105 protein-coding genes, 6 tRNA genes, 3 rRNA genes and 1 riboswitch (1 of these 115 running past the window's edge) are annotated in these 115,343 nt (G+C 45.7%); of the genes, 43 read left to right on the forward strand and 71 right to left on the reverse strand.

Annotated features, from left to right (window positions below):
* Positions 1 to 448 precede the first annotated feature (448 nt).
* The 6 genes from fre to trxA all read right to left on the reverse strand — a co-directional run bounded on the left by fre (position 449) and on the right by trxA (position 6,281).
* Complete coding sequence (fre, locus tag ITG09_00005) at positions 449 to 1,162, reverse strand: NAD(P)H-flavin reductase (GenBank protein ID UPR52109.1); 714 nt, start codon at positions 1,160 to 1,162, stop codon at positions 449 to 451.
* Positions 1,163 to 1,182: 20 nt separating this feature from the next.
* On the reverse strand, positions 1,183 to 1,452 hold the full coding sequence (locus tag ITG09_00010; GenBank protein ID UPR52110.1) for a 2Fe-2S iron-sulfur cluster binding domain-containing protein: 270 nt from the start codon (positions 1,450 to 1,452) through the stop codon (positions 1,183 to 1,185).
* Entirely contained in the window at positions 1,449 to 3,290 is a 1,842-nt protein-coding gene (ubiD, locus tag ITG09_00015; protein ID UPR52111.1) for a 4-hydroxy-3-polyprenylbenzoate decarboxylase, read from the reverse strand. The genes ITG09_00010 and ubiD overlap by 4 nt, the downstream gene beginning before the upstream one ends.
* A gap of 98 nt (positions 3,291 to 3,388) precedes the next feature.
* Entirely contained in the window at positions 3,389 to 4,384 is a 996-nt protein-coding gene (locus ITG09_00020; protein ID UPR52112.1) for a hypothetical protein, read from the reverse strand.
* A 110-nt stretch (positions 4,385 to 4,494) separates the two neighbouring features.
* A complete protein-coding gene (gene rho / locus ITG09_00025) occupies positions 4,495 to 5,754 on the reverse strand; it encodes a transcription termination factor Rho (GenBank protein ID UPR53558.1) in 1,260 nt (419 codons plus the stop codon).
* A gap of 200 nt (positions 5,755 to 5,954) precedes the next feature.
* Positions 5,955 to 6,281 carry a thioredoxin TrxA gene (gene trxA, locus ITG09_00030; protein UPR52113.1) on the reverse strand — a complete coding sequence of 109 codons (327 nt, stop codon included), beginning with the start codon at positions 6,279 to 6,281 and terminating at the stop codon, positions 5,955 to 5,957.
* A 111-nt stretch (positions 6,282 to 6,392) separates the two neighbouring features.
* Here trxA and rhlB point away from each other — a divergent pair, with 111 nt between their 5' ends.
* Positions 6,393 to 7,703 carry an ATP-dependent RNA helicase RhlB gene (rhlB, locus tag ITG09_00035; GenBank protein ID UPR52114.1) on the forward strand — a complete coding sequence of 437 codons (1,311 nt, stop codon included), beginning with the start codon at positions 6,393 to 6,395 and terminating at the stop codon, positions 7,701 to 7,703.
* Positions 7,704 to 7,709: 6 nt separating this feature from the next.
* Positions 7,710 to 9,203 carry a guanosine-5'-triphosphate,3'-diphosphate diphosphatase gene (gene gppA / locus ITG09_00040; protein UPR52115.1) on the forward strand — a complete coding sequence of 498 codons (1,494 nt, stop codon included), beginning with the start codon at positions 7,710 to 7,712 and terminating at the stop codon, positions 9,201 to 9,203.
* Between the two features lie 101 nt (positions 9,204 to 9,304).
* On the opposite strand, the gene ITG09_00045 is transcribed toward gppA, so the two are convergent.
* From ITG09_00045 to recQ, 3 genes are all read right to left on the reverse strand, one after another.
* Positions 9,305 to 9,976 carry a 7-cyano-7-deazaguanine/7-aminomethyl-7-deazaguanine transporter gene (locus ITG09_00045; protein ID UPR52116.1) on the reverse strand — a complete coding sequence of 224 codons (672 nt, stop codon included), beginning with the start codon at positions 9,974 to 9,976 and terminating at the stop codon, positions 9,305 to 9,307.
* A gap of 278 nt (positions 9,977 to 10,254) precedes the next feature.
* Complete coding sequence (locus ITG09_00050; GenBank protein ID UPR52117.1) at positions 10,255 to 10,566, reverse strand: DUF3630 family protein; 312 nt, start codon at positions 10,564 to 10,566, stop codon at positions 10,255 to 10,257.
* A 77-nt stretch (positions 10,567 to 10,643) separates the two neighbouring features.
* Positions 10,644 to 12,482 carry an ATP-dependent DNA helicase RecQ gene (recQ, locus tag ITG09_00055; protein UPR52118.1) on the reverse strand — a complete coding sequence of 613 codons (1,839 nt, stop codon included), beginning with the start codon at positions 12,480 to 12,482 and terminating at the stop codon, positions 10,644 to 10,646.
* 180 nt (positions 12,483 to 12,662) lie between these two features.
* Here recQ and rarD point away from each other — a divergent pair, with 180 nt between their 5' ends.
* The 5 genes from rarD to tpx all read left to right on the forward strand — a co-directional run bounded on the left by rarD (position 12,663) and on the right by tpx (position 18,338).
* Positions 12,663 to 13,571, forward strand: a complete 909-nt coding sequence (gene rarD, locus ITG09_00060) for an EamA family transporter RarD (protein UPR52119.1) — start codon at positions 12,663 to 12,665, stop codon at positions 13,569 to 13,571.
* Between the two features lie 86 nt (positions 13,572 to 13,657).
* Entirely contained in the window at positions 13,658 to 14,452 is a 795-nt protein-coding gene (locus tag ITG09_00065; protein ID UPR52120.1) for an AraC family transcriptional regulator, read from the forward strand.
* Positions 14,453 to 14,544: 92 nt separating this feature from the next.
* Positions 14,545 to 15,207 (forward strand): LysE family translocator, encoded by a 663-nt coding sequence (locus ITG09_00070; protein UPR52121.1) that lies wholly within the window; start codon positions 14,545 to 14,547, stop codon positions 15,205 to 15,207.
* Positions 15,208 to 15,298: 91 nt separating this feature from the next.
* Positions 15,299 to 17,056: a gamma-glutamyltransferase gene (gene ggt / locus ITG09_00075; GenBank protein UPR52122.1), complete on the forward strand. Its 1,758-nt coding sequence runs from the start codon at positions 15,299 to 15,301 to the stop codon at positions 17,054 to 17,056.
* A gap of 784 nt (positions 17,057 to 17,840) precedes the next feature.
* A complete protein-coding gene (gene tpx, locus ITG09_00080) occupies positions 17,841 to 18,338 on the forward strand; it encodes a thiol peroxidase (protein ID UPR52123.1) in 498 nt (165 codons plus the stop codon).
* A gap of 121 nt (positions 18,339 to 18,459) precedes the next feature.
* Here tpx and uvrD read toward each other — a convergent pair whose 3' ends face one another.
* Positions 18,460 to 20,634 carry a DNA helicase II gene (uvrD, locus tag ITG09_00085; protein ID UPR52124.1) on the reverse strand — a complete coding sequence of 725 codons (2,175 nt, stop codon included), beginning with the start codon at positions 20,632 to 20,634 and terminating at the stop codon, positions 18,460 to 18,462.
* Positions 20,635 to 20,897: 263 nt separating this feature from the next.
* On the opposite strand from uvrD, the gene ITG09_00090 reads away from it, so the two are divergent.
* The 4 genes from ITG09_00090 (at position 20,898) to ITG09_00105 (ending at position 23,307) form a co-directional block, all read left to right on the forward strand.
* Positions 20,898 to 21,158 (forward strand): DUF2282 domain-containing protein, encoded by a 261-nt coding sequence (locus tag ITG09_00090; protein ID UPR52125.1) that lies wholly within the window; start codon positions 20,898 to 20,900, stop codon positions 21,156 to 21,158.
* A 64-nt stretch (positions 21,159 to 21,222) separates the two neighbouring features.
* A complete protein-coding gene (locus ITG09_00095) occupies positions 21,223 to 22,083 on the forward strand; it encodes a DUF692 domain-containing protein (protein ID UPR52126.1) in 861 nt (286 codons plus the stop codon).
* Positions 22,080 to 22,847, forward strand: a complete 768-nt coding sequence (locus tag ITG09_00100) for a putative DNA-binding domain-containing protein (GenBank protein UPR52127.1) — start codon at positions 22,080 to 22,082, stop codon at positions 22,845 to 22,847. Before ITG09_00095 ends, ITG09_00100 begins: the two co-directional genes overlap by 4 nt.
* A 1-nt stretch (position 22,848) precedes the next feature.
* Positions 22,849 to 23,307: a DoxX family protein gene (locus tag ITG09_00105; protein UPR52128.1), complete on the forward strand. Its 459-nt coding sequence runs from the start codon at positions 22,849 to 22,851 to the stop codon at positions 23,305 to 23,307.
* Between the two features lie 67 nt (positions 23,308 to 23,374).
* Here the strand turns inward: ITG09_00105 and ITG09_00110 are convergent, their stop codons facing one another.
* Positions 23,375 to 23,656 (reverse strand): hypothetical protein, encoded by a 282-nt coding sequence (locus ITG09_00110; protein UPR52129.1) that lies wholly within the window; start codon positions 23,654 to 23,656, stop codon positions 23,375 to 23,377.
* A 102-nt stretch (positions 23,657 to 23,758) separates the two neighbouring features.
* A complete protein-coding gene (locus tag ITG09_00115) occupies positions 23,759 to 24,958 on the reverse strand; it encodes a multidrug effflux MFS transporter (GenBank protein ID UPR52130.1) in 1,200 nt (399 codons plus the stop codon).
* Positions 24,959 to 25,059: 101 nt separating this feature from the next.
* Here ITG09_00115 and ITG09_00120 point away from each other — a divergent pair, with 101 nt between their 5' ends.
* Positions 25,060 to 26,001 carry a LysR family transcriptional regulator gene (locus tag ITG09_00120; GenBank protein UPR52131.1) on the forward strand — a complete coding sequence of 314 codons (942 nt, stop codon included), beginning with the start codon at positions 25,060 to 25,062 and terminating at the stop codon, positions 25,999 to 26,001.
* A 122-nt stretch (positions 26,002 to 26,123) separates the two neighbouring features.
* Positions 26,124 to 27,914, forward strand: coding sequence for an aminopeptidase P family protein (locus tag ITG09_00125; protein ID UPR52132.1), 1,791 nt, complete (start codon positions 26,124 to 26,126; stop codon positions 27,912 to 27,914).
* A gap of 151 nt (positions 27,915 to 28,065) precedes the next feature.
* On the opposite strand, the gene thiH is transcribed toward ITG09_00125, so the two are convergent.
* From thiH to ITG09_00210, 17 genes are all read right to left on the reverse strand, one after another.
* The gene (gene thiH, locus ITG09_00130; protein ID UPR52133.1) at positions 28,066 to 29,193 is read right to left on the reverse strand and encodes a 2-iminoacetate synthase ThiH; all 1,128 of its coding nucleotides are present in this window, start codon (positions 29,191 to 29,193) and stop codon (positions 28,066 to 28,068) included.
* 7 nt (positions 29,194 to 29,200) lie between these two features.
* Positions 29,201 to 29,965 carry a thiazole synthase gene (locus tag ITG09_00135; protein UPR52134.1) on the reverse strand — a complete coding sequence of 255 codons (765 nt, stop codon included), beginning with the start codon at positions 29,963 to 29,965 and terminating at the stop codon, positions 29,201 to 29,203.
* A gap of 2 nt (positions 29,966 to 29,967) precedes the next feature.
* Positions 29,968 to 30,177, reverse strand: coding sequence for a sulfur carrier protein ThiS (gene thiS / locus ITG09_00140; protein UPR52135.1), 210 nt, complete (start codon positions 30,175 to 30,177; stop codon positions 29,968 to 29,970).
* Entirely contained in the window at positions 30,174 to 30,956 is a 783-nt protein-coding gene (locus ITG09_00145; protein UPR52136.1) for a HesA/MoeB/ThiF family protein, read from the reverse strand. Before ITG09_00145 ends, thiS begins: the two co-directional genes overlap by 4 nt.
* Positions 30,946 to 32,238, reverse strand: a complete 1,293-nt coding sequence (locus ITG09_00150) for a thiamine phosphate synthase (protein ID UPR52137.1) — start codon at positions 32,236 to 32,238, stop codon at positions 30,946 to 30,948. Before ITG09_00150 ends, ITG09_00145 begins: the two co-directional genes overlap by 11 nt.
* Complete coding sequence (thiC, locus tag ITG09_00155; GenBank protein UPR52138.1) at positions 32,238 to 34,187, reverse strand: phosphomethylpyrimidine synthase ThiC; 1,950 nt, start codon at positions 34,185 to 34,187, stop codon at positions 32,238 to 32,240. Before thiC ends, ITG09_00150 begins: the two co-directional genes overlap by 1 nt.
* Before the next feature lie 129 nt (positions 34,188 to 34,316).
* Positions 34,317 to 34,415, reverse strand: a riboswitch (TPP riboswitch).
* A 62-nt stretch (positions 34,416 to 34,477) separates the two neighbouring features.
* A complete protein-coding gene (crcB, locus tag ITG09_00160) occupies positions 34,478 to 34,861 on the reverse strand; it encodes a fluoride efflux transporter CrcB (GenBank protein UPR52139.1) in 384 nt (127 codons plus the stop codon).
* 100 nt (positions 34,862 to 34,961) lie between these two features.
* Entirely contained in the window at positions 34,962 to 36,344 is a 1,383-nt protein-coding gene (locus ITG09_00165; GenBank protein UPR52140.1) for a multicopper oxidase family protein, read from the reverse strand.
* A 354-nt stretch (positions 36,345 to 36,698) separates the two neighbouring features.
* A tRNA-Trp gene (locus tag ITG09_00170) sits at positions 36,699 to 36,775 on the reverse strand.
* Positions 36,776 to 36,834: 59 nt separating this feature from the next.
* Positions 36,835 to 36,911, reverse strand: a tRNA-Asp gene (locus ITG09_00175).
* A 43-nt stretch (positions 36,912 to 36,954) separates the two neighbouring features.
* A 5S ribosomal RNA gene (gene rrf / locus ITG09_00180) occupies positions 36,955 to 37,070 on the reverse strand.
* A gap of 99 nt (positions 37,071 to 37,169) precedes the next feature.
* Positions 37,170 to 40,062 (reverse strand): 23S ribosomal RNA (locus ITG09_00185).
* 311 nt (positions 40,063 to 40,373) lie between these two features.
* Positions 40,374 to 40,449 (reverse strand) — tRNA-Val (locus ITG09_00190).
* Between the two features lie 32 nt (positions 40,450 to 40,481).
* Positions 40,482 to 40,557: transfer RNA gene (locus tag ITG09_00195), tRNA-Ala, on the reverse strand.
* A gap of 24 nt (positions 40,558 to 40,581) precedes the next feature.
* Positions 40,582 to 40,657, reverse strand: a tRNA-Lys gene (locus ITG09_00200).
* 2 nt (positions 40,658 to 40,659) lie between these two features.
* Positions 40,660 to 40,735, reverse strand: a tRNA-Glu gene (locus ITG09_00205).
* 123 nt (positions 40,736 to 40,858) lie between these two features.
* Positions 40,859 to 42,413 (reverse strand): 16S ribosomal RNA (locus ITG09_00210).
* Together the 16S, 23S and 5S rRNA genes with 6 tRNA genes alongside form the textbook arrangement of a ribosomal RNA operon.
* A gap of 570 nt (positions 42,414 to 42,983) precedes the next feature.
* Between ITG09_00210 and ITG09_00215 the strand changes: the two genes are divergently transcribed.
* The gene (locus ITG09_00215; protein UPR52141.1) at positions 42,984 to 43,529 is read left to right on the forward strand and encodes a gamma carbonic anhydrase family protein; all 546 of its coding nucleotides are present in this window, start codon (positions 42,984 to 42,986) and stop codon (positions 43,527 to 43,529) included.
* Here ITG09_00215 and ITG09_00220 read toward each other — a convergent pair.
* The 4 genes from ITG09_00220 to ITG09_00235 all read right to left on the reverse strand — a co-directional run bounded on the left by ITG09_00220 (position 43,526) and on the right by ITG09_00235 (position 46,213).
* On the reverse strand, positions 43,526 to 43,795 hold the full coding sequence (locus ITG09_00220) for a DUF1488 domain-containing protein (protein UPR52142.1): 270 nt from the start codon (positions 43,793 to 43,795) through the stop codon (positions 43,526 to 43,528). The genes ITG09_00215 and ITG09_00220 overlap by 4 nt on opposite strands.
* A gap of 17 nt (positions 43,796 to 43,812) precedes the next feature.
* Complete coding sequence (gene aroE / locus ITG09_00225; GenBank protein UPR52143.1) at positions 43,813 to 44,643, reverse strand: shikimate dehydrogenase; 831 nt, start codon at positions 44,641 to 44,643, stop codon at positions 43,813 to 43,815.
* Between the two features lie 75 nt (positions 44,644 to 44,718).
* The gene (gene hemF / locus ITG09_00230) at positions 44,719 to 45,636 is read right to left on the reverse strand and encodes an oxygen-dependent coproporphyrinogen oxidase (protein ID UPR52144.1); all 918 of its coding nucleotides are present in this window, start codon (positions 45,634 to 45,636) and stop codon (positions 44,719 to 44,721) included.
* Positions 45,637 to 45,655: 19 nt separating this feature from the next.
* Complete coding sequence (locus ITG09_00235) at positions 45,656 to 46,213, reverse strand: threonylcarbamoyl-AMP synthase (GenBank protein UPR52145.1); 558 nt, start codon at positions 46,211 to 46,213, stop codon at positions 45,656 to 45,658.
* A 195-nt stretch (positions 46,214 to 46,408) separates the two neighbouring features.
* Between ITG09_00235 and purE the strand changes: the two genes are divergently transcribed.
* Positions 46,409 to 46,894: a 5-(carboxyamino)imidazole ribonucleotide mutase gene (gene purE, locus ITG09_00240; protein UPR52146.1), complete on the forward strand. Its 486-nt coding sequence runs from the start codon at positions 46,409 to 46,411 to the stop codon at positions 46,892 to 46,894.
* A 5-nt stretch (positions 46,895 to 46,899) separates the two neighbouring features.
* Positions 46,900 to 48,030 carry a 5-(carboxyamino)imidazole ribonucleotide synthase gene (locus ITG09_00245; protein UPR52147.1) on the forward strand — a complete coding sequence of 377 codons (1,131 nt, stop codon included), beginning with the start codon at positions 46,900 to 46,902 and terminating at the stop codon, positions 48,028 to 48,030.
* 89 nt (positions 48,031 to 48,119) lie between these two features.
* On the opposite strand, the gene ITG09_00250 is transcribed toward ITG09_00245, so the two are convergent.
* Genes ITG09_00250 through ITG09_00265 form a run of 4 tightly spaced genes read right to left on the reverse strand, consistent with a single transcriptional unit; the run spans position 48,120 to position 51,382 of the window.
* Entirely contained in the window at positions 48,120 to 48,689 is a 570-nt protein-coding gene (locus tag ITG09_00250; protein ID UPR52148.1) for a topoisomerase DNA-binding C4 zinc finger domain-containing protein, read from the reverse strand.
* A 12-nt stretch (positions 48,690 to 48,701) separates the two neighbouring features.
* Positions 48,702 to 49,178: a DUF494 domain-containing protein gene (locus tag ITG09_00255; protein ID UPR52149.1), complete on the reverse strand. Its 477-nt coding sequence runs from the start codon at positions 49,176 to 49,178 to the stop codon at positions 48,702 to 48,704.
* 3 nt (positions 49,179 to 49,181) lie between these two features.
* Complete coding sequence (dprA, locus tag ITG09_00260; GenBank protein UPR52150.1) at positions 49,182 to 50,294, reverse strand: DNA-protecting protein DprA; 1,113 nt, start codon at positions 50,292 to 50,294, stop codon at positions 49,182 to 49,184.
* Positions 50,291 to 51,382: a LysM peptidoglycan-binding domain-containing protein gene (locus ITG09_00265; protein UPR52151.1), complete on the reverse strand. Its 1,092-nt coding sequence runs from the start codon at positions 51,380 to 51,382 to the stop codon at positions 50,291 to 50,293. The genes dprA and ITG09_00265 overlap by 4 nt, the downstream gene beginning before the upstream one ends.
* A 77-nt stretch (positions 51,383 to 51,459) precedes the next feature.
* On the opposite strand from ITG09_00265, the gene def reads away from it, so the two are divergent.
* From def to ITG09_00295, 6 genes are all read left to right on the forward strand, one after another.
* Positions 51,460 to 52,035, forward strand: coding sequence for a peptide deformylase (def, locus tag ITG09_00270; GenBank protein UPR52152.1), 576 nt, complete (start codon positions 51,460 to 51,462; stop codon positions 52,033 to 52,035).
* Between the two features lie 37 nt (positions 52,036 to 52,072).
* Entirely contained in the window at positions 52,073 to 53,038 is a 966-nt protein-coding gene (gene fmt, locus ITG09_00275) for a methionyl-tRNA formyltransferase (protein ID UPR52153.1), read from the forward strand.
* A 119-nt stretch (positions 53,039 to 53,157) separates the two neighbouring features.
* Positions 53,158 to 54,438, forward strand: coding sequence for a 16S rRNA (cytosine(967)-C(5))-methyltransferase RsmB (gene rsmB, locus ITG09_00280; protein UPR52154.1), 1,281 nt, complete (start codon positions 53,158 to 53,160; stop codon positions 54,436 to 54,438).
* Positions 54,439 to 54,548: 110 nt separating this feature from the next.
* The gene (gene trkA / locus ITG09_00285; GenBank protein UPR52155.1) at positions 54,549 to 55,925 is read left to right on the forward strand and encodes a Trk system potassium transporter TrkA; all 1,377 of its coding nucleotides are present in this window, start codon (positions 54,549 to 54,551) and stop codon (positions 55,923 to 55,925) included.
* Between the two features lie 80 nt (positions 55,926 to 56,005).
* Positions 56,006 to 57,451, forward strand: coding sequence for a TrkH family potassium uptake protein (locus tag ITG09_00290; protein UPR52156.1), 1,446 nt, complete (start codon positions 56,006 to 56,008; stop codon positions 57,449 to 57,451).
* A gap of 26 nt (positions 57,452 to 57,477) precedes the next feature.
* Entirely contained in the window at positions 57,478 to 58,053 is a 576-nt protein-coding gene (locus ITG09_00295) for a DUF3157 family protein (protein UPR52157.1), read from the forward strand.
* On the opposite strand, the gene ITG09_00300 is transcribed toward ITG09_00295, so the two are convergent.
* Both ITG09_00300 and ITG09_00305 read right to left on the reverse strand, forming a co-directional pair.
* Entirely contained in the window at positions 58,050 to 58,703 is a 654-nt protein-coding gene (locus tag ITG09_00300) for a hemolysin III family protein (GenBank protein UPR52158.1), read from the reverse strand. The genes ITG09_00295 and ITG09_00300 overlap by 4 nt on opposite strands.
* 156 nt (positions 58,704 to 58,859) lie before the next feature.
* Complete coding sequence (locus tag ITG09_00305; GenBank protein ID UPR52159.1) at positions 58,860 to 59,651, reverse strand: sporulation protein; 792 nt, start codon at positions 59,649 to 59,651, stop codon at positions 58,860 to 58,862.
* Between the two features lie 283 nt (positions 59,652 to 59,934).
* On the opposite strand from ITG09_00305, the gene ITG09_00310 reads away from it, so the two are divergent.
* The 6 genes from ITG09_00310 (at position 59,935) to ITG09_00335 (ending at position 65,053) form a co-directional block, all read left to right on the forward strand.
* A complete protein-coding gene (locus tag ITG09_00310) occupies positions 59,935 to 60,102 on the forward strand; it encodes a hypothetical protein (GenBank protein ID UPR52160.1) in 168 nt (55 codons plus the stop codon).
* 131 nt (positions 60,103 to 60,233) lie between these two features.
* Positions 60,234 to 60,497 (forward strand): YihD family protein, encoded by a 264-nt coding sequence (locus ITG09_00315; GenBank protein ID UPR52161.1) that lies wholly within the window; start codon positions 60,234 to 60,236, stop codon positions 60,495 to 60,497.
* A 326-nt stretch (positions 60,498 to 60,823) separates the two neighbouring features.
* Entirely contained in the window at positions 60,824 to 62,242 is a 1,419-nt protein-coding gene (ccoG, locus tag ITG09_00320; GenBank protein UPR52162.1) for a cytochrome c oxidase accessory protein CcoG, read from the forward strand.
* 73 nt (positions 62,243 to 62,315) lie between these two features.
* Positions 62,316 to 63,302, forward strand: coding sequence for a serine/threonine protein kinase (locus ITG09_00325; GenBank protein UPR53559.1), 987 nt, complete (start codon positions 62,316 to 62,318; stop codon positions 63,300 to 63,302).
* A gap of 55 nt (positions 63,303 to 63,357) precedes the next feature.
* Complete coding sequence (locus tag ITG09_00330; GenBank protein UPR52163.1) at positions 63,358 to 63,957, forward strand: thiol:disulfide interchange protein DsbA/DsbL; 600 nt, start codon at positions 63,358 to 63,360, stop codon at positions 63,955 to 63,957.
* A 139-nt stretch (positions 63,958 to 64,096) separates the two neighbouring features.
* A complete protein-coding gene (locus ITG09_00335) occupies positions 64,097 to 65,053 on the forward strand; it encodes a DUF2860 domain-containing protein (GenBank protein ID UPR52164.1) in 957 nt (318 codons plus the stop codon).
* A gap of 63 nt (positions 65,054 to 65,116) precedes the next feature.
* Here ITG09_00335 and ITG09_00340 read toward each other — a convergent pair whose 3' ends face one another.
* Complete coding sequence (locus tag ITG09_00340) at positions 65,117 to 66,640, reverse strand: YifB family Mg chelatase-like AAA ATPase (GenBank protein UPR52165.1); 1,524 nt, start codon at positions 66,638 to 66,640, stop codon at positions 65,117 to 65,119.
* 472 nt (positions 66,641 to 67,112) lie between these two features.
* On the opposite strand from ITG09_00340, the gene ITG09_00345 reads away from it, so the two are divergent.
* The 5 genes from ITG09_00345 to ilvA are packed head-to-tail and all read left to right on the forward strand — an operon-like array spanning position 67,113 to position 73,448.
* A complete protein-coding gene (locus tag ITG09_00345; protein UPR52166.1) occupies positions 67,113 to 68,759 on the forward strand; it encodes an acetolactate synthase 2 catalytic subunit in 1,647 nt (548 codons plus the stop codon).
* A gap of 1 nt (position 68,760) precedes the next feature.
* On the forward strand, positions 68,761 to 69,045 hold the full coding sequence (gene ilvM / locus ITG09_00350; protein UPR52167.1) for an acetolactate synthase 2 small subunit: 285 nt from the start codon (positions 68,761 to 68,763) through the stop codon (positions 69,043 to 69,045).
* Positions 69,046 to 69,057: 12 nt separating this feature from the next.
* Complete coding sequence (locus ITG09_00355; GenBank protein ID UPR52168.1) at positions 69,058 to 70,026, forward strand: branched-chain amino acid transaminase; 969 nt, start codon at positions 69,058 to 69,060, stop codon at positions 70,024 to 70,026.
* A 33-nt stretch (positions 70,027 to 70,059) separates the two neighbouring features.
* Positions 70,060 to 71,901 (forward strand): dihydroxy-acid dehydratase, encoded by a 1,842-nt coding sequence (gene ilvD, locus ITG09_00360; GenBank protein UPR52169.1) that lies wholly within the window; start codon positions 70,060 to 70,062, stop codon positions 71,899 to 71,901.
* Between the two features lie 2 nt (positions 71,902 to 71,903).
* Positions 71,904 to 73,448, forward strand: a complete 1,545-nt coding sequence (ilvA, locus tag ITG09_00365; GenBank protein UPR52170.1) for a threonine ammonia-lyase, biosynthetic — start codon at positions 71,904 to 71,906, stop codon at positions 73,446 to 73,448.
* A gap of 100 nt (positions 73,449 to 73,548) precedes the next feature.
* Here the strand turns inward: ilvA and ITG09_00370 are convergent, their stop codons facing one another.
* Complete coding sequence (locus ITG09_00370) at positions 73,549 to 74,463, reverse strand: LysR family transcriptional regulator (GenBank protein ID UPR52171.1); 915 nt, start codon at positions 74,461 to 74,463, stop codon at positions 73,549 to 73,551.
* A 163-nt stretch (positions 74,464 to 74,626) separates the two neighbouring features.
* Between ITG09_00370 and ITG09_00375 the strand changes: the two genes are divergently transcribed.
* Positions 74,627 to 75,838, forward strand: a complete 1,212-nt coding sequence (locus ITG09_00375) for a Bcr/CflA family multidrug efflux MFS transporter (protein UPR52172.1) — start codon at positions 74,627 to 74,629, stop codon at positions 75,836 to 75,838.
* A 78-nt stretch (positions 75,839 to 75,916) separates the two neighbouring features.
* Here the strand turns inward: ITG09_00375 and glmU are convergent, their stop codons facing one another.
* From glmU to ITG09_00490, 23 genes are all read right to left on the reverse strand, one after another.
* Positions 75,917 to 77,278, reverse strand: coding sequence for a bifunctional UDP-N-acetylglucosamine diphosphorylase/glucosamine-1-phosphate N-acetyltransferase GlmU (glmU, locus tag ITG09_00380; protein UPR52173.1), 1,362 nt, complete (start codon positions 77,276 to 77,278; stop codon positions 75,917 to 75,919).
* A gap of 182 nt (positions 77,279 to 77,460) precedes the next feature.
* The gene (gene atpC / locus ITG09_00385) at positions 77,461 to 77,883 is read right to left on the reverse strand and encodes a F0F1 ATP synthase subunit epsilon (GenBank protein UPR52174.1); all 423 of its coding nucleotides are present in this window, start codon (positions 77,881 to 77,883) and stop codon (positions 77,461 to 77,463) included.
* 18 nt (positions 77,884 to 77,901) lie between these two features.
* Positions 77,902 to 79,305 (reverse strand): F0F1 ATP synthase subunit beta, encoded by a 1,404-nt coding sequence (gene atpD, locus ITG09_00390; GenBank protein UPR52175.1) that lies wholly within the window; start codon positions 79,303 to 79,305, stop codon positions 77,902 to 77,904.
* A gap of 34 nt (positions 79,306 to 79,339) precedes the next feature.
* Positions 79,340 to 80,206: a F0F1 ATP synthase subunit gamma gene (atpG, locus tag ITG09_00395; GenBank protein UPR52176.1), complete on the reverse strand. Its 867-nt coding sequence runs from the start codon at positions 80,204 to 80,206 to the stop codon at positions 79,340 to 79,342.
* Between the two features lie 48 nt (positions 80,207 to 80,254).
* A complete protein-coding gene (atpA, locus tag ITG09_00400) occupies positions 80,255 to 81,796 on the reverse strand; it encodes a F0F1 ATP synthase subunit alpha (protein ID UPR52177.1) in 1,542 nt (513 codons plus the stop codon).
* A 13-nt stretch (positions 81,797 to 81,809) separates the two neighbouring features.
* Entirely contained in the window at positions 81,810 to 82,343 is a 534-nt protein-coding gene (gene atpH, locus ITG09_00405) for a F0F1 ATP synthase subunit delta (GenBank protein UPR52178.1), read from the reverse strand.
* Positions 82,344 to 82,358: 15 nt separating this feature from the next.
* Entirely contained in the window at positions 82,359 to 82,829 is a 471-nt protein-coding gene (gene atpF, locus ITG09_00410) for a F0F1 ATP synthase subunit B (GenBank protein UPR52179.1), read from the reverse strand.
* Positions 82,830 to 82,888: 59 nt separating this feature from the next.
* A complete protein-coding gene (gene atpE / locus ITG09_00415; GenBank protein UPR52180.1) occupies positions 82,889 to 83,146 on the reverse strand; it encodes a F0F1 ATP synthase subunit C in 258 nt (85 codons plus the stop codon).
* 49 nt (positions 83,147 to 83,195) lie between these two features.
* A complete protein-coding gene (gene atpB / locus ITG09_00420) occupies positions 83,196 to 83,993 on the reverse strand; it encodes a F0F1 ATP synthase subunit A (GenBank protein UPR52181.1) in 798 nt (265 codons plus the stop codon).
* An 8-nt stretch (positions 83,994 to 84,001) separates the two neighbouring features.
* Entirely contained in the window at positions 84,002 to 84,391 is a 390-nt protein-coding gene (locus ITG09_00425; GenBank protein UPR52182.1) for a F0F1 ATP synthase subunit I, read from the reverse strand.
* Between the two features lie 191 nt (positions 84,392 to 84,582).
* The gene (locus ITG09_00430) at positions 84,583 to 85,464 is read right to left on the reverse strand and encodes a ParB/RepB/Spo0J family partition protein (protein UPR52183.1); all 882 of its coding nucleotides are present in this window, start codon (positions 85,462 to 85,464) and stop codon (positions 84,583 to 84,585) included.
* 23 nt (positions 85,465 to 85,487) lie between these two features.
* Entirely contained in the window at positions 85,488 to 86,261 is a 774-nt protein-coding gene (locus ITG09_00435) for a ParA family protein (protein UPR52184.1), read from the reverse strand.
* Between the two features lie 14 nt (positions 86,262 to 86,275).
* Positions 86,276 to 86,908, reverse strand: a complete 633-nt coding sequence (gene rsmG / locus ITG09_00440) for a 16S rRNA (guanine(527)-N(7))-methyltransferase RsmG (protein ID UPR52185.1) — start codon at positions 86,906 to 86,908, stop codon at positions 86,276 to 86,278.
* Positions 86,908 to 88,803, reverse strand: a complete 1,896-nt coding sequence (gene mnmG / locus ITG09_00445) for a tRNA uridine-5-carboxymethylaminomethyl(34) synthesis enzyme MnmG (GenBank protein ID UPR52186.1) — start codon at positions 88,801 to 88,803, stop codon at positions 86,908 to 86,910. Before mnmG ends, rsmG begins: the two co-directional genes overlap by 1 nt.
* A 482-nt stretch (positions 88,804 to 89,285) precedes the next feature.
* On the reverse strand, positions 89,286 to 89,720 hold the full coding sequence (gene mioC / locus ITG09_00450) for an FMN-binding protein MioC (protein UPR52187.1): 435 nt from the start codon (positions 89,718 to 89,720) through the stop codon (positions 89,286 to 89,288).
* A gap of 50 nt (positions 89,721 to 89,770) precedes the next feature.
* Positions 89,771 to 91,132 (reverse strand): tRNA uridine-5-carboxymethylaminomethyl(34) synthesis GTPase MnmE, encoded by a 1,362-nt coding sequence (gene mnmE, locus ITG09_00455; protein UPR52188.1) that lies wholly within the window; start codon positions 91,130 to 91,132, stop codon positions 89,771 to 89,773.
* A 129-nt stretch (positions 91,133 to 91,261) separates the two neighbouring features.
* Positions 91,262 to 92,881 (reverse strand): membrane protein insertase YidC, encoded by a 1,620-nt coding sequence (gene yidC / locus ITG09_00460; GenBank protein UPR52189.1) that lies wholly within the window; start codon positions 92,879 to 92,881, stop codon positions 91,262 to 91,264.
* Between the two features lie 2 nt (positions 92,882 to 92,883).
* Positions 92,884 to 93,141: a membrane protein insertion efficiency factor YidD gene (gene yidD / locus ITG09_00465; GenBank protein ID UPR52190.1), complete on the reverse strand. Its 258-nt coding sequence runs from the start codon at positions 93,139 to 93,141 to the stop codon at positions 92,884 to 92,886.
* Positions 93,108 to 93,464 carry a ribonuclease P protein component gene (rnpA, locus tag ITG09_00470; protein UPR52191.1) on the reverse strand — a complete coding sequence of 119 codons (357 nt, stop codon included), beginning with the start codon at positions 93,462 to 93,464 and terminating at the stop codon, positions 93,108 to 93,110. Before rnpA ends, yidD begins: the two co-directional genes overlap by 34 nt.
* Before the next feature lie 12 nt (positions 93,465 to 93,476).
* Positions 93,477 to 93,611: a 50S ribosomal protein L34 gene (gene rpmH, locus ITG09_00475; protein UPR52192.1), complete on the reverse strand. Its 135-nt coding sequence runs from the start codon at positions 93,609 to 93,611 to the stop codon at positions 93,477 to 93,479.
* 206 nt (positions 93,612 to 93,817) lie between these two features.
* Entirely contained in the window at positions 93,818 to 94,555 is a 738-nt protein-coding gene (locus ITG09_00480; protein UPR52193.1) for an amino acid ABC transporter ATP-binding protein, read from the reverse strand.
* Positions 94,552 to 95,223 (reverse strand): amino acid ABC transporter permease, encoded by a 672-nt coding sequence (locus ITG09_00485; GenBank protein ID UPR52194.1) that lies wholly within the window; start codon positions 95,221 to 95,223, stop codon positions 94,552 to 94,554. The genes ITG09_00480 and ITG09_00485 overlap by 4 nt, the downstream gene beginning before the upstream one ends.
* Before the next feature lie 135 nt (positions 95,224 to 95,358).
* Positions 95,359 to 96,108, reverse strand: coding sequence for an amino acid ABC transporter substrate-binding protein (locus ITG09_00490; protein UPR52195.1), 750 nt, complete (start codon positions 96,106 to 96,108; stop codon positions 95,359 to 95,361).
* 309 nt (positions 96,109 to 96,417) lie between these two features.
* On the opposite strand from ITG09_00490, the gene dnaA reads away from it, so the two are divergent.
* The 5 genes from dnaA to ITG09_00515 all read left to right on the forward strand — a co-directional run bounded on the left by dnaA (position 96,418) and on the right by ITG09_00515 (position 103,527).
* Entirely contained in the window at positions 96,418 to 97,839 is a 1,422-nt protein-coding gene (gene dnaA / locus ITG09_00495) for a chromosomal replication initiator protein DnaA (protein UPR52196.1), read from the forward strand.
* Positions 97,840 to 97,920: 81 nt separating this feature from the next.
* Entirely contained in the window at positions 97,921 to 99,021 is a 1,101-nt protein-coding gene (gene dnaN / locus ITG09_00500; protein UPR52197.1) for a DNA polymerase III subunit beta, read from the forward strand.
* A gap of 53 nt (positions 99,022 to 99,074) precedes the next feature.
* Entirely contained in the window at positions 99,075 to 100,154 is a 1,080-nt protein-coding gene (gene recF / locus ITG09_00505; GenBank protein UPR52198.1) for a DNA replication/repair protein RecF, read from the forward strand.
* A gap of 17 nt (positions 100,155 to 100,171) precedes the next feature.
* A complete protein-coding gene (gene gyrB, locus ITG09_00510; protein UPR52199.1) occupies positions 100,172 to 102,589 on the forward strand; it encodes a DNA topoisomerase (ATP-hydrolyzing) subunit B in 2,418 nt (805 codons plus the stop codon).
* 503 nt (positions 102,590 to 103,092) lie between these two features.
* On the forward strand, positions 103,093 to 103,527 hold the full coding sequence (locus ITG09_00515; protein UPR52200.1) for an Hsp20 family protein: 435 nt from the start codon (positions 103,093 to 103,095) through the stop codon (positions 103,525 to 103,527).
* Between the two features lie 114 nt (positions 103,528 to 103,641).
* On the opposite strand, the gene ITG09_00520 is transcribed toward ITG09_00515, so the two are convergent.
* From ITG09_00520 to glyQ, 4 genes are all read right to left on the reverse strand, one after another.
* Positions 103,642 to 104,889: a valine--pyruvate transaminase gene (locus ITG09_00520; protein ID UPR52201.1), complete on the reverse strand. Its 1,248-nt coding sequence runs from the start codon at positions 104,887 to 104,889 to the stop codon at positions 103,642 to 103,644.
* A 254-nt stretch (positions 104,890 to 105,143) separates the two neighbouring features.
* The gene (locus tag ITG09_00525; GenBank protein ID UPR52202.1) at positions 105,144 to 107,231 is read right to left on the reverse strand and encodes an alpha-amylase; all 2,088 of its coding nucleotides are present in this window, start codon (positions 107,229 to 107,231) and stop codon (positions 105,144 to 105,146) included.
* Between the two features lie 202 nt (positions 107,232 to 107,433).
* Positions 107,434 to 109,500 (reverse strand): glycine--tRNA ligase subunit beta, encoded by a 2,067-nt coding sequence (glyS, locus tag ITG09_00530; protein ID UPR52203.1) that lies wholly within the window; start codon positions 109,498 to 109,500, stop codon positions 107,434 to 107,436.
* Positions 109,501 to 109,502: 2 nt separating this feature from the next.
* A complete protein-coding gene (gene glyQ, locus ITG09_00535; GenBank protein UPR52204.1) occupies positions 109,503 to 110,417 on the reverse strand; it encodes a glycine--tRNA ligase subunit alpha in 915 nt (304 codons plus the stop codon).
* A 420-nt stretch (positions 110,418 to 110,837) separates the two neighbouring features.
* Here glyQ and ITG09_00540 point away from each other — a divergent pair, with 420 nt between their 5' ends.
* Both ITG09_00540 and ITG09_00545 read left to right on the forward strand, forming a co-directional pair.
* Complete coding sequence (locus tag ITG09_00540) at positions 110,838 to 111,392, forward strand: TMEM165/GDT1 family protein (protein UPR52205.1); 555 nt, start codon at positions 110,838 to 110,840, stop codon at positions 111,390 to 111,392.
* 151 nt (positions 111,393 to 111,543) lie between these two features.
* Positions 111,544 to 111,798, forward strand: coding sequence for a hypothetical protein (locus tag ITG09_00545; GenBank protein ID UPR52206.1), 255 nt, complete (start codon positions 111,544 to 111,546; stop codon positions 111,796 to 111,798).
* Between the two features lie 83 nt (positions 111,799 to 111,881).
* On the opposite strand, the gene tusA is transcribed toward ITG09_00545, so the two are convergent.
* Positions 111,882 to 112,133: a sulfurtransferase TusA gene (gene tusA / locus ITG09_00550; GenBank protein ID UPR52207.1), complete on the reverse strand. Its 252-nt coding sequence runs from the start codon at positions 112,131 to 112,133 to the stop codon at positions 111,882 to 111,884.
* Positions 112,134 to 112,282: 149 nt separating this feature from the next.
* On the opposite strand from tusA, the gene ITG09_00555 reads away from it, so the two are divergent.
* The gene (locus ITG09_00555; GenBank protein UPR52208.1) at positions 112,283 to 112,468 is read left to right on the forward strand and encodes a hypothetical protein; all 186 of its coding nucleotides are present in this window, start codon (positions 112,283 to 112,285) and stop codon (positions 112,466 to 112,468) included.
* Between the two features lie 156 nt (positions 112,469 to 112,624).
* Positions 112,625 to 113,566 carry a LysR family transcriptional regulator gene (locus ITG09_00560; protein UPR52209.1) on the forward strand — a complete coding sequence of 314 codons (942 nt, stop codon included), beginning with the start codon at positions 112,625 to 112,627 and terminating at the stop codon, positions 113,564 to 113,566.
* A gap of 109 nt (positions 113,567 to 113,675) precedes the next feature.
* On the opposite strand, the gene ITG09_00565 is transcribed toward ITG09_00560, so the two are convergent.
* Both ITG09_00565 and fadA read right to left on the reverse strand, forming a co-directional pair.
* A complete protein-coding gene (locus tag ITG09_00565; protein ID UPR52210.1) occupies positions 113,676 to 114,656 on the reverse strand; it encodes an oxidoreductase in 981 nt (326 codons plus the stop codon).
* Positions 114,657 to 114,898: 242 nt separating this feature from the next.
* Positions 114,899 to 115,343, reverse strand: the end of a protein-coding gene (gene fadA, locus ITG09_00570) for an acetyl-CoA C-acyltransferase FadA (protein UPR52211.1). The gene runs 719 nt beyond the window's last position; only the last 445 of its 1,164 coding nucleotides appear in the window; its start codon lies beyond the right edge, outside the window — the gene reads right to left on this strand; its stop codon occupies positions 114,899 to 114,901.

Below are 115,343 nucleotides of genomic sequence, written 5' to 3' on the forward strand. Positions count from 1 at the left end.
TAGAAAGTAGTTATTCGTATTGGTCACTCAGTTCATTGAAACCAAAGTTGATTCCGAAGAATCTGTTTTATCTAACGATAAAACGTTTTGATATTCATCAACGAGTGCCCACACAGATTGATAGGTTTAAATTGTTAAAGAGCTTCACTTGTTGAGCGTTCCTTTTAAGCAAGGAGCCTCTCGAAGTGGACGGCCATTCTAGCGAATTAACATTCAGTGTCAAACACTTTTTGAAATTTAATTTTTGTCGCTTTCCGTCTGACTGATTATCGCTGAAGCCTTGTGGCGTCTGCCGTCTCAGTGGTGTCGCATTATAGGGAACCCACTCAGCTTAGCAACTACTTTTTCATGAAAAATGAATAAATAGAGGTTAAGTGCCTAATAGTTCACCTAAACAGAAAAAAGAGAGCATTTCTGCTCTCTTTTTGCTCTAAATCTAAAAGTATTCTTAGATAAATGCGTAAGCATCTGCGTACATATGGTCACGCTTTGCTTCTTTATTCTGAGTAAACAAGTCTCTTGCAGCACCTGCCATTTCGAAACGACCCGCAATGTAGATATCGAAATCAGCTAATGATTCGAAACTTTGCGTGATTGCTTCAAGTACATTACCCGTTTGACCTTGCCAAACCTCAGGCGCTTCTTCTACTACTGGTACAAAATGTACATTGCTGTGTTTTGCTGCAATGTCGACAAGCTCTTCTTTCGCATACAGCTGACACTCATCTTTTGCGCCCCAGTATAGATGGATCTCTTTTTTACTATTCTGCGCGATGCAGTGATCGAGAATAGAGCGCACGTAGCTAAAGCCAGTACCACCAGCAATGAGTAACAGAGGACGATCGCTTTCTTCTTTAACCCATGCATCACCGTGCGGAGCATCAATCGCTATGTCACCATCTTCAGCTTGCGCTTTCTTCATTGCCTCAACAACTTCTGAAGCGTAAGCATTGTGCTCAGCTGCACCAATGTGTAACTCAAGCTCGCCTTCATGACGACAAGGGCTGCTTGCAATCGAAAATGGACGCTTATCTTTTTCACCCATTTCAACCATCAAGTATTGGCCCGCTTTAAAAGCTACTGGTGTTTCTGGGTGAAGTAGGATTTGGTAAGTGTTACAAGCTAATGGCTCGATAGACTTCACTTTACATTTAATAGTCATGTTCTTCCTCTCACTAACCCTTAATCGGCAAAGGTTAGAACTAAATTACTTTCTGCAAATGCTTGGCAAGCAAAAATCCAACCTTGTAGCTGCTCTTTCTCTGTAAGCATGGGTTCAAGGTGGTAACTCACTTGGCCTTCTAATTTTTTGCACATACACATAGCGCATGCACCAACTTGGCAGCGGTTTGGAAAATTGACATTGCTGTTGAGCGCAGCATCCAAAACCGTTTGCCCTTTTTCTACGGTAAAACTGATATTTTCTGGGTATAAGACTACTTGGAAGCTCATGAGATTCCTAGTTGTTCCCAGATGCTATCAATTTTTTTAACGACGTCTGGGTTTTTAGTGATTGGAACACCCCACTCACGTAGGCATTCACCTTCAAACTTGTTCGTCGCATCTAGACCCATTTTTGAATGTCCAGTTTGTTTTTTCAGGAAGAACGTATCTCTTGCAGGATCCATTCTTGTAGTCACCGCCCAGATAATGTCATTCCAGTCACTAACGTTAACGTCACTATCACACACGATGACAAACTTGTTCTCATCGAACTGAGACCAGACCGCTTCAATGATTTTCTTACCATTGCCTGCCGCTTGTTTATCGATAGACACAACGACCATGCACGCATTGTCATTCTGTAAGTGAATATCAATAATTTCAGGGAAGGTTTCGGTTAGCTCAGCTAGGCAACCTTCAATATGCTGACTATTTATAGGTAAAGATTGAGCATCAGGTGATAGTGCCAGCTCCGCATCCCACTTCTTAGTAATGTCTAAACCCATTTTTGAGCCTAAACCTACCACTGGCGATGCAAAATCTAGTGAATCGATAGGTGTGTTCTCTATCATCAGGCTGTCACGAGACGGATCCATATGTTCACACATGGCAGCGGTCACTTCAGACCAATCTCGAGCGTTGACATCCTCATCGCATACCAAGACAAATTTTGTGTACATGAATTGGCGTAGGAAAGACCATACACCCATCATCACTCGCTTAGCGTGACCTGGGTATTGCTTCTTCATGGTCACTACCGCCATTCGGTACGAACAACCTTCAGGTGGCAAGTAGAAGTCTTCTATCTCTGGGAATTGCTTTTGCAGAATAGGAACAAACACTTCATTTAACGCAACACCTAATACTGCGGGCTCATCAGGTGGACGGCCAGTATAGGTACTGTGATAGATCGGGTTTTCGCGCATGGTTACATGAGTAATAGTAAACACATGATGCTTTTCTTTCTCGTTGTAGTAACCAGTATGGTCTCCGTATGGCCCCTCGTCTGCAAACTCATTCGGGTCGATGTAACCTTCCATCACGATTTCTGCACTTGCAGGAACTTCTAGGTCGTTACTGATTGATTTAACGACCTCAGTTTTACTGCCACGCAATAAACCGGCAAACGCGTATTCCGATAAGGTATCTGGAACGGGTGTAACAGCACCAAGAATGGTGGCAGGATCTGCACCAAACGCTACCGATACAGGGAATGGCTTGCCAGGGTTGGTTTCCATCCAATCACGTAGATCGAGCGCGCCACCACGGTGGGCTAACCAACGCATGATGATTTTATTCTTACCAATCTTTTGTTGGCGATAGATACCTAAGTTTTGGCGTTTCTTGTTCGGACCACGCGTAACGGTCAAACCCCATGTTAACAATGGTGCGACATCATCAGCCCAGCAACTCATCACCGGGATTTTATCAAGATCGACGTCATCACCTTGCCATACGATTTGTTGACAGGCCGCCTTACGAAGACGCTTAGCTGGCATGTTTAAGACTTGCTTAAACACAGGCAGCTTATCGATAGCGTCTTTAAAACCTTTCGGTGGCTCAGGTTCTTTTAAGTAAGCAAGTAACTTACCCACTTCGCGTAACTCTTTGACTTCTTGACGCCCCATACCAATGGCTACGCGATCAGGTGTACCGAATAGATTGGTCAAAACAGGCATGTCATAGCCTACGGGGTTTTCAAATAAAAGAGCCGGGCCACCAGCACGTAGAGTACGGTCGCTAATCTCGGTCATTTCATAGTCTGGGTCGACAGGGTGAGAAATGCGTTTCAACTGACCAATGCTTTCAAGATGGTCGACAAAATCACGTAAATCTTTAAAACTCATAGGGCTTCTACATGCTGATTATTCTGCGCTCAGTATATCAAAAAGGGCGACACTGAGATCCCCCTTTTTAGTAAGGTTATTGAGAGCCAAAATCCACTTTAAGGTAATGCTTGCTCGATCAAAGAACTCTTAACCTGAGGGTTATCATTCACAAGATCTTGCAACCAGCGAGTATGACCTTGTTTTGCCAGTTCACGAGCAACTAATGAGGCTTCATCGGCTATCGCCATCCTAGAAACAAGAAACTGTTTCACCTCTTCTGAGAGCGGGTTCACCTTGGTCAATAACATGATGGCTTCATCTTTCAAGCGCGGGTTCTTGGTCGCAGCCATAACCTGTTCAAGCGCGAACGCTTGTTTGGTTTCAGCAAGACGTACCAGCTCTGCTTGGCTATGGTAGTCAGCCTTCATGCGCCATAAAATCTTGTAGACTTCAGGGTCTTCACTGACCTGTGCCAGTCGAACCACAACTTCCGTTGAGGGCAACCAACTTACGATAGACGAAGTGGTCAGTTGCTTAGTCAAATAATCAACTGCTTCAGGTGACAAACTATCGAGCTCTCTGATTAGCAGCGCTTCTCGCGCTTGAACCTGATGCTCTAGGCCAGATAACCACTCTTTTAAATCGAGCTCTTGTTTCTCAGCATCTAACACAAAGACCAATGTCTTTTGGTCTTGGCGCCATTGTTTGATTAATCGGTTAGCAATCGAAGGGTAATTAAAGGCAGGTACCGTAAACTCATAGCCATCGCCACGCTCCAATACTTGGTAAGTTGGCGTAAGAGCAAGTTGCTGTTCAATGAAGATAGACATCTTAGGCGTGAGGACGACTTTTTGCTGTTCGAGCTTTTTCAAGAGCTGGTAACGAGCCACCTCTTGCTGAGGAAATGTCAGACGCTCGAGTGCAAAGCGCAGCGAATTGACTTCGTCACGTACGACAAATTCGAGTAATTCAGCAGTTTTCAGTTTTACTTGATCATTCTCAAGCCAAGACTCTACTGTCGTTGGAGACATCTCAGTGGCATAGCTCATACCGACCGGGGAAAGTAACAGTGAAGTAGACAGGAGTAATGATGACAACAGTCCATGTTGCATTTTAACTTCCTCGTAACACTTTTGGTCATTCTGCAAGCTGTAGCTACAAAATGCAAATAAAAAGCGCCACCCGAAGGCAGCGCTTTTTAATAACTATCAGCTAATCAAGGCTACTGACGACGCATTGCGTCAAAGAACTCATCGTTCGTTTTGGTCATTGCTAGCTTATCGATAAGGAATTCCATTGCATCGATTTCGCCCATTGGGTGAACAATCTTACGTAGGATCCACATCTTCTGTAGTTCATCGTTCTTCGTAAGAAGCTCTTCGCGACGAGTACCAGAGCGGTTGAAGTCAATCGCTGGGAATACACGCTTTTCAGCAATCTTACGGTTAAGGTGCAGTTCCATGTTACCTGTACCTTTGAATTCTTCGTAGATAACTTCATCCATCTTAGAACCAGTATCAACCAGTGCAGTTGCGATGATAGTTAAGCTACCGCCTTCTTCTACATTACGTGCCGCACCGAAGAAACGCTTTGGACGATGTAGAGCATTTGCGTCAACACCACCAGTAAGAACTTTACCTGATGAAGGAATCACAGTGTTGTAAGCACGAGCTAGACGAGTAATAGAATCCAGTAGGATAACCACGTCTTTCTTGTGTTCAACAAGGCGTTTCGCTTTCTCGATAACCATTTCTGCAACTTGTACGTGGCGAGATGCTGGCTCATCGAATGTTGAAGCAACTACTTCGCCTTTAACTAGACGCTGCATTTCTGTTACTTCTTCTGGACGCTCATCGATAAGTAGAACCATGAGTTCACACTCTGGATGGTTACGAGCAATGCTTTGAGCAATGTTTTGCAGAAGCATTGTCTTACCCGCTTTAGGCGGAGCAACAATCAGACCACGCTGGCCTTTACCGATTGGAGATGCAAGGTCAAGAATACGAGCTGTAATATCTTCAGTCGCACCATTACCCGCCTCCATCACCATACGTTCGTTGGCATGAAGAGGAGTAAGGTTTTCGAAAAGAATCTTGTTACGAGCGTTGTCTGGCTTGTCGTAGTTAACCGTGTTTACTTTAAGCAGTGCAAAGTAACGCTCACCGTCTTTAGGTGGACGGATTTTACCGCCAATAGAGTCACCTGTACGTAGGTTAAAACGACGAATTTGGCTTGGAGATACGTAGATATCATCTGGGCCAGCCAAATATGAACTGTCGGCGCTACGTAGGAAACCAAAACCGTCTTGAAGAATTTCTAGAACACCATCACCAAAGATGTCTTCACCACTTTTTGCATGTGCTTTAAGGATGGAGAAGATAATGTCTTGTTTTCTTAGGCGAGCTTGATTTTCAAGACCTAAGCTTTCGCTAAGTTTAACAAGCTCAGACACAGGTCTGTTCTTCAGTTCAGTAAGATTCATAGTGGTGGAAGTTTGTTTAGTCAAAATAGGATCTGTTTTCTTAAGTTAAGAAGGAGTTGGTCACAGGATCGACCAAGAAGAGAAAATCGTTCAATTAACGTGCGATAAATTAGCACTAAAACTAATACTAGTCCATAGCTTAGAAAAAACAAAACCGCGCATTTGTTAACTGCGCGGTTTCTTTTCAAATGCTGACCTAATTAAAGGTTAGCGTCTAGGAACTCTTTAAGTTGAGTTTTAGACAATGCACCAACTTTAGTTGCTGCTACGCCGCCATCTTTGAAAAGAAGTAGCGTTGGAATACCACGAATACCAAACTTTGGTGGAGTTCCAGCATTCTGGTCGATATTTAATTTACCGATAGTGAGTTTGCCTTCGTACTCGTCTGCGATTTCATCAAGAATCGGAGCAATCATTTTACATGGACCACACCATTCTGCCCAAAAATCAACAAGAACCGGGCCTGCAGCGTTGATCACATCGTTATCAAAACCGTCATCAGTTAGCTGCAAAATCTTATCACTCATCTTCCACTCCAATGTATTTTTTAGAACTGGTTGGATGATAACCAGTAAATAGATGCCCTATTGGAATGTATTTACTTTCGTATTGCAAGCTTAAGCTGATATTCTATACCAATGAAAAAGACGCATATCACAGAGCAAAAGTTCGCCGACTTGGATTTACTCCCGCAAGTCATTGAAGGATTGGAGAAAAAAGGGTTCGATTACTGTACCCCTATCCAAGCCTTGGCGCTCCCGGTACTGCTCACCGGCCAAGACATCGCAGGCCAGGCCCAAACGGGTACTGGTAAAACGCTAGCGTTTCTTACTGCTACATTCAACCACCTGCTAAAAACACCTGAGCATGAAGGCCGCAAGCCTAATCAGCCACGTGCGATTATTATGGCTCCAACACGTGAACTCGCGATTCAGATCTACAACGATGCTGACTCTCTGGTTGAAAGCACGGGTATAAAAGCAGCATTAGCTTACGGTGGCGAGAGCTACGACAAGCAACTAGGTAAGATCGAAGAAGGCGCAGATATCTTAATTGGTACGACTGGTCGCATCATCGATTTCTACAAACAAAAGGTATTTAACCTTAACCACATTCAAGCTGTTGTTCTTGACGAAGCTGATCGCATGTTCGATCTTGGTTTCATCAAAGACATCCGCTTCTTGTTCCGTCGTATGCCAGAACCTAAAGATCGCCTGAACATGCTGTTCTCTGCGACGCTGTCTTACCGCGTACAAGAACTTGCATTCGAACATATGCACAACCCAGAGCATGTCGTTGTTGAACCTGAGCGCAAGACCGGTCACCGTATTCAAGAAGAGCTTTTCTACCCTTCTAACGAACACAAAATGGCTCTTCTACAAACGTTAATCGAAGAAGAGTGGCCAGATCGCGCAATCATCTTCGCTAACACTAAGCACAAATGTGAATCAGTTTGGGGCCACTTGGCTGCCGATGGTCACCGTGTTGGTTTGCTAACGGGTGATGTTCCTCAGAAGAAACGTGAAAAGATTCTTGAGCAATTCACTAAAGGTGATGTTGACCTGCTTGTCGCAACGGATGTTGCAGCACGTGGCCTACACATCCCTCAAGTAACACACGTATTCAACTTTGACCTACCTGATGACTGTGAAGATTACGTTCACCGTATCGGCCGTACAGGTCGTGCTGGTGAAAGCGGTCACTCGATCAGCTTTGCTTGTGAAGATTACGCAATCAACTTGCCACCAATCGAAGAATACATTGAGCACGCTATCCCAATGTCTGACTACGATGCTTCTGCACTACTAGAAGATCTGCCAGCACCGATGCGCTTACGTACACGTAACCCGCAACAACGTCGCTCAAACAACAATGGTCCACGCAACGGTAACCGTAAACCAAACCAGAACCGTCGCCCACGCCAACCGCGTCATAACAAGGAAGCTTAGTCGCTTATGAGTCAAACAGTGTCACCCCCGCTTTACGCTGCAATCGACCTTGGGTCGAACAGTTTTCATATGCTCGTTGTGCGTCATATCGATGGCAGCGTACAAACCATGGCTAAAATTAAGCGCAAAGTGCGTTTAGCTGCAGGCTTAGATGAAAATAATGCGCTTAGTACTGAAGCCATGCAGCGCGGTTGGGACTGTTTGAGTCTCTTTGCAGAGCGACTGCAAGATATTCCGAAAGAAAATATCCGCATTGTAGGTACAGCGACCCTACGTACTGCTATCAATGTGGATATCTTTCTAGAGAAAGCGAACCAGATTCTTGGTTACGACATCAATGTTATCTCTGGTGAGGAAGAAGCTGCGACTATCTATAAGGGCGTAGCACACACTTCTGGTGGCAGCGGCCGCCGACTGGTAGTGGATATTGGTGGCGCAAGTACCGAAATGATAATCGGTGAAGGCTTCTCAGCGAAAGCACTAACCAGCTTAAAAATGGGCTGTGTGACTTGGCTTGAACGCCACTTTAAAGATCGCCAATTAACCGCAACCAACTTTAACAACGCCATTGAAGCGGCGAAGTCTACCTTGGCTCCTATCCTAAATAGCTACACTGATATCGGATGGGATGTGTGCGTAGGCGCAAGTGGCACTGTTCAAGCACTGCAAGAAATCATGTTGGCGCAAGGCATGGATGAAGTGATTACTCATGCCAAACTTAAGCGTCTACAAAAACAAGCGATGATTACAGAGCGCTTAGAAGAGCTAGAGATAGAAGGCTTAACCCTTGAACGTGCATTAGTGTTCCCAAGTGGTCTGTCTATTCTTATCGCGATTTTTGAGCTGCTTGAAATTGATTCGATGACACTTGCTGGCGGCGCACTGCGTGAAGGTCTTGCCTACGAGATGGTTGACGAACTACGCCAAGAAGATATCCGAGCTCGTACCGTGACAAGCGTTCAATCTCGCTACCAAATGGACGTGAGCTACGGTGAACAAGTGGCTGCACTAGCACAAACGTTGTTTGAACAAGCAGGAGCCGAAACTTGGGTTTCAGAGCCTCAAGCTAGCGTATTATTGCAAACTGCCGCGAAGCTTCATGAAATCGGTTTAACCATTGATTTCAAAAAAGGCGGAGAGCACAGCGCTTACTTACTACAGAACTTAGACTTGCCAGGCTTTACCCGAGCTCAAAAGCACTACTTGGGTGAGTTAGCACGTCGCTACCGTGAGCAATTAACCTCACTACCAGAGCAACACGCTGTTTCTGGTACGAGCAGCAAGCGTATTTTACGTATTCTGCGCTTAGCTATTTTGCTGACTCACCGTCGCAATCCAGCGCTAGAGCCTGAGTTTAAGCTTGCAACCGATGGTAACAACCTGACCTTGACGCTTTCTAAGCAATGGCTAGCAGAAAACCCACTTACCGCTGCTGAGCTAGAGATCGAATCGAATAGACAAACCGATATTGGCTGGCCATTGAATATTGAATGCCTCTGATATTAGTATCTGACGCTAGAAATTAAAAAAGGCCAAGTTAGTAAACTAACTTGGCCTTTTTCTTATCGCTGCATTAATGCTTTGCGTTACAAGTCTCAAACTTAAGCGTTCACACCTGTCGCTTTAAAGTCAGGGTTCACTGCTGTTAACTTCTTAACTACGTAATTTAGAAGCACACCGTACATTGGAACAAACAGACCTAAGCTGATGATAAGCTTGAAGCCATAATCGACCAATGCAATCTCAGTCCAGTGCTCAGCCATGAATGGATCTGGGCTTTGGTAGAAAGCAATCGCAAAGAACGCGATGGTATCGAGCGCGTTACCAAATAGCGTTGAACACGTTGGGGCTACCCACCACTGTTTAAGCTGACGCAGACGGTTGAAAACATGCACATCTAAGATCTGACCAAGCAGATAAGCCATGAAACTTGCCGCGGCGATACGTGCAACAAACAAGTTGAACTCACCCAGCTGGCTAAAGCCTTGGAATGAACCTTCAAAGAACACCACAGACAATAAATAAGAAACGGCCAGTGCCGGCAACATCACTAAGAAAATGATTTTACGAGCAAGCTGTGCGCCAAAGATGCGTACGGTCAGATCGGTCGCTAAGAAGATAAACGGGAAAGTGAAAGCACCCCAAGTGGTGTGCATACCGAAGACGGTAAAAGGGAGCTGAACCAAATAATTGCTTGATGCAATAATGATCAAATGGAACAAAACTAATAGTGCTAGGGCTTTGCGCTGTTGCGCAGGGGTAAAGTTACTCATGCTGTACCTTTTTAGTTTGGTTTGGGGGTGAGGGAACCCAAATCGAGTCATTTCTTCGAATAAACTAAGAAAGCTCTTACCAATAATGTGAATTAAAAATGTTTCTATAATTTGCTCTATTGAGCGGCGGGCGATTATACATTAATCAATATTAGCTGCAACGGTGAGAACAGACGCAATCGTTTATCCTCACTTTTATTGGTGAATGGCGTTAAAAGCTATGTTTTTTAAAGCGAGGTTTTTAGGTTCTATGCCTAAAATTAGAAATGCGCTTGAAGTTAGAAGCCACGCTTGAAAAGCGTCGCTAAATAATCAAACTCTTCTCGGCTTTCTTCCGCGTTTAAAGACTCAAACCAGATTGATTCACTGTAATGTTCAGACTTTAAAAACATCCGACAATCTTCAAAATCAATCAACCAAGAATGCATATCGGCGTCCCATTGCTTTTCAACAACTGACGCTGACAGCAATGCCACCAGCTTTTCACCTAGCACTTCATAAGAATCAAAATCAAAACTTGGAGACGTAATCAATAAACGCCCTTCCTCAGCCAAATACTCTCTTAAGCCAAATTCTGTTGGTGTTGTCATGTCCCTATCAACCTTATTCTTTTCTATGGGCTAATCGCTTTATAGCTAAACGCTTCTGAAAACTAGGAATTAGCCAATTAACCGTGTGTCGTGATGTGTTCTTGAATCAAATCTAAGAATGGGTCCGCGTACTTATCGAGTTTACGCTGACCAACACCGTTAACCGCCAGCATCTCACCGTATGAGGTAGGCAATACTTCAGCCATATCAATCAAGGTCGCATCACTGAATACCACATAAGGTGGTAAACCATCTTCATCAGCGATCGACTTACGCAGCTTACGCAGTTTGGCAAACAACTTCTTATCGTAGTTCTTGCTGCTTAACTTATCGGACTTGGCATTACGCACCGCCGTATCTAAACGAGGTACAGCCAACTCCAAAGACATCTCACCACGCAGTAGCGGACGCGCTTCTTCTGTTAACTGTAATGTCGAGTTACGAGTGATGTTCTGGAACAACAAGCCTTTGTGAATAAGCTGACGGAAGATACTGATCCAGTAATCGTGGCTATGGTCGCGGCCAATACCGTAAGTAGACAGCTTATCGTGACCATTATCGCGCACACGGATGTTCTGCATACCACGCATTACTTCGACCACGTAGCCCATACCAAATGACTGATTAACACGGTACACACAAGACAACGCTTTCTGCGCCTCTTGGGTCGCATCAAAGTGTTTTGGTGGATCTAGGCAGATATCGCAGTTGCCACATTGCTTCTCGCGATATTCGCCAAAGTAGTTCAACAGAACCTGACGACGACACGTTTGCGCTTCGGCAAAGGCACTCATCGCGTTCAGCTTGTGCATCTCAACTTGTTTTTGCGGGCCTTCTTCTTTTTCATCCAGCATACGACGCAGCCAACCCATATCAGCAGGGTCAAACAACATCATAGCTTCAGCAGGCAAGCCATCACGACCTGCGCGGCCTGTCTCTTGATAGTAAGATTCGATGTTGCGTGGGATATCAAAATGCACCACAAAGCGTACGTTGGGTTTATTGATGCCCATACCGAAGGCCACGGTCGCGACCACAATCTGAATATCATCACGTTGGAAAGCTTCTTGAACGTAAGCGCGTTCGTCGGTGTCCATGCCTGCATGATAACCCGCAGCACGAATACCGTTATTGCACAGCTTCTCGGTCACCATTTCCACTTTCTTACGGCTACCACAATAGATGATACCGCAATTGCCTTTCTGTGTTTCTAGGTAGCGAACCACCTGAGACACGGGCTTGTGCTTCTCAACTAGGTTGTAGCGAATATTAGGGCGATCGAAGCTGCCTAAGTACGTGTGCGGCTCCACCAGCTGCAAACGCGAGATAATATCTTTGCGCGTCGCATCGTCAGCGGTTGCTGTCAGCGCCATATAAGGCACATGCGGGAAATACTGTTTAAGCTGGCCTAGCAAAGCATATTCAGGACGGAAATCGTGTCCCCACTGAGAGATACAGTGCGCCTCATCCACCGCAATCATCGAAAGCGGTAAGCCTTGCAAGCGCTCAATGAAGTCACGCATCAACACACGCTCTGGCGAAGCATAAACCATCTTCAATTGGCCTGAGTTCATGCGGTTGAACACGCTCAACAGTTGATCGCGTGGCATTGATGAGTTTATGCACTCAGCCGCCACGCCATTGGCTTTCAATTGGTCAACTTGGTCTTTCATCAATGAAATGAGCGGTGAGATAACCAAAGTCAGCCCATCACGCACTAAAGCCGGGATCTGGTAACACAGAGATTTACCACCACCGGTTGGCATAATCACCAAGCTGTCTTTGCCTTCAACGGCTAGGTCTATGACCTCTTGCTGACCATCACGAAAGCTTTGATAACCAAAGACATCTTGTAAGATATCTTGCGCATCATTCGCGGGAGTTGGTGTTTGCTCAGCAATCAGAGTGGCGGTCATTGTGGTTCCTAATCAAGGTATAAAGTCAGCGTGCAGCATTGGCAAGCAAGGCGCACATTGTAGAGGGGAACGCTGGCGAATTAAACCGCAAATTGTTAGGTGAAAAGGGTTAACGCTCCTATACTGACCAACTCTCTTTATAAATCTTATTAATAAGCACTCAGTGCTAGAGAAAGTTACATGACACAAGACGACCAACAACGTACGCGACAGGGAATTTTGCTTGCCGTTGCCGCTTACACCATGTGGGGAATCGCTCCCATATATTTCAAATCTTTAAGCGAAGTATCCCCATTTGAGATTCTTAGCCACCGTGTAGTATGGTCTTTTTTCCTACTCGCTTTTCTACTGCACATGAGTCGTGGCTGGCGTAAGGTTCGAGACACCCTCACCTCTAAACCAAAAATGCTCTATTTAGTCGCCACTTCGATTTTAGTGGGCGCCAACTGGCTTATTTTCATTTGGGCGGTGAACTCCAACCACATGCTCGATGCCAGCTTAGGCTATTACATCAACCCGCTGATTAACGTGTTACTCGGAATGTTCTTCCTTGGCGAACGCTTACGCAAGCTTCAATGGTTTGCCGTTAGTCTTGCTGCGATTGGCGTGATAATTCAATTGATCGCGTTTGGCTCTGTGCCGATCGTTGCCATTGCCCTAGCCTTCAGCTTTGGTTTCTATGGCTTGTTACGCAAAAAGGTTAGCTTGGAAGCTCAAACTGGCTTATTTATTGAGACACTGGTGATGCTGCCTATCGCTGCAACGTACTTGTTGTTTATCGCAGACAGCGCAACGTCAGATTTCTTGATGAACCCGATGCAGCTCAATCTATTACTGGTTGCAGCAGGTGTGATCACCACTGTTCCATTGCTTTGTTTTACTGGCGCAGCAACTCGCTTGAAGCTATCTACACTCGGCTTCTTCCAGTACATCGGTCCAAGCTTGATGTTCTTGCTCGCGGTTCTTATTTACGGCGAAGCGTTTACCAGCGACAAAGCGATTACCTTCGCCTTTATCTGGGGTGCCTTGGTGGTATTTAGCTTTGACGGCCTTCGTAACAACAAAAAGAACAAACGAGCGAAACAGTAACACTGATCGTTTTTTACAAGACAATTTCTAGATACGAATATAAGCTTGGTTGAATTGATGATAATTTGACCAAGCTTTTTTATTCCATGGATAAAGTCCACTACTACTCTACACCTAGCCAAGATATCAGCCTGATCCAAGCTCAATACCAAGAGTTTGCCTTTCAGCGCCACTATCATTTGGACTTTCACATCGGCCTAATCACTCAGGGTCAGCAAAAGTTTGTCTATAAAGGGACAAGCTACCACGCTGGCGCAGGACAAGTAGTGATGATGCCACCTGATGAGTTGCATGATGGTCACTCAAAGCTAGAATCTGGCTACCAAGTCAGTGTCTTTGCTGTCTCCCCACAATGGTTGGGCGATCTTGCCGATCACAGAGAAAATGGTCGCGCTTTAAGCTTTTCTGAATTGATCCTCTCCGATCAAGCGACTTTTTTACAATTGTGTAACCTTCACGGGCTACTTATCAACCCAAACATCAGTCAACTTGCTCAAGATTGCCTACCATTCGAAGGTTTTTCGACGATTGTTGATCGTTACGCGCAATTTGGATCGAAAACAGAGGTGCAGCTTGGTACCCAATCGATGTACACGCTCAAAGACTATTTGATGGCAAACCTCGACCAACCGGTACGACTCGAACAGCTGTCTGAACTGTGCGATCTCACCACCACTCAGTTTCAACGCCACTTTAAGAACAAGATGGGCATTACGCCTTATGCTTGGTTGAGTCGTTTACGAATGGAGCAAGGTATGCGACTGATTAAGTCAGGCATTGGCGGCACAGAGGTAGCTCATCAAGTTGGGTTTTACGATCAAGCCCATTTTTCGAAGGCATTTAAGACCGCATTTGGCGTTTCTCCCTCGAAAATTAACTAGATGTTGATAATTTACAATTGGCTGGTTTGAAATCGCGGTAAGCTGCGCTCAACAACACAATCAAACAGAACAATCGAGTTACTGGAACAGATATGAATGAAGTCACCATCTTAGTCACCCTTGCCTCTATCCACTTTATCGCCTTGATGAGCCCAGGCCCTGACTTTGCGCTCGTCGTACAAAATGCAACACGTCACGGACGCCAGACCGGCTTGTATATTGCGCTTGGTTTATCTTGCGGGATCTTGCTGCACTCACTACTCAGCTTGACGGGCATCAGTTACCTCGTCCACCAGCAACCGACTCTATTTGCGATCATGCAGCTGGCAGGCGGCAGCTACTTGTTGTACCTCGGTTTTGGTGCATTAAAAGCCACGTGGCAGATCATCCAACATCATGACGATGACTCAGAGGTCGTTAATTCAAAGGATCTGATTCTCACCAACAAACGGGATGCATTTTCTAAAGGGTTTATGACCAATATTCTCAACCCTAAGGCTTTGGTGTTCTTTGTTAGTTTAATGTCGAGCTTAGTCCCTGCTGATATGTCGCTTTCAGGTAAAGGCTTTGCCCTAATCATTCTATTTGGCCTATCACTCTTTTGGTTCTCACTGTTGGCGTGGATGCTTTCAACCAAAGCACTGCAGAAAAAGCTGCATGAAGCGACCGTTTATATCGATGCTTTGTGTGGCGCGGTCTTCACCATTATCGGCTTAAGTATTCTTTGGCAGTCGCTGTCTGGTTTAATCGCTTAAATTCGAATCAAGATTACAATTCGTTAACAACGTACTGGCTATCTTCTCTTTCCACTGCCAATCTAGCTCTGCATATTAAAAGGAGAAGATCATGCAGTGGAAAACAAAACTAACAACCCTCGCCACTTCTACCCTACTTTTTGCCTCTCACGTCAGTTGGGCAAATCAAGCTGCCGATTCCGTCGCACCCGAACAAAGTAGTGGTTTAGAAACCAAACAACTCGTTAAAGCCAATGATTGGATGGTCACCGCAGCCAACCCATTAGCAACACAAGCTGGTGCTGATGTGCTTGCTCGTGGTGGTAACGCCATTGATGCCATGGTTGCCGTGCAGCTTATGCTTGGCTTAGTTGAGCCTCAATCATCAGGTATTGGTGGTGGTGCGTTCCTTGTTTATTTTGATGGCAAGGACAAGCAACTAAAAACCTACGATGGTCGTGAAACTGCACCACTTGATGCCACACCACGTCTGTTCCAAGACGAAAACGGCCAACCGCTTAAGTTTTATGATGCCGTTGTTGGCGGTCGCTCCGTTGCGACACCGGGCACCGTGCAATTACTATGGGATACTCACCAGAAATACGGCAAGTTAGAGTGGGCATCACTGATTAAACCCATTGCTCAACTGGCTGAGAAAGGTTTTACCATCAGCCCACGTTTAGCCACCTTGATCGAAAACGACCAAGAACGCCTAAGCCGCTTTGCCACTACCAAAGCCTATTTCTTCAATGCCGATGGCAGCCCGAAAACCGCGGGTACGCAACTTAAGAACCCAGAATACGCGGCAACGTTAAATGCTATCTCGAAGAACGGTGCTAAGGCCTTCTATCAGGGTGAAATTTCTGCCGACATCATTAATACAGTGCAAACTGCTAAAGGTAACCCTGGCGTATTGGCGCAGAAAGATTTCGACGCGTATTCAATTAAGCAACGTGAGCCAGTTTGTTCTGCTTATGAAAGCTATCAAGTATGTGGAATGGGACCACCAAGTTCAGGTGCATTGACCGTTGGGCAAATATTAGCGATGACCGAGCAGTTTGACCTCAAATCATGGGGACCAAACGACGCGAAATCTTGGCAAGTGTTAGCAGACGCTTCTCGCTTAGCCTTTGCAGACCGTGGTATGTACATGGCAGACCAAGATTACGTGCCAATGCCGACCCAAGGGTTAGTGAATACTGACTATTTGCAGGAACGTGCTCAGCTAATTACCGCAGGCAAGGCACTAGAAAACGCGCCATCGGGCACCCCACCGTGGGATCATGCCATGCTACGCAGTCAAGATGTGTCTATTGAACTGCCTTCCACCAGCCACTTCAATATTGTCGATAGCGATGGCAATGTCGTATCGATGACCACCACCATTGAGAACGCATTTGGCTCACGCCTGATGGTGAGAGGCTTCCTGCTCAACAACGAACTGACCGACTTCTCATTCAAGACTCATAACGATGGCAAGCCTATCGCGAACCGACTTGAACCGGGTAAGCGCCCACGTTCTTCAATGGCACCGACCATCATCATGCAAGACGACAAACCTTACATGGCGATCGGTTCTCCGGGCGGCAGTCGTATCATAGGTTATGTGGCACAAGCCATTATTGCCCACACCCAATGGGACATGGATATCCAACAAGCTATCAACCAACCACACTTCCTAAACCGTTTCGGAACCTTAGATTTGGAAAAAGGAACATCGGCGGAAAACTTCAAACCTGAGCTAGAAAAGATGGGATTTGAGGTCAACGTTCGCGATCTTAACTCGGGTTTACACGCTATTCGCATCACAAAAGATGGTCTAGAAGGTGCTGCAGACCCTCGTCGTGAAGGTGCCGCTATCGGCCAATAAGGAAAAATACTCCCTTTTTACTCCCTGTCTTGTGCGAGATCTCTCACAAGGCAGTGAGTAAATATCGATATTTAACTGCGAAATTAAGCACCTAGATATTGTAACCTATTGAAATAAAACAACACGTACATTTATCATTCAAATAATTATATAGAAATTCGCTTATGCACCATTGCTGATAAATAAGGAATCGGTAATATGAATGGTGTCGGAAGGATGCTGACACGGAACAGGAAACGCCAAGGACTTGGTTATCTTCAGGATGAAGATTCGATTACTCAGGATGAATAATCGGCATGGATAGCGAAATGGACATTGAATGGACGCAATAGTAACTAGGATGGTTGCTACTAAGGAAAGACAATGGACACCTCTGGACGAGGAAAGGACTGAACATCAGGATGATGTAAAGGACACCGCTCAAGGAACAAGTGACGCGCGCTAACGAGGATTGTTGGCAGATCAGGATAAGATCAAGGACACCGCTAGGAAGGCGACGAAAGGAATACGCTGAAGGATAACAGCACACTATCATGGATTTGATGCATGGAGCACACTTAGTAGCCGGATTGCTGCGAGTAAGACTATAGACCCCGATGAGCGCAAGCTCTCGGGGTTTTTCTTTATCTGTAGTCCCACTTTTCTTCCCCTAAAACAAATAAATCAAAGACCTTTGATTACAATTCTGACATTTAAACCATTCACTTCTTAACCACTTCCGAGTAACGTAAGTCTTACTAGGCTCAACTAGTTTCATAACCATAATTAAATTAAGGACAAATTCATGTCACACGTTACCTTCAAAGGCGCTGCTGTACCGCTAACTGGCACATTCCCACAAACCGGCGAGCAGGCTCCAAGCTTTGCACTGACTGCAGGCGATCTTTCTGAACTGACTCTTGCTTCTCTTGCTGGCAAGAAAGTCGTTCTAAACATCTTCCCAAGCATCGACACAGCAACTTGTGCAACGAGCGTACGTACGTTCAACGCAAAAGCGGCAGAGCTTGAGAACACGGTTGTTGTTTGTATTTCTGCTGACCTACCATTTGCTGCAGGTCGCTTCTGCGAACTAGAAGGCATTGAAGGCGTTCAACACGCTTCAACTTTCCGTTCTCCTACATTCGCATCAGACTACGGCGTAGCGATTGCTGAAGGTCCACTAGCAAGCCTAACAACACGTGCCGTTGTCGTTGTTGATGAAAAAGGTGTGGTAACACACAGCGAGTTGGTTGCAGAGATCACTGAAGAGCCAAACTACGAAGCGGCACTTGCAGCACTGTAAGATCCCTTCTAGTCAGCCATGTATTGTGATCGCTTAAAGCGGTACGCAATAAAAAAGAGCAGCCATTGGCTGCTCTTTTAGTTTTTAATAATGAACGATTTTTAGATGCCGAAGTAGCGGATTAAAGCTGCTCTAATCGAGCATAAGCCGTTACTAACCACTTAATCCCTTCACCGTTAAACGCAACTTGAACTCGGCTTTGTGGGCCGCTTCCCTCGAAGTTGATGATGGTACCTTCACCAAACTTAGGGTGCTTAACGCGAGAACCCAAACTAAAACCTGTTTCATTGAAGTTCTCTTTCACGGCGGTTTGGCTAAAGCGACCACTGCTTGCAGGGCGGCTCACTTGCGCTTTCATACGAACCTCATCCAGACATGTCTCTGGTAGTTCACGAATAAAGCGTGACGGTTTGTGGTACTTGTCCTGACCGTACAAACGACGCATCTCAGCGTAAGTGATGTAAAGCTTCTCCATCGCACGCGTCATGCCTACGTAACACAGACGACGCTCTTCTTCTAAGCGCCCTGCTTCTTCTGCAGACATCTGGCTTGGGAACATACCCTCTTCAACGCCAACCATGAATACCATCGGGAACTCTAGGCCTTTAGCGCTGTGCAGAGTCATGAGCTGAACCGCATCATCAAATTCATCAGCCTGACCTTCACCCGCTTCCAAAGCCGCATGAGTTAAGAATGCCGTTAGCATGCTCATTTCATCCGCTTCTTCTGGTTTTTCAAACTGACGCGTTGCCGTTACCAATTCTTCCAAGTTCTCAATACGAGCCTTCGACTTCTCACCTTTCTCTTGCTCGTACATCGCAAACAAGCCAGACGATTTGATCACGTGGTCGGTTTGCTCATGAAGTCTCAGTTCTATGGTGTCATCTTCAAGTGCATTGATAAGTTCAATAAAGCGGCTCAAAGCACCCGCAGCACGGCCTGGTAACACTTGTTCTTCTATCAGAGCAACACTGGCTTCCCACATGGTTGCACCGCGATCACGCGCTGCAAGACGAATCGTTTCTAACGTTTTATCACCCAAGCCACGAGTCGGCGTATTAACGACACGTTCGAATGCCGCATCATTGCTGCGGTTACTCATTAAGCGCAGGTAGCTCAAAGCATCTCTGATTTCCTGACGCTCGAAGAATCGCATGCCACCGTAGATTCGGTAAGGCAGACCACCTTGGATAAGCGCTTCTTCAAGCACACGAGATTGGGCGTTATTACGATACAGCATTGCGGTATCCTCTAACGCACCGCCTTTCTCTTGCCACTCTTTGATTTTGCTGACCGTGAAGCGCGCTTCATCTAACTCGTTATAAGCTGAGTAAACAGAGATTGGCTCGCCATCGTTGCCATCAGTCCACAGCTCTTTACCCATACGCTCAGTATTGTTCGAGATAAGCTCGTTAGACGCCTGAAGAATGGTTTTGGTTGAACGGTAGTTTTGTTCGAGTCGAACCGTTGAAGCACCTGGGAATTCATCCAAGAACTTCTGAATATTTTCAATTTTAGCGCCACGCCAGCCATAGATAGATTGGTCATCATCGCCTACGATCATCACGCGACAATCCGGGCCCGCCATCATACGTAACCAAGCGTATTGGATATTGTTGGTATCTTGGAATTCGTCGACAAGAATGTGCTTAAAGCGAGCTTGGTAGTGCTCGCGGATGTGTTTCTTATCGCGCAATAGCTCATGCGATCGCAACAAGATTTCAGCAAAGTCGACCAAGCCAGCACGATCACACGCCTCTTGGTAAGCAGAGTAGATCTTTAACCACGTTAGAGTTATTGGATCATGGTAGGCGTCAATGTGACTTGGGCGCAGCCCTTCGTCTTTCTTGCCATTGATCCACCAAGAAGCCTGCTTGGCTGGCCACTGCTTTTCATCAAGGTTTTGCGCCTTGATTAAGCGACGCAGCAAACGAATCTGATCATCTGAATCAATGATCTGGAAGTCTTCTGGCAGTTTTGCATCTAGGTAGTGAGCACGAAGGATGCGGTGACAGATACCGTGGAAGGTACCGTTCCACATGCCCGACGAGCTACCCATCATCAACTCTTCAATACGACCACGCATCTCTGCTGCCGCTTTGTTGGTGAAGGTAACCGACATGATAGAGAACGGTGATGCTTGCTCTACGCTTTGTAACCAAGCGATACGATGCACCAACACTCGCGTTTTACCACTGCCAGCACCTGCCAGAATAAGTAGGTTTTCTAAAGGTGCTGCGACCGCCTCACGTTGTTTGTCGTTTAGGCCATCGAGTAAAAGCGAAGGATCTATCATTGGATATGCTCACTACTGGGTATTTATACATAAAAGTTGATTATAACCTAAACACTAGGCTGCGTTTAGGATAATAAGAAGAAAAAACATTCAAAAATTAACATCATAAAATCAGCAACTTAAAAGGCGATTCATCATTAATATTGATATTTCTTATAATGTCGTGAAATTATTTCCTAGTTCTTCCTATCCTTTTTAGTAAGCAAGTTAACAATCCATTAACCTGCGATATAAAATACTATTAAGTCCTAGAGGGAATGACTATGAAAAATTCTAATCTTGCTGTTACAGCTGCAATCACAAGTGTACTAGCGTTCGGCGGTGCAGTTCTTACATCAGCACCTGCAGAAGCAGCGGCAAAAGAAAAATGCTACGGCGTGGCAAAAGCTGGCCAAAATGATTGTGCAACCAAAACAAGTTCATGTGCGGGTACAGCAAAAGAAGACAACCAATCCGATGCATTCGTAGTCGTACCTAAAGGGCTGTGTGGCAAATTATCAGGTGGTAACACTCAATCATCATAATTGAGCTGCTTAGTATGGTGAGCTGACATTCAGCTCACCTCCACTTCTTATTAGGAGAATCGTTGTGACTCAAACTCTTCACCCCAACGCAGGGGTTGGCCTTAGAACACCGCACTTGGACTTCTTTAGCCAAAACCCAGCCTTAATGAGTTGGTTAGAGGTGCACAGCGAGAACTACTTTTTAACTCAATCACCGCAACGTCAACAACTCAGGGAAATTCGTAACGCCCACAACATAAGTTGCCACGGTGTTGGGTTGTCTCTCGGTTCTGTTGAGCGCATCAACCCAAATCACTTACTACAGTTAAAAGATCTGATTGATGATATCGAGCCGTTCTTGGTTTCTGACCACCTTAGCTGGAGTCAGACCGGTGGTCATTACTTCAATGACTTATTACCGCTGCCTTATACCGAAGAGGCGTTAGAAGTCTTCTGTCGCAATGTCATCGAGGTTCAAGACAGCCTGCAACGTCCTATGCTGATTGAGAACCCATCGAGTTACCTAGCCTTCAAGCATTCAACCATCCCAGAATGGGAATTTTTGGCTGAGGTACAAAAACGTACTGAGTGCCGACTGTTACTCGATTTCAATAATATTTTCGTCTCATCTTTTAATCATGGCTTCAGCAGTGAAGAGTACTTAAGCGGAATACCTGCAGACAAAGTGGAAGAGATTCACTTGGCAGGTTTTACCAAAAAGAAACTCGAACAAGGTGAGATCTGGATAGACACCCACAGTAAACCTGTCTGTGACGAAGTGTGGAAACTCTACACCGACTGGATAGCACAACATGGTTTGCGCCATACCTTGATTGAGTGGGATCTAGACATCCCAGAACCACAAGTCTTATTGGCTGAAGCAACCAAAGCCAGTGATATTTTGTATCAACACGACAAGTTCAACCAAAGGAGTCGCGCATCATGAGCCACTCTTTAGCTAATGTGCAATCGGAGTTTGCTAACGCCCTACGCTATCAAAACAATGGTGAGCACTGCGACATAGTGAGCGACCACTTTACCGATGAGCAACGCATCCAGATTTACCGCAACAACTTTGTGATTAGCTTGAGCGAAGTACTGGCAGCAGCCTACCCACTCACTGAAATGCTGGTTGGTGAAGAGTGCTTCCAACAGATGGCTCGTCAACATGTCTTAAGTTATCCATCAACCTCTGGTGATGTCAGCGGTTATGGGGAATATTTTGAACAGACTATCCAAGCTTTTCCTGCTGTTATTGAGGCTGCACCTTATCTCACTGAGGTGGCTTTGTATGAATGGCAAAAAGATAGCTTGGTGAGATGTGTTTCAGAATCACATGTCGACCAACGTCCCCTTTCTTGTTTAGCTGATGTGCCACAAGAGCAACAAGGCGCTTTAGTCTTTCATCTCAAAGGTTCAATAACGCTAGTCAATTCTAGCTATACGATGATCGCACTTGAGCAAGCGATCTATCAGCAACAACTCGACGGGTTAGACATCAACCAACCTGAATTTGGGGTGTTAATCCGCGCCGAGAATTCAGAGATTGAGAGTCATTGTTTGACAGAAGAATGCCACCAACTACTAACTGAATTGCAGTCGGGTCAAACGCTCGCTGAGATTGCCCCTTCACTACTACAACACCTGAATACTGTCATGGCGCTTAACGTCATCTCAGGTTTTTCAATCGATGCCGAATTGGAGACATAATATGGATAACAACACAGTCACGAACATGATGGCTCAATACGACAATTTGATTGAGAAATCACAGGCACTTTTTGTTCCAGTGCTTCTGCTATTTTGTCGCCTTTGGGTGGCATGGGTATTCTTTAATTCTGGGCTGACTAAAATAGCAACTTGGGATAGCACTCTGTACTTGTTTGAATTGGAATACCAAGTCCCACTGTTACCTTGGGAGCTAGCGGCCTATATGGGTACTGCCGCTGAATTGATTCTGCCAGTATTCTTAGCACTTGGTTTATTAACACGACCTATGGCTGCAGCACTATTCGTTTTCAATATCATGGCCGTCGTGTCATACCCTGTATTGTGGGCGCAAGGCTTCTACGATCATCAGCTTTGGGGATTAATGATTCTTATCGTCGTTGTATGGGGCGCTGGACCATTTTCATTGGATAGAATCTTGAAGAAGCAATTTAGCAACTAGTCCTCATCGCAAATCCAAAACGCAAAAAACCACTCAAATGAGTGGTTTCTTTTTAACTGGTGAAAAACTACTTGCTCAGAAAAGCTTGTAATTCCTCAGCTGAAATACCTTGCTCTGCCAGCTCTTTTGCTAGTAGCTGAACTTGTTCACCTTTACGAGATTCAACCACGCGTTGAAATTGGTAAATGATATCTCGCAAAGTGTCGATTGGAACTTGTTTTGCCGCACTGCGAATACGCTCTTCACTTTGGTTTCCTAGCTCTTTAAGCAATTTACCAAACATGACCTTTTCAGGTGCATCTTCCATTTGTTCTAAGATGCGCGCCATTTCGTAGGTTGTTAATGACATTACAGTATTTTCCGTTGGGGACTAACGTTTCAATGAGTGACAAATATACCATGTTTTAACGTTTCGCAAACCGCCATTTGTATATTTTGTCACCCTTGAGACTTATGCCTTAGAAAACGTCGTGTGCCACGACTTACCAGCTTTGCTCGCAAGCACTAACAATGCTGGAACAATCAGGAACATTTGCAGCGCAATCATCACTTGCGATGTTAAATCAAGGCGCTGCATGGTACCAACCAGTAACCCTGAGCCACTCATTTGAAACAAACCAAGCAACGCAGCTGCGGTACCCGCACGGTCACCGAAAGGTTCAAGTGCCTTACCGGCTGCAGCACCAAGAATCCAAGCAAAACCAACTGAAGACAAGAAGATTGGCAGCATGAATGCGATCGCACTAGCATGGTCAGCAAGTACCAACATAATGACGCCAGCCAGACCCAATGTTGAGATACCTACAACTAACGCCTTATATGTACCAAAACGGTCCATAAACTTCGGTGCAGTGAATGCAGCCGTGATGTTGATAACCGCGTTAATACCAAACCAGAAAGTAAATTCGTTCATCGTCAAACCTAGGTTTTCCATCAACACAACAGGTGCAGAGGTTACGTAAGCCAAGATTACTGCCATTGCCATCAAGCACAATGTCGCATGGAAGATGAATGATGGTGTTTTCAATACCGACCAGTAACGCTCAAGTTTGAACACCGCGACCTTTTCTGTCGCTGGATTAGACTCTTTCATATGGAAAAACAAAATGATGCCAACCACGACAGCGAACACAGCCATGAAGCTGAAGTTAGAGCGCCAGCCAAACTGTTGAGTCAACCAAGCACCAAGAATCGGCGCTAATGCAGGAATAAAGCAAATGGCGCCATTAAGGTAACTGATCATACGGCCACTCTTCTCCGGGCCAAATAGATCGCGAACCGTCGCAAAGGCTGCTACAGAAGTCGCACAAGCTCCTAAGCCTTGTAGCAGCCGAGCTATTAGCATCATATCAATCAATTGAGCTGCCCACGCCAAGCAAGCACTCAATGCATAGATACTAACACCTCCCAATGCAACGGTTCGACGTCCTAGCTTATCAGCCAAAGGGCCTGCAAATAATTGCCCGACACCCATGGCGAATAAAAACCAAGTAATCGTATCTTGTGCTAGTGCGTGTTCCACGTGAAACGCTGTTGAAATTTGTGGCAGAGCTGGAAGATAAATATCTATAGCCAGAGGGCTAAATAGAACCAGCATTGCCAATAAAGCAACCTGCAGTTTACTAGGGGTTGGAAGCGCGTTAGAAGGCACAAGATTCTCCGAATGAGTTAATTTAGGTGCATAATAACCAACTAAAGATATGAACAAAAATGGCATATACTCATTAGCATTATTCCAAATAGGAAACTCACATGAATATCGAGAAACTATCACGCCTCGACCTCAATCTATTGGTTTGCTTACAGGTGCTGATGGAAGAGCTGAGTGTCACTCGCACCGCACACCGATTATGCTTGAGCCAATCAGCGGTGAGTAAGTCACTAGCCAAGCTTCGTGAACAATTTAATGACCCCCTTTTTACGCGAAGTGCTCATGGCCTACGACCAACACCGAAAGCTGTTTTCCTTAAGCCTCGGTTAGAAACGTTGATCAACCAACTTGATGTTCTCACTCAGCCTGAGACATTCATTCCCAACAACAGCGACCATAGCTTTCACATTGCTGCCGTTGAGAGTGTTTACCCGCTGATTCTTCCGCACTTCTTACCGGCAATATTTCGACAAGCACCTAAGGTCAATATCAACACCCATGCTTGGACAGAACAAACCTTTAAGAAGCTGCAGCTTGGCGAACTAGATATCGGACTCACTGGCAAAGACATCGACATCAACGATGCGCGTTTAACTATGCTGCCGCCAGACGACATTTGCGAACAAGAGATCTACCGCGACGCACAGATGTGTGTGCTAAGACGCAACCACCCCGCTCTGAATGGTAAATGGGATTTGGAAACCTACCTTGCGCAACGTCATGTACAAGTAAGGTGTGATGGTAACGACCGCTGGCTGCTCGACTACAAACTGGCTGATCTTGGTCACCAACGTGATATCGCGATTTCTGTTCCAGACTTCAATAGCGCCGCAAGCCTGTGTACTTACACCGACTTTGTGTTTACCGCACCAAGCCACTTTACTTACCTCGTCGCTAAGCAACTCGACTTAGTGGTTGTGCCTTTACCAATGGAATTCCCACCGATGGCATACACTTTGTTTTGGCACCGTGATAGAGAAAATGACCCAGCCTTAACTTGGTTGCGAGATATCATCAAAGAAAAAACTCTGCACCTTAGATAAAAATGGCGTACAGCGTTTGCAGCAAACGAACAAAAGCGCTAGCTTATTGACCTAATAAGTCCCCTCGCATGTATATCGACTGTGGGTGTTAACAAGGACCCTAACAATAAGGATAAACACAGATGCACAATATCACTGCTGAACGCGTTGCTGCGGTTCGAGCTTGGCTTGAAACAAACAACCTAGATGCCGTTATCATTCCACATGAAGACGAATATCTAGGTGAATACGTTCCCGCTCATAACGAGCGACTTCACTGGTTAACAGGTTTCACTGGCTCTGCAGGTGCCGCTGTTATCACTCGTGAAACTGCTGCTATTTTTGTAGATGGTCGCTACACCGTTCAGGTTCGTAAGCAGGTACCAGCAGAGTTATTTGAGTATCGCCACCTTATTGAAGAACCGGCTTTAGATTGGATCATCAATTCATTGCCACAAGGCAGTAAGGTTGCATTCGACCCACGCATGCACACCGCTGCTTGGTTGAAAGGCGCACAAGCAAAACTAGCGGAGAAAGTTGAGCTAACAACGTTATCAGCAAACCCGATTGATGAGCTTTGGTCTGACCGTCCTGAGCCTGTTGTATCTGATGTTCGCCTAATGGCAACAGATGCCGTTGGTCAATCAAGTGAAAGCAAACGTGCGGAGATTGCTGGTTTACTAAAAGCAAAAGGTGCGGACGCCGCTATCCTTACCGAGCTCGATTCTATCTGTTGGTTGCTTAACATTCGTGGTTTAGACGTATCTCGCCTACCTGTTGTACTGTCTAATGCAATCATTCACGCTGATGAAAGCGTCGATTTCTTCCTAGACCCAGCACGCATCCCAGCAGGCTTTGAAGCACACGTTGGTAATGGTATTCGCGTTTCTCACCCATCAGAGCTTGAAGTGCGCCTTCAGTCTTTAGAAGGTAACAATGTGTCTGTCGATTCAGGCACGAGTAATGCTTGGTACACGCTGGTTCTACAAAATGCTGGGGCTCATATCATTGAAGCAGCAGACCCATGCTTAATGCCAAAAGCTGCTAAGAACGCAACTGAAATTGCCGGAATGAAAGCGTGTCACATTCGAGATGGCGTGGCGATGGCGAAATTCCTATCTTGGATTGATGCAGAAGTCGTGCAAGGTAACCTGCACAACGAAGCTGCACTAGCAGACAAAGTACAATCATTCCGCGAGCAAGACCCGACGCTGATGGATCTAAGTTTTGATACAATTTCAGCGGCTGGCGGCAACGCTGCAATGTGTCACTACAACCACGAGAACCAGCCTGAACCAGGTCAGTTAGAGATAAATACTCTGTACCTAGTCGATTCAGGCGGCCAGTATATAGATGGCACAACGGACATCACTCGTACTATCGCGATTGGCCAACCAAGCGACGAAATGATTCAGCAGTTCACTCTCGCATTGAAAGGTCACATTGGTATTGCACGTGCGCGTTTCCCACAAGGTACTCGTGGTTTCCAACTTGATATCCTAGCGCGTCAGCACTTATGGGCAGAAGGCTTCGATTACGATCATGGTACTGGTCACGGTGTTGGTCATTTCTTAAGTGTTCATGAAGGCCCACAAAGTATCTCTAAGAAGCTTATCGACGTGCCGCTTGTTGAAGGCATGGTGTTATCAAACGAGCCGGGTTACTACCGTGCTGATGAGTTTGGTATTCGAATCGAAAACCTAGAGCTCGTGGTTGAACTGCCAACTCAAGGTGATTTTTCAGTACTAACCTTTGAGTCGCTAACACGTTGCCCTATCGATAAGCGCAACATCAATGTTGATTTGCTAACACGACCTGAACTGGCGTGGCTGAACGACTACCATCAGAAAGTATGGAACGACGTTAGCCCATTAGTTAAAGGTGATACATTGGAATGGTTACGCCAATCAACCACTCCATTGGCTCACGCTTAATGCTTCGCTAAGCGCTTAACTGAACCAAAACGAGCTTGCTCGGTCAATAAGTTAAATAGCAAATAGCAAAACGGCTACCCAAAGGTAGCCGTTTTTATTTGCCTGTATCATTACATCGATGTTTCACGTGGAACATCGAGCAATATGTAGCTTAACCAGAATAGGCGCTATGCCAATCACGCCACACTGGGTCGAAACCTCGCTGACGAATCATTGACTCAACATCGGCTGCACTTCTCTCGTCGCTTATCTCAAATTGCTCAAGCTCTTCTTCACCAGAAGCATAACCACCGGGTTGGGTCTTAGAAGCCGCCGACATACTCGTGATTCCCAATGGCAACACATTGTCGCGGAAGGTTGCCGATTCGCGAGTAGAAAGGGATAGCTCGACCTCAGGATTCAAGAGTCGATATGCGCAGATAAGCTGAACCAACTGTTTATCGTTCATGACCGACTTAGGCTGTAAGCCTCCACTAGACTCCCCACCTTCACACGGGCGAAGACGTGGGAATGAAATCGAGTAACGTGTCTGCCAATAAGTACGCTCTAGGTAATCTAAATGAGCAGCAACAAAGAAGCAGTCGGTTCGCCAATCTTCCAAACCAATCAAGGCACCAATCCCTATCTTATCGATCCCCGCCTTTGCCAAGCGATCGGGGGTTTCAAGGCGATATTCAAAGTCCATTTTATTACCGCGTAAGTGATGCTCAGCGTAGGTTCGTGGCTGATAAGTCTCCTGATAAACCATCACCGCATCTAAACCTAGCGTTTTAAGCTCGGCGTAATCATGTTGATCAAGCGGCTGCACTTCCATCGCAAGGTAGTTAAATTGCTTTTTGATATTCGGCAACACCTGTCGAAAGTAATTCATCCCGACCTTAGTTTCGTGTTCACCGGTGACCAACAAAACGCTATCGAACTTCATCTTTTTGATAGCCGCACTTTCGGCATCAATTTCATCCAAAGTAAGCGTGCGGCGCTTGATACGGTTCTCCATTGAGAAACCACAATACGTGCACGCGTTAGCGCACAGGTTAGATAGGTATAAGGGAATATAAAGCGACATCGTATTGCCAAACCGCTTGCGAGTTAGCGCCAACGATTGTTGTGCCATCTGCTCTAAGTAAGGTTCTGCCGCCGGAGAGATCAGAGCCTTAAAGTCTTCTAAGTCGCGTTTGGGTTTACTCAGAGCACGTTCAACATCCGCTGCCGTTTTACTGAAGATAGACATACCAATGTCATCCCAGTTGAGCTGTTTAAATTGATCAACAAACGTCATAGCAATACTACTCGTCTAGGAATGAAGTTAACGGGCTCGAAGCAACCGCGTGAGATACTTTTCCTGCAAGTCCTGCAAGGTAAGCCATTCGACCCGCTTCAACTGCCAACTTAAACGCAATTGCCATTTCAACAGGCTGTTGAGAAGCAGCAATTGCGGTATTCACTAACACAGCGTCTGCGCCCATTTCCATTGCACGTGCAGCATGTGATGGCGCGCCAATGCCCGCATCAACAATCACAGGGACATTCGCTTGGTCGATAATGATCTCTAAGAAGTCTGCAGACGCAATACCCTTATTTGAACCAATCGGCGCACCTAACGGCATAACCGCAGCACAACCCACCTCTTCCAAGCGTTTACACAATACTGGGTCGGCATGGCAATAAGGCAACACAACAAAGCCATCTTTGACCAGTTGCTCAGCAGCTTTAAGCGTTTCAATTGGGTCCGGCATCAAGTACTTTGGATCTGGGTGAATTTCGAGTTTGAGCCAATTTGTACCCAGTGCTTCACGAGCCAAATGCGCAGCAAAGATGGCGTCTTTTGCATTCTTAGCACCTGACGTATTCGGTAGTAAGTTCACGCCGGCATCAATGATGGGTTGTAAAATGTCGTCTTGCTCAGAGCGAATATCAACTCTCTTCAGCGCCATGGTCGCCAGTTGAGAACCTGACGCTTCGATAGCACTCGCCATCAAATGCTTATTTGCGAACTTGCCGGTTCCAGTGAACAGACGTGATTGAAACGTTTTATCTGCGATGGTTAACATGGTTAGCCCCCTGCAATAGCTTGGAAAAGAGATATAGCGTCGCCTTCATTAACGACCGTTTGTTGCCACTGGCTACGCGGGACAACCGCATTATTGATTGCAAACACACAACCTAGATCAGGTAATGCTAGAACTTGGATAATGTCCGCTAGAGACGACGAGTGTGCTACTTGTTCTGATTGTTCGTTTATCGAGATCGTTATATTGCTCATTGGATTTCTTCTTCTAAATGCTTAACTACAGACGCACTGCACACAGGACATTCACTATCTTGAGTGACCATAAGATTTTGCCAATTCATCGTCTGGCCATCGAACAGTTTGAGTTGATGTGTTGCGACCTGAAACTCACCACGAGTTAGACGTTGAATAGCAGCCAAAGCTTGAAGGTTACCTATGGTGCCAACAACTGGGCCTATAATGCCGCTATCGCTACAACGAGTCGTTTGTGGATGATGTCTGAACGGGAACAAGCAGTGATAGCACCCTTTCTGATTCTGATAATCAAATACAATAAACTGGCCTTTCCAGCCAATTGCAGAACCAGAAATCAAAGGGGTCTTCGTGCTGAAACATGCTTGGTTAACCTGCTGGCGTGACTCGAAGTTGTCAGTACAATCCAACACTAAGTCAGCTAGCATCACTTCAAGCTCAAGCTGACTTTCACTCATTCGTTGATTGATGGTTCTTACTTGGCTGCGACCATTGAGCTCACTCAATTGTTGCTTCAACGCTTCAACCTTAGTCGAACCTAACTGATTTTCCCTGAACGCGACCTGTCGTTGCAGGTTCGATGAATCGACACAATCATCATCGACCAGCACGATCTTTCCAACACCAGAAGCAGCCAGGTAAAGAGCCGCAGCATTACCTAAGCCACCGCAACCAATCAACAACACATGACTATTTAATAGGTTGCGTTGCCCTTGCTCACCCACTTCAGGTAACGCAATTTGTCGTTGATAACGAATGAATTCAAAGTCACTCAGCATAGCTAGGCTCCGGCATAACCTCTTCTTTGAGAGTTGAAGGTTTAGGCGCCATCAGTTTTTCGAAAAATTCGATCACTTTCTGTGGGTCTTCCGCCAATGTAATCGCACGTACCACCGCCAAACTCGACACCCCACACTCCCACACCTGCTCAGCTGTCGATTGGTCAATACCGCCAATAGCAACCGTCGGATAACCAGTGAGTTGGTCTGTGTATGGGATAGTATCAATCAGCTGTTGATACAGAGATAAACGAACTAAACCCTGAGGTTTCGATGGCATCTGTTTAGTTGTTGTTGGGAAGATATGCCCTAGCGCAATATAGCTTGGGTTGATTTGAACAATGCGGAGCAACTCGTAATAGCCATGAGTAGAGAGACCGATCTTGATACCTGCTTGACTCAACTGTGAGAGGTTTGATTCTTCAATATCCTCTTGCCCCAAATGAACACCAAATGCGTCATGCTTGAGTGCAAGCTGCCAATAGTCATTGATAAAAACCTGAGCGTTATGCTCTCGACCAAGCTCGATTGATCGCGCAATTTGTTGTTCTAAGTCCATTTGCTGAGGGTTTTTAATACGTAGTTGAACAGTGTTAATTCCGAGCTTGAGCAACCTTTCGATCCACTCAACATCATCAACCACAGGATATAGCCCTAGGCTACTCTTGCTCAATTCAGGGAACGAAAGTGATGTTCCTTGGTGCGCCCAACCAACACTAATATCCAGTCGCTCATCTTCCAAAACTGGAATTGGAAAGTTTTGGTAATGTGCTGGCCATGTTCCACGTGAAACATTGGACGATGCGCGAGCTAAAACCAATGTGTCCTCTAATGGGAATTCCAGAGCCAACAAAGTAAGTAACCAAGCAAAGTGACCGCGATTATCTAATTCCTGATGAGCTGTAGTTTCAGTCTTGATAGCACGATTGGCACCCCGGTGTGACCAGATATCCAGTACAGCTGAAGCATCTGAGACACCGATATAGATGGTATTCGGAGTTTGTGTAAAGGCATCACAAACGTCAGTTAGCGCGACTGAATTACTGTAATCAACAACATGGTTCAGTTCCGCTAGCTGACACTCCGCCAATGAATCAACATCATGAGCAAAGCCAATAGATAACGCCTGCTGAGTGTCAACGATAGAGAAGTATTGAGTTGGACTTACGCCCAACTCAACTGCATCGGTTGCCAAGCCTTGTCGCTTAGCAACCAATAGACAGTTCTGCACCTCTCCCGTTAACTCAATATTTTGAGATGGGATGAGTATCTTCACTGTCATTATTCCTCTAATTGAGCTTCTTTTGCACCTACTGCAGGGTGGTAAAGTTCAGAGCCAGTATCACGGAACTCTTGTGATTTCTGACGCATCCCTTCCAACGGGTTATCTAGCATCTTAATTTCGATAGCCTGATCCGCAGCCACTTGTTCAGTGTCTTTCGCATACTCTCGGACTTCCTGAGAGATCTTCATCGAGCAGAATTTAGGTCCACACATTGAGCAGAAGTGAGCAACCTTACCGGATTCTTGCGGCAGAGTTTCATCATGGAAAGAACGTGCTGTTTCAGGGTCTAAAGCTAGATTAAATTGGTCTTCCCAACGGAATTCAAAACGTGCTTTAGATAATGCATTATCTCGGATTTGAGCGCCTGGGTGCCCTTTCGCAAGGTCAGCAGCGTGTGCAGCAAGCTTGTATGTAATCAGGCCGGTCTTCACATCTTCTTTATTTGGTAGACCTAAATGCTCTTTAGGTGTGACATAACAGAGCATCGCACAGCCGTACCAACCAATCATGGCCGCGCCAATTCCAGAGGTAATATGGTCGTAACCAGGGGCAATATCTGTCGTCAATGGGCCTAAAGTATAGAAAGGCGCTTCATGGCAGTGTTCTAACTGCTCATCCATATTCTCTTTGATTAGGTGCATTGGCACATGTCCTGGGCCTTCAATGATCACCTGCACGTCGTATTCCCAAGCTACCTTAGTCAACTCACCTAGAGTACGTAACTCCGAGAATTGAGCCTCATCATTGGCATCTGCAATAGAACCCGGGCGTAGGCCATCACCCAATGACAAGGCAACATCGTACTTCGCACAGATCTCGCAGATCTCGCGGAAGTGTGTATATAGGAAGCTCTCTTGGTGATGTGCAAGACACCATTTCGCGATAATAGATCCACCACGAGAGACAATACCTGTCACACGTTTAGCAGTCATCGGAACGTAGCGAAGCAACAAACCTGCGTGGATAGTGAAGTAATCAACACCCTGCTCTGCTTGTTCAATCAAAGTATCGCGCATCACTTCCCAGTTAAGGTCTTCCGCAACGCCATTCACTTTTTCAAGGGCTTGATACATAGGAACCGTACCGATTGGTACTGGGCTATTACGTAAAATCCATTCGCGAGTCTCGTGAATATTACGGCCGGTAGAAAGGTCCATTACGGTATCGCCACCCCAACGGGTCGACCATACTAGCTTCTCAACTTCTTCTTCAATCGAAGAGCTTACTGAAGAGTTACCAATATTAGCGTTCACCTTCACTAAGAAGTTACGACCAATAATCATCGGTTCTGATTCTGGGTGGTTGATGTTTGAAGGGATGATAGCTCGACCTTCAGCAACCTCTTTACGCACAAACTCAGGAGTAATTTCTTTCGGCAGGTTTGCACCAAAGTTATGGCCAGGATGTTGGTGGTTCAACTGCTCATCAGCAAACTTCTGACGTCCCATGTTCTCACGTATAGCAATGTACTCCATCTCAGGAGTGATCATCCCCTGACGAGCATAGTACAGCTGAGTAACACATTGATCGCCAGTCGCGCGACGAATTCTAGGTAGGTTGCCGTAACGAAGATCGTCTAGAGTTTCATCTTCTAAACGTTCTTTAGTGTAAACAGAGCTTACATCGTCTAATAGCTCCGTATCACCACGCTCATCAATCCACTGCTCACGCAACTTAGGAAGGCCGCTATACAGGTCTATTTGATGCGTAGGGTCAGTGTAAACACCTGATGTATCGTAAACTTGAATGGGTACATTAGGTTCGAATACAGGCTCTTTTTTAGTACCACCGACAAGGCTATCAGCGAGTGATATTTCTCGTACAGGGACTTGAATATCTTCTCGAGATCCTTGGATGTAAGCTTTTTTTGAATTTGGATAAGGTTGTACGGATAAAGAATCGATGAAATTCTTCGCTTCCAGTCTTGCTTGTTTACGACTCGACATAGCATTTTTCCTTGGCTTTTAGCCATTATTTATAGGGATAAAAATGCTTGACGGATTAGATGCTACAAGAGGGATCACGGTAAGAAATACAGTTGTGATCTGGAGATAGATCTCTAGAAGGATTCTAGTTAGATATCTACTCTTGTTCCCTTCGCAGGTATTAGCCTGATCAGGTTCAACGGATCCCGAGTTAACGGTCTCAGCCATATGGCACTCCGACAAGTTCGATCGAGTATATAAAAACGGCTTGGATAAACCAAGCCGAGTTGTTAACAAATCGTAAGAAAGTTTTAAGACTTTATCAAAAGTTGGAAGCCGATCCATGCTGCTGAGATGCTGAGAACCACGTTGAGTAACACATTGAGTCCCATCTTAAAGAAAGCGCCCTGCTGCATAAGAAGCACATTATCCATCGAAAATGTAGAAAATGTAGTCAGTGCTCCAAGGAAACCAAGACCGATAATTTGTCTCCATGGTTCTGTCGCAACCATCTCATTCTCAAACGCTGCGATAAGTAAGCCCATAATTAAAGAGCCAATCACGTTAACAGTTAGCGTACCATAAGGAAAACCACGCCCTAGCATCACCACACATAACTCTGAAATCAAATAGCGCGAACAAGCACCAAATGCACCACCAATGGCAATAAAACCTAAAATAGATAACTGACCCATGAATCCTCCCAAACAATAATCCCTATATTCTAGCTTTAACGCCGATAAAAGCGAGGGTAGAAACTAAGAATGCATGCGCAAATATTAAACGTTACAGGTGTCACTTAACTTCAATATATCCCATCAATCCTGTCTTCATGTGCTCAATTACATGACAGTGGTACATCCAACGTCCAGGGTTGTCGGCAACAAATGCAGCTTTAGCTCGGCCGTTTTTTCCAAGTAATACTGTATCGGTATGGAAAGGTTCTTCAATTTTTTTACCATCAAGTTCCAATACAGTAAATGTATGGCCATGAATATGAATCGGGTGATGATATTGAGTGACGTTCTTAAGATCGAATATGTAAGTCTTACCCAACTCTAAAGTCGCCAACGGTTCAGGAATATTGTCTTTGCTCATCCCCTCCCACGCTCTTTTATTAGTAAGCCAAAATTTAGGCATCGATTTACCATCTTTAGATACTGGTGATACAGCGCCTTCCCACTCGAACACAAAATCAATCTCTTCAGCGTTAGCAAGATCTAGGTTAGGTACTGGATTCAATGGTAATACTGGTAATGCTCGATCTTGAGTAAATTCTGAACCTACGACTTCAAATTCACACAAAGAAAATGGGAAACGCCCCTTCATTTGGAGAACGTTAACTCGCTCACCAGCTTTAGGAGCGATCAGTCCGATATCTACACGCATCCCTGGACCAATTTTATGTTGAGTCAGTTTATAAGGCGTTTTAACAGGATTACCATCGATGGCAATCACCCATGCTTCAGCCCCTTCTACAGCAATAGGGTAAGTGATCGTATTGTCGATATTAGCGATACGCAATCTAGTCGTTGCATACTGTTTCAACTGATATACGGGTTCATGGACTCCATTAACACTACTCCACTCACCAGGAGTGCCCATACGAGCACTGAGTCGGGGGATCATTAAATCTTTCCATTGACCCTTTTGATCGATATGCCAATGCTTCAGCATCAATGCATGTTCTTCGTCAAACTGCACTGGAGTGCTTTCTTCTACGATAATTAGCCCAACTAAACCCATACCAAGTTGTTTAACGCTATTCATATGTGGGTGATACCAAAATGTGCCAGCATCTGGCGGCGTAAACTCATAAATGAATGTTTCACCTGGCATGATCGGTGGCTGACTTAAGAAGGGAACGCCATCCATTTCGATAGGAATTCTTAAACCATGCCAATGGATAGTCGTCGGTTCTGATAACTTATTCGTAAAACGAATTGTGACCTTCTCACCCTGTCGACATCGAATCGTCGGAGCAGGAATCTGACCATTAAAGGCTAAAACATTGGTATCAAATCCCGCGACTAACTCAGCCATTGAAGGTTCAGCAGTTAAGTCATAAACATACTTTCCTTGTTCATCAACAGACCGCTTCATTGAACAAGCAGGTAGGACTGTTAGTGCAGATATAGCGAGAGATGATTGAATAAACTTACGACGGGAAATATCCATATTTGTTGCCTTTTAGTAATAACGACCAAAATGTAACAAAATATTGAGAATAATTCTCATAAAGAAGCGTAGTTTGTGTTGTTGGCTGTTTATAAAAGAGGCTGAGATAAGTAAGCACTTACACATTTAAGGTTAGGTTTTATTAAAAGTAGGAATTATCGACTAAAAATTCGAATAAATAGAAAGTAAAAAAAACCCAGAATTTCTGCTGAGGCTTAGTATATGGCAGGGGTGGAGGTCTAGATTCCCAACACGCGTTGTTTTGGTAAGTCTGGGAGTCCACTACTTTGCTAATAGCGTATATTGGATTAAGAAAGCAAAAAGGCTCTAGCATTTCTGCTAGAGCCTTAAATATGGCAGGGGTGGAGAGATTCGAACTCCCAACACGCGGATTTGGAATCCGCTGCTCTGCCAATTGGAGCTACACCCCTAAAACTTTCATTACTTCAGATTCGAAAAAACCTCGCACTAGGCGAGGTTATCGAATAAGTGGCGGAGTGGACGGGACTCGAACCCGCGACCCCCGGCGTGACAGGCCGGTATTCTAACCAACTGAACTACCACTCCGCAGTGGAATACTTGTCGTCGCTGACAAGTGTTCAAATTTAAAGCCTGGCGATGTCCTACTCTCACATGGGGAAGCCCCACACTACCATCGGCGCTATTGTGTTTCACTTCTGAGTTCGGCATGGAATCAGGTGGGTCCACAATGCTATGGTCGCCAAGCAAATTTTAAAATTCGGAAAGCTATAATCTAAAAGTATTTCTCTTCAAACTCATTCAAGGTCTGGTACATCTGAGTCCACAAAACCCCTTGGGTGTTGTATGGTTAAGCCTCACGGGCAATTAGTACAGGTTAGCTCAATGCCTCGCAGCACTTACACACCCTGCCTATCAACGTCGTAGTCTACGACAACCCTTTAGGACACTTATAGTGCCAGGGAAAACTCATCTCAAGGCTCGCTTCCCGCTTAGATGCTTTCAGCGGTTATCGATTCCGAACTTAGCTACCGGGCAATGCCATTGGCATGACAACCCGAACACCAGAGGTTCGTCCACTCCGGTCCTCTCGTACTAGGAGCAGCCCCTTTCAATTTTCCAACGCCCACGGCAGATAGGGACCGAACTGTCTCACGACGTTCTAAACCCAGCTCGCGTACCACTTTAAATGGCGAACAGCCATACCCTTGGGACCGACTTCAGCCCCAGGATGTGATGAGCCGACATCGAGGTGCCAAACACCGCCGTCGATATGAACTCTTGGGCGGTATCAGCCTGTTATCCCCGGAGTACCTTTTATCCGTTGAGCGATGGCCCTTCCATTCAGAACCACCGGATCACTATGACCTGCTTTCGCACCTGCTCGAATTGTCATTCTCGCAGTCAAGCGGGCTTATGCCATTGCACTAACCACACGATGTCCAACCGTGTTTAGCCCACCTTCGTGCTCCTCCGTTACTCTTTGGGAGGAGACCGCCCCAGTCAAACTACCCACCAGGCACTGTCCGTAATCCCGATTCAGGGACCAACGTTAGAACATCAAAACTACAAGGGTGGTATTTCAAGGACGACTCCACCACATCTAGCGACGCGGTTTCATAGTCTCCCACCTATCCTACACATGTAGGTTCAATGTTCAGTGCCAAGCTGTAGTAAAGGTTCACGGGGTCTTTCCGTCTAGCCGCGGGTACACTGCATCTTCACAGCGATTTCAATTTCACTGAGTCTCGGGTGGAGACAGCGTGGCCATCATTACGCCATTCGTGCAGGTCGGAACTTACCCGACAAGGAATTTCGCTACCTTAGGACCGTTATAGTTACGGCCGCCGTTTACCGGGGCTTCGATCAAGAGCTTCGACCGAAGTCTAACCCCATCAATTAACCTTCCGGCACCGGGCAGGCGTCACACCGTATACGTCATCTTACGATTTTGCACAGTGCTGTGTTTTTAATAAACAGTTGCAGCCACCTGGTATCTGCGACTCTCGTCTGCTCCATCCGCAAGGGACTTCACTGATAAGAGCGTACCTTCTCCCGAAGTTACGGTACCATTTTGCCTAGTTCCTTCACCCGAGTTCTCTCAAGCGCCTTGGTATTCTCTACCCGACCACCTGTGTCGGTTTGGGGTACGATTCCTTACAATCTGAAGCTTAGAGGCTTTTCCTGGAAGCATGGCATCAATGACTTCACTACCGTAGTAGCTCGACATCGTATCTCAGCGTTAAGAAAGTCCGGATTTACCTAAACTTTCCGCCTACATACTTGAACCTGGACAACCGTCGCCAGGCCCACCTAGCCTTCTCCGTCCCCCCATCGCAATTGTAAGAAGTACGGGAATATTAACCCGTTTCCCATCGACTACGCCTTTCGGCCTCGCCTTAGGAGTCGACTTACCCTGCCCCGATTAACGTTGGACAGGAACCCTTGGTCTTCCGGCGAGGGAGTTTTTCACTCCCTTTATCGTTACTCATGTCAGCATTCGCACTTCTGATACCTCCAGCAGCCCTTACAGACCACCTTCAACGGCTTACAGAACGCTCCCCTACCCCACATACCCTAAGGTACGTAGCCGCAGCTTCGGTGTATAGCTTAGCCCCGTTACATCTTCCGCGCAGGCCGACTCGACCAGTGAGCTATTACGCTTTCTTTAAATGATGGCTGCTTCTAAGCCAACATCCTGGCTGTCTGAGCCTTCCCACATCGTTTCCCACTTAGCTATACTTTGGGACCTTAGCTGGCGGTCTGGGTTGTTTCCCTCTCCACGACGGACGTTAGCACCCGCCGTGTGTCTCCCGGATAGTACTTACTGGTATTCGGAGTTTGCAAAGGGTTGGTAAGTCGGGATGACCCCCTAGCCTTAACAGTGCTCTACCCCCAGTAGTATTCGTCCGAGGCGCTACCTAAATAGCTTTCGGGGAGAACCAGCTATCTCCAGGTTTGATTGGCCTTTCACCCCTAGCCACAAGTCATCCGCTAATTTTTCAACATTAGTCGGTTCGGTCCTCCAGTTGATGTTACTCAACCTTCAACCTGCCCATGGCTAGATCACCTGGTTTCGGGTCTAATCCTAGCAACTGTACGCCCAGTTAAGACTCGGTTTCCCTACGGCTCCCCTAAACGGTTAACCTTGCTACTAAAATTAAGTCGCTGACCCATTATACAAAAGGTACGCAGTCACACCACGAAGGTGCTCCTACTGCTTGTACGTACACGGTTTCAGGTTCTATTTCACTCCCCTCACAGGGGTTCTTTTCGCCTTTCCCTCACGGTACTGGTTCACTATCGGTCAGTCAGTAGTATTTAGCCTTGGAGGATGGTCCCCCCATATTCAGACAGGATATCACGTGTCCCGCCCTACTCGTTTTCACTGATTATGAGATGTCGATTACGGGGCTATCACCCTTTATTGCGGCACTTTCCAGAGCCTTCATCTGTCTCATTAAAAGCTTAAGGGCTAATCCAATTTCGCTCGCCGCTACTTTCGGAATCTCGGTTGATTTCTCTTCCTCGGGGTACTTAGATGTTTCAGTTCCCCCGGTTTGCCTCCTGTTGCTATGTATTCACAACAGGATACTTGCTTATGCAAGTGGGTTTCCCCATTCAGGAATCCCAGACTCAAAAGGTTATTACTACCTAATCTGGGCTTATCGCAAGTTATTACGCCTTTCATCGCCTCTGACTGCCAAGGCATCCACCGTGTACGCTTAGTCACTTAACCATACAACCCGAAAGGGTCTTAGCGTATGGCAACTAACCAAGGTTTTTGGTTGTCATCAAGAAGGGTTAATTCTTGATAACTGTTTGCCGGACTCAATTGTGAATCAATGTAAACATTGATTCGAATACAAGACACTTGAATGTGTTTGTTGTGTTTACCATAAAGGTAAACATTGAGAACTTTTAAATTTGATTTGAATTACTCGTAAGTAATCAAATCAGTCAGCTTTCCAAATTGTTAAAGAGCAAGAGTTTTAAGTATTAAACTTTCAAACCCATTTTTAAATACTCTCTTACGAGAATGCTTAAAGATGGTGGGCGATACCGGGCTCGAACCAGTGACCCCCTGCTTGTAAGGCAGGTGCTCTCCCAACTGAGCTAATCGCCCATGATAGTTTTAATTCCTTCATGGAGAAAGAATGGTGGAGCTATGCGGGATCGAACCGCAGACCTCCTGCGTGCAAGGCAGGCGCTCTCCCAGCTGAGCTATAGCCCCATATTTTATTTCCTTGGGAGGAAATGGTGGGTCGTGCAGGATTCGAACCTGCGACCAATTGATTAAAAGTCAACTGCTCTACCAACTGAGCTAACGACCCAATGGTATCCCGTAGGGGAGTCGAACCCCTGTTACCGCCGTGAAAGGGCGGTGTCCTAGGCCTCTAGACGAACGGGACACTGCTAATTCATCTCTACTTTAAAAAGTAGAAACAAACCTTGAAGAACTTGGGAGTTCTTCATCTCTTTGCTTTTCTAAACCTAATCAATCTGTGTGGACACTCATCGTAAGTATCTTCGTATAAGGAGGTGATCCAGCCCCAGGTTCCCCTAGGGCTACCTTGTTACGACTTCACCCCAGTCATGAACCACAAAGTGGTGAGCGTCCTCCCCGAAAGGTTAAACTACCCACTTCTTTTGCAGCCCACTCCCATGGTGTGACGGGCGGTGTGTACAAGGCCCGGGAACGTATTCACCGTGACATTCTGATTCACGATTACTAGCGATTCCGACTTCATGGAGTCGAGTTGCAGACTCCAATCCGGACTACGACGCACTTTTTGGGATTCGCTCACTATCGCTAGCTTGCTGCCCTCTGTATGCGCCATTGTAGCACGTGTGTAGCCCTACTCGTAAGGGCCATGATGACTTGACGTCGTCCCCACCTTCCTCCGGTTTATCACCGGCAGTCTCCCTGGAGTTCCCGACATTACTCGCTGGCAAACAAGGATAAGGGTTGCGCTCGTTGCGGGACTTAACCCAACATTTCACAACACGAGCTGACGACAGCCATGCAGCACCTGTCTCAGAGCTCCCGAAGGCACACCTGCGTCTCCGCTGGCTTCTCTGGATGTCAAGAGTAGGTAAGGTTCTTCGCGTTGCATCGAATTAAACCACATGCTCCACCGCTTGTGCGGGCCCCCGTCAATTCATTTGAGTTTTAATCTTGCGACCGTACTCCCCAGGCGGTCTACTTAACGCGTTAGCTCCGAAAGCCACGGCTCAAGGCCACAACCTCCAAGTAGACATCGTTTACGGCGTGGACTACCAGGGTATCTAATCCTGTTTGCTCCCCACGCTTTCGCATCTGAGTGTCAGTGTCTGTCCAGGGGGCCGCCTTCGCCACTGGTATTCCTTCAGATCTCTACGCATTTCACCGCTACACCTGAAATTCTACCCCCCTCTACAGCACTCTAGTTCACCAGTTTCAAATGCAGTTCCGAGGTTGAGCCCCGGGCTTTCACATCTGACTTAATGAACCACCTGCATGCGCTTTACGCCCAGTAATTCCGATTAACGCTCGCACCCTCCGTATTACCGCGGCTGCTGGCACGGAGTTAGCCGGTGCTTCTTCTGTTGCTAACGTCAAGATGCGCAGCTATTAACTACACACCCTTCCTCACAACTGAAAGTACTTTACAACCCGAAGGCCTTCTTCATACACGCGGCATGGCTGCATCAGGCTTTCGCCCATTGTGCAATATTCCCCACTGCTGCCTCCCGTAGGAGTCTGGACCGTGTCTCAGTTCCAGTGTGGCTGATCATCCTCTCAGACCAGCTAGGGATCGTCGCCTTGGTGAGCCATTACCTCACCAACTAGCTAATCCCACCTAGGCATATCTTGACGCGAGAGGCCCGAAGGTCCCCCTCTTTGGCCCGTAGGCATTATGCGGTATTAGCCATCGTTTCCAATGGTTATCCCCCACATCAAGGCAATTTCCTAGGCATTACTCACCCGTCCGCCGCTCGACGCCCATTAAATCCTCCGAAGAATCAATAATGTCGTTTCCGCTCGACTTGCATGTGTTAGGCCTGCCGCCAGCGTTCAATCTGAGCCATGATCAAACTCTTCAATTTAAGATTTTGTGACTCAACGAATACTGACTTCAAAACTATTCTTTATAAATAAAGAGTGTAATTTTAAAGCTATTACCATTCCAACAGAATGGTAATGAATTGACTGTGCCAAAATTAAGTAAACTTAATTTTGTATTGGTCACTCAGTTCATTGAAATCAAGTTTGTTACCGAAGTAACTGTTACTACCTAAGTAATAACGTTTTGATATTCATCAACGAGTGCCCACACAGATTGATAGGTTTAAATTGTTAAAGAGCTTTTCCTTTTTGAGCTTCGCTCAAATCGGACGGCCATTTTAGCGATTTAAGTTTTAGTGTCAACCACTATTTTCAAAACTTTTTTCAAGCGCTTAGCTTGGCTAATTTGACCTGCTGATTCATTTTGGTTTCTTACGAAGCCTTCCCGTTTCAACGAGGTCGCATTATAGAGATTTCGATCACACTGGCAAGCCCTTTTTGAAGTTTTTCTTACTTTTTTGATTGTTCGAGCGTTTTTTGTTCAAAACACCCCATTTTCACTAGTATTCCCCTCAATTAAGGGCTTAAGGTGCCTATATAAAGGAGGATTTATGAGTTCAATACGCAGTTATAAAGGAATATCCCCTCAGATTGGACAAGGTGTCTATATAGATACAAGTTCGGTACTGGTTGGTGATATCAAAATCGGTGACGACTCTAGCGTGTGGCCTTTGGTTGCAGCTCGAGGAGATGTGAACCACATTCATATTGGAGATAGAACAAACATCCAGGACGGTAGCGTTTTGCACGTCACCCATAAGAATGCAGAAAACCCTGAGGGTTATCCTCTATTAATAGGCAATGATGTCACTATCGGGCATAAAGTAATGCTGCATGGCTGCACCATTGAAGATCGCGTACTTGTTGGTATGGGAGCTATAGTGCTCGATGGCGTGGTTATTAAAGAAGATGTGATGATTGGTGCTGGTAGCTTGGTTCCGCCTAATAAGGTACTTGAAAGCGGTTATCTCTATGTAGGAAGCCCAGTAAAACAAGCACGCCCATTAAATGATAAAGAGCGTGCCTTTTTACAGAAGTCAGCTGACAACTATGTTCAGAATAAAAACGACTATTTAGACTCAGTGCTTCCAGTCTAAAGCACTTTGATCTGAATCCGATTAGAGGAGTCATACTCCTCTTCTTCTATTAACTCTTCAGCTAGCTCTTCAATATCAAAACGTAACTCTGAAAAGATAACTAAAGCTTGATCGCCTTCTTCTATATTTTTACCTGCCAATCGAGACAGCTCTTCAATAAACATAACACACTCAATCAGTGCGCCAGACTGCTGTGCTGGGAAGATGATTGATTGATTTTCTTCATCCCAATCTTGGATATCAGGAAATAGAATTGATTGATTCATTTTTTATAAATACCTCATTACATCTCTAGGTTTTTACGTAGTTCTCTTAAAATCTGTTTTGTTCCCGGACGAAGGCCACGCCATAGCATAAAGCTCTCAGCGGCCTGTCCTACCAGCATACCCAAACCATCATAAGCAGCATGAACACCATTATCTAATGCCCACTGATTGAATACCGTCGTTCCAGATCCATAAACCATGTCATAAACGGCACTATTCGAATTGAAGATAATCTCAGAAACTTCAGGAAGCTGTCCGCTTAGACCAGATGAGGTTGAGTTAATAATGACATCAAAGCTTTCATTAACATCACTTAACCCCATTCCTTTGATGTTTCCATGTGAAGAAAACATCTCAGCCAGAAGTTCAGCCTTTGAACTGGTTCGATTAGCGACCACTAACTGTTGTGGCTTTTGGTTGAGAAGAGGTTGGATCACTCCTCGAGCAGCACCACCAGCGCCAAGCAGAAGAACGCGAGCCCCTTCGAGCATAACTTGATGTTGAAGAAGGTCTTGAACTAAACCCTCACCATCGGTGTTATCACCAATGATCTCTCCATCATCGAGCTTCTTAAGTGTGTTTACAGCACCTGCTAGTTCAGCTCTTTCAGTCAGGCGATTAGCGAACTGATAAGCATCTTCTTTAAATGGCGCTGTGACATTACACCCTCTACCACCTTCACTAAAAAAAGCTTGAGCAGCAATGATGAATTCACCTTGTTCTGGCTGGAGTGCTGTATAGGTAAGTTGTTGGCTAGTTTGGCGAGCAAATAATGTGTGAATGAATGGCGATTTGCTTTGCCCAATAGGATTACCGAAAACGGCATAACGATCTACTTGCTGTGTCATATCCTTACCTAACAGAAATAAAAAAGGGTCATCTATATAGATGACCCTATCACTATCCCTATAAGGAAGGAAGAACTACCAAACTCGAGGCTTTAGGTAGTCGCTATAAAGCAGAGCTTCCGGTGAACCCGCTTGTGGTTCGTAGCGGTATTCCCAGCGAGCCAATGGCGGCATCGACATTAATATAGACTCTGTGCGACCACCGCTTTGTAGGCCAAACAGGGTGCCACGGTCATACACTAGGTTAAATTCAACATAGCGGCCACGACGATAAAGTTGGAAATCACGCTCGCGCTCACCATAAGGCGTCTGTTTGCGTCGTTCTACAATTGGTAAGTATGCAACTGCAAAACCTTCACCGACCGCCTGCATATAAGCAAAGCTCTTTTCAAAGCCCCACTCGTTAAGATCATCAAAGAACAGACCACCCACACCACGTGTTTCATCTCTATGTGGAAGATAGAAGTACTTATCACACCATTCTTTGTGCTCTTGATAAACATCGTCACCAAATGGCGCACAAAGATCTTTGGCTGTTTGATGCCAAGACTGGCAATCTTCATCAAAAGGATAGAATGGTGTTAAATCAAAACCACCACCGAACCACCAGATAGGGTCTTCCCCTTCCTTTTCGGCAATAAAGAATCGTACGTTGGCGTGTGAGGTTGGGATGTATGGGTTTTTAGGATGGATAACTAACGACACCCCCATCGCTTCAAACTTGCGTCCGGCTAATTCAGGACGGTGAGCGGTTGCTGAAGCTGGCATTGCCTTACCTGCAACGTGAGAAAAGTTAACACCACCTTGCTCAAAGACCGCACCGTTGGTCATCACGCGAGTACGACCACCGCCACCAAGGCGTTCGCCAGGTTCTCGCTCCCATGCATCTTCTTCAAACAATGCTGTGCCATCAGCTTGCTCAAGCTGTTGGCAAATCGAATCTTGTAGGCTCAGTAAAAACTGTTTTACTGCTTCTTTATCAATTGCTGACATCTTTCTTCCTTTGCAGGGTTTAACCCTGTCTTAATATTTTCGAGGTTTTTGCATCTCTAATTTCACTTGGCTTCTCACGGCCACCCGTTTGACCTTCGAGAATAGCCATTAAGTGTTGGCCCAGTTGCTGCTTAACTTCTTCAGTCGTCATACAAGGCGGCTCGCCAGTCAGATTGGCACTGGTAGAGGTTAACGGCTTGCCGAACTCATTACACATTCTTTGAACCAAAGGGTGATCCGTCACTCGTACCGCAATGGAATCAAACTGGCCGCTGACCCAGTCAGTTACTTTGCTACTGGTTGGCATGATCCAAGTGACCGGACCCGGCCATGTTGCTTTCACTGTCGCTAACTGCGCTTCAGTCAGTTGGCTTTCGTCAATATAAGGCAACAACTGTTCGTAACTTGCAGCAATTAAGATCAACCCTTTCTCCATCGGTCGCTGTTTTAAGTCGAGCAGTTTCTTGATGGCTTGTGGATTGTCGGGATCACAACCGACACCAAAAACGCCTTCGGTCGGGTAAGCAATGACTTCACCTTGCTGTAATGCCTGCAATGTATGTTGAAAGTTATCCACGGGTTGCCTCATTAATTCTGTTATCGAATTCGCTAAGTGTACAAATTATCATTCACTGTGACTAAAGCTATTTGTTTATAAAATGTATCAATTAACAACTTAGACTGACGCAAACGTTTTCCTTAAGCAATTTTACCCGTATAATGCGCGCAAAATATCTAATCACTAATTAAATCGTACCTGAAGGAGTTTGAGATGACTGTCGGTATTATCATGGGTTCTAAATCTGATTGGCCAACAATGAAGCTAGCTGCAGAAATGTTGGATCAGTTTGGCGTGGCGTACGAAACAAAAGTGGTTTCTGCTCACCGTACACCTCAGTTGCTAGCAGACTACGCAACCAGTGCGAAAGAGCGCGGTATTAAAGTGATTATTGCTGGTGCTGGCGGTGCAGCTCACCTTCCGGGCATGGCGGCTGCTTTCACAAGCGTCCCAGTTCTTGGTGTTCCTGTTCAGTCTAAAGCACTGAAAGGCATGGACTCGCTACTTTCTATCGTACAGATGCCAAAAGGTATCGCGGTAGGTACTCTTGCTATAGGTGAAGCTGGCGCTGCTAACGCTGGTATCCTAGCCGCTCAAATCATTGGTACACACAATGAAGAAGTAATGGCGAAAGTAGAAGCGTTCCGCTCTGAGCAAACAGAAACGGTTCTTGCTAATCCAAACCCTGCAGAGGACTAATTCCCATGCATGTTCTTGTGTTAGGCGCGGGCCAACTTGCTCGTATGATGTCCCTAGCTGGGGCACCGCTGAATATTGAAATTTCTGCTTTTGATGTTGGCAGCAAAAATATTGTTCACCCATTAACGCAAGCAATTCTAGGCAACGGCTTAGACAATGCGATTGAGCGTGCGGACGTCATTACTGCTGAGTTCGAACATATCCCTCACGATGTACTTGAGGTGTGTGAGCGCAGCGGTAAGTTCTTACCGACAACAGAAGCAATCAAAGCTGGCGGTGATCGTCGCCTTGAAAAAGCTCTGTTAGACGAAGCAAACGTAAAAAATGCTAAGTACTACGTGGTTAACTCTCGCGAAGACTTTGACGCTGCAATTGCTCACGTTGGCTTGCCAATGGTATTGAAGAGCACACTTGGCGGCTACGATGGCAAAGGTCAATGGCGCTTAAAGACCATAGACAATGTTGACGCGACTTGGGCAGAAATGGCGGAGTGCATTGCCGCAACAGATAACCAAGCCATTGTGGCTGAAGAGTTCGTCCCGTTTGATCGCGAAGTATCACTTGTCGGTGCTCGTGGTATCAATGGCGATATTCAAGTGTACCCTTTAGCTGAAAATGTTCACACCGACGGCGTGTTGAGCTTATCGACAGCGATTGATGACATTGAACTGCAAGAGCAAGCGAAAGCCATGTTCACTGCCATTGCTGAGCGCTTAGATTACGTTGGTGTGCTAGCACTTGAGTTCTTTGATGTTCAAGGTTCACTGCTTGTTAATGAGATTGCACCACGTGTTCATAACTCGGGTCACTGGACGCAACAAGGCGCAGAGACTTGTCAGTTTGAAAACCACCTACGTGCAGTGTGTGGCATGCCACTAGGTAGCACTAAACTGATTCGTCCAACCGCAATGATCAACATTCTTGGCGAAGATACTCTTCCTGAGGCTATTCTTGCTCAAGGTGGTTGTCATGTTCATTGGTATGGCAAAGAAAAGCGTGCGGGTCGCAAGATGGGCCACATCAACGTGAGCGCTGACTACAACGCAGAACTGCAAAGAGCGTTATGCTCTCTGGCAGACATTCTCGACAAGCAAGCCTATCCTGCTGTGCATAAGTTTGCTGAGCAGATGAAGTAAGTCCTACATTGGCTTATTGATATAAAAAGTTCATTGGATACAAAAACGGCGCTCAGTGAGCGCCGTTTTTTTGTATCTATAATATCGAGTTATTGAGATTGAATGTGGTGACACTTGCGATCAGCACATTGTATCTTGGTTCCATTGGCTGTTTTCTTCTCAAGTAACAACGGGAACTGACACTCTTCACAACGACCGATAATAGGTGGTTGGTTTACTGCGAACTTACACTTAGGGTAGTTATCGCACGCATAAAAGGTTTTGCCATAGCGCGATTTACGCTCAACCAAATGGCCTCTGCCACACTCAGGACAAGCAACAAGTGGCTGCTCTTCAGCTTGTTCTTTTGGTTGATCCAAAGATTCGATGTGATTACACATTGGGTAACTACTACAACCAATGAACATGCCAAAGCGACCTTGCCTTAATACCAATTCGTTTTGGCATTTAGGACACGGTACGCCCAGCTCTTTCACCACATGACCATCATTTTGATGAAGAGGCTTGATGTAATCACAGCTCGGATACTGCTTACAGCCTAAAAATGGGCCGTGCTTACCATGGCGAAGTTGAAGCTCCCCGCCACACTGTGGACACGGTTCATGCTCTAACGCATGTTCATGTGCTGAAAAAAGCTGATTATCAATCTTACTACTCATGACAAGCCTGTATTAATGCAAGATACCTTGCTCTTTGGTGTACAACAGCTCTTCCATTTGCGTGTAAGCACTTTCATTACCCGGTACATTGAACAGCACCATTAAGATAATCCATTTCAGATCATCCAATTCAAATTCGTTGGTCTCAAGCCCCATCACACGATCAATCACCATTTCACGAATCTCTGTCGTGAGCACGTTGATCTGTTCTAGGAACAATAAGAAACCTCGACACTCCATATTAATACGCGATACCTCTCGACTGGTGTAAACACGCATCGAGGTATTGGAGCACATAGTAATCGCCGCTTGGTTATCGGTATCTTGCAATGCCGCAAGATCTTCTAACCAATGGAGAGCCTTATAAATATCATCTTGGTGAAACCCTGCTCGAAGAAGTTCATCTTCCAGTTCATCTTGATCCACCTGCAATTCAGAATCGCTATGGATGTAGGTTTCAAACAAGTACATCAGTATGTCCATCATCATAGCTTAGCCTCTCCCCTTTCGAATATAGCCACCGGAAACTGCAACAACATGCCCTGAGAGCTCAAGCTCTAAAAGCTGCATCATGACCTCATGCACAGGTATATGGGTTCGCTGTGCCAAAATATCAACGGGTGTCGCCTCTAATCCTACGTTAGCGAACAGCTGTGGAAATGGCAATTGCTCATTTTCACCCTCATTCTGCGTAGGCTCGAACAAACTGGGCTGCTGATCTATAGACCAGTCTAACAGACTCTTTATTTCAATCAGAACATCTTGAGCATTTTGTACTAAACATGCTCCAGCTTTAATTAAACTGTTACCTCCGCGACTGGTTGGGCTATGAATTGAACCGGGCAGCGCAAACACCTCTCGACCTTGCTCCATGGCATAGCGAGCCGTAATCAAAGAACCACTCTTTTCAGCGGCCTCAACCACCAAAGTTCCAAGCGACAACCCACTTATAATACGGTTACGGCGAGGAAAATGTTCAGGTCGAGGTTTAGCACTAGGTCGGAACTCTGAAATCAACGCCCCATTTTCACAGATTCTATCGGCTAGGTTTCTGTGCCGCGCAGGATAAATGGAATCTAAACCAGAGCCCAGCACCGCGAAAGTCTCCCCTCCTTTATCCAAAGCACCATCATGAGCATAGCCGTCAATACCCAACGCTAAGCCACTGGTGACAATCAAACCGTTTTGTACGAACTCTTTAGCAAAGGACTTGGCGGTTTGCAGCCCTTCTAAACTGGCGTTACGACTGCCGACCATAGCGATTTGAGGCTCAATCAGTTTTTCAACATGACCTTTAACGAAAAGCACACTTGGCGCAGAAGCTGTCTCGTTCAGCAGTTTGGGGTAATGAGGGCAATTAGGGGTAATGATGTGGTGGTTGGGCTGTCTTGCTTGCCACGCGAGACAAGCCTCCACTTCTCTTGGGGCTTGATCTCTTAAATAGGAGATTTGCTTAGCTGACAAACCAATCGCTTGAAGCTGTTGGCTGGAGTAACCAACAATATTCGATGGGGAATCAACACTCAGCAGACGAGAAAGACGCTTACCACCCAGTTGCGGAACAAAACTTAGAGTTAGCCAAGCGCTCAGTTGTTGCTCATTCACTCGGTGCCCTTAGCTTCTTCCTTCAAAGCCAGATCCAAAGGTGATACCGCAAGAATATCATTACTAACCGGTTTTGAGCTCTGAGTGATCAAGGCCAAGCTAAAATACTCATAAGGACGAATGACCATCAAACTACCAAGTGAGGTACTTGGCAATTGCACCTTATCGCTCGCTGCTGATTCTTTATAGCTGTATTCACCTTGCTTACCAAACACCACAGCCCCACTCTCGCTAAGGGTGAACATAGATCCCTGGCGAAGGTTGTCCTGCGAGCCTTTGTTGATAACAACGACCTGATTCTTTGCGCTGTATTGGCTACCATCCAATGAACCCAAGATATTGGCAAACTGACCCGCAGCACTAGGTGCAGGGTAAAACGTGGTTGAGAGCTTCACCTGATCAACACCAAGCTCTGGTAACACGAGATCGTTAAGCAGCACCTCTTGCAGCTGAGTCTCTATCTGTAAGCTACTGAACTCAGCGTCCACTTCTTTTAAGCGTGCCGTGGCGACCAAACGTAATGAGGTCATACTCGCTTGAGGTTGCTGTCGTTGGTAGGTCTCAACGGCGCGGTAGATACCCCACTTTTGATGTTGTTGGTTGCCCGAGATAAACAACCGGTCTTCACCCGATAAGAATCTCTTCCCATCACTCGTTCCTAACACTCGTTGAGCCGATTGAATATCTTGCTGTTCAACCAAGCGATCAGATTGTAGATAAGGCAGAACCAAACCTTCATTGACGGTTGGCACAGCTTTCTTCTCAGAGACACGAATCTTAGGGCTAAGTTTGATAACGGGCTTGAGGCTCAATACCGGCTCGCCATTAATCCAAACTAAAGACAGTTTATCTCCGGGGTAAATAAGGTGAGGGTTTTCTATTTCAGGGTTTACCTGCCATAACCTTGGCCACAACCAAGGGCTATCGAGATACATCGCGGAGATATCCCATAAGGTATCCCCCTTAACCACCACATACGCATCGGGTGCGCCTTGTTTTATGGTTAAAGGTTGCTCACTATTTTCAGCCGTAACGGCGAACGACATCGAAGCACAAATAAGAGATAAAGCAGGGGAAAAATGACGCATGACCTAGGTTCCTTGGTCTGAATATATGACATCTGATTTGAGAATTACCTTCAGGATGCTGTCATTTGACCTCTAAAATGTCTAGAATTGAGCCAACAAGGTTTAAGCTGTTTCGGCACAGTTCAATATTTCGAGTGTATATGTCTGTATTACAAGTATTAACATTACCAGATGATCGTCTACGTACCGTGGCGAAACCGGTAAAAGAAGTTACCCCAGAGATTCAAAAGTTCGTTGATGACATGATTGAAACCATGTACGACGAAGAAGGTATCGGCCTTGCAGCAACGCAAGTAGATTTCCACCAACGCATCGTTGTTATCGATATTTCAGAAACGCGTGATGAGCCAATGGTGCTTATCAATCCTGAAATTACCGAGAAGCGCGGCGAAGATGGTATCGAAGAAGGCTGCCTATCTGTACCAGGCGCTCGAGCTCTAGTACCTCGCGCTGCAGAAGTAACGGTTAAAGCATTAGACCGTGACGGCAACGAATTCACATTCGACGCTGATGACCTTCTGGCTATCTGTGTTCAGCACGAACTTGACCACCTAGAAGGCAAGTTGTTTGTTGATTACCTATCGCCACTAAAGCGTAAACGTATCCAAGATAAGCTAGCGAAGATTAAACGTTTCAACGAAAAACAAGGTTAATCACCGCTGCTATTACTAAATTAGAAGGAAGCCTACCTTGAGTCAGTCTTTAAGAATTGTCTTCGCAGGTACTCCGGATTTCGCCGCCCGTCACTTGGCGGCGTTGTTGTCTTCGGAGCATGAAGTTATTGCTGTTTACACACAGCCAGATCGTCCAGCAGGCCGCGGTAAAAAACTGACGGCGAGCCCAGTAAAAAACATCGCACTTGAAAACAATATTCCGGTTTACCAACCAGAAAATTTCAAGTCAGATGAAGCTAAGCAAGAGCTAGCAGATTTGAATGCTGACATCATGGTTGTTGTGGCTTACGGCTTATTGCTTCCACAAGCTGTATTAGATACGCCTCGCTTGGGTTGTATCAACGTACATGGCTCTATCCTACCGCGCTGGCGTGGTGCTGCTCCGATTCAACGCTCTATCTGGGCGGGCGATAAAGAGACTGGCGTGACGATCATGCAGATGGATATCGGCCTAGATACCGGTGATATGCTCAGTATCGCGACGCTCCCAATCGAAGCAACAGACACCAGCGCGTCAATGTACGAGAAGTTGGCTGGCCTTGGTCCTGATGCTCTTGTTGAGTGTTTAGCTGACATCGCTTCTGGTAAAGCCGTTGCTGAGAAGCAAGATGACGAACTTGCTAACTACGCGAAGAAGCTGAGCAAAGAAGAAGCAAAAATTGATTGGAATGACAGTGCAGAACACATCGAACGTTGTGTGCGCGCTTTCAACCCGTGGCCAATGAGTCACTTTGCGATTGTTGATAGCAGCTCTAATGATGAAAAAAGCATTAAAGTTTGGCAGACACGTGTTGATGAAGAATCGACATCTGCGCCAGCTGGCTCAATCATCAAAGCAGATAAGACTGGTATTTATGTTGCGACTGGCGACAAAATATTAGTATTGGAACAGCTACAAGTTCCAGGCAAAAAAGCTATGTCAGTTCAGGACATCTTGAACTCACGAGCAAGCTGGTTTGAAGTTGGTACTCAACTTTTTTAACCGCTTTAAAGCTACTCAATATGTACTTAAAAACGTGTAGCTTGTAAAAACACTATTTAGAAAACCTTTACGAGGGCAGAGATGTCCTCATGTATTCAAATAAATATTCGGTACCCCTCATGAATGTTCGCGCTGCTGCTGCAAATGTCCTATTCCAAGTTGTCGATAAAGGCCACTCTCTTTCACACGCTCTCCCTGCGGCTCAAAAAACGATCCGTCCGCGAGACCATGCTCTACTGCAAGAGATTTGCTACGGCGCACTTCGTTACCTGCCTCGCTTAGAGTCAATCGCTAACGAACTGATGGAAAACTCGCTTAAAGGTAAAAAGCGCGTATTCCACCATCTTATTTTAGTAGGCATTTACCAGTTGAGTTTTATGCGCATTCCTTCGCATGCTGCCGTTGCTGAAACAGTTGAAGCAACCAAAACGCTGCGCGGCCCAAGCCTCAGTGGTTTGATCAATGCAGTGCTTCGCAGCTATTTGCGCGATCAGGAAGAGCTAGATGAGAAAGCCGTTAGCCACAATGCTGGCAAATACAGCCATCCAAGCTGGATTCTAAAAATGCTTCAAGAAAGCTACCCAGATCAGTGGGAGCAATTGGTTGAAGCAAACAACAGCAAGGCACCAATGTGGCTACGCGTAAACCGCCAGCACCACACTCGTGACGAGTATGTTGAACTGCTTAAAAACGAAAACATTGAATACACGCTGCACCCCGAAGCAGCTGATGCCATAAAATTAGCGTCACCTTGTGATGTTACTTTGCTTCCTGGTTTCGACCGAGGCTGGGTATCAGTACAAGACGCTGCAGCTCAACTTTCTGTTGATTACCTAACACCAAAAGATGGTGAGCTAATCCTTGATTGCTGCGCAGCACCTGGCGGTAAAACTGCACATATTCTTGAACATACCCAAGACACTGAAGTGGTTGCGATTGACAGTGATATTAAACGCCTAGACCGCGTTTACGATAACCTTGAACGCCTACAACTGCGTGCCGACGTAATCTGTGGTGATGCTCGCTACCCTGAAGAGTGGTGGACGGGCAGTCAGTTCGACCGCATCCTACTTGATGCACCTTGTTCAGCGACCGGTGTAATTCGCCGTCACCCTGACATTAAGTGGCTACGCCGAGCCTCTGATATCGATGCACTAGCAGAGCTACAAAGCGAGATCTTGGATGCAATGTGGCGCCAGCTAAAAGAAGGCGGCACCATGGTTTATGCGACATGTTCTATCACGCCGCAAGAAAACGTGCTGCAAGTGAAAGCATTCCTAGCACGTACCGAGAACGCAACGTTGGTTGGGTCTGATATCGAAAAACCGGGTCGTCAAATACTGCCTGGCGAAGAAGATATGGATGGCTTCTACTACGCAGTTCTAGTAAAACAGGCATAACAACTAACAGCGGCTAAGAATTTATTTCTTAGCCGCTGTTTCTTTCTAGTGCATTATCAAAGCGAAAAGAGATCACTAGAATTACAACGGCAAAAAATAAGAGAAAGGCTATGAAGATCATTATTCTAGGTGCTGGACAAGTTGGCGGTACCCTTGCTGAAAACCTAGTGGGTGAAAACAATGACATCACGATCGTCGACCGTAATGCCGACCGACTTCGTGAACTTCAGGACAAATACGACCTTAGGGTTGTAAACGGTTATGCCAGCCACCCGAACACACTACGTGAAGCGGGCGCGCAAGATGCCGACATGTTGGTTGCCGTAACCAACATGGATGAAACCAACATGGCCGCATGTCAGGTTGCCTTCTCTCTGTTTAATACGCCAAACCGAATTGCCCGTATCCGCTCTCCACAGTATTTAGAAGAGAAAGAAGCGCTATTCAAGTCTGGTGCTATCCCAGTCGATCATCTGATCGCACCGGAAGAACTGGTAACCAGCTACATCGAACGTTTGATTCAATACCCAGGCGCACTACAAGTGGTGAGTTTTGCAGAACAGAAAGTGAGCCTAGTGGCAGTAAAAGCCTACTACGGTGGTCCACTGGTTGGTAATGCACTGTCTGCTTTGCGTGAGCACATGCCACACATCGATACTCGTGTTGCGGCTATCTTCCGTCAAGGTCGCCCTATTCGCCCGCAAGGCACCACCATCATTGAAGCCGATGATGAAGTGTTCTTTGTGGCGGCAAGTAACCATATCCGCTCAGTAATGAGTGAGCTGCAACGCCTAGAGAAACCATACCGCCGCATCATGATTGTCGGTGGTGGTAACATTGGTGCAAGCTTGGCGAAACGCCTTGAGCAGAGCTACAGCATCAAGCTTATTGAGCGCAGCTACACTCGTGCAGAGAAGCTGTCTGAAGAGTTAGAAAACACCATCGTATTCTGTGGTGACGCAGCAGACCAAGAGCTGCTAACTGAAGAGAACATCGATCAGGTGGATGTGTTCATTGCCCTAACCAATGAAGATGAAACCAACATCATGTCCGCTATGCTGGCTAAGCGAATGGGTGCCAAGAAGGTAATGGTACTGATTCAGCGTGGTGCTTACGTCGACCTTGTTCAGGGTGGTGTAATTGATATTGCGATATCGCCACAACAAGCGACCATTTCTGCGCTGCTTACTCACGTTCGTCGTGCTGATATTGTAAACGTATCTTCACTACGTCGCGGCGCTGCAGAGGCGATCGAAGCCATTGCGCACGGTGACGAAACCACATCGAAAGTCGTTGGCCGAGCAATTGGCGACATCAAACTGCCACCGGGCACCACTATTGGTGCGATTGTTCGCGGAGAAGAGGTGCTTATTGCGCACGATAGAACCGTAATTGAACAAGATGACCACGTTGTGATGTTCCTAGTGGACAAGAAATACGTACCTGATGTTGAGTCTCTATTCCAACCGAGCCCGTTCTTCTTATAGCCTTGTTCTCGTAAGCTTCTTCTCGCAACTTTCTTTTTGTGAGAACGACGCTCCGGCACAAAGCGATGGTCTATTAAGCTATGGTCAACTTTCGTCCGATATTATTAGTGATAGGGTTAGTGTTATCAAAACTCGCCCTTTTCATGTACATCCCCACATTGGTTGCCTTTTTTACTGGCACCGGTGGCTTCCTCGAGTTTGGTCAATCAGTAGTGATCACGCACATTGTGGCGTTCATCTGCTTGAGCTTGGGCCGTTCAGCTAATTTCCGACTTGGGGTGCGAGACATGTTCCTGATCACCTCTCTGGTATGGACTATAGCCAGTGCCTTCGCCGCATTGCCGTTTGTTTTCATCAACCACATCAGCTTCACTGACGCCTACTTTGAAACCATGTCCGGTATTACCACAACAGGTTCAACGGTACTGAGTGGCTTAGATAGCATGGCACCAAGCATTCTATTATGGCGATCTATATTGCAGTGGCTTGGTGGTGTTGGGTTCATCGTAATGGCAGTAGCGGTACTGCCGATGCTCAACGTCGGTGGTATGCGCCTGTTCCAAACCGAATCATCCGATTGGTCAGATAAAAGCAGCCCACGAGCAAAAACAGTCGCGAAGAACATCGTGGCGGTTTATCTGGTTCTTACTGGCTTGTGCATCATTAGCTATCTGTTTGCTGGCATGGGCATCTTTGATGCCATCAACCACGCCTTCACAACACTGTCGACGGGGGGTTACTCAACATCAGATGGCTCGATGAACCACTTCTCTAACAGTGCTCACTGGGTGGGAACCCTGTTCATGTTCCTTGGCGGTCTGCCGTTCCTACTGTTTGTTAGCGCACTGCGTGGTAGAAAGCTCTCAATCCTCTATAAAGATGCGCAAGTGAGAGGCTTCACGTATCTATTTTTGGTCACCAGTGCCGTGATCTCCACATGGCTGGTGGTTAGAGATGGCTACACTGTCATAGATGCGATGCGTGTTTCGATGTTCAACATCGTGTCCGTAGTCACCACAACCGGTTTTGGCTTAGAAGACTTCACCGCGTGGGGCGCACTGCCAACTACCTTATTTGCGTTTCTAATGATGGCGGGCGCTTGCTCGGGTTCAACCTCTGGCGGTATCAAAATCTTCCGCTTCCAGATCGCGATGACCATGCTCCACAAACAAATGATGAAGCTGATTCACCCGTCAGGTGTATTTGTTCAACGCTATAACCAACGACCAGTGAATGACGACATTGTGCGTTCACTCGTCGCATTTGGTTTGATGTTCTTTATTACAATTATCTTAATTGCAGGTGGCTTAAGCGCGATGGGACTTGACCCCGTGACCAGTATATCTGGCGCTATCACAGCCGTTGCCAACGTTGGCCCAGGTATGGGCAGCGTGATTGGCCCTACGGGTAACTTTGCTCCTTTGCCAGACGCCGCTAAGTGGTTATTAAGCCTAGGTATGTTGATGGGAAGGCTTGAGATACTAACGCTGATCGTTCTATTCTTCCCAGCCTTCTGGCGACGCTAATTGCACGAATATTTGAGGAAACAGAGATGAAATCATACCTACTTATCGCAAGCGCACTGCTGAGCATTCCAGCCTTCGCCGACCAAATGGTAACTCTTCAAGATGGAAAACAGATACTACTGAAAGACGACTTTACGTGGCAGTACGTGGCACAGAAGCAAGCGAAAGAGGTAGCGACAACATCAGAGATCGCCGTGCCTGTCGCAGCAGCGCCTGTTGTGGCAGTCCCAGTTGCGACGAATGTGCGTGGTACGACGATTGTCGTTGATAGCAAAAAGCCAAGTTTACAGCTATCTCAATCTGGGGTAGATGTAGTGCTAGGTGCAAGTCGCTATGAAGATGGTGAGCTGATTATCCCAACCGCGATTACCAACCAAAGCACACAAGCAGTGATCTTGGTATCGGTAAAACTCGATCTGTATTCATCGAGCGGTGAATTATTAGAAGAGAAAACGGTAGCCGTTTGGAAATCAATTAAGCGTATGGCAGATACCTACCTTCGACCAAAAACAGATGCCGAAGGTACTTCTATCAAACTAGCGGTTGAACAGCACCCTGAGTACCAAATCAAAGCTGAAATCGTTGAAGTGCTGACTCGTTAAACCGGAGTCACGTACAAGTAGATAGCGAAGAAATGGCAAGCGCAGCCCGCCAACACAAACAAGTGCCAGATGGCATGATTATATGGGATGCGTTTTGCCACATAGAAAATCACACCCAGCGAGTAAATCACACCACCGAGTGCTAGTAGCACCAAACCACCCATCTCGATATTCATCGCCAGTTGATATACCACAATCAGCGACAACCAACCCATCGCCAAGTAAGTCACCAATGACAAACGCTTAAATCGGTAGACGAAGGCAATCTTCATAATGATGCCCACCAGCGCGATTCCCCAAATTACCGCCATCAAGCCCATCGCCAATGGTGTTCTTAAACTCACCAATAAAAATGGCGTGTAGCTGCCCGCGATCAGTAAGTAGATCGCACAGTGATCGAGGGTTTTCAGTAGGCGCTTGGTTTTTTCTGTGGTGATCGAGTGATAAAGCGTGGAAGCGAGAAAGAGTAGGATAATACTGCTGCCATACACCGCCATGCTCGCAATAGTCAGCATGTCGGCTTGATGGTCAAACGCACGAATCAGTAGCAGAATCAAACCAACCAAGCCAAGCACAACACCCAAGCCATGAGTTATCGCATTAGCGCGTTCTTCGATGTCGCTGTATTCGCTCGCCGATGATGCAGACATGAGTATCCTACTAGAGTAAATGTTCAATTGACCTAGTATTGCACATTAAGCTTACACGTGTAAGCTTAAATTTTTATGACATCTTTTATGACATCAATGACGCCTAAACTGTGTGATGAGACTGTGCTCTCTAAAGCTAAAGAACCAAAGGGTCAACTAAGAGGCGCTATCTAGATACTCAAGTACCATCTTGCCAGCTTCTTCCGGAGAGGTATCCAATGGCACACTCAATTGACGCTGTAACTGACCTACTCCCAATAAACTCGCCAACATGCCTTTTGCACCGTCGCGATTACGGTCTATCTCAAACCAAAGCTTAAGCTCCGTTTCATCACGATGAGCAACAACCTCAAGTTCACGCCAGCGGCCATGATAAGGCCCCGTCGTCGGAACAAACTCAAACTCTTGAACAAACGGCAGTTCAAAGCCTTCTACCGCTTCACATTCCACTTGGCGGATACGCAGGCCATGAGCTTCAAGTTCGTTGAAAATACCATCGAGGAGTGCATCAGGACGAACCGTTAAGATGTCTTTATCCGATGGATCAATCGCCATCGCAATATCCAAGCCAGTTTCAAGCCACACTTTTGAGTCACCAATCGTGACCGGTGTATTCAGCGGGACATCAAATTCACACTCAAAATCACGAGTTTCACCTGGTTGAATAACAAAAGCATACGGTAGGCTCCATTTGGCCAACGAGTATGTTTGGTGCATTCGGCGTTTATGACCGCCCTCTTGTCTCTGGGAATTCATGGTGACTTCTTTGACATAGCGGCAACATAAATTGAGATCGATATTGTCGATCTCTTGTGGCTGAGCTCCACCATAGACATGCACAATAATGCTCGCCTTCTTGCCTGGATAAAGCACTTCCTGTTGCAATACAGAATCCACCTTGGCAGATCCAATTCCAAAACTTGCTAACGTTTTCTTTAAGAACGACATATGCACCTCCTTTAAAGCATCATCTTAAGCCTGAAAGAGGTTCAAACTCAAATATACTGCTCACACTATTTTAGCTCTAATATCGTTTAATTATCACTCAAGCGTCGATTGATAACTTAGATAGTGATAATCTAAGCCTTGATATGCATGCATATCATTATCCTGATTTATTTTTCGGATTGGCGAAAGCCAGACGAGTGACGCTTCAAGTAATTGAAGTGAAGCTCATGATAAATCAGGCCATTAGATTGGCAATGGATATGCCTGACCGTTAGGTAAATTAATGCGCCCAACAGCTGTCAGGTTCTCGCACACCAACCGTAGTGCGATGCGTCGTCGTAGTGGCTTTGTTGCTGCTCCAACGGCTAAGAAATTGGCTCCTACAATGACTCTAGTTCAGAAGACTGCTTTATTGGCACCGACTGCAACAAAAGTAATTAAAGCCGCTTAACGAAAAGCGCAGTTTTTACTGCGCTTTTTTCTTGCCCGCTCTCATATTGAAATGTGTTTACACATTGGTATTCCCTACCCGATTTGATACCTTAGCCACAAATCATTATAAAATTTGTGGAGAAATAAAGTATGAAGTGTCATCGCATTGAAGAACTGCTTGAACTGATGGAACCTGAGTGGCAGAAAGATCAAGAGCTTAACCTATTAGAATTCATCATTAAGCTATCAAAAGAAGCGGGCTACCAAGGCAAGCTTGAAGAACTGACTGACGATGTTCTTATCTATCACCTAAAAATGCGCAACAGCGAAAAAGATGAAATGATCCCAGGCCTGAAAAAAGACCAAGAAGATGATTTCAAAACCGCGATTCTAAAAGCGCGTGGCATCCTTTAACAGCTTAAATGCGTTAAAGCTTAATTGCCTTATCAATAAATTGCTCAATTCTAAAAAGCGACCTCTGGTCGCTTTTTTGTTTCTGTTCGCTATTTTTTCGTCATAACTGTTATGACTTTTGTTGTTAAAGGTTGATAGCGTTAAAGAAATGAGAACAAGATTGTCGCTATAATCGCCATCCATAAGAATCTTCTAAAATAATAAGAGTGAGTGCGATAACAACAAATGCACCAAGCTCAATTTCAACAGGTTCTCTAAACCATACTTTCAAGTAATGTCGTCATGTCCGATTTAACCGGGCAAATAAGCCACAAAAAGGATAGTCCATGAGTCAGGATAAAATCGATATCAAAGATGTGACTCCTAAAACCTTTAACCCAAAAACACATAAAGGTAATGGAGATCGATTTAACCCAAGTAACCGAATCTACGTTCGAGAAAGCAAAGGTAAATTCCAACAACTGCGTCGCTATGGCGGTTGGTTCTTACTTTTACTTTTTGCTCTTATCCCATGGATTCCATTTGGTGAACGCCAAGCGATCTTGCTCGATATCGGCAGCCAACAGTTCAACTTCTTTGGCACAACGTTATACCCACAAGATCTGACCCTACTCGCGATCCTATTTATGATTGCCGCGTTTGGCTTATTCTTCATAACCACCTTCTTAGGCCGTGTCTGGTGTGGTTATTTATGCCCACAAACCGTCTGGACCTTCATGTACATCTGGTTCGAAGAGAAACTGGAAGGTGCTGCCAATAAGCGAAGAAAACAAGATTCAGGTAAACTGACAAGTAATCTAATCGTTAGAAAAACCCTCAAACACATCGCATGGTGGGCAATTGCAATCGCAACAGGCTTAACGTTTGTGGGCTACTTCATCCCAATCAAAGAATTGGTTGTTGGCTTCTTTACCTTAAACTCGACTTTCTGGCCTGTGTTTTGGGTATTGTTCTTTGCGGGCTGTACCTATGCCAACGCAGGTTGGATGCGCTCAATTGTTTGTCTGCACATGTGCCCTTACGCACGTTTCCAGTCGGCAATGTTCGATAAAGACACTTTCATCGTTGGTTACGACACAGAACGTGGTGAAAGCCGCGGCCCTCGTTCTCGTAAAGCCGATCCAAAAGAGCTTGGTCTAGGCGACTGTATTGACTGTAATCTGTGTGTACAAGTCTGCCCTACGGGGATTGATATCCGTGACGGCCTGCAATACGAGTGTATTAACTGCGGCGCGTGTATTGATGCCTGTGACAACACCATGGAGCGTATGGGCTATGAAAAAGGCCTGATCAATTACACCACCGAGCACAGACTTGAAGGTCACTCGACCAAGGTAATGCGTCCCAAGCTGTTGGGCTATGGCGCCATCTTGATCGTGATGCTGGGCTTGTTCTTCGCCCAAATCGCGAGCGTTGATCCTGCCGGCCTAAGTGTTCTGCGTGACAGAAACCAGCTGTTCAGAGTCAATAACCAAGGGTTAGTTGAAAATACCTACACCTTGAAAGTGATCAACAAGACTCAACAAGAGCAAGAGTACAAACTCGATGTTAGCGGACTGCCCGATTCTATCTGGTATGGCAAACAGACGATTACTGTCGATCCAGGCGAGGTTTTGAACCTACCTATCAGTTTAGGCGCCGACCCAGAAAAACTGAGCTCACCAGTTTCGACAATTCAGTTTATACTCTCGGATAATGAAGAGTTTACGATGGAAGTCGAAAGCCGCTTTATCAAGAAGCTCTGATACCCGCACCTTAGTGCTTGGTATAACAACCCAATAAATGGAAAAAGGCTCAGTAATGAGCCTTTTTTATTCTATGACGATGCAAGCCTTTAACTTTGATAACCTGACTCCTGACTTCATGTGGTACGCACTGGAGAGCATCGGAGTTCGCGCTGAATCCGGGCTTCTCGCTCTCAACAGTTACGAAAATCGGGTCTACCAATTCACCGATGAAGACCGCAAACGCTACGTAGTTAAGTTTTATCGCCCACAGCGTTGGAACAAAGCACAGATCCAAGAAGAACATGACTTCGCATTAGAGTTGATCGAACAAGAGATGCCAATCGCACCGCCAATGCGTATCAATGGTGCGACCTTACACGAATACCAAGGCTATCTGTTTGCACTGTTTGAAAGTGTCGGTGGCAGGCAGTATGAAGTGGATAACTTAAACCAATTGGAAGGTGTAGGTCGCTTCCTTGGCCGAATTCACAAAGCAAGTGCAGGCAAAACATTCCAGCACCGCCCGACTATCAGCTTAGATGAATACCTTTATCAGCCACGTAAGATTCTAGAGAACTCTCAGTTTATCCCGACGCACCTAGAAAATGCGTTCTTCAATGACGTTGACCTTCTGATCAAAGAGCTAGAAAGCCAGTGGCCAAGCAACATTGACAATATCCGCCTGCATGGTGACTGCCACCCAGGCAATATCTTGTGGCGCGATGGGCCAATGTTCGTCGACCTTGATGACGCACGTAACGGTCCTGCGATACAAGATCTGTGGATGCTGCTTAATGGCGAACGTCAAGATAAGCTGATGCAACTGGATATTTTGCTAGAGAGTTACCAAGAATTTTGCGATTTTAATACCGCACAACTGAAACTAATCGAACCACTACGCGGTCTACGTATGGTGCATTACATGGCATGGTTGGCGAAACGATGGCATGATCCTGCGTTTCCTCTGGCCTTCCCGTGGTTTAATGATCCAAAATATTGGGAGCAACAAGTACTTGCTTGTAAAGAGCAAATTGCTACCCTGCAAGAGCCACCACTTTCGTTAATGCCTCAGTGGTAACAGCAATCGCAACATATAACTAGATAAAAATTCAAACATAATGGAGATTGGATAAATGAAAAAGCTATTCGCATTTTTCTCATTGATCATGTTGAGCCTTTCAGCTCACGCTGCGAAATTTAACGAAGGTGAACACTACAAAGTTCTCGATCTAGAAGCATCAAAAAAACCAATGGTGACAGAGTTCTTCTCTTTTTACTGCCCACACTGTAATAGCTTTGAGCCAATCATCCAGCAGCTAAAACAACAGCTACCTAAAGACGCTAAGCTACAGAAGAACCATGTTTCATTCATGGGGGGCAACATGGGTCTGCCAATGAGCAAAGCTTACGCGACCATGATTGCACTGAAAGTGGAAGACAAAATGGTGCCAGTGATGTTTAACCGCATCCACACAATGAACAAACCACCACGTGATGAAGAAGAGCTGCGTCAAATCTTCCTAGACGAAGGTATTGATGCGAAGAAGTTCGATGCTGCGTATAACGGCTTTGCAGTAGACTCTATGGTTCGTCGCTTCGACAAAGCATTCAAAGACAGCGGCCTTTCAGGTGTACCAGCTGTTGTGGTTAACAACCGCTACCTAGTAGAAGCTCAAGGTATCAACTCTCTTGATGAGTACTTCGAGCTCGTGAACTTCTTATTGAAGAAGTAAGTCATTGATGAAAGGAAGCTTCGGCTTCCTTTTTTTTGCTAGTTCAAAAATCATCATTGATAAATAATAAGCCAGAAAACGCAGTGCTTTACTGATATTAATAACCCGTCCTAAGAATCGGTGGGCAAGGAGCCCTTAAATGAAAATAAAAATAACTCTCTTGGCATTAAGCGTTGCGGCTTCTCCTGCTTTTGCCAAGCTTGCAGACCAACAAGGTTTCAGTGGTGAAATCTCTATCAATACCGGAGTCGCCTCTTCTACCTCAAACTTTAATACCGATGCTGATAGCAATCTTTCATCTATAAATCAGAAGGCTTCTTCAGAAAGCTCGTTTCTTGTCGCCCCTTTAGGCAGTGTTGCTTATACCTTTGGTGAGAAGCTAAATCACCAGGTTTACACGGGTACCGCTCGTGATGACGTAGCTACGGGTACTGTTGTGCTAGAAGTTGGTTATAAATACCAGCTTGAGTCTGGCATGGTGATCGACGCGTCACTGCTGCCAACCATTATGTCAGGTGAGACCTGGGCTGATCCGTACAACACCACATCAGCTCGTACGAAGACCGATGAAACTGGTAATGCCTTTCGTTTGAAACTAAGCAGCATTGCGGGCTCAGCTTTTTCACTAGACATGGCTTATGCAACTAAAGATGTCGACAAGGATGATATTCAAGAGCAAGAGCTCAAACGAGATGCAAATACTCTCTACTTGAAAGGTCAATATCGCCTGCCATTAAGTCGTACCATGATGCTTATCCCATCTATCATCTACCAAACACGTGATGCAGATGGTAAAGCTGAGTCTTACGACCAATTCGGTGGTGAGGTAAGCTTGTTTGGTGGCATGGGGCGTCACCAGTACGCACTAACAGCGGGTTATAACCAACGCTCTTACGATGCCAGCAACCCTATCTACGACAAGAAACGCAGCGACGACAATATCAACCTATTCGCTGCCTACGAATATGACCAATTCATGGATTGGGAAAACTGGTCGTTTGTTTCACTGGCGGGCTACGGCACCAGCGACTCGAACATTACCTTCTACGACGAGTCTCAATATATCGTTTCAGTTGGCTTGAACTACAAGTTCTAACCTTAGCGAGTATGAACTGCAATCCAACGAAAGCCTGCATCTAAGCAGGCTTTTTTCTACTTGCTAGACAACTTGTGCCGTGAGTTGTTTCAACAATCGATCCATCGCTCGATAGCCAAGCGCTTCTGATAGATGTTTCTTTTCGATCTGCTCGTTACCGTCAAGGTCGGCAATGGTTCGTGCCACCTTAATGATTCGATGATAAGCACGAATCGATAAACCCAATCGGTGCAACGCCGTTTCCAGAAACTCAGCATCCTCACGTCTTAATGGGCAATACTTCTCAATTTCTCGGCTACCTAACAGTGCATTCGATTTATGGTTTCGAGATAACATCAACTCTCGCGCCTGCCTGACCCTTTGCTTAACTACTTGAGTCATTTCACCGCGGTCGCCACCTTCGGCTAACATTCCTTTTGGCAACAGAGGGATCTCTAAAGACATATCGAATCTATCCAACAATGGTCCGGATAAGCGATTGAGGTAACGAAGGATGATCTGTGGGTTTGCGCGAGCTTGATTTCCCTCGTAATAACCTGTCGGGCTAGGGTTCAATGCACCGACTAATTGAAAGCGCGCAGGAAAACGAGTCTTACCCGCCGCGCGCGAAATAATTATCTCGCCCGACTCTAGTGGCTCTCGCAGTGAATCAAGCACTTTACGCTCAAATTCGGGCATTTCATCCAGAAACAGTAAGCCATTGTGGGCCAGAGAGATCTCTCCAGGGCGAGGTACCGAACCACCACCCACCAATGCCGCCATCGAACTCGAATGGTGAGGCGATCGAAAAGGTCGTTGCTTCCAGTTGTATTGATTAATCTCTTGTTGCGTTAACGAAGCCACCGATGCGGTTTCCATCGCCTCGTCATCACTCATTTCAGGTAGCAAGTCACGCAGTCGAGAAGCGAGCATGGTCTTGCCTGTTCCGGGCGGGCCAAGGAACAGTAAGTTGTGGTTCCCAGCAGCGGCTATCTCCAGAGCTCGCTTGCCTTGTTGTTGGCCGATAATATCTTGTAGGTCGCGAAGCACTGAAACATCAGCCTGATGATGTTCCGTTCTATATAGACCAAGCTGAGCCTGACCACACATATCCGCACAAACCTCCAACAAGGTTTGTGCAGACTTATGTGCCCCTTTCCCGACTAGGGCTGCCTGATCGCCATTGTGATGCGGTAAGACTAAGCAACGCTCAACTCTGTCAGCTGCGAGTGTTGCTGGCAGCACCCCTTTCACTGAGCGCAACTCACCCGACAGCGCTAACTCACCAATAAATTCATGTTGAGCTATTTTTGATGTGGGTAACTGGTCCGACGCAACTAAAATCCCAAGCGCGATAGGCAAGTCAAACCGCCCGCCTTCTTTCGGTAAATCTGCAGGAGCTAAGTTAACCGTGATTCTTTTGGATGGAAACTCAAAGCGAGAATTGATGATCGCGCTTCTCACTCGATCTTTAGATTCCTTGACCGTTGTTTCTGGTAAACCCACCAACGTAAAACCGGGCATTCCATTGCTGATATGCACCTCTACGGTCACTTCTGGAGCCTCTACACCCACACTAGCTCGACTATGAATTATCGCGAGTCCCATAACTTTCCTTTGTCTTTGATTTAAAAGTATTCGCCCTGGATATTCATTGCTCACCAAAGCGATAAGGTTGTTATATAGCGTGGTGGAATGGTGTTTTAATGTGAAAAAAGAATGACATTTTCCTTGTCATGCAGCAGATTTGTGTGATAACACTAGAGATGTAGACATTTACTGAAGACAATAAACGAGAAAACTCGAATATTATGATTTTTAACGCTCGCATTTACGCACTGATTAACCTGATTATCGTAGTCATTATTAAGACTGCGCGGGGGCGAGTGGGAAGAAAGTAACCACGAATTAGAAAAAACCCCCGCACTGACAAGTCCGGGGGTTTTTTCTAATTTAAACATTCGATTTTTATATTTTTGAGCATTTTCGGCTTTGCCGATTTACAGGAAGAATGGGAGCACAAGATGTGCAGAGACAAAGGAAACAGTTACCAAAATAAAGGTAATACGGGAGAATTCCGATGAAAGGCGCAGAACTAGTCGTATCCGCACTCAAGCAACAAGGAATTGAGACCGTATTTGGTTACCCAGGTGGTGCCATCATGCCAATCTACGATGCACTCTATGACGGCGGGGTTGAACATATCCTATGTCGCCATGAGCAAGGCGCTGCTATGGCCGCGATCGGCATGGCTCGAGCAACACAAGATGTCGCTGTTTGTATGGCAACATCTGGCCCAGGTGCTACCAACCTAGTTACAGGCCTTGCTGATGCCTTTATGGACTCTATCCCAATGGTTGCCATCACAGGTCAGGTTGCAAGTTCCCACATTGGTACCGATGCATTCCAAGAAATGGATGTAATTGGTATGTCTCTGTCATGTACTAAACACAGCTACCTAGTAACTGATATTGAAGATCTTGCTCCAACCCTCGCAGAAGCGTTTGTGGTAGCAAAGTCTGGCCGTCCTGGCCCGGTTATCGTCGATATAGCTAAAGACGTTCAACTAGCAGAAGCACCCGTTAACACTCTTCCTGAATTTACTCCACCCGCAATTCCTGTTGCGACAACTGATGCCATTGAACAGGCACAGTACTTTTTGTCTCAAGCGACCCGTCCTGTTTTATACGTAGGTGGTGGTGTTCAACTTGCTAAAGCAACCGATGCGGTTCGCGAGTTTTTACGCCTTAACCCAATGCCAGCGGTAAGCACGCTGAAAGGCTTGGGGACTATCGAACGTGACGACCCACACTACCTTGGTATGCTGGGTATGCACGGCACTAAAGCCGCTAACCTTGTGGTTCAAGAGAGCGACCTATTGATTGTTGTCGGTGCTCGTTTTGATGACCGAGTAACCGGCAAACTCGATACCTTTGCACCGCACGCTAAGGTTATCCATATCGATATCGATGCCGCTGAGTTCAGCAAACTGCGTCTTGCCAATGCGCCAATTCGTGGTGACATCAACAAGATCATGCCTCAACTAGAGTTAAGCCAAGACATCTCCTCTTGGGTTCACCACTCTGAAGGCCTTCGTAGCTCATTCAAATGGCGTTACGACCACCCTGGCGATCTGATCTTTGCTCCACTGCTGTTGAAGCAACTTTCAGACATGATGCCAGCAAGCTCTATGGTTTCGACCGATGTGGGCCAACACCAAATGTGGGCTGCTCAGCATATTCAGCCTCGCGATCCACAGAACTTCATTACCTCTGCCGGTTTAGGCACCATGGGCTTTGGCTTGCCAGCTGCAATGGGTGCATCGGTTGGGCGTCCTGATGACCAATCTATACTTATCTCTGGTGACGGCTCGTTCATGATGAACATCCAAGAGCTTGGCACATTGAAGCGTCGTCAGATCCCAGTGAAGATGGTACTGCTTAATAACTCTCGTTTGGGCATGGTTCGCCAATGGCAATCGCTGTTCTTTGATGGCCGCCACAGTGAAACTATCTTAGATGACAACCCTGATTTCGTGATGCTCGCGAAAGCGTTCGATATCCCAGGAAAAACCATCACTCGTAAAGAAGAAGTAGAACCAGCATTGAAAGAGATGCTAGAGAGCAAAACCGCTTACCTACTTCATGTTCTTATCGATGAAGAAGAAAACGTATGGCCACTAGTACCGCCAGGTGCTTCAAACAGTGAGATGTTGGAGAACACATAACATGAAAAGATACCTATTAGACATCAAAGCCGATGATAAGCCTGTACTACTAGAGCGTGTTCTTCGTGTTATCCGCCACCGTGGCTTCATTGTTAAGCAAGTTGCGGGCACTCAAAACCACGAAAGCAAAGTGGCGAGTGTTGAGATCATCGTCGACAGTGACCGTCCGATCTCTTTCTTGGTAAACCAAATCGAAAAACTGTGGGATGTACGTACCGTTGACGTTATTTCTATCAGCCGTAATGAACTGCCAAACAACAACTTACAACAAAAGATAAACGCATAAGGAACCGCAAACATGACAGCTAAAACAGCAGACTATATTTGGTTTAACGGTGAGATGGTTCCTTGGGCAGAGGCGAACGTTCACGTCCTGACTCACGCAATGCACTACGGTACTTCTGTGTTTGAAGGTGTTCGTTGCTACAACACACCAAAAGGGCCGGTTATCTTTCGTCACCCTGAACATGCTAAGCGCCTAAAAGACTCAGCAAAAATCTACCGCTTCCCTATTCCTTACACTGAGGAAGAAATTATGGAAGCGACTCGCGAAACGCTACGCCAAAATAAGCTAGAGTCAGCGTACATCCGCCCTCTAGGCTTTGTCGGTAACGTTGGTTTGGGTGTATGTCCACCAGAAAACACTGAGATGGAACTGATCATCGCTGCTTTCCCTTGGGGCTCTTACCTAGGTGAAGAAGCGCTAGAAAATGGCGTGGATGCAATGATCTCAAGCTGGAACCGTGCGGCGCCAAACACCATCCCAACCGCTGCTAAAGCCGGTGGTAACTACCTATCTTCACTACTGGTTGGTGGTGAAGCTCGTCGTCATGGTTACGATGAAGGTATCGCACTGAGTGTTGATGGCTACCTTTCTGAAGGTGCTGGCGAAAACATCTTTGTAGTACGTAATGGCATTCTATCAACGCCACCAGCAACCAGCGCAATTCTGCCGGGTATTACTCGTGATTCGATCATGACATTAGCAAAAGACATGGGTTATGAGATCCGTGAAGAGAACATTGCTCGTGAAGCGCTATACCTTGCCGATGAAGTCTTCATGACAGGCACAGCTGCAGAGATCGTTCCGGTTCGCAGCGTAGACAAAATTACAGTAGGTGAAGGCAAACGCGGTCCTATCACTGAAAAAGTTCAAGCGGCTTACTTTGGTCTATTCAATGGAACCACTGAAGATAAGTGGGGCTGGTTAGACTACGTTTATCCAGCAGACCAAACTTCAGAAAACCAAACGCAAACAACTAAGTAAGCAACAGCCAAATATTTTATAAGGATTTAAGCAATGCCAATCTATCGTTCAGCAACGACTACCCACGGACGCAACATGGCTGGTGCGCGCGCTTTATGGCGTGCAACTGGCGTTAAAGATGATGACTTCGGTAAGCCAATCATCGCGGTTGTAAACTCTTTCACTCAATTCGTACCAGGCCACGTTCACCTTAAAGATATGGGCCAACTGGTTGCGGGTGAAATCGAGAAAGCGGGCGGTATCGCTAAAGAATTCAACACCATCGCAGTGGATGATGGTATCGCAATGGGTCACGGCGGCATGCTGTACTCACTGCCATCACGTGAGCTGATCGCAGACTCAGTAGAGTACATGGTGAATGCGCACTGTGCAGATGCGATGGTGTGTATCTCTAACTGTGACAAAATCACTCCGGGAATGATGATGGCTGCAATGCGCCTTAACATCCCAGTGATATTTGTATCAGGTGGCCCTATGGAAGCGGGTAAAACCAAGCTTTCGGATCAGATCATCAAGCTAGACCTTGTTGACGCAATGATTCAAGGTGCCGATCCAACGATTTCAGATGAGCAAAGTGAGCAAGTAGAGCGTTCTGCATGTCCAACATGTGGTTCATGCTCAGGCATGTTCACGGCTAACTCAATGAACTGTCTAACTGAAGCGCTTGGCCTATCTCAGCCTGGTAACGGTTCTATGCTAGCAACCCACGCTGACCGTGAAGAGCTATTTATCAATGCTGGTAAGCGCATCGTTGACCTAACTAAGCGTTACTACGAGCAAGACGACGAATCAGCACTGCCACGCAACATTGCTAACCGTGCAGCCTTTGATAATGCAATGGCGCTAGATATCGCGATGGGTGGTTCAAGTAACACAGTACTTCACCTTTTAGCGGCAGCTCAAGAAGGTGAGATTGATTTTGATATGGGCGATATCGACGAGATGTCTCGCCGCGTTCCACACCTATGTAAGGTTGCGCCTTCAACACCTAAATACCACATGGAAGACGTTCACCGCGCTGGTGGTGTAATGGCTATCCTTGGTGAACTAGATCGTGCAGGCCTACTGAACAACCAGACTCGCACCGTTCTTGGTCTAAGCATGCAAGAGCAGCTAGCTCAATACGACATCATGCAGACAGAAGACGAAGCGGTACTTAAGTTCTTCCGCGCAGGCCCTGCTGGTATCCGTACCACCAAAGCCTTCTCACAAGATTGCCGTTGGGATCGTCTTGATGATGACCGCGTCGATGGTTGTATTCGTACCAAAGAGAATGCCTTCAGCCAAGAAGGTGGCCTAGCGGTACTTTCAGGTAACATCGCGGTTGATGGTTGTATCGTTAAGACCGCGGGTGTTGATGAAGAAAACCTGAAGTTCCAAGGCCCTGCAATCGTATTCGAAAGCCAAGACACAGCAGTAGACGGTATCTTAGCGGGTAAAGTAAAAGCAGGCGAAGTGGTTGTTATTCGTTACGAAGGTCCTAAAGGTGGTCCGGGCATGCAAGAAATGCTCTACCCAACTACTTACCTAAAATCTATGGGTTTAGGTAAGTCTTGTGCTCTTCTAACTGACGGACGTTTCTCTGGTGGTACATCAGGTCTATCTATCGGTCACGCTTCTCCAGAAGCAGCAAGTGGCGGTGTGATTGGTCTAGTGAACACGGGCGATATTATCACTATCGACATCCCTAGCCGCTCAATCACACTTGATGTGCCAGAAGCAGAGCTTGAAGCACGTCGCGTTAAACAAGATGCACTAGGCTGGAAACCAGAAAACCGTCAGCGTGAAGTGTCTTTCGCACTGAAAGCTTACGCAAGCATGGCGACCAGTGCCGACAAAGGCGCAGTGCGTGATAAGTCTAAGCTTGAGGGATAACTATGAGTGATGACACCTCCAGTCCCAAAAAACAAAGTGGCGCAGATTATCTGCGCCAGATCCTGAGAGCGCCAGTTTACGAAGCGGCAATCGTAACACCTCTACAGGATATGCCGCGTTTAAGCGCGCGCATTGGTAATCAGGTTCAACTTAAACGAGAAGACCGTCAGCCGGTGCACTCGTTCAAGCTACGCGGTGCCTACAACATGGTTTCAAACCTTTCTGAACAACAGAAAGCAGTCGGTGTTATCACAGCATCAGCAGGGAACCACGCACAAGGTATGGCGTTATCTGGCTCTAAATTGGGTATTCAAACCACAATCGTGATGCCAAAAACCACACCAGACATCAAGGTTGATGCGGTACGTGGATTTGGCGGTAACGTTGTTTTGCACGGCAGCAACTTTGATGAAGCCAAGGCAGAAGCCGAGCGTCTTTCTGCTGAACATGGCTACACCTTTGTGCCTCCTTTCGATCACCCATTGGTGATTGCTGGGCAAGGTACGATGGGTATGGAGATGCTGCAGCAAAACGGCCACATGGATTATATCTTTGTGCCTGTTGGTGGCGGTGGCTTAGCTGCGGGTGTTGCTGTGTTAGTAAAACAGCTCATGCCTGAGATTAAAGTCATTGCAGTAGAACCAGAAGATTCGTCTTGCTTAAAAGCGGCTCTCGATGCTGGTGAACCTGTGGTACTGGATCAGGTCAGCATGTTTGCTGATGGTGTTGCGGTTAAACGCATTGGTGAAGAGACATTCCGTCTTTGCCAACAGTATATTGACGGCCACATTGCAGTCTCTAGCGATGAGATCTGCTCAGCGGTAAAAGATATCTTTGAAGACACTCGTGCGATTGCCGAGCCCTCAGGAGCGCTTGCTCTAGCTGGCTTGAAAAAGTTTGCTGAGCAGAACCAACTGCAAGACAAGCAACTGGCGACGGTACTGTCTGGTGCTAACACTAACTTCCACGGTCTGCGTTATGTCTCTGAACGTTGTGAGCTAGGTGAGAAGCGAGAGGGTCTACTTGCGGTGACGATTCCAGAGCGACAAGGGGCATTCCTAGAGTTCTGTAATATTATTGGTGGTCGAGCGGTGACTGAGTTTAACTACCGCCACAACGACGAAAGCCTAGCGAATATCTTCGTTGGTGTACGTCTGCAAGGTGGACAAGAAGAACTCGAGCACATCATCAATGACCTGCGCGATGGTGGCTACCCTGTTGTCGATCTCTCTGATGATGAGATGGCAAAACTGCATATTCGCTACATGATTGGCGGTAAACCATCGAAACCGCTAAAAGAGCGACTATACAGCTTTGAGTTCCCAGAATACCCAGGTGCATTGATTAAATTCCTTGATACCTTAGGTACCCACTGGAATATCAGCTTGTTCAACTATCGTAATCACGGTGCCGACTACGGCCGAGTATTGTGTGGCTTTGAGCTTGATGATGATGATTTGGCTCAGTTCTCAACACACCTTCGAGAGCTTGGCTATCAGTGTAAAGATGAAACCGATAACCCTTCCTACAAGTTCTTCTTATCTTAAGAGTTAACGAGCGAATCAAAAAAGAGCGAGTATTTACTCGCTCTTTTTATTGATGCTGATTCAGATCAAGCTTGAAAAGGATCCTCTTACAAAGAGATCATTAGATCGCCTTGCGATGATCCAACCAATCTTGGTGAAGTTGCTCGCTCGATCCTAGGTACTTCACCATCCATTCGATCAATTTATGATTATCGTCTTTTCGCCATACCAAACAACAATGACTCTGCGGGCTCGGTTCAGGCAATATTTTCTCCACCAGCAGGCCTTGTTCGATAATTGGCGCGGCAATGTGCCTTGGCATATAACCCACCCCTACTCCATTTTTAAGACATTCAATCGCGCTATACCAATTAGGTAACAACAGGCGTCTTTGACTTGAGTAGTGGCCTGTGTGTCGCTTAGGCAGTACGCTAGAGGTATCGTCCAAACATATTGCTGGGTATTGGCTAACAAACTCTTCATTGAGGTTTTGCTCTCGCACACACGGGTGGCTTGGCGACATCACAAACGCCCAATCCAGGCGTCCCATGTCTTTAACCTCAAAGTCGCCACCGACCGGAATCGCCGAGGTTGCACCAATCACAATATCCGCTCGGCCCTGTGCAATCGCTTCCCAAGAGCCATTAAACACCTCCATGTTGATCTGAAGCTCTGCAAACTCAAAGGTTTGGTAGAACTCTTCAATCATCGGCTTCATCTTGTCGAGCTTAACCACGTTATCGAGCGTTAGGCGCAAGGTTTTCTTCCAGCCACGCGCCGCTCGACGAGTCTGGGCACTGACCTCTTCCATCTGTCTTAGTAACGCACGTGCCTCTTCAATGAACAATTCACCTGCCGGTGTCAGCTCTACTTTTCTTGGTAAACGTCTGAAAAGTAGAACATCCAGTTCTTGCTCAACCTGCCTAACACCGTAGCTGATCGCTGATGGTACTTTGTGCAATTGTTCTGCAGCCGCAGTAAAACTGCCTAAGCGAGCAACCGTATCGAGCATTTCTAAAGAGGATTTAGAGAACATAAGCCTTCAAATTTTTTGATTGATAACTACATATTTTAGCGTTTTATTTTATCAGGTCTAAAAAATAGAATGTCAGCATAAATAAACAGGGGCTTTCACTTCTGTATATCAAACAATTTTTTTGATGATAAAAACATCACTACCTTTAGCTTAATGGCATCTTATGAATATTTCTAAATTTCAATTGGTCTATCTTGCAGTTCTTTCAATGCTTGGCTTTATTGCGACTGATATGTACCTTCCAGCGTTTAAAGCAATGGAAGTCGACTTTGCAACCGGACCAGAGCAGATCGCGCTGTCTCTAACCGTATTCCTTGGCGGTATGGCATTGGGTCAACTTCTTTGGGGTCTGGCGAGTGACAAGTATGGTCACCGTAATACGCTGGCGGTTGGTCTTGTTATCTTTACTGCAGCGTCATTCGGCTTAGCATTCAGCACCGAGGTATGGCACCTACTGACACTACGATTCATTCAAGCGATAGGTGTATGTGCTCCAGCGGTAATCTGGCAAGCAATGGTTATCAAGCGTTACTCACAAAGCAGTAGCCAGCAAATTTTTGCAACCATCATGCCTTTGGTTGCGCTATCTCCAGCACTAGCACCTCAGCTAGGTGTGTTGCTAGCAGACAGTTTTGGTTGGCACAGTATATTTATCACATTGACCCTAATGGGCGCATTGTTGATCGCAACTACCATGGCTCAACCAAAAGAAGCGCCAGAAGTAAAACAAACATCGATCAAAACCGACATCAAAGCACTGCTTCATTCAAAGCCATACATGGGCAACGTATTGATGTTTGCATCGGCGTCAGCTGCGTTCTTCGCTTATCTAACCGGTATGCCAGAGATCATGGCTCAACTAGGTTATGAAGCAAAAGATATAGGCCTTAGCTTCATTCCACAGACAATTGCATTCATGGCTGGTGGTTATTTCGGTAAGCAAGCAGTGAAGAAGTACGGTGATGGTGTGGTACTAAGAAACCTTATCGGCTTGTTCAGCGTAGCGGCGATGCTTATCTTTATCGCATCACAGTGGGAACTGACATCAATCTGGCCTCTACTAGCACCTTTCTGTTTGATTGCTGTAGCAAATGGCGCACTTTACCCAATCGTAGTAAACCGTGCTCTATCAAGCGCGAAACAGAGCCCTGCAACAGCTGCTGGTCTACAAAACAGCCTGCAAATCAGTATCAGTGGCTTATCAAGTGCATTGGTAGCTGCAATGGCTAGCCAAGCACTGAGTGCAACAGGCATCGCAGTGGTAATTTGTTTAGGCGCATTGTGGGTGGGCTACATTATTTCTAACAAAGAGCTATCTGAACACTTCGCAACACCAGATAACTCTCGAGTAGTAGCAGACGAGAAACAAGACTAGTTCCTCATTTAACGGAAACAAAAAAGAGCGAGATTACTCGCTCTTTTTCATATCTAGATAATCATGTTTATTACGAGACTATTTTTTCTTAACCGGACGTTGCCAGTTCGCGATCTTGCGCTCTTTAGCTCGGCTGATAACTAATTCATTTTCAGCAACATCACGAGTTACTGTAGAGCCAGCACCAACGGTAGCGCCGTTACCAATAGTAACGGGAGCGATTAGTTGGCTATCTGAACCAACGAATACGTCGTCGCCAATGATGGTCTTAAACTTGTTCGCACCGTCATAGTTACAAGTAATTGCACCCGCACCTACGTTTACACGCTGACCAATTTCAGCATCGCCTAGGTACGTTAAGTGGTTCGCTTTAGAACCTTCACCAAGGCGAGTGTTCTTCACTTCTACAAAGTTACCAACGTGCGAGTTATTACGCATGTCAGCACCAGGGCGTAGACGAGTGAAAGGACCAACCGTACAGTCTTCACCGACCGTTGCACCTTCAATTACGCTGTATGGACGAACGATGGTGTTGTCATCAATCTCACAGTCTTTCAATACACAACCCGTACCGATAACCACGTTGTCGCCGATACTTACGCTGCCTTCGATGATAACGTTAGTATCAATCTCAACATCCATACCGCACTGCAGTTCACCACGCAAATCGAAACGGCTTGGGTCGCGTAACATTACGCCTTGCTTCAATAGCTTATCAGCCTGCTCAGCTTGGTAAGCGCGCTCTAAACGAGCCAGTTGAGAGCGGTCGTTCACGCCTTCCACTTCAATAGGGCTTACCGGGTGTACTGCTTCAACGGCACGACCTTCATCGTGAGCTGCAGCAATAACGTCAGTCAGGTAGTATTCACCTTGTGCGTTATCGTTGCTTAGGCCTGACAACCAACGTTTCAGATCGCCACCAGTAGCAACCATAACGCCAGTATTGATCTCTTTGATAAGCTTCTGCTCATCCGTAGCGTCTTTCTGCTCAACGATAGCCACAACAGGTCCATTACGACGAATAATGCGACCGTATCCCATTGGGTTGTCTAGCACGACCGTAAGTAGCGCGATACCACCGTTTGGTTGAGCGTCTAATAGGTTTTCAATGGTTTCAGGTGAAATCAGTGGAACATCACCGTATAGCACCAATACTTTTTCATCATCAGCGAAATGTGCAGATGCTTGATCCACAGCGTGGCCTGTACCCAGCTGCTCAGCTTGCAGTGCCCAATTTACAGATTCTTCAGCTAGAGTAGCCTTCATCTGATCACCACCGTGGCCGTAAACCAGGTTGATATTTTGAGCGCCTAAACCATTACATGTATCGATAACATGCTTCACCATTGGCTTACCTGCAAGCGTATGCAGAACCTTTGGTGTGTTTGAATACATGCGAGTGCCTTTGCCCGCCGCGAGAATTACCGCGCTAAACTTCATTGTAAACCTATCCAACGTTATTTTTATTAAGCCGATATTGTAACCGTTTTTGGCCAAAAAATTAAATAGCAATAACCATTTAACCAGTAGTGATACGTAAAAGAGGCATTTTTGAGAATCTAAAAATGCAAAAAGGCGACCCTTAGGTCGCCTTTATCTCAGAGTCTATAATCTTAAAAAGATTAACGACGCTGTTTTGTCAGTTCGATAACTCGTAACTGAGCAATGGCTTTAGCCAGTTCACCGGCCGCTTGTGCGAAGTCTATGTCGCCATGCTGATTTTGGATATTCTCCACAGCCTTGCGTTTAGCTTCTTCCGCCTTTGCTGCGTCTAGCTCTTCACCACGGATAGCTGTATCAGCCAGTACAGTCGCTGTACCAGGCTGAACTTCTACCATACCACCAGAAACATAAATAATTTCTTCGTGGCCGTGCTGCTTAACAATACGCACCATACCAGGCTTGATAGCGGTCAGCAGTGGAGTATGACCATGGAAAATACCAAGCTCACCCTCACTACCGGTCACCTGAAACGTCTCAACAAGGCCTGAGAAAATTTGTTTCTCTGCGCTTACAACGTCTAGGTGAAAGGTTATTGCTGCCATATCGCCTCCTAGTTAGCCTTATAGCTTCTTAGCATTCTCGATAGCTTCGTCAATTGCACCACAGTACATGAACGCTTGCTCTGGAATGTCATCGTATTCACCAGATAGAAGACCTTGGAAGCCACGTAGAGTCTCTTTAAGAGGTACGTAAACGCCTGGGTCACCTGTAAATACTTCCGCTACGTGGTAAGGCTGAGTTAGGAACTTCTCAATCTTACGAGCACGAGATACAACTTGCTTATCTTCTTCAGATAGCTCGTCCATACCTAGGATAGCAATGATATCTTTCAGCTCTTTATAGCGCTGAAGAGTAGACTGAACGCCACGAGCGATGTCGTAGTGCTCTTGTCCAACTACCAATGGATCCAGTTGACGTGAAGTAGAATCTAGCGGGTCGATCGCTGGGTATAGACCCATAGATGCGATATTACGGTTAAGTACAACCGTTGCATCCAAGTGAGCGAACGTTGTTGCTGGAGACGGGTCAGTCAAGTCATCCGCAGGTACATATACCGCCTGTACAGACGTGATAGAACCAGCTTTAGTTGACGTGATACGCTCTTGTAGAACACCCATTTCTTCAGCTAGTGTAGGTTGGTAACCTACTGCAGAAGGCATACGACCTAGAAGTGCTGATACTTCAGTACCTGCTAGTGTGTAACGGTAGATGTTATCAACGAACAGTAGAACGTCACGACCTTCGTCACGGAAGCGCTCTGCCATTGTTAGACCAGTCAGTGCAACACGTAGACGGTTACCTGGTGGCTCGTTCATCTGACCGTAAACCATCGCTACTTTTGATTCTTCAGGTTTTTCGATGTTTACAACACCTGCTTCCTGCATTTCAAAGTAGAAATCGTTACCTTCACGAGTACGCTCACCTACACCTGCAAATACAGATAGGCCTGAGTGTTGAAGTGCGATGTTGTTGATAAGTTCCATCATGTTAACGGTCTTACCTACACCAGCACCACCGAATAGACCGATTTTACCACCCTTAGCGAATGGACAAATCAAGTCGATTACTTTAACACCAGTTTCTAGAAGAGCTGTCTCGTTAGACTGCTCTTCGTAGCTTGGAGCTTCACGGTGAATGGCGTAATGCTCTTCAGCACCAATCTCGCCACACTCATCAATCGCGTCACCTAGGACATTCATGATACGACCCAATGTCTTAATACCCACTGGTACTGAGATTGGAGCGCCAGTATTTTCAACTGTCAAACCACGACGTAAACCATCAGAGCTACCCATTACGATTGCGCGAACTACGCCACCGCCAAGTTGTTGCTGAACTTCAAGAACTAGACGCTCTTTCACTTCATTAACATTCAGAGCATCGTATACACGAGGTACTTCGCCCTGTGGGAACTCTACGTCGACTACCGCACCGATGATCTGTACGATCTTACCTGTAGCCATCGTTAATCCTCTAACTATTTAGTTTTACCTAAGCTTAAACCGCAGCTGCGCCTGAAACGATCTCAGAAAGTTCTTGTGTAATCGCCGATTGACGGGCTTTGTTATACACAAGTTCTAAGTCATCAATAATGTCACCAGCGTTATCTGTTGCTGATTTCATAGCAATCATTCGAGCAGCTTGCTCACAAGCAAGATTCTCGACCACACCTTGGTACACTTGAGATTCGACATAACGAACCAATAGTGCATCTAGTAGTGGTTTTGGCTCGGGCTCATAAATGTAGTCCCAAGAATGACTGCGTTTCATTTCTTCGCTATCTGATTTAGGCAAAGGAAGTAATTGATCGATCGTTGGTTCTTGAACCATAGTGTTTTCAAACTTGTTGAACACTACGAACAGGCGATCTAATTCGCCTTCATCATATTTCTTCAGCATAACGCTTACAGAGCCAATCAAGTCTTCAAGGCTTGGACGATCGCCCAGACCAGAAACTTGAGCTGCTACTTTCGCGCCGCTGTTGTTGAAAAATGCTGTTGCTTTAGAACCTACTATTGCAAGCTCTACATCAGCACCTTTCTCAGACCAATCTTTCATGTCGTTCATGGCTTTCTTGAACAAGTTAATGTTCAAGCCACCACAAAGACCACGGTCTGTAGAAACGATGATGTAACCAACACGTTTGGCTTCACGTTCCTCAAGATAAGGATGCTTATACTCGAGGCTACCATTAGCCAAATGACCGATCACTTTACGCATTGTTTCTGCATATGGACGAGTAGCTTCCATTGCGTCTTGAGAACGACGCATTTTTGAAGCTGCTACCATTTCCATTGCTTTCGTAATCTTCTGTGTGCTTTTAACACTACCGATTTTATTACGTATCTCTTTTGCGCCGGCCATCGTTACTCTCCGTTAATGGTATGAGGTGGCCCTAAGACCACCTACCAATTACCAGGTCTGGGTTGCCTTGAAATCGTCAACAAGCTTCTTCAGCTCAGCTTCGATTTCTTTATTGAAAGCACCCGTTGTGTCGATCTGTGTTGCTAGATCGGCATATTGACCACGAGCAAACGACAGTAAAGCAGCTTCAAAATCTAGAACTTTTGACAGTTCAACATCTTGAAGGTATCCACGCTCTGCAGCGAAGATTACTAGAGCTTGGTCAAATACAGACATAGGAGCGTATTGCTTCTGCTTCATCAGTTCTGTAACTTTTTGACCGTGGTCTAGTTGCTTCTTAGTCGCTTCATCAAGATCCGATGAGAATTGTGCAAATGCAGCAAGTTCACGGTATTGAGCTAGAGCAGTACGGATACCGCCAGATAGCTTCTTGATGATTTTAGTCTGCGCCGAACCACCTACACGAGAAACTGAGATACCTGGGTCAACAGCTGGACGTACGCCGGCGTTGAATAGCTCAGTTTGTAGGAAGATCTGACCATCAGTAATCGAGATTACGTTCGTTGGTACGAATGCAGATACGTCACCAGCTTGCGTTTCAATGATAGGAAGAGCAGTTAAAGAACCAGTCTTGCCTGTCACTTCGCCGTTAGTGAATTTTTCTACGTATGCTTCGCTTACACGAGCAGCACGCTCTAGTAGACGAGAGTGAAGGTAGAAAACATCACCTGGGAACGCTTCACGACCTGGTGGACGCTTAAGTAGTAGCGAGATTTGACGGTAAGCTACAGCTTGCTTAGATAGGTCATCATAAACAATCAGTGCATCTTCACCGCGATCACGGAAGTATTCGCCCATCGCACAACCAGCATACGGTGCAAGATATTGCAGCGCTGCAGATTCAGAAGCCGATGCAACAACAACAACAGTGTTTGCTAGTGCGCCGTGCTCTTCTAGTTTGCGAACTACGTTAGCAATAGTCGACGCTTTTTGGCCGATAGCTACGTAGATAGAGAAAATACCAGAATCTTTTTGGTTAATAATCGCATCGATCGCCATTGCTGTTTTACCAGTCTGACGGTCACCGATTACTAGTTCACGTTGACCACGACCGATAGGGATCATTGAGTCAACAGACTTGTAACCAGTTTGAACAGGTTGATCTACCGATTTACGGTCGATTACACCTGGTGCGATAATTTCTACAGGCGAAGTCAATTTCGCTTCGATTGGACCTTTACCATCAATTGGCTCACCTAGCGTGTTTACAACACGACCAAGCATTTCAGGACCTACTGGTACTTCTAGAATACGACCAGTACCTGTAACTTTCATGCCTTCCTGTAGGTCAGCATACGGGCCCATTACAACAGCACCAACCGAATCACGGTTCAAGTTCAGTGCTAGAGCGTAACGGCCACCCGGTAGTTCGATCATTTCACCTTGCATCACGTCCGCTAGGCCGTGGATGCTAAGGATGCCATCGCTTACAGAAACGATAGTACCTTCATTGCGAGCTTCACTAACAACGTCGAAAGATTCAATACGTTGTTTAATTAGATCGCTAATTTCAGTGGAATTAAGTTGCATGCTCCAATCCCCATTAAGACTGCAATGCATCGCTCAGGCGGTCTAAACGACTGCGCGCTGAGTTATCGATGACTAGGTCTCCGGCTCGAATAATAACTCCACTAAGTAGAGTCTCATCTATACTGCAATTCAGCTGAACTTTGCGCGCAAGGCGCAGTTCCAATTTGCTGATAATGCTTGTACGTTGTTCTTCAGAAAGCTCAACTGCTGAAGTAACTTCAACGTCGATCTCTTTCTCATACTCTTTTTTAAGTATAAAGAACTCTTTACAAACATCAGGAAAAGCCATTAAGCGGCCATTCTCTGCCATCACTTTAATTAAGTTCTGGCCGAATTCATCAAATTGTTCGCCACAAATTACAATGAATACTTCAGCTAATTTTTCAGCAGTCATAGAACCGCTTAATAAATTGTGAACATCATCATTTTGTGCCACTTCGGCAGCAAAAGTAAGCATTTGACCCCATTGGTCTAGCTCACCTTTATCTACCGCAAAGTCAAACGCTGCTTTAGCATAGGGGCGTGCGATTGTAGTCAAATCAGACATATACAGCCCCTTGCTTTAAAGTTTTGCAGTAATGTTGTTAAGAAGATCATCGTGTACATCTTTATCGATTGTACGCTCAAGGATTTTCTCAGCACCAGCTATAGCCAGAGTTGCGACTTGTTTGCGCAGGTCATCACGGGCACGTGTACGCTCTGCTTCAATTTCTGCTTCAGCTTGCGCTAAGATTTTCTGGCGTTCTGCCTGAGCTTCTTCGCGTGCTTCATCAATAATTTGAGCTTTACGTTTGTTTGCCTGATCAATAACCTCAGTTGCAGTGCGCTTTGCTTCTTTCATTTGGTCAGAAGCGTTGGCTTGTGCCAGGTTCAAGTCTTTAGCAGCGCGTTCAGCGGCTACAAGACCGTCAGCAATTTTTTTCTGACGCTCTTCAATTGCTTGCAAGATTGGTGGCCATACATATTTCATGCAGAACCAAACAAACATTGAAAAAGCAATTGCTTGACCCAACAGAGTTGCGTTCATATTCACAACAGCTACCCCTCGTTAAGAATCAACTACAAAAATTTAATTAACTATTAAAGAGTTAATTAGCCTGCTAGTTGACCAACAAATGGGTTAGCAAACGTGAATAGTAGTGCGATTACGATACCGATCATTGGAACAGCATCCAGTAGACCAGCGATGATGAACATCTTAACTTGTAGCATTGGAGCCATTTCAGGTTGACGCGCAGCGCCTTCTAGGAATTTACCACCAAGAATAGCAAAACCAATTGCAGTACCTACGGCACAAAGACCAACAATGATAGCAACAGCGATTGCTGAAAAACTTAGTACAGTTTCCATTTACGTTCTCCGATTAACATTAATAGTTAGAATAAAGCTTAAAAAATTTTTAGTGATCACTATCTTCATGAGCCATTGATAAGTAAACGATTGTCAACATCATGAAAACAAACGCTTGAATCAAAATAACCAAGATATGGAAGATAGCCCAAGGTAGTGCACCTACCCATTGTAAGTACCACGGTAGCATTGCCGCGATAAGAATAAACACCACCTCACCCGCAAACATATTACCAAATAAACGCATACCTAGAGATAGTGGCTTCGCGAGTAACGAAATTATCTCAAGTACCAAGTTAAATGGAATCATGATTGGGTGATTAAATGGATGCAGTGCCAATTCTTTAGCAAATCCGCCCAAGCCTTTTACTTTGATGCTGTAGTAGATCATCAGAGCAAAAACACCTAAAGCCATTGCCATTGTTATATTAACATCAGCTGTAGGAACCACTTTCAAGTAAGGGATACCTAGCCAATGCTCTGCAGGATATGGTAAGAAATCGATAGGCACTAAGTCCATCAAGTTCATAATTATAATCCAGCAGAATATAGTCAGTGCTAGTGGGGCAATCAGAGGGTTGCGACCATGGAAAGTTTCTTTAACGTTGTCGCCAACGAATTCCACTACCATTTCAACAAAACACTGAAGCTTACCAGGTACACCTACTGTTGCTTTCTTAGCGACTGAGCGAAAAACCCAAAGGAATAACATCCCTGTCAACACCGAAAAAAACAGACTGTCTATATGTACGTTCCAGAAACTTGTCTCCTCTACAAGACCAAACTTAGCTAAAGAAAGGTTTTGTAAATGGTGTTCAATGTATCCGGATGCTGTTGGCGCAGCCATAACTCATCCTATTTTTTATTGTTAATGAAAAGCACTGGCGCAAAGATATTAATACCTAGAACCAGTAAATAGGTCAGTTTGAGGGGAATTAATTCCACCTGCATATACATGTAGACAATAGAGAATAGTAGAACTGTGATAAGGATCTTTAGTGCTTCGCCTGCATAAAACGACGCCGCAACTAACTTAGTTGCGCGAGCTCCACAAAATAGGAAAGCACACACACAAAAAACCACATTCGAGATGACAAAAATACCGCCACCAATCAATGCAGCAAAACCCCAATCAGGATTAACAGCTAAACCTAACCCTATCGCCACTAATATAACCGCGCTAAGCTCGATCAATAACATTTGCTTTGCAAGCACTCGTCCTGGTCTTGCTAACGCCGCTACCATGTATTCGTTCCTCTTTAAGCCCACTTTACCACTCGCTTAAAAGCGTGCTGAGAAATTGGCGAAAATTATACGTTCAGCCAAATTGATTGCAATAAGAATGCAGCAATCATTTACATTTCTGTATACAAACCTACAACTTTTGTAAGAAATTACTTGTTTATTACATAATTGACCTAAATCAATTATCTCATTTAGTACTCTAGTTTAGCAATAAGTTGCTCTAATTTGTGAGGCTCATCAAGAGTAATTGTCACTTTTGACTTACCGCTAACAGAACGAGTAACTGAAACGTTTGCTTGCAATTTTTCCGTGAGTCTTCGTGAAAGTTCGATGGCCTCAGTGTCTTCGGGCTTCGATTCAGCTTCAACGTCTGGTTTTAAGCACTTTTTGACAAGTTGCTCAGTTTGACGAACGGTCATTTTTTTGGTTGCTGCGGTATTCGCCGCTTCAACCTGGGTATCACCTTCAAGCGCAAGCAGTGCTCTAGCATGCCCCATTTCCAGTTGTTTACTGGAAACTAAACCTTTTACTTCATTTTCGAGCTGATTTAGACGTAATAAGTTACTAACGGTAGCTCTAGATTTACCAATCACATCGGCAACCTGCTGATGCGTCAGTGAAAACTCGTTCTGCAAGCGCTCTAGCGCTTGTGATTCTTCGATAACATTCAGGTCTTCACGCTGAATATTCTCAATCAACGCCATCGCGATAGCAGCCTTGTCTTCCACTCTCTTGATCAGACATGGCACTTGTTTAAGGCCTGCTTGACGAGCTGCTCTCCAACGACGTTCACCAGCAATAATCTCAAACTGGTCGTGCGCCAATGGGCGAACTACGATCGGTTGGATAATGCCTTGAGATTGAATTGATGCAGCCAGCTCTTCTAGCGCTTCAGGCGCAATATCCTTACGCGGTTGATATACACCAGGCTTCAAGCAACCAACAGCCAGTTCGATAAGCTCACCATCAGCCGACAACGCCTGACTATGAGAAGCAACTTGCTGTTTTTCACGAGCCAATGAGCTAGTTGCAAGCAATGCATCTAGCCCTTTTCCTAAACCACGCTTAGACATTGAGCGAATTCCTTTGGTTGGACCTATACTGGGACTTCTTCACGACGCAACATTTCGCCAGCAAGAGCAAGGTAAGCCTTAGCTCCTGCGGAATATTTGTCGTAGTACATTGCTGGCTTGCCGTGACTCGGGGCTTCTGCCAGACGCACATTTCTAGGGATCACAGTTCGGTAGACTTTACTACCAAAGTGTTTTTTGAGTTGATCAGATACTTCGTTCGATAAGCGGTTGCGAGGATCGTACATTGTACGTAGAAGACCTTCGATCTTCAGGTTCTCATTTACAACAGCCGCCAGCTTACTGATGGTATCCATCAATGCAGTCAAACCTTCCAAAGCAAAATATTCACATTGCATAGGAACCAATACGGAGTCGGCCGCAGCCATCGCGTTGATTGTAAGAAGGTTTAATGAGGGTGGGCAATCAATAAAGATGAAATCATAGTTATTGCGAATGGATTCGAGTGCATTTTTTAAACGAACTTCTCGAGCAAACACTTCCATCAGCTTGATTTCTGCCGCAGTAACATCGCCGTTCGCGGCGATGAGGTCATAATTGCCAGATGTACTCCGGCAAACTACCTCATCAAATGGGGTGTCTTCAACTAACAAATCGTAAGCAGTTGCTTCAACCTGATACTTGTCGACACCGCTCGCCATAGTGGCATTACCTTGAGGATCGAGGTCAACAACCAATATCTTGCGTTTTGTTGCCGCCATTGATGCTGCCAAATTAATGCAAGTTGTTGTTTTTCCTACGCCGCCCTTCTGGTTGGCAATTGCTACGATTTTACCCACTATGGCCTCGCTGATTATCCCTGACGCGATAAAGTAACTAGATGACGCTCTCCATCAAGCTCTGGCACCTGCAAAGCTTTAATGTCTGTCACTGAACACCATTCAGGTAACAGGTCGATTTCGTCTCTAGGATGTTGTCCCTTAAGAGCCAAAAATACACCGGATTGCTCTTTAGGTAAATGGTGACACCACTCTACCATGTCTGTCATTGACGCAAATGCGCGACTGAGCACGGCATCAAACTTTTCTTCGGGTTGAAATTCTTCAACGCGACTTTGAACCGGTACCACGTTGTCGATACCCAGTTCATGAATCACCTGTTTGATAAAACGAATACGTTTACCTAGGCTGTCTAGCAAGTAAAACTCGCAGTCTGGATTCATGATTGAGAGCGGAATCCCAGGAAGACCAGGCCCCGTACCAACGTCGATAAAACGCTTACCTTGTAAGTGAGTGCTAACAATGATGCTATCTAAGATATGTTTCACCATCATTTCTTGCGGGTCACGAACTGACGTTAGGTTATAAGCTTTGTTCCACTTGTTCAGTAACTCAACGTAGCCAACCAACTGGCCACGTTGCTTTTCAGAAACTTCAAGTTCAGTCTGGCCAATCAGGTGATCCAGTTTTTCGCGTAATGCGCTCATTATGCTTCCTCACCTTTTTTCAACAGGCCGTGTTTTTTCAAGTAAACCAACAGAATTGAGATTGCTGCAGGTGTGATACCTGAGATTCGCGAAGCAATACCAATTGAGTCAGGCTTAGCGGTCGTTAGTTTAAGAACCACTTCGTTAGAAAGTCCTTTCACCTTGCTGTAATCGATATCAACAGGCAGTTTGGTGTTTTCATGACGCAGTGATTTTTCAATTTCGTCTTGTTGACGCTGAATATAACCATCGTACTTCACTTGGATCTCAACTTGCTCAGAGGCTTGTTGATCTTCCAGTGCAGGACCAAAACGATCCAGTGCGGTTAGCTGTGAATAAGTCATTTCAGGGCGACGAAGAAGATCTTCACCACTCGCTTCACGAGACATTGGGGTTTTCAGAATTTGGTTCAGTTGATCAATATCTTCAGATTTTGGATTAATCCAAGTCTCTTTCAAACGTTGACGTTCTTTCTCCATGTTTTCCACCTTCTCGTTGAAACGAGCCCAACGAGCGTCGTCGACGAGGCCAAGTTCACGCGACTTTTCAGTCAAGCGGATATCGGCGTTGTCTTCACGAAGCAGCAAACGGTATTCCGCGCGAGACGTAAACATGCGGTAAGGTTCTTTGGTACCCATGGTAGATAGGTCATCAATAAGCACACCCATGTAAGCTTGGTCACGACGCGGACTCCAGCCTTCTTTGCCTTGAGTAAACAAACTCGCATTCAAACCGGCCATTAAGCCTTGTGCAGCCGCTTCTTCGTAGCCAGTGGTACCGTTGATTTGACCCGCGAAGAATAGACCTTTGATAAACTTAGTTTCGTAAGTCAGCTTTAGGTCGCGAGGATCAAAAAAATCATACTCAATCGCATAGCCAGGGCGAACGATATGAGCATTTTCAAAGCCCTTCATCGAATGAACCATTTGAACCTGTACATCAAATGGCAAACTGGTAGATATACCATTCGGGTATAACTCATGGGTCGTTAGACCTTCAGGCTCAATAAAAATTTGATGACTGTTCTTGTCAGCAAAACGCATTACTTTGTCTTCAATCGAAGGACAGTAGCGAGGGCCAATGCCTTCAATCACACCCGCGTACATAGGGCTGCGATCAAGGTTGGCGCGAATTACGTCATGCGTATTTTCATTGGTATGCGTGATGTAACACGGAATCTGACGCGGCTGTTGAGCTCGGCTACCCATGAACGAGAAAACAGGTGTCGGGTTATCACCGTGCTGAACCTCAAGCTCAGAAAAATCAACGCTACGTGCATCGATACGAGGAGGTGTACCTGTTTTCAGGCGATCAACTCGGAATGGAAGATCACGAAGACGGTCAGCCAGTGCGATCGATGGTGGATCACCAGCACGACCGCCTGAAGAACTTTCCATACCAATATGGATCTTGCCACCTAGGAAGGTACCCACTGTCAGAACCACAGCGCTTGCGCGGAACTTAAGACCCATCTGCGTAACCACACCCACCACTTGATCCTGTTCAACGATCAAGTCATCAACTGACTGTTGGAACAAAGTCAGGTTTGGCGTGTTTTCAAGAACGTTACGAACAAAGGCTTTGTAAAGTGCGCGGTCAGCTTGTGCACGAGTTGCACGAACCGCAGGGCCTTTTGATGCGTTCAATGTTCTGAACTGAATACCTGCATGATCAATAGCTTGCGCCATTAATCCACCCATTGCATCGACCTCTTTTACCAAGTGGCCCTTACCGATCCCACCAATGGCTGGGTTACAAGACATTTGTCCTAGTGTATCGATATTATGAGTAAGTAATAACGTACTTTGACCAGTACGTGCAGATGCGAGTGCGGCTTCCGTTCCTGCATGGCCACCACCAACAACGATGACATCAAATTTTTCGTGATAAAGCATGAACCGACCTCAGGTATTCAAACGTTTTCTAGATTGATAAAAAGGAGCGATATTCTACCTGTTTTCATAGCCTGAGAAAACGTTTTTGGGATTTTTCGAAAAAGCGGTTTTTAATTAATATAGATAAGATCTTTAAGGAGATCTTTTATTAGATCTATTATTAGGATCGAGGGTATCTGTGGATAAGTCGAAAATGATCAACAAGATCATGGATCTTTTTTGGATCAAAGGATGTGATCTAACTTTGATCAGGATGAGGATTAGCTGGGATCAAAATGGCTACTTATTCACAGGGGGAAATTAGCCTAAAACTTGTTATTTGGATAACTATAGGTTAATCACCGTATATGTATGATCTTATCCACAGCAGAAATTGAAAATAGATCGCTAATTTTCGATATTTTTGAAAAAAAGTTATTCACAATCGCGATGTTCAAAGACAAAAAAAGCGGTATAAGCCGCTTTTTGAGAGAAGAGAGAGGTTAAAACTGGTCGCTATGATCGTTAAACCACGCTTCTGCTGCGTCTTCTGGTACCGGAGTTTCCAATACATCGATGGTAAAACAGTCAGAAATAGGTTGAGCACCGAGCTCTTTCATCTGGCTGTAGGCTGATTTACCCGCCAAGCAGAAGGTATCATAACTCGAATCTCCAAGTGCCACGACAGCAAAGCGAACCAGGCTTAAATCTGGAGATTGCTGGGTCAATGCGTCGATAAACGGCTTAATATTATCTGGAAATTCGCCAGCCCCATGAGTTGAAGTCACCAGTAACCAAAAACCTTGTTGGGGGATATCATCGTATTCCGGCTGATTATGAAGGGTTATTTCATGACCTTGTTCTTCAAGAAGATCATTAAGGTGATCGCCAACGTACTCAGCACCACCTAAGGTGCTACCTGTAATAATGTGGATCATTAAGCTGTCCTTACTAAAGAAAAAGGCCAGCATGAGCCGGCCTTTAAAGGTTATTTACCAATACAGAAAGAGGTGAAGATACGGCCGAGTAGGTCATCTGAGCTGAACTCTCCCGTAATCTCATTAAGGTGTTGTTGCGTTATACGTAGCTCTTCTGCCAAGATTTCCCCAGCCATATAGCCTTCGAGCTGTTGCTGACCAATATCTAAGTGCTCAGATGCGCGTTCTAGGGCATCTAAGTGGCGACGACGTGCCATGAAGCCACCTTCATTACCACCAGCAAAGCCCATGCAATCTTTTAAGTGACTACGCAGCGCATCAACGCCTTGTCCTGTCTTTGCTGATAGTCGAATCAGAGTTGGATCATTAACATGGCAAATCCCGAGATCTTCACTGGTTTGATCGGCTTTGTTACGAATCACCGTCATTCCGATGTTATTTGGCAGACGATCAACGAAATCTGGCCAGATATCTTTCGGGTCGGTTGCATCGGTAGTGGTGCCATCGACCATAAATAAAACGCGATCGGCTTGAGTAATTTCTTCCCAAGCGCGTTCAATACCGATTTTTTCGACTTCATCCGAGGCTTCACGCAGGCCAGCGGTATCAATAATGTGCAGTGGCATACCATCAATATGGATATGTTCACGCAGTACATCACGCGTGGTACCAGCAATATCAGTCACAATCGCGGAGTCTTTACCCGATAATGCATTCAATAAGCTCGACTTACCGGCATTAGGACGACCTGCAATCACCACCTTCATACCTTCACGCATGATGGCACCTTGATTGGCTTCTTGGCGAACCGCTTCGAGGTTGTCGATGATAGCTTGTAAGTCAGCACTTACTTTACCGTCAGCTAGGAAATCAATCTCTTCTTCTGGGAAGTCGATAGCGGCTTCAACATAGATGCGTAAGTGAATCAGAGAGTCCACCAGCGTATTAATGCGTTTTGAAAATTCACCTTGCAGCGATTGCAGCGCCGATTTCGCCGCTTCTTCTGAACTGGCATCAATGAGGTCGGCAATCGCTTCTGCTTGAGTTAAATCCATCTTGTCGTTCAAGAAGGCACGCTCTGAGAACTCACCTGGGCGTGCTGCGCGTAGCCCAGGAATGGTCAGAATGCGTTTGATGAGCATATCCATTACCACTGGACCGCCGTGGCCTTGTAACTCTAATACGTCTTCGCCGGTAAATGAGTGCGGATTAGGAAAGTAAAGCGCGATGCCTTGGTCTAGCTCTAAACCATCGTGAGATTTAAAAGGGGTGTACTCAGCGTAACGTGGTTTCAGTACTTTGCCGGTAACTTCAAGCGCAACTTGGGCTGCTTGTGGGCCTGAAACGCGAATAATACCGACGCCGCCACGGCCGGGTGCAGTCGCTTGAGCAACAATCGTATCTGTAGTCATAGTTGTGCCTGCTAGCATGTGAAAGCCAAAAGGGGCGCTCACGATTAATCAATTAGCTGAATTGTAATCAGCTAAAAACAAAAAGGCGACCTTTTGGTCGCCTTTCTTTATCTCTTTCTATTATCGAACTTACTTAGAATGTAAGCCTTTCTTTTCCAGCGCGCGGTAGATAAGCGTTTGCTGAATCAGAGTTACGATGTTCGATACTAGCCAGTAAAGAACCAGACCTGAAGGGAAGAACAGGAAGAAGAATGTGAACATAACCGGCATAAAGGTCATGATCTTCTGCTGCATTGGATCCGTTACAGTTGTCGGACTCATCTTCTGGATTAGGAACATTGAAGCACCCATCAGAAGCGGCAAGATGTAGTATGGGTCTTGTGCTGAAAGGTCAGTAATCCAACCGAAGAACGGTGAGTGACGCAGTTCAACAGACTCCATTAGTGCCCAGTATAACGAAATGAAGATAGGCATTTGCAGAAGGATAGGTAAACAGCCACCTAGTGGGTTCACTTTCTCTTTCTTGTAAAGCTCCATCATTTCTTGGCTCATGCGTTGACGGTCGTCGCCAATACGCTCACGCATTGCAGTCAGCTTAGGCTGAAGCATACGCATTTTCGCCATAGACGTGTACTGAGCTTTTGTTAGTGGGTACATAGCACCACGAACGATGAACGTTAGACAGATGATTGCCAGACCCCAGTTCACAACGATGCCTTGAATGAACGAAAGCAGAGTATGAAGTGGTTTAGCAATGAACCATAACCAACCGTAGTCAACTACTAGGTCTAGGTTCGGTGCAACAGCAGCCATTTGGTCTTGAAGTTTAGGACCAACCCAAAGCGTTGCTTTGAAGTTTGCTTCGTCACCAGTAGCGATGGTTTTGTTCGGCATGCGAACACCAATGTCGCCAAGGTTACCAATTACACGAGTGTAAAGGTTGCTGCCTGCTTCGTCGCGTGGAATCCATGCACTTGCAAAGTAGTGCTGAATCATCGCTGCCCAACCTTGACCATTTGCTAGGTTAAGAGACAGGTTGCGATCTTGCATGTCGTCGAAGCTGTATTTTTTGTAACGCGTATCTTCCGTAGAGTAAGCACCACCACGGTAAGTTGGCATTGTTAGGCTACCACCGTCATCCATTACGTTCTGACGTAGGTGAGCGTACATGCCGAATGTTGCGTTGTTACCAGAGTTGTTGACTACATCGTATTCAACATCCATTGCGTAGCTGCCACGCTTAAGGACGAATGTTTTCGTGTAATCAAGGCCGTTTGCTTGGTAAGTCATCGGGATGCGTAGTTCATCCTGACCATCAGCAAGCGTGAAACTGTCTGCTGAAACTGTGTAGCTTGGGCGGTTTGTGCTGCTTAGGTCGATACCTTGAGGACCCACTAGACCGCTTTGTGCGATAAATTGGTGACCTGGTTCGTTCTTAAGAAGAACAAACGTATCTTCAGAATCAAATTCTGCAGAGTAATCATTTAGATTTGCTTTAACGACATCACCACCAACCGTATCAATTGACAGAGTCAGTACATCAGTTGTTACTGTGATAGTTTTTGCAGAAGCAACTTGACCAGGAGCCGGGTCTAGATCATCTGCATAAGATGGCGCTGGTAGGGTGCTGCCAGATTGTGCCTGCTCAACCGCTTGTGGTGCTGGGTTCTGAGCTACGTTCCATTGTTGGAACAGTAGAAAAGAAACCAATGCCAATGCGATTAACAGGATATTACGTTGAGAATCCATCGTTATTTATCTCTGTCTTGTTTTTGGACCGGTGGAACGGGGTCAAAGCCCCCTTCGTTCAAAGGATGGCATTTTAATAGACGTTTGCCTGATAACCAACACCCTTTTACAAAACCGTGAGCTTTCAACGCTTCTATCGCATATAAAGAGCAGGTTGGAGTAAATCGGCAGCGTGGGCCGATGAGTGGACTAATAAACCATCTATAAAAATAGATGGGTATTAGCGCTATCCACGCGAAGGGCGAGACAGGCGAAGCCATAATTTGTCGAGTAGCTTGAACATTTCTTCATTGCTTAAATCTTGCGCGCTCTTCTTAGCGATTACAACAAAATCTTTGTTAGGAAGTTTGTGTTGAGTGTTACGAAAGCTTTCACGAGTAAGACGCTTGAATCGGTTACGACCCACGGCGGTTTTAATCTGCTTTTTCGGAACAGCTAATCCAAGGCGAGGATTTGAAAGAGAGTTATTTCGGGCAATGATGGTGAAATGAGGGGAGCCGGCTCGATGAGCTTGCTTGAAGACGTTCTGATAATGTTCGGGAGTTAACAAGCGTAACTCCCGACCGAAGGCTAGCTTATTCAAAATAATCAAAGATTACTTAGAAAGACGCTTACGGCCTTTTGCACGACGTGCATTGATTGTAGCGCGACCGTTCTTAGTAGCCATGCGAGCACGGAAACCGTGTGTACGCTTACGCTTTAGAACTGTAGGTTGAAAAGTGCGTTTCATTGTAATTACCTTACTGATCAGTAGTTTTAGGTTTTTGTTAAACCCGGCGTGGGCATTTTTTCTCTTCTTTATATAAGAAAGGAAAACCGACGCCTCTCAACAAAGAGGCGGAATTGTAATCACTGTCACAAAAAGTGTCAATGATTGGGTTAACTAAAATTCCGGTCGGGGGATTATACGTAGAATAACTAAAATCACAAGGATCCTTAGTCGATCCCAACCTTATTTAAGAATTTTTGTAATTTGGGATCCTGTGGATTACCAAAAATATCCTGTGGAGATCCCTGTTCGACAATATGGCCATCAGCCATGAAGATCACTCGGTCTGCTACTTCTTTAGCGAACTGCATTTCATGAGTAACCACCAGCATGGTTTGATGCTGATTTGCCAGTTTTTTCATTAGGTTAAGCACTTCGCCAACCCACTCAGGATCGAGCGCTGAAGTCGGCTCATCAAACAGTAAAAGCTCTGGTTGTAGTGCCATTGCACGACCAATACCAACCCGTTGTTGCTGGCCACCAGAGAGCGCGGCTGGGTAGCTATCACCTTTGTCACCCAAGCCAATATCATCAAGAATTTGTTGTGCTTTTTCATGGGCTTGTTGTTTTTTCCAGCCACGAACGGTAATCAAACCTTCAGCAATGTTCTGTCGTGCGGTTTGGTGAGCGAATAGTGCATAGTTTTGGAACACAAAACCGGTCTTACGACGCAGTGCAAGCACCTCTGCCTTAGTGTGTTTCTGAGCATCAACCTTGATGTCATCAATCGAAATTATGCCTTGATCGGCTTGCTCTAGAAAATTCACACAACGCAGTAAGGTAGATTTACCCGTTCCACTTGAACCTATGATGACAATTATCTCACCTTGCTTGATTTCTAGGTCGATCCCTTTCAATACTTCGGTGTCACCAAACTGCTTGTGGATATTTTGTAATTTGATCATCGTACATATGCCTTATTCAGTTTCACTTCGGCCCAAATTTGAATACGAGTGAGGATAACCACCACGCCCCAGTAAATCAGCGCTACCGCTAAGAAAGCCTCGAAGAAGCGGAAACTTGAAGAAGCCTCCATCTGAGCTTTAGCCATGATTTCGGCTACACCTAGGGTGAATGCAAGTGAAGTCGACTTGATCATGTCGATAAAGTAGTTCATCAATGACGGCAGTGCCACACGAGTTGCTTGCGGTAAGATCACTCGGCGCATGGCTTGACTGGTTGTCATACCGACGGAGAGGCTGGCTTCCATTTGGCTACGATCGATACCGATAATGGCAGCACGAATACTTTCAGCCATGTAGGCAGCAAAGTGCAAGGTTAAGCCGATAACCGCGGCGCCAAACGCATCGAGTCCAACCATCCACGGAAATACCTGAGGTAGGCCGTAGTAGAGAAGGAACAGTTGTACCAGCAGTGGTGTACCTCGGAAGAAGCTAATGTACAGTTGGCTCAGTTGGTCGAGTACTGGGATTTTGAATACACGAATGTTCGCCAGTATCAAAGATAGAATTAGGGCGAAAAATAAGCCCCAGATTGCCATCTCCATCGTGGTGCCTAAATACTTTAGTAGTATCGGCAACAGCTCTAGCATGTAATTAAAGTCAAATCCCATAATCTATCTCGTATTTTTATTGGCAGTGTTGTTCTATATGTAAGTACTGTTCTATCAGATTTTTTAATCAGTGCACAAAAGCAAAAAGCCCACCGCTGTATAAAGCAGTGGGCCTTGAATGGAGAAAGTGAGTGATTACTTCTGAGTAATGTCCGCACCAAACCATTTCTGAGAGATACTTTCTAGCGTACCATCTGCGCGCATTGCTGCTAATGCTTCGTTTACTTCTGCTTGCAGTTTTTTGCCGTTATCGTTGTCCACGAAAGGCCAAGCGTTTTCAATTGTTTCGAATGGCTGCCCCGCTAGTTGTAATGGTAGACCAGTCTTCTTGATAAGCTCTAATGCTGATAGGCGATCCATTACGAATGCATCGGCACGACCCAGTGCCACATCATGCTCAATACCTGTATCGTAGGTTTTTACATTGATCTTGCCATCTTTGTCGTAGCTGCGAAGCAGTTGTTCAAAGTTTGAGCCTAGGTTTACCGCAACCGTCTTGCCATCAAGGTCTTCGATGCCCTTAATGCTGTCATTACCTTTACGAACGGTAATTTGTGCGCCGTCTACTACGTATGGGTCTGCGAATAAGTATTTCGCTTTACGTGCATCCGTGATTGTAATTTGGTTTGAAATGGTATCGATTCGACCCGTTTCAAGAAGACCAAACAGACCAGAGAAGTTTGCTGTCACGTATTCAACGCTATAGTCATTACGTTTACCGATCTCATCCCATAAATCCACTTCAAAACCTTGTAGTTGGTCTTGTTTAACGAACGTAAACGGGAAATAGCGACCAGACATGCCGACTTTAACTTCAGTCGCAGCTTGAACAGTAGCAGCAGAGAGTGCGATAGCCGCAATTGCAGCCTTAATCCAGTTATTCATTTGGTAACTCCTTATATTTATGGGTTTGGATGTTACTGGGAAAATGCTCACTAGAATAAATAACCAGATGTTATTAACCATAACCAGATTGAATTCCCAATTTGGGGATAACTAGCAAAGATCCGGGCATAAGTGGATCATTGTGTGAGTAAATTAGGGGCAAGATGTGTGGATCAACCAATAAATTACAAATTTATTGTGAATAACTTGGATCTTATTCACTGGATCTGTGATCAATTGCTGGTGATCTGACTTATCAACAGGTAAAATTAGCGGTCATTTCATATAACTTAAATAGAGTGGGGCACCGTGTCATCTTCGCTTTGGTTGCAATGCTTGCAACAGCTTCAAGAAGAGTTACCAGCTACAGAATTCAGTATGTGGGTACGTCCGTTACAAGCGGAGCTCAATGGTAATACTCTAACTCTATTTGCACCAAACCGATTTGTACTCGATTGGGTGCGCGATAAGTACTTAAATAGCATCAACCGTTTGCTACAAGAATATTGTGGTAATGATATTCCGCATCTTCATTTTGAGATCGGAAGCAAACGAGTGACGGCTCCAAAATCTGAGACTATCGCCCCTGCTCGTACACGTACAGCTGCCGATGTGGCCGCTGAATCGTCGGCACCTGCGCAGCTGCAAGCGCGCAAACCAGTACACAATATCTGGCGTGATGAAGAACCTGTCGCGGTTGATCTTAATCACCGTTCAAACGTGAACCCAAAACATAAGTTTAATAACTTTGTTGAAGGTAAGTCGAACCAACTGGGTTTGGCTGCGGCACGTCAGGTTTCTGATAACCCAGGAACAGCCTACAACCCGTTGTTCCTATACGGCGGCACTGGTCTAGGTAAAACGCACTTGTTGCATGCGGTGGGTAACGCCATTGTTGATAATAAGCCGAATGCGAAAGTGGTTTACATGCACTCAGAGCGTTTTGTTCAGGATATGGTAAAAGCCTTGCAAAACAACGCGATCGAAGAATTTAAGCGCTACTACCGTAGTGTTGATGCATTGCTTATCGATGACATCCAATTCTTTGCTAATAAAGAGCGTTCTCAAGAAGAGTTCTTCCATACCTTTAACGCGCTGCTTGAAGGCAACCAACAGATCATCCTAACGTCTGACCGTTATCCAAAAGAGATCAACGGGGTAGAGGATCGTCTTAAATCTCGCTTCGGTTGGGGTTTGACGGTTGCGATTGAGCCACCAGAGCTTGAAACGCGTGTTGCTATCTTGATGAAGAAAGCAGAAGACCACCAAATTCACCTTGCGGATGAAGTGGCGTTCTTTATTGCTAAGCGTCTACGTTCTAACGTTCGTGAACTGGAAGGCGCATTGAACCGTGTTATCGCTAATGCGAACTTCACCGGTCGCCCGATTACGATCGATTTCGTGCGTGAAGCACTGCGTGACCTACTTGCACTGCAAGAAAAGCTGGTCACCATTGATAACATTCAAAAGACAGTAGCCGAGTACTACAAAATCAAAGTCGCTGATCTATTGTCTAAGCGTCGTTCTCGTTCTGTTGCTCGTCCGCGTCAATTGGCGATGGCACTGGCGAAAGAGCTCACAAACCACAGCTTGCCTGAGATTGGCGATGCATTCGGTGGCCGTGACCACACCACCGTGTTGCACGCTTGTCGTAAGATTGCTCAGCTGCGTGAAGAGAGCCACGACATTAAAGAAGATTATTCGAACTTGATTCGTACCCTTTCTTCTTAATACACAGTATTCTTAACCTTAATAAGCAGAATCTTGGCCACGTACTATTACGCAGTGCCATTTAGACCGTAAGAGCAAGATATGAAATTTACCATTGAACGTAGTCACCTGATTAAGCCATTACAACAAGTATCTGGCGCACTAGGTGGCAGGCCAACGCTTCCAATTCTAGGAAACCTACTAATTAAAGTAGAAGATAACGTGTTGTCGATGACAGCGACGGATCTAGAAGTTGAATTGATCAGCCGTGTAACGCTTGAAGGTGATTTCGAAGCGGGCAGCATTACTGTGCCTTCACGTAAGTTCCTAGATATCTGCCGTGGCTTGCCAGACAGCTCAGTGATCACTGTGGTATTGGATGGTGACCGTATTCAGGTTCGCTCTGGTCGTAGCCGTTTCTCATTGGCAACATTACCTGCGGCAGATTTTCCAAACATTGAAGACTGGAACAGTGAAGTTGAAGTGTCTGTGACGCAAGCTGAATTGCGCGGTCTGATCGAGAAAACACAATTCTCAATGGCGAACCAAGATGTTCGTTACTACCTCAACGGTATGTTGTTTGAGATTGAAGGTTCTATCCTGCGCAGCGTGGCGACCGATGGTCACCGTATGGCAGTATCTCAAGCGCAATTGGGTGCGGATTTTGCTCAGAAGCAGATCATTGTTCCTCGTAAAGGTGTTCAAGAGCTAGTGAAGTTATTGGATGCTCCTGAACAGCCTGTAACGCTGCAAATTGGCAACTCTAATGTGCGTGCTGAAGTGAACAACTATGTCTTTACTTCTAAGCTCGTTGATGGTCGTTTCCCTGATTATCGCCGCGTAATGCCGCAAAATACCACCAAGACACTTGAAGCTGGTTGTGATGAATTACGTTCCGCATTTTCTCGTGCAGCGATTCTGTCGAATGAAAAATTCCGTGGTGTTCGAGTTAATCTTGTGGATAGCGAGATGCGTATTACAGCGAACAACCCAGAACAAGAAGAAGCAGAAGAAGTGCTAGATGTTAACTTCGACGGTGACGCGCTAGAGATTGGCTTCAACGTAAGCTACGTATTGGATGTATTGAACACACTTCGCTGTGAACAAGTTCGAATCTCAATGTCAGACGCTAATGCGAGTGCCTTGATTGAAAATGCACAAGATGACAGCGCGATGTACGTTGTTATGCCAATTCGCTTATAAGCTGCCCTGTGTTGACCTACCGATACGTGATTGAAGATTAATATGAAGACCTTATGCCTTTATCGCGCTTAATCGTAAAGCAGTTTAGAAATATTGAAGCCTGTGACATTCAACCGTCATCAGGCTTTAACTTTCTTATAGGGGCTAACGGAAGCGGCAAAACCAGTGTCCTTGAAGCCGTGTATCTGCTCGGACATGGTCGCTCGTTCAAAAGCTCCTTAACCGGTCGTATCATTCAAAATGAGTGTAGCGAACTGTTTGTCCATGGCCGTTTTATGACCTCGGATCAATTTGAGCTTCCAATTGGCATTAATAAGCAGCGCGATGGCACCACAGAGGTTAAAATAAGCGGTCAAACTGGGCAAAAACTGGCTCAGTTAGCGCAAGTCTTACCTTTGCAGTTGATTCACCCGGAAGGGTTTGATTTACTAACCGATGGACCTAAGCATCGCCGCGCATTCATTGATTGGGGAGTCTTCCACAGTGAGTCGGGTTTTTATGATGCGTGGGGCAGGGTAAAGCGCCTCAATAAACAGCGTAATGCATTATTGAAAACGGCGACGAACTATCGAGAGCTGAGCTATTGGGATCAAGAATTGGCCCGTTTAGCGGAAAGCATCAGCCAGTGGCGTGCCACTTACGTTGAACAACTCAAAGAAGTCGCTGAAGAAATCTGCGCGACCTTCTTGCCTGAGTTTGAGATAAAGATTAACTATTATCGTGGCTGGGATAAAGACACCCCATACGCCGAGATTTTAGAAAAGAATTTTGAAAGGGATCAGCAGCTTGGTTACACCTTTAGTGGGCCAAACAAAGCGGATCTAAAGATAAAAGTGAACGGCACTCCAGTGGAAGATGTCTTGTCACGAGGTCAGTTGAAGTTGATGGTGTGCGCGTTGCGAGTAGCACAAGGGCAACACCTCACTCAAATGACAGGTAAGCAGTGCATCTATTTGATAGATGACTTCGCTTCCGAATTAGATAGCCAACGCCGAGCACGTCTTGCTGAGTGTTTAAAGGCGACCAAGGCTCAAGTTTTTGTAAGCTCTATTACCGCTGATCAGATTGCAGATATGCATGATGAAAATAGCAGGATGTTTCATGTGGAACATGGCAAAATAGAGCAAGGATAATTAGTCAGAGAGTAACTATGTCAGATAATTACGATTCATCGAGTATTAAAGTACTGAAGGGTCTGGATGCGGTACGTAAGCGTCCTGGAATGTACATTGGCGACACGGATGATGGTACCGGTCTGCACCACATGGTTTTTGAGGTGGTAGATAACTCTATTGATGAAGCACTCGCTGGTCACTGTAATGACATCATCGTAACTATCCATGAAGATAGTTCTGTGTCAGTAAGCGATGACGGCCGTGGTATTCCAACAGAATTGCACCCAGAAGAAAAAGTATCAGCAGCAGAAGTAATCATGACGGTTCTTCACGCTGGTGGTAAGTTCGATGATAACTCGTATAAAGTTTCTGGTGGTTTGCACGGTGTTGGTGTTTCAGTAGTTAACGCACTTTCTAAGCAAGTTACTCTTACTATCCACCGCGGTGGCAAAATCCACACTCAAACATACAGCCACGGTGAGCCTCAAGCGCCACTTGCGGTTGTGGGTGATACGGACAAAACAGGTACAGAAATTCGTTTCTGGCCAAGTGAAGAAACCTTCACTAACATTGAATTCCATTACGATATTTTAGCTAAGCGTCTCCGCGAGCTATCATTCTTGAACTCAGGTGTATCAATTAAGCTGATTGACGAGCGCGAAGAAGACAAAATGGATCACTTCGAATACGAAGGCGGTATCCAAGCGTTTGTTGAGCATCTTAATACCAACAAGACGCCAATCATCCAAAAAATCTTCCACTTTAACTCTGAGCGCGAAGACGGTATTACCGTTGAAGTTGCGATGCAGTGGAATGATGGCTACCAAGAAAACATCTACTGTTTCACCAACAACATCCCTCAACGCGATGGTGGTGCTCACTTAGCGGGTTTCCGTGCTGCACTAACGCGTACATTGAACAGCTTCATGGACAAAGAAGGCTTCTCGAAGAAAGCGAAGACTTCAACATCTGGTGATGATGCTCGTGAAGGTTTGACGGCGATTGTTTCGGTGAAAGTGCCAGATCCTAAGTTCTCAAGCCAAACTAAAGACAAACTGGTTTCTTCAGAAGTGAAGTCAGCCGTTGAGTCTACAATGGGTGAGAAACTGTCTGAGTTCCTAATTGAGAACCCAGGTGAAGCGAAAATCGTTTGTTCTAAAATTATCGATGCAGCACGTGCTCGTGATGCAGCGCGTAAAGCGCGTGAAATGACACGTCGTAAAGGCGCATTAGATTTAGCAGGTCTTCCAGGTAAACTAGCTGATTGTCAGGAAAAAGATCCTGCACTGTCTGAACTGTATATTGTGGAAGGAGACTCTGCTGGCGGATCAGCTAAGCAGGGGCGTAACCGTAAGAACCAAGCAATCCTACCGCTTAAAGGTAAAATCCTTAACGTAGAGAAAGCACGTTTCGATAAAATGCTATCTTCTCAAGAAGTTGCAACGCTAATCACAGCACTTGGTTGTGGTATTGGTCGTGACGAATACAACCCAGATAAACTGCGTTACCACAACATCATCATCATGACCGATGCCGATGTCGATGGTTCTCACATCCGTACTCTGCTACTGACGTTCTTCTACCGTCAAATGCCTGAGCTAATTGAACGTGGTTACATCTACATTGCTCAACCGCCACTTTACAAAGTGAAGAAAGGTAAGCAAGAGCAATACATTAAAGATGAAGATGCGATGAACCAGTATCAAGTATCTTTGGCTTTAGATAATGCAGAACTGCACGTAAACCCTGAGGCGCCAGCATTTGCAGGTGAAGGTTTAGAGAAGCTTGTTCAGCAATACAATGCTGGTATCAAGCTTGTTGATCGTATGAGCCGCCGTTACCCACGCGCATTGGTTCACGAACTGATTTACGTTCCTCGTCTAACGGCTGAGCAGTGTCATGATGACGCGACAGTTGAAGCTTGGGGTAAGCAGCTTGTTGAGCAGCTAAACGCGAAAGAGGTAGGTGCGAGCCAATACAGCCTTGAAGTTGAAAAACACGAAGAGCTAGGTTTAAGCGTTCCTAAGATTGTGGTTCGTACTCATGGTGTGACTCATGAACACCTATTGAGCATCGATCTTATTAACTCTAAAGAGTTTGGTAAGCTAGCGGACCTTTCTGAAGCACTTGATGGCTTGATTGAAGAAGGCGCTTACATTAAGCGTGGCGAGCGTACTCAAGAAGTTTCTAGCTTCGTTGATGCTCTGAACTGGTTAGTGAAAGAGTCTCGTCGTGGTCTAAGCCTACAGCGATACAAAGGTCTAGGTGAGATGAACCCTGATCAACTTTGGGAAACCACGATGGATCCTGAAACTCGCCGTATGATGCAAGTAACAATTGAAGATGCTGTTGGTGCTGATTTGTTGTTTACGACGCTAATGGGTGACCAAGTTGAACCTCGTCGTAACTTCATCGAAGAGAATGCACTTAAAGTAGCAAATCTAGACGTTTAGTACCTTTGATACTTCGCTCTTTCGCTTAATTTCTGTGTCAGAGGTGCTCACATACATTCGTATGCTCCGCGCCTCTTCCTTGAACTAAAACGAAATAGCTTCGTCTCAAAAAACTAAATTTATTATTAAAAGACTGCCAGAAATGGCGGTCTTTTTTGTTTTTAAGTTACTGAAAAATATTGGATTGGAAAAATAATTGAAAATAATCCCTTGAAACCATTTTGCTCAATCCACATATCTAGTTGTGAAGAGGATGACTGTCTTGCTCTATAAGAGAAGAAACAGAACCTTCATTACCGCTGACGAAGCATCGCTCAACAGAGGATAACTTTAGCAGCACACAACTTAAAAATTGATTCATTGCCATGTCCCAGCGTTGTCGCCAATAGAGGCGAAATCCGAGGAATGCGAATTGAATCTCTTAGCTGTTTACTGAATTACTCACAGGTTCGATCTCAGTAAAAATCACAGCTAAGACTATTGCTTACTAAAAGGATAGCATTATGAGAACTGTAGATTTCACTCCACTTTACCGCAACGCAATCGGCTTCGATCGTCTATTCAACATGATGGAATCGAACACGTCGAAAAATACTTCTGGCGGTTACCCTCCGTATAACATCGAGCAAAAAGACGAGAATAACTACCGTATAACTATGGCAGTTGCTGGTTTTGCTGATGACCAATTAGATCTTACTCAGAAAGAGAATATGCTAATTGTTAAAGGTGAGCGTAAAGCAGAAGCAGAGAAAACGTTTGTATACCAAGGTATCGCAGAGCGTGATTTCGAGCGTAAATTCCAACTGGCTGACTACGTGAAAGTGGTAGGTGCAAGCATGGAAAATGGTCTTCTTCACATAGACCTAGAACGCGAAATCCCAGAAGCGATGCAACCACGTAAGATTGCTATTAATGGTAATGGCCTACTAGAAGGCTAAAGCTATTGGCTTAGCTCAATTGAGTTAAAGCGAATCGGGAAGTAGAAGTGAAAGAGCACCTCATGAGGTGCTCTTTTTTGTATTTGGTCTACAGTAAGCTAAAAGTTTTTATTACTACTCTGAGTAAGCCTTTTTCACTTCTTCTGCAATAATATTAATGCCTTTCTGCATCGCTTCATCATCTTGTACATAGTTCATACGCAAGCACTGATGAGCATGATCCCACTCGTCTTCTTGGCCGATAAAGAAGTATTCACCCGGAACAATTAATACGCCGCGAGCTTTAAGGCGGTCGTACAGTTCCATTGTGGTGATCGGCAGCTCATCAAACCATAGCCATAAGAAGATAGCGCCTTCAGGTTTGTGAATACGGAAGCGAGGGTCGTCGATAGTGTCTTGTAACAGTTCAACTGCACGTAGCGATTTATCTTTGTAGAAAGGTTTGATCACCTCACTGCTCAAGCGTAGTAAATCGCCTTTTTCAATCATGTGATTGGCAATAGCTGGACCAACACTGTTTGGCGCTAAGCTGATGATGCCATTCATGTTGGTCAATGCTTGTGTTACTTCTTCACTCGCAATCACGATACCGCAACGCACACCCGGCAAACCAAGCTTAGAAAGGCTCATGCACAGAATCGTATTTTCATTCCATAACGGTTCGACATCTTCAAAGATGATGTTTGGAAACGGCAGACCGTAAGCGTTGTCGATCAGCAATGGGATGTTGTTATCACGCGCCAGTTTATCCAGTTTACGTACTTCTTCGTCGGTCAGTACATTGCCTGTTGGGTTGGTTGGACGAGATGCACAGATAGCCGCGACCGAGTCATCAACCTTTAGTTGTTCAAAATCGACGTGATATTTGAACTGGCGGTTTTCTAGCAGCTCAATCTCTGGGTGGTAAGAGATAAAGATATCGTCATCAATCCCCGCGTCGCCGTAGCCGATGTATTCCGGTGCGATCGGCAGTAGGATTTTCTTGTGCGAACCGTCAGGCTGTTGGCCTGCTAGCAGGTTGAATAGGTAGAAGAAGCCACTTTGACTGCCATTAGTCAGGCTGATGTTCTTCTCGCTGATATCCCAACCATAGGCCTCTTTCAGCATTGCCGCTAACGATTTGATGAAGCTGTCTTTGCCCTGCGGACCATCGTAGTTGGCGAGGGCGGCGATGAGTTCTCCACTGGCGAGCATGTCGGCACTGGCTTGGTTAAAGTAATCGAGCATGGCTGGGATAGCGGCTGGGTTGCCACCACCGAGCATGATAGCGCCAGGAGTGCGCAGGCCATCATTCAAATCATCCATTAAACGAGTGATTCCAGAGTATCGATTAAACTTTTCGCCAAACTTAGAGAACTGCATTACTAATTTTACCTAATTCATTGTGATTGCTTGTTACGTGTCATTAAGGCAGACCTTATGTCTGCCATCAGTGTATTCCTTGAACATACCGCAATGTTTTTGCGACGCATAGCGCCAAATGCTCTAACACGTAAAAAACTTCTATAAAGTTTGGTTAATGAGTGACAGCTTGCTTATTGAACGTACCTTTAGTGATAAAAAAAGGAGAAGCCTAAGCTTCCCCTTGAGTTTCTGGTGTTTGTGTTAATGAAGGTTTAGTTCGAACCGGTATAAACGACTAATACCTTGTCATCTTGGTATTGGCGTTCGAACGCATAGTAACCTTTGCTGTTACGGATGATGTGCTTACCTTGGGCTACCGCTGGGTGGCGTTGGCGGAATTGGCCAAGCGCTTGCCAGTGTTCTAGCAGCTCTGCACGTTCGCCAGTGATTTGACCCCAAGGCATGTCTGAGCGTGTGCCTTGCATTGGATCAGAACCCGTTGGGCCAAAGTCTCGTGCAATTTCGTCGCCGTAATAGATCTGTACTGCACCGGGAGCCAGCATCAATGCGTTTGCTGCCTTGGTCTGTTTGGCAAAGTCGCTACCGTGTTGTGTCCAGAATAGCGAGGTGTCGTGAGACGATAGATAACTCAGTACGTTGAACTCGCTGTCGTTGTTGATCTTCTCTGCATAACGAAGGTAATCAGCATCAAGATCGGATAGACACTTAAGCGCCTTGGGTGCGATATCACTCTGGAATTCAAAGTTGATGATCGAATCAAAGCCGTTAGCGAAGTAGTCTGATTTGACCACGCTGTGCGCCCACACTTCGCCTGTCATCCAGAAGGGTAAGTCATCTAAGGCTTTGTCTGGGTTATTCTGTTTCCATTCAGCTAGTGCTTGATTGGAGCTTTCCTTCAATTCAGCCCAAGCGTCCAGTTCAACGTGCTTGGCGGTATCAACCCTAAAGCCATCAACGCCGTATTCACGCACCCAATCCGATAACCAAGTGATTAGATGTTCACGAGGCGTTTTAAGTTCATCAGTCGCGCTGGTGGACTTGTTGCGATAGAAGTTAGGCAGCCCAGTGGTTTCTGTCGATTCGGTTTTGAAATCGGGCAGATGCGCCAAAGACATGGTCAGGTTGTTGTAACCCGGAGAGTCATAAGCGCCGATATCGCTGCGCAGCCATGCCTTGCCCCACCATTTTTCCCACGCTTCTTTGTCACTGTAAGAGATGTAGTTATTGAAGTAGTGCCAGTTCTGACCTTTAGCGGGCTGCCAGTCTGTCCAGTTTTCGCCAAGTGTTTTCGTTGCTTCTTCATCGGTGAGGTTGAGCTTACCAAAGTCGAACTCTTGCATGTCGGCAAGGGTAGCGTAGCCAGTGTGGTTCATTACCACATCCCACACCACACGAATGCCTTTACTGTGCGCGGTATCGATGAAGGTTTTTAGTTCATCTTCGGTACCCATATTGTCATCAAGCTTGGTCCAATCTTGGTGGTAGTAACCATGGTAGCCATAATGCTTGAAGTCACCTCTGTCACCACCGCCAACCCAGCCGTGGATCTGTTCTAACGGAGACGTTATCCAGATAGCATTAGCACCGAGTGATTCTATGTAATCGAGCTTTTCGGTTAAGCCTGCCAAGTCACCGCCGTGGAAGGTGCCTATTTCATCTTGTCCGTCTTGGCTGCGCCCGTAACTATTGTCGTTATCAGGGTTACCGTTGTGGAAGCGGTCGGTCATCACGAAGTAAACCGTGGCGTTGTCCCAACTAAAATCGGCTTTGGTTTCTGGTTCTACTTTCTCAAGCAGCAGAACGCCTTGGCTATTTTCTGCTGGCTGCATGGCGACGCTGCCATTAGTTACTGTGACTTGTTTGCCTGAAAGAGCGTCTCTAACCACTGTGCCATCATCAAAGGTTTGAGCAACGTCGATGGTGGTTAGCTCGTCACTAGGAATCGGACAAGCAAAACTTTGTACTTGTTGTTGCTTCGGCTTTATCTGAACAGTCAGCTCATTGGTTTGTGGGTTGAGCGTAAACTGATAGGTGTTAGCGCGAAAGACCTTGATATCTAATTCAGACTTCTCGGCGCAGTCGTCTAGGCGAAGGGGTTTATTGAATTTGATGCGGTTTTCTTCAGCCAGCGCATAGTTGGTGCCACAGGTATTTTGAGTATCGCTGATAGAGAAGGTATAGCTACCTTTAGCGAGTTCCTGTTCAGCAATAACAGTGCCTTTTCCTGTCGATTCAAATACGACAGTGTTGTTATCAATCGTCAGCAATAAGTTGTCATCACTGGTTTGGCTGCATGCGCTGAGTGCGAGTATTGAAAGCGCGAGTACTGTTTTTTTCATTGTTCCCTTCCCCTGAATAAACAGGTCAGTTATAGCAAACAATGCCCTCTACAGTCTGAGTGCTGATTCATTCAGTTAATCAATAACACCTCTACAAACAAATGCTTGGTTCACAAAAACAAAAAGGGAAGCGAAAGCTTCCCTTTGGGTGTTTACCGTTAGTTACTCAGAGTATGGCTTAGAGCAACTGTCTCACTCGTGCTTATTTTTGCAGTAGAGAGATGTCAGCAATCTGTAGGAACAGGTTACGTAGGTTGTTCAGTAGCGTTAGACGGTTTTTCTTAAGCGCTTCGTCATCAGCCATAACCATTACGTTATCGAAGAATGCATCAACCGGTTCACGTAGGTCAGCAAGCTTGCTTAGAGCTTCTTGGTAGTTGCCTGTTGCGAACGCTGGTTCTAGTGCTTCAGTCATTACTTCAACGTTTTCAGCCAGTGCTTTCTCTGCGTCTTCTTGAAGAAGCGTTAGGTCGATTTCAGCTGGTAACTCGCCATCGAATTTCGCAAGGATGTTACCTACACGCTTGTTCGCTGCTGCTAGTGCTTCTGCTGCTTCCAGTTCACGGAAGTGAGAAACCGCTTTAACACGTTGGTCAAAGTCTGCTGGCTTAGTTGGACGACGTGCTAGTACCGCTTGGATGATATCAACGCTGAAACCAGCATCTTGGTACCATGCGCGGAAACGACCTAGCATGAAGTCGATAACGTCAGCTTCAACGTTGTCGTTGGTTAGCTTGTCGCCTAGTAGTTCTTTCGCTTTACCGATCAGATCGGTTAGGTCTAGGTTGTAGCCGTTTTCAACGATGATACGTAGCACACCTAGAGACGCACGACGTAGAGCGAATGGGTCAGAACCTTTTGGTGCTTGGCCAATACCGAAGATACCTACGATAGTGTCTAGCTTGTCTGCCATTGCTACTGCAGAAGAAATACCAGTGCTTGGTAGGTCATCACCTGCGAAACGAGGCATGTACTGCTCGTAAAGTGCTAGTGCAACTTGCTCGTCCTCGCCATCGTGAGTTGCGTAGTGCATGCCCATTACACCTTGTGTATCCGTGAATTCGAATACCATAGATGTCATTAGGTCACACTTAGCTAGTAGGCCAGCACGCTTAGACTTCTCAACGTCAGCATCGATTTGCTCAGCGATGTAGCCAGCAAGTTCTGTGATGCGGTCTGTTTTGTCCTTGATAGTACCAAGCTGCTTCTGGAAGATAGCTTGGTCTAGTTCAGGAAGACGGTCGATCAGCGGACGCTTACGGTCTGTGTTGAAGAAGAACTCAGCATCAGCAAGACGTGGACGTACAACCTTCTCGTTACCTTCGATTACGTGACGAGGCTCTTTAGACTCGATGTTCGAAACGAAGATGAAGTTTGGTAGAAGGTTCTTATCAGCGTCATACACTGGGAAGTACTTCTGGTCGCCTTTCATGGTGTAAACCAAGGCTTCAGAAGGCACTTTTAGGAACTCTTGCTCAAACTTAGCAGTAAGCACCACTGGCCATTCAACCAAAGAGGTAACTTCTTCAACAAGGTCATCTTCTAGGTCAGCAATACCGCCAACCGCGTCTGCTGCTTTTTTAGCATCAGCAAGGATGATCGCTTTACGCGCATCGTAATCTGCCATTACTTTACCGCGCTCTTCTAAGATCGCAGGGTATTGGTCAGCAGAGTCGATTGTGAACTCTTGTTCGCCCATGAAACGGTGGCCACGGATAGTACGAGCAGAAGCTACGCCTAGGATTTTGCCTTCAACAAGCTCATCCCCTAGTAGTACTGTCAGTGTTTTCACTGGACGGATAAATTGAATGTCTGAGTTACCCCAGCGCATTGCTTTAGGAATTGGTAGGCCAGCCAGTGCTTTCGCAGCGATGTCCATCACCAATTCTTGAACTGGTTTGCCAGCTACTTCTTGTTTGAAAAGAAGCCACTCGCCTTTGTCTGTTTTCAGACGCTCAGCTTGCTCAACAGTGATACCGTTACCGCGAGCCCAACCTTGTGCTGCTTTAGTCGCGTTGCCTTCTGCATCGAATGCTACGGAAACAGCAGGACCACGTTTTTCAACGACTTTATCCGCTTGGCCTTCAGCCAGTGCTGTTACTTTAAGTGCTAGACGACGAGGTGCTGCGTACCACTTGATGCCTTCGTGAGAAAGCTCAGCCGTTTTAAGACCTGATTCAAAGTTAGAAGCAAAGGCTTCTGCTAGAGAACGAAGTGCCGTTGGTGGAAGCTCTTCCGTACCCAGTTCAATTAGAAAATTCTTCGCCATGATTATTTATCCTTCTTACACATTGGGAAGCCAAGCGCTTCACGTGACGCGTAGTACGCCTCAGCAACTGATTTAGTCAGGTTGCGGATACGAAGGATGTAACGTTGACGCTCTGTTACAGAGATAGCTTTGCGCGCATCAAGGATGTTGAATGCGTGGCCTGCTTTTAGAATGCGCTCGTAAGCTGGAAGCGGAAGTGGCTTCTCAAGCTCAAGTAGCTCTTTACACTCTTTCTCGCACTGGTCGAAGAAAGTGAATAGGAAATCTACGTCTGCGTGCTCGAAGTTGTATGTTGATTGCTCAACTTCGTTTTGGTGGAAGATGTCACCGTAAGTCACGTTAGAACCGTCTGGTGCAACGTTCCATACTAGGTCGTAAACAGAATCTACTTCCTGGATGTACATTGCTAGACGCTCGATACCGTAAGTGATCTCGCCAGTTACTGGCTTACACTCAAGGCCGCCAACCTGTTGGAAGTAAGTAAACTGAGTTACTTCCATGCCGTTTAGCCATACTTCCCAACCAAGGCCCCATGCGCCTAATGTTGGGTTTTCCCAGTTATCTTCAACGAAGCGAATATCGTGAACAAGTGGGTCAACACCAAGAACCTCTAGTGAGCCTAGGTACAACTCTTGGATATTGTCTGGCGATGGTTTTAGCGCTACTTGGAATTGGTAGTAGTGCTGCAGACGGTTAGGGTTTTCACCGTAACGGCCATCAGTAGGACGACGTGAAGGTTGTACGTAAGCTGTAGACATTGGCTCTGGGCCAAGTGCTCGTAGACATGTCATTGGGTGAGAGGTGCCTGCACCTACTTCCATATCTAGAGGTTGAACAATGGTACAACCGTTTTGAGCCCAGTAATCCTGCAGCGCGAGGATCATTCCCTGGAAGGTTTTGATATCGTATTTTTGCATAGTCAGGTTCGCGCGATTCTTTTAAATGAATGATAAAAATAACCTCTGAGTATACCGAGATATTGGTAAGGCGAGTAGGGGTAATCTTGTTTAATTAGTGGTCTAAAATGTCGTTTAGTGGATTTTTTTGCCTTTAATGTTTGTTTTTCGGCACAAGTGGATATTTTGATAAGTTTGACACTTGTGTTTGAAAGCGTGGGTGATTAAAATCTCGCGGTCTTTGGGGAGTAGCTTACTTATTCATATCCTATTGAATGAGTTCGTTCGTCAACATAATTGATGCAAAATCATCATGGCGTTCGAGGCAACCACCACCTTGGTGGCGCTTAGCAAGACCTTAGACAAGCATCGTGAACCGGGATGGGGCGCGAGGTTTGTCTTTGGTTAAATATAATAATCTCCATCCCAAATGAGCATGTCGTGAGCGTTTTAGCAATTTCAATTACAACTGTCGCCTTAGCCGAGATCGGTGATAAGACCCAGTTGCTATCCCTTTTATTAGCCAGTCGATATCGAAAACCGATACCTATCATTGCGGCTATCTTCTTTGCCACCATTGCCAATCATGCCCTTGCTGCATGGCTCGGGGTTGTAGTCGCCGATTATCTTTCACCTGAAGTTTTAAAGTGGGTGCTGGTGGTCAGTTTCATCGCTATGGCGGGCTGGATTCTGATTCCCGATAAGTTGGATGACGATGAGCAGATCTCAAACCGAGGCCCGTTTGTCGCCAGTTTCATCGCGTTCTTCATTGCTGAGATTGGTGATAAAACCCAGATAGCGACCTCCATTCTAGGGGCTCAATACTCTGATGCATTAATGTGGGTGATTCTAGGTACTACGATCGGTATGTTATTGGCGAATGTGCCAGTGGTTATCATCGGTAAGTTGTCGGCAGATAAGATGCCGCTTGACCTGATTCGTAAGATCACGGCCTTATTATTCGTGGGTTTAGCTATCGCTGCGGCTTTCTATTAACAGGTAGTATTGAGTCTTATTATACTCAATCAGTAGAGTAATGTGTTGTAGGTCATACTCTTACAGTATTGTGGGGTTTATCGAGCGAATGGACATATAACTGTCATACTTGTCATGATATTTTAATATTGTGAGTTAAGAACACGAGGGCATGATTATGTTGACGCGTTATATGGGTATTACTCCACAAAGCCAAAGTTATCTATTTACCTTTGGTCTTGCACTTACACTATTAGGCATGGTGTTGACGGACATGTGGCTGCCAATGGTCGCGGGTGCCATCATCATGACTGCGCTTGCGGTTGAGGCTTGGATTCGGGTCGCGCATATTATTCCGATGCGCAAAGATATCCGGGAAATTCAGCATCAGCTCGAGCATCTGCAAAACAAGTCTAGAAGCGAATAAACAAAAAGTCGCTCGTACTCTGAGTTCTGTTTAAGAACATAAGGTACGAGCGGCTTTTTTGATACTTGATAGTCGGTGGGGCGTTACGCCTCCAATCCCTTTCTGATCAAATACTGGTAAGGCAACGTTTCTGTTGCTTGGCCTACCAACTGGTGATCCATGAATCGACAAAAGCTCGGAATATCTCGAGTTGTCGAAGGATCGTCAGCTTTTACCAGTAACACATCGCCATCCTGCATGTTTCTAATTGTCTTCCTGACCATCATTACTGGTTCCGGGCAACGCAGGCCTTCAGCTTCTAAAGTATGGGTTGCCAGTTCAGGTTTGAATGTCATGGTTTGTATCTCTATATCTATCTAACGAGTGAATAATACGTCTGCAGAAAAAATATGCAATAAGTGCTTGGCAAACAGAATCATTTCCTATAACTTAGTTAACAAGTTGATAACAACTTGAAGCAAAGGCAACTAGCTAAGGAGTGGCGATGTTGACAGGATTAGATAGATTAACAATTTATTCAGTTCTCTGTTTTATTTCTTTTTGTGCGTTAGTACTACGCTCATCGACAGAGACCTCTCTAATGCCAATCTTTGGCATAGTAGCAACGATTATTGGTATTTGGGTAGAGATGCGCCGTTGGCAAGGCATAGCCGAGGAGCAAGAGCACTAACCCGAGTACTACAAGCAAATTCCGATACGACAACATTCCGACACTATCCCCAAATTTTCTTGGGCTTCCCCGCGTAATTGCGGGATTTTTTTTATCTAAAGCATGCTATAAACAACTTAGTGACCAATGATCATTGTATACAGCTAGGTAAGTGGCGTGGAATTAGAAGACATCTATCGTAGAGACCTTAATTTATTGGTCGCTTTAAAGGTATTGATTGAAGAGGGCAGTGTTAGCCAGGCTGCGATTCGTCTTAACTTAAGTCAGTCGGCAACCAGCCGAGTATTAGGGCGCTTAAGAGAGTTACTCAACGATCCCTTGTTTACGCGTCAAGGTCAGCACCTTATCCCCACCAAAAAAGCACTTGAGATCAGCCAGCGCATTGATCAGCCTTTAGAATCATTCCGCCAACTGCTTAGCCCGAGTGATTTCGATCCTTATTATTGCAGTGAGCGCTTTTTGATTGCGACCACTGACTACGCGATGCAAACCATCTTACCTTATGCACTACCGAAGATTTATGAGCAAGCGCCGAACATCTCTCTGGAGTTTGCACCGCTGCAGCATGAGCATTTGTTTAAACAACTCAGCACCGAACGCGTTGATATGGCGATCTGTCGTCCGAGTGGCAGCATTGCACCACTTCATCAAGAAGTATTAGGGCCGGTTGGTGTGTCGTGTCTGTTATCTAAAAACCACCCATTAGCGGATCAGCCTTTAAGCCTTGAAGACTATGTTTCACTCCCACATGCGATGATTGCGATCAGTGATGGTGTTAAAGCTTTATTGGATAACGCTTTAGCCAATCAACAACCTCGCAAAATGGTGCTGCGTGCTTATCACCTTGAGGCTGCATTGGCGATTGTTGATAGAATGCCATTAGTGATAACTGTACCCGCTGATTTGGCTTATTTGGTGGCAGAGCGTTATGATTTAGTCGTCAAGCCGTTGCCATTTGAGTTTATGCCGTTTGATTACTCACTGATCTGGCACTCACGCTGCGATTCTTCTGCCTCGCAACAATGGTTAAGAAGAGTGGTAAAAGAGGAGTGTGGTGAGTTGATTCAGAAGCGTATTGCGGATGTTGGCTTGGGTTAACTTAACTTAGATCTAGCTTTGGTTTACTCGATCCAAACGACAAAAATGCAAAAGGGCTGATTACTATCAGCCCTTTGTTGATCTTGGATATTTAAACCTTAGCTGATTACTAAAGCTTTATAACTACGCGACCAGTGATTTGACCGTTAGTGATGTCTTCTGCCGCTTGAATAGCGCCATCTAAAGATACTTCTTTAGTCGCTTGGCCGTAGAAAGACTCAGGTAGCAACTCAGCAAGTTGTTCCCACGCTTTAATACGTTTCTCACGAGGGCACATTACTGAATCAACACCTTGTAGGCGAACGTTACGCAGAATGAATGGCATTACCGTTGTTGGTAAGTCAAAGCCGCCAGCTAGGCCACACATTGCAACCGCACCGTTGTAATCAATTTGCGCCAATACTTTCGCAAGTACTTTGCTGCCTACTGTATCGATAGCACCAGCCCACAGTTGTTTCTCAAGTGGTTTTGCTGGTTCTTCTAGTTCCGCACGTTCAACAATGCGTGTCGCGCCTAGTGATTTTAGAAGCTCGCCATTTTCTGAAGCACGGCCAGTCACTGCTGCCACTTTGTAGCCCAGTTGGTTAAGTAGAGTGATAGACACGCTGCCTACACCACCACTTGCACCGGTTACTAGGATTTCACCGTCTTCAGGTTTGATACCAGCATCTACGATAGCTTGCACACAAAGCATAGCAGTGAAGCCAGCTGTACCAATCGCCATTACTTTCTTAGCGTCAAGACCTGCAGGCATTGGCACTAACCAGTCACCGTTTAGGCTTGCTTTCTCAGCCATGCCGCCCCAGTGGCCTTCACCTACACCCCAACCCGTCAGAACCACTTCGTCGCCCGCTTTGTAGCGAGGGTCATCAGATTGTGAAACCACACCAGAAAGGTCGATACCAGGAACCATAGGGAAGTTGCGAACAATGCGCCCTTTACCTGTTATCGCCAAACCATCTTTGTAGTTCAAAGAAGAGTAGCTCACATCAACCTTCACGTTACCTTCTGGTAATTGAGACTCATCAATTTGAGAAACTGATGCGATAGTTTTTTTGTCTTCTTGGTTTAGTACAAGTGCTTTAAACATGATCTGCTCCGTAGGAGGAATATTAGGAAACTGAAGTAACTTTAGTTGAATCGTTGGAGAAAAAATAATGAAACATCAACATTGAATCTATGCGTTTTGTGCATAGATGTAGGTGGTGCTTTTTCTTTTGCCAAGTTCGCTGAACGAATCGATAGATTATCGGATGCCGGGTAATAAAAAGTGCAGCTATATAAATATAGCTGCACAAAAGATTACCCTGCAAGTATTACTGTCAGTGATCGCTATGGGCGTTCAAATACCGTTGCAATACCTTGGCCTAAACCAATACACATGGTCGCTAAGCCGTATTTCACGTCTTGCGCTTCCATCAGGTTGATTAGGGTGGTCGATATACGAGAACCAGAACAACCTAGTGGATGACCGAGTGCAATCGCACCACCGTTAAGGTTAACTTTCTCGTCAACTACATCCAATAGACCGAGATCTTTAGCACATGGTAGAGATTGAGCAGCGAACGCTTCGTTGAGCTCAATAACGCCCATATCTTCAATGTTCAGACCTGCACGTTTTAACGCCTTTTGAGTCGCCGGTACTGGGCCGTAACCCATTATTGAAGGATCACAACCCGCGATAGCCATCGACTTCACGCGAGCGCGGATCTTAAGGCCAAGCGCGTTGGCTTTATCTTCACTCATGATCAGCATTGCCGATGCACCATCAGACAAT

Source organism: Vibrio cyclitrophicus, assembly GCA_023206055.1.
Classification (GTDB): domain Bacteria; phylum Pseudomonadota; class Gammaproteobacteria; order Enterobacterales; family Vibrionaceae; genus Vibrio; species Vibrio cyclitrophicus_A.

Bases quoted from the DNA above. Each gene is read 5' to 3' on its own strand.
- fre (UPR52109.1), bottom strand. From the start codon at position 1,162: ATGACTATTAAATGTAAAGTGAAGTCTATCGAGCCATTAGCTTGTAAC.
- ITG09_00010 (UPR52110.1), bottom strand. From the start codon at position 1,452: ATGAGCTTCCAAGTAGTCTTATACCCAGAAAATATCAGTTTTACCGTA.
- ubiD (UPR52111.1), bottom strand. From the start codon at position 3,290: ATGAGTTTTAAAGATTTACGTGATTTTGTCGACCATCTTGAAAGCATT.
- ITG09_00020 (UPR52112.1), bottom strand. From the start codon at position 4,384: ATGCAACATGGACTGTTGTCATCATTACTCCTGTCTACTTCACTGTTA.
- rho (UPR53558.1), bottom strand. From the start codon at position 5,754: ATGAATCTTACTGAACTGAAGAACAGACCTGTGTCTGAGCTTGTTAAA.
- trxA (UPR52113.1), bottom strand. From the start codon at position 6,281: ATGAGTGATAAGATTTTGCAGCTAACTGATGACGGTTTTGATAACGAT.
- rhlB (UPR52114.1), top strand. From the start codon at position 6,393: ATGAAAAAGACGCATATCACAGAGCAAAAGTTCGCCGACTTGGATTTA.
- gppA (UPR52115.1), top strand. From the start codon at position 7,710: ATGAGTCAAACAGTGTCACCCCCGCTTTACGCTGCAATCGACCTTGGG.
- ITG09_00045 (UPR52116.1), bottom strand. From the start codon at position 9,976: ATGAGTAACTTTACCCCTGCGCAACAGCGCAAAGCCCTAGCACTATTA.
- ITG09_00050 (UPR52117.1), bottom strand. From the start codon at position 10,566: ATGACAACACCAACAGAATTTGGCTTAAGAGAGTATTTGGCTGAGGAA.
- recQ (UPR52118.1), bottom strand. From the start codon at position 12,482: ATGACCGCCACTCTGATTGCTGAGCAAACACCAACTCCCGCGAATGAT.
- rarD (UPR52119.1), top strand. From the start codon at position 12,663: ATGACACAAGACGACCAACAACGTACGCGACAGGGAATTTTGCTTGCC.
- ITG09_00065 (UPR52120.1), top strand. From the start codon at position 13,658: ATGGATAAAGTCCACTACTACTCTACACCTAGCCAAGATATCAGCCTG.
- ITG09_00070 (UPR52121.1), top strand. From the start codon at position 14,545: ATGAATGAAGTCACCATCTTAGTCACCCTTGCCTCTATCCACTTTATC.
- ggt (UPR52122.1), top strand. From the start codon at position 15,299: ATGCAGTGGAAAACAAAACTAACAACCCTCGCCACTTCTACCCTACTT.
- tpx (UPR52123.1), top strand. From the start codon at position 17,841: ATGTCACACGTTACCTTCAAAGGCGCTGCTGTACCGCTAACTGGCACA.
- uvrD (UPR52124.1), bottom strand. From the start codon at position 20,634: ATGATAGATCCTTCGCTTTTACTCGATGGCCTAAACGACAAACAACGT.
- ITG09_00090 (UPR52125.1), top strand. From the start codon at position 20,898: ATGAAAAATTCTAATCTTGCTGTTACAGCTGCAATCACAAGTGTACTA.
- ITG09_00100 (UPR52127.1), top strand. From the start codon at position 22,080: ATGAGCCACTCTTTAGCTAATGTGCAATCGGAGTTTGCTAACGCCCTA.
- ITG09_00105 (UPR52128.1), top strand. From the start codon at position 22,849: ATGGATAACAACACAGTCACGAACATGATGGCTCAATACGACAATTTG.
- ITG09_00110 (UPR52129.1), bottom strand. From the start codon at position 23,656: ATGTCATTAACAACCTACGAAATGGCGCGCATCTTAGAACAAATGGAA.
- ITG09_00120 (UPR52131.1), top strand. From the start codon at position 25,060: ATGAATATCGAGAAACTATCACGCCTCGACCTCAATCTATTGGTTTGC.
- ITG09_00125 (UPR52132.1), top strand. From the start codon at position 26,124: ATGCACAATATCACTGCTGAACGCGTTGCTGCGGTTCGAGCTTGGCTT.
- thiH (UPR52133.1), bottom strand. From the start codon at position 29,193: ATGACGTTTGTTGATCAATTTAAACAGCTCAACTGGGATGACATTGGT.
- ITG09_00135 (UPR52134.1), bottom strand. From the start codon at position 29,965: ATGTTAACCATCGCAGATAAAACGTTTCAATCACGTCTGTTCACTGGA.
- thiS (UPR52135.1), bottom strand. From the start codon at position 30,177: ATGAGCAATATAACGATCTCGATAAACGAACAATCAGAACAAGTAGCA.
- ITG09_00145 (UPR52136.1), bottom strand. From the start codon at position 30,956: ATGCTGAGTGACTTTGAATTCATTCGTTATCAACGACAAATTGCGTTA.
- ITG09_00150 (UPR52137.1), bottom strand. From the start codon at position 32,238: ATGACAGTGAAGATACTCATCCCATCTCAAAATATTGAGTTAACGGGA.
- thiC (UPR52138.1), bottom strand. From the start codon at position 34,187: ATGTCGAGTCGTAAACAAGCAAGACTGGAAGCGAAGAATTTCATCGAT.
- crcB (UPR52139.1), bottom strand. From the start codon at position 34,861: ATGGGTCAGTTATCTATTTTAGGTTTTATTGCCATTGGTGGTGCATTT.
- ITG09_00165 (UPR52140.1), bottom strand. From the start codon at position 36,344: ATGGATATTTCCCGTCGTAAGTTTATTCAATCATCTCTCGCTATATCT.
- ITG09_00215 (UPR52141.1), top strand. From the start codon at position 42,984: ATGAGTTCAATACGCAGTTATAAAGGAATATCCCCTCAGATTGGACAA.
- ITG09_00220 (UPR52142.1), bottom strand. From the start codon at position 43,795: ATGAATCAATCAATTCTATTTCCTGATATCCAAGATTGGGATGAAGAA.
- aroE (UPR52143.1), bottom strand. From the start codon at position 44,643: ATGACACAGCAAGTAGATCGTTATGCCGTTTTCGGTAATCCTATTGGG.
- hemF (UPR52144.1), bottom strand. From the start codon at position 45,636: ATGTCAGCAATTGATAAAGAAGCAGTAAAACAGTTTTTACTGAGCCTA.
- purE (UPR52146.1), top strand. From the start codon at position 46,409: ATGACTGTCGGTATTATCATGGGTTCTAAATCTGATTGGCCAACAATG.
- ITG09_00245 (UPR52147.1), top strand. From the start codon at position 46,900: ATGCATGTTCTTGTGTTAGGCGCGGGCCAACTTGCTCGTATGATGTCC.
- ITG09_00250 (UPR52148.1), bottom strand. From the start codon at position 48,689: ATGAGTAGTAAGATTGATAATCAGCTTTTTTCAGCACATGAACATGCG.
- ITG09_00255 (UPR52149.1), bottom strand. From the start codon at position 49,178: ATGATGATGGACATACTGATGTACTTGTTTGAAACCTACATCCATAGC.
- ITG09_00265 (UPR52151.1), bottom strand. From the start codon at position 51,382: ATGCGTCATTTTTCCCCTGCTTTATCTCTTATTTGTGCTTCGATGTCG.
- def (UPR52152.1), top strand. From the start codon at position 51,460: ATGTCTAGAATTGAGCCAACAAGGTTTAAGCTGTTTCGGCACAGTTCA.
- rsmB (UPR52154.1), top strand. From the start codon at position 53,158: ATGAATGTTCGCGCTGCTGCTGCAAATGTCCTATTCCAAGTTGTCGAT.
- trkA (UPR52155.1), top strand. From the start codon at position 54,549: ATGAAGATCATTATTCTAGGTGCTGGACAAGTTGGCGGTACCCTTGCT.
- ITG09_00290 (UPR52156.1), top strand. From the start codon at position 56,006: ATGGTCAACTTTCGTCCGATATTATTAGTGATAGGGTTAGTGTTATCA.
- ITG09_00295 (UPR52157.1), top strand. From the start codon at position 57,478: ATGAAATCATACCTACTTATCGCAAGCGCACTGCTGAGCATTCCAGCC.
- ITG09_00300 (UPR52158.1), bottom strand. From the start codon at position 58,703: ATGTCTGCATCATCGGCGAGCGAATACAGCGACATCGAAGAACGCGCT.
- ITG09_00305 (UPR52159.1), bottom strand. From the start codon at position 59,651: ATGTCGTTCTTAAAGAAAACGTTAGCAAGTTTTGGAATTGGATCTGCC.
- ITG09_00310 (UPR52160.1), top strand. From the start codon at position 59,935: ATGCGCCCAACAGCTGTCAGGTTCTCGCACACCAACCGTAGTGCGATG.
- ITG09_00315 (UPR52161.1), top strand. From the start codon at position 60,234: ATGAAGTGTCATCGCATTGAAGAACTGCTTGAACTGATGGAACCTGAG.
- ccoG (UPR52162.1), top strand. From the start codon at position 60,824: ATGAGTCAGGATAAAATCGATATCAAAGATGTGACTCCTAAAACCTTT.
- ITG09_00325 (UPR53559.1), top strand. From the start codon at position 62,316: ATGACGATGCAAGCCTTTAACTTTGATAACCTGACTCCTGACTTCATG.
- ITG09_00330 (UPR52163.1), top strand. From the start codon at position 63,358: ATGAAAAAGCTATTCGCATTTTTCTCATTGATCATGTTGAGCCTTTCA.
- ITG09_00335 (UPR52164.1), top strand. From the start codon at position 64,097: ATGAAAATAAAAATAACTCTCTTGGCATTAAGCGTTGCGGCTTCTCCT.
- ITG09_00340 (UPR52165.1), bottom strand. From the start codon at position 66,640: ATGGGACTCGCGATAATTCATAGTCGAGCTAGTGTGGGTGTAGAGGCT.
- ITG09_00345 (UPR52166.1), top strand. From the start codon at position 67,113: ATGAAAGGCGCAGAACTAGTCGTATCCGCACTCAAGCAACAAGGAATT.
- ilvM (UPR52167.1), top strand. From the start codon at position 68,761: ATGAAAAGATACCTATTAGACATCAAAGCCGATGATAAGCCTGTACTA.
- ITG09_00355 (UPR52168.1), top strand. From the start codon at position 69,058: ATGACAGCTAAAACAGCAGACTATATTTGGTTTAACGGTGAGATGGTT.
- ilvD (UPR52169.1), top strand. From the start codon at position 70,060: ATGCCAATCTATCGTTCAGCAACGACTACCCACGGACGCAACATGGCT.
- ilvA (UPR52170.1), top strand. From the start codon at position 71,904: ATGAGTGATGACACCTCCAGTCCCAAAAAACAAAGTGGCGCAGATTAT.
- ITG09_00370 (UPR52171.1), bottom strand. From the start codon at position 74,463: ATGTTCTCTAAATCCTCTTTAGAAATGCTCGATACGGTTGCTCGCTTA.
- ITG09_00375 (UPR52172.1), top strand. From the start codon at position 74,627: ATGAATATTTCTAAATTTCAATTGGTCTATCTTGCAGTTCTTTCAATG.
- glmU (UPR52173.1), bottom strand. From the start codon at position 77,278: ATGAAGTTTAGCGCGGTAATTCTCGCGGCGGGCAAAGGCACTCGCATG.
- atpC (UPR52174.1), bottom strand. From the start codon at position 77,883: ATGGCAGCAATAACCTTTCACCTAGACGTTGTAAGCGCAGAGAAACAA.
- atpD (UPR52175.1), bottom strand. From the start codon at position 79,305: ATGGCTACAGGTAAGATCGTACAGATCATCGGTGCGGTAGTCGACGTA.
- atpG (UPR52176.1), bottom strand. From the start codon at position 80,206: ATGGCCGGCGCAAAAGAGATACGTAATAAAATCGGTAGTGTTAAAAGC.
- atpA (UPR52177.1), bottom strand. From the start codon at position 81,796: ATGCAACTTAATTCCACTGAAATTAGCGATCTAATTAAACAACGTATT.
- atpH (UPR52178.1), bottom strand. From the start codon at position 82,343: ATGTCTGATTTGACTACAATCGCACGCCCCTATGCTAAAGCAGCGTTT.
- atpE (UPR52180.1), bottom strand. From the start codon at position 83,146: ATGGAAACTGTACTAAGTTTTTCAGCAATCGCTGTTGCTATCATTGTT.
- atpB (UPR52181.1), bottom strand. From the start codon at position 83,993: ATGGCTGCGCCAACAGCATCCGGATACATTGAACACCATTTACAAAAC.
- ITG09_00425 (UPR52182.1), bottom strand. From the start codon at position 84,391: ATGGTAGCGGCGTTAGCAAGACCAGGACGAGTGCTTGCAAAGCAAATG.
- ITG09_00430 (UPR52183.1), bottom strand. From the start codon at position 85,464: ATGTCTAAGCGTGGTTTAGGAAAAGGGCTAGATGCATTGCTTGCAACT.
- rsmG (UPR52185.1), bottom strand. From the start codon at position 86,908: ATGAGCGCATTACGCGAAAAACTGGATCACCTGATTGGCCAGACTGAA.
- mnmG (UPR52186.1), bottom strand. From the start codon at position 88,803: ATGCTTTATCACGAAAAATTTGATGTCATCGTTGTTGGTGGTGGCCAT.
- mioC (UPR52187.1), bottom strand. From the start codon at position 89,720: ATGATCCACATTATTACAGGTAGCACCTTAGGTGGTGCTGAGTACGTT.
- mnmE (UPR52188.1), bottom strand. From the start codon at position 91,132: ATGACTACAGATACGATTGTTGCTCAAGCGACTGCACCCGGCCGTGGC.
- yidC (UPR52189.1), bottom strand. From the start codon at position 92,881: ATGGATTCTCAACGTAATATCCTGTTAATCGCATTGGCATTGGTTTCT.
- yidD (UPR52190.1), bottom strand. From the start codon at position 93,141: ATGGCTTCGCCTGTCTCGCCCTTCGCGTGGATAGCGCTAATACCCATC.
- rpmH (UPR52192.1), bottom strand. From the start codon at position 93,611: ATGAAACGCACTTTTCAACCTACAGTTCTAAAGCGTAAGCGTACACAC.
- ITG09_00480 (UPR52193.1), bottom strand. From the start codon at position 94,555: ATGATCAAATTACAAAATATCCACAAGCAGTTTGGTGACACCGAAGTA.
- ITG09_00485 (UPR52194.1), bottom strand. From the start codon at position 95,223: ATGGGATTTGACTTTAATTACATGCTAGAGCTGTTGCCGATACTACTA.
- ITG09_00490 (UPR52195.1), bottom strand. From the start codon at position 96,108: ATGAATAACTGGATTAAGGCTGCAATTGCGGCTATCGCACTCTCTGCT.
- dnaN (UPR52197.1), top strand. From the start codon at position 97,921: ATGAAATTTACCATTGAACGTAGTCACCTGATTAAGCCATTACAACAA.
- recF (UPR52198.1), top strand. From the start codon at position 99,075: ATGCCTTTATCGCGCTTAATCGTAAAGCAGTTTAGAAATATTGAAGCC.
- gyrB (UPR52199.1), top strand. From the start codon at position 100,172: ATGTCAGATAATTACGATTCATCGAGTATTAAAGTACTGAAGGGTCTG.
- ITG09_00515 (UPR52200.1), top strand. From the start codon at position 103,093: ATGAGAACTGTAGATTTCACTCCACTTTACCGCAACGCAATCGGCTTC.
- ITG09_00520 (UPR52201.1), bottom strand. From the start codon at position 104,889: ATGCAGTTCTCTAAGTTTGGCGAAAAGTTTAATCGATACTCTGGAATC.
- ITG09_00525 (UPR52202.1), bottom strand. From the start codon at position 107,231: ATGAAAAAAACAGTACTCGCGCTTTCAATACTCGCACTCAGCGCATGC.
- glyS (UPR52203.1), bottom strand. From the start codon at position 109,500: ATGGCGAAGAATTTTCTAATTGAACTGGGTACGGAAGAGCTTCCACCA.
- glyQ (UPR52204.1), bottom strand. From the start codon at position 110,417: ATGCAAAAATACGATATCAAAACCTTCCAGGGAATGATCCTCGCGCTG.
- ITG09_00545 (UPR52206.1), top strand. From the start codon at position 111,544: ATGATTATGTTGACGCGTTATATGGGTATTACTCCACAAAGCCAAAGT.
- tusA (UPR52207.1), bottom strand. From the start codon at position 112,133: ATGACATTCAAACCTGAACTGGCAACCCATACTTTAGAAGCTGAAGGC.
- ITG09_00555 (UPR52208.1), top strand. From the start codon at position 112,283: ATGTTGACAGGATTAGATAGATTAACAATTTATTCAGTTCTCTGTTTT.
- ITG09_00565 (UPR52210.1), bottom strand. From the start codon at position 114,656: ATGTTTAAAGCACTTGTACTAAACCAAGAAGACAAAAAAACTATCGCA.